The sequence below is a fragment of the Lysobacter sp. cf310 genome (assembly GCF_900114355.1).
Lineage (GTDB): Bacteria > Pseudomonadota > Gammaproteobacteria > Xanthomonadales > Xanthomonadaceae > Lysobacter.
Map to the genome: position 1 here is coordinate 297,076 of NZ_FOSS01000003.1, position 115,343 is coordinate 412,418.

General features: G+C 67.5%; 95 protein-coding genes, 1 other RNA gene and 1 pseudogene (2 of these 97 only partly in view). 18 read left to right on the plus strand and 79 right to left on the minus strand.

Features of this window, described 5'->3' with window-relative positions:
• The 3 genes from BMZ45_RS12665 to lysS form a co-directional block, all read right to left on the minus strand.
• On the minus strand, window positions 1-274 hold the beginning of the coding sequence (locus BMZ45_RS12665) for a response regulator (protein ID WP_091636911.1). 1,892 nt of this gene lie to the left of the window's left edge; the window shows 274 of its 2,166 coding nt (coding positions 1-274); its start codon is at window positions 272-274; the stop codon falls past the left edge of the window.
• A 3-nt stretch (window positions 275-277) separates the two neighbouring features.
• Window positions 278-1,336, minus strand: a complete 1,059-nt coding sequence (locus tag BMZ45_RS12670) for a response regulator (RefSeq protein WP_055901601.1) — start codon at window positions 1,334-1,336, stop codon at window positions 278-280.
• Between the two features lie 219 nt (window positions 1,337-1,555).
• Window positions 1,556-3,070 (minus strand): lysine--tRNA ligase, encoded by a 1,515-nt coding sequence (gene lysS, locus BMZ45_RS12675; protein ID WP_091636913.1) that lies wholly within the window; start codon window positions 3,068-3,070, stop codon window positions 1,556-1,558.
• 213 nt (window positions 3,071-3,283) lie between these two features.
• On the opposite strand from lysS, the gene BMZ45_RS22130 reads away from it, so the two are divergent.
• Entirely contained in the window at window positions 3,284-3,418 is a 135-nt protein-coding gene (locus BMZ45_RS22130; RefSeq protein ID WP_256374557.1) for a hypothetical protein, read from the plus strand.
• Window positions 3,419-3,483: 65 nt separating this feature from the next.
• On the opposite strand, the gene prfB is transcribed toward BMZ45_RS22130, so the two are convergent.
• The 20 genes from prfB to BMZ45_RS12775 form a co-directional block, all read right to left on the minus strand.
• Window positions 3,484-4,612, minus strand: a protein-coding gene (gene prfB, locus BMZ45_RS12680; protein ID WP_139215498.1) for a peptide chain release factor 2 whose coding sequence is annotated in 2 segments (ribosomal slippage) — window positions 3,484-4,536 and window positions 4,538-4,612 — 1,128 coding nt in all. Because the reading frame shifts where the segments join, the coding sequence is not laid out codon by codon here.
• Between the two features lie 183 nt (window positions 4,613-4,795).
• Window positions 4,796-7,726: a VIT domain-containing protein gene (locus BMZ45_RS12685; protein ID WP_254776632.1), complete on the minus strand. Its 2,931-nt coding sequence runs from the start codon at window positions 7,724-7,726 to the stop codon at window positions 4,796-4,798.
• Between the two features lie 307 nt (window positions 7,727-8,033).
• Window positions 8,034-9,416 (minus strand): TfuA-like protein, encoded by a 1,383-nt coding sequence (locus BMZ45_RS12690; protein WP_091636914.1) that lies wholly within the window; start codon window positions 9,414-9,416, stop codon window positions 8,034-8,036.
• Window positions 9,416-10,747, minus strand: coding sequence for a YcaO-like family protein (locus BMZ45_RS12695; RefSeq protein WP_175489054.1), 1,332 nt, complete (start codon window positions 10,745-10,747; stop codon window positions 9,416-9,418). Before BMZ45_RS12695 ends, BMZ45_RS12690 begins: the two co-directional genes overlap by 1 nt.
• Window positions 10,748-10,773: 26 nt before the next feature.
• Window positions 10,774-11,472, minus strand: a complete 699-nt coding sequence (locus BMZ45_RS12700) for an ABC transporter ATP-binding protein (protein WP_091637251.1) — start codon at window positions 11,470-11,472, stop codon at window positions 10,774-10,776.
• Between the two features lie 21 nt (window positions 11,473-11,493).
• Window positions 11,494-12,546, minus strand: coding sequence for an efflux RND transporter periplasmic adaptor subunit (locus tag BMZ45_RS12705; RefSeq protein ID WP_217643201.1), 1,053 nt, complete (start codon window positions 12,544-12,546; stop codon window positions 11,494-11,496).
• A 26-nt stretch (window positions 12,547-12,572) separates the two neighbouring features.
• Window positions 12,573-13,805 carry an ABC transporter permease gene (locus tag BMZ45_RS12710; protein ID WP_091636917.1) on the minus strand — a complete coding sequence of 411 codons (1,233 nt, stop codon included), beginning with the start codon at window positions 13,803-13,805 and terminating at the stop codon, window positions 12,573-12,575.
• Window positions 13,802-14,965 (minus strand): ABC transporter permease, encoded by a 1,164-nt coding sequence (locus BMZ45_RS12715; RefSeq protein WP_091636918.1) that lies wholly within the window; start codon window positions 14,963-14,965, stop codon window positions 13,802-13,804. Before BMZ45_RS12715 ends, BMZ45_RS12710 begins: the two co-directional genes overlap by 4 nt.
• The gene (locus BMZ45_RS12720; protein ID WP_091636919.1) at window positions 14,962-15,933 is read right to left on the minus strand and encodes a thiopeptide-type bacteriocin biosynthesis protein; all 972 of its coding nucleotides are present in this window, start codon (window positions 15,931-15,933) and stop codon (window positions 14,962-14,964) included. Before BMZ45_RS12720 ends, BMZ45_RS12715 begins: the two co-directional genes overlap by 4 nt.
• The gene (locus BMZ45_RS12725) at window positions 15,933-17,411 is read right to left on the minus strand and encodes a hypothetical protein (protein WP_091636920.1); all 1,479 of its coding nucleotides are present in this window, start codon (window positions 17,409-17,411) and stop codon (window positions 15,933-15,935) included. The genes BMZ45_RS12720 and BMZ45_RS12725 overlap by 1 nt, the downstream gene beginning before the upstream one ends.
• Window positions 17,408-19,405, minus strand: coding sequence for a TOMM precursor leader peptide-binding protein (locus BMZ45_RS12730; protein WP_091636921.1), 1,998 nt, complete (start codon window positions 19,403-19,405; stop codon window positions 17,408-17,410). Before BMZ45_RS12730 ends, BMZ45_RS12725 begins: the two co-directional genes overlap by 4 nt.
• Window positions 19,405-21,216, minus strand: coding sequence for a hypothetical protein (locus tag BMZ45_RS12735; protein ID WP_091636922.1), 1,812 nt, complete (start codon window positions 21,214-21,216; stop codon window positions 19,405-19,407). The genes BMZ45_RS12730 and BMZ45_RS12735 overlap by 1 nt, the downstream gene beginning before the upstream one ends.
• Window positions 21,213-25,067 (minus strand): lantibiotic dehydratase, encoded by a 3,855-nt coding sequence (locus tag BMZ45_RS12740; protein ID WP_091636923.1) that lies wholly within the window; start codon window positions 25,065-25,067, stop codon window positions 21,213-21,215. The genes BMZ45_RS12735 and BMZ45_RS12740 overlap by 4 nt, the downstream gene beginning before the upstream one ends.
• Before the next feature lie 8 nt (window positions 25,068-25,075).
• Window positions 25,076-25,831 carry an ABC transporter permease gene (locus BMZ45_RS12745; protein ID WP_091636924.1) on the minus strand — a complete coding sequence of 252 codons (756 nt, stop codon included), beginning with the start codon at window positions 25,829-25,831 and terminating at the stop codon, window positions 25,076-25,078.
• Entirely contained in the window at window positions 25,828-26,634 is an 807-nt protein-coding gene (locus tag BMZ45_RS12750; RefSeq protein WP_175489055.1) for an ABC transporter ATP-binding protein, read from the minus strand. The genes BMZ45_RS12745 and BMZ45_RS12750 overlap by 4 nt, the downstream gene beginning before the upstream one ends.
• A gap of 140 nt (window positions 26,635-26,774) precedes the next feature.
• Window positions 26,775-26,960, minus strand: a complete 186-nt coding sequence (locus tag BMZ45_RS12755; protein WP_091636926.1) for a thiazolylpeptide-type bacteriocin — start codon at window positions 26,958-26,960, stop codon at window positions 26,775-26,777.
• A gap of 168 nt (window positions 26,961-27,128) precedes the next feature.
• The gene (locus BMZ45_RS12760) at window positions 27,129-27,632 is read right to left on the minus strand and encodes a DUF2141 domain-containing protein (RefSeq protein WP_139215499.1); all 504 of its coding nucleotides are present in this window, start codon (window positions 27,630-27,632) and stop codon (window positions 27,129-27,131) included.
• 93 nt (window positions 27,633-27,725) lie between these two features.
• Entirely contained in the window at window positions 27,726-28,568 is an 843-nt protein-coding gene (locus BMZ45_RS12765) for a SagB family peptide dehydrogenase (RefSeq protein WP_175489056.1), read from the minus strand.
• Between the two features lie 31 nt (window positions 28,569-28,599).
• Window positions 28,600-29,787: a molybdopterin-synthase adenylyltransferase MoeB gene (gene moeB / locus BMZ45_RS22210; RefSeq protein WP_175489057.1), complete on the minus strand. Its 1,188-nt coding sequence runs from the start codon at window positions 29,785-29,787 to the stop codon at window positions 28,600-28,602.
• 2 nt (window positions 29,788-29,789) lie between these two features.
• Window positions 29,790-30,110 carry a MoaD/ThiS family protein gene (locus tag BMZ45_RS12775; RefSeq protein ID WP_091636930.1) on the minus strand — a complete coding sequence of 107 codons (321 nt, stop codon included), beginning with the start codon at window positions 30,108-30,110 and terminating at the stop codon, window positions 29,790-29,792.
• Window positions 30,111-30,532: 422 nt separating this feature from the next.
• On the opposite strand from BMZ45_RS12775, the gene BMZ45_RS12780 reads away from it, so the two are divergent.
• Window positions 30,533-31,078: a DUF7010 family protein gene (locus tag BMZ45_RS12780; protein ID WP_139215501.1), complete on the plus strand. Its 546-nt coding sequence runs from the start codon at window positions 30,533-30,535 to the stop codon at window positions 31,076-31,078.
• Window positions 31,079-31,203: 125 nt separating this feature from the next.
• On the opposite strand, the gene BMZ45_RS12785 is transcribed toward BMZ45_RS12780, so the two are convergent.
• Window positions 31,204-31,488: a TSUP family transporter gene (locus tag BMZ45_RS12785; protein ID WP_217643202.1), complete on the minus strand. Its 285-nt coding sequence runs from the start codon at window positions 31,486-31,488 to the stop codon at window positions 31,204-31,206.
• A 350-nt stretch (window positions 31,489-31,838) separates the two neighbouring features.
• Here BMZ45_RS12785 and BMZ45_RS12790 point away from each other — a divergent pair, with 350 nt between their 5' ends.
• Window positions 31,839-33,224, plus strand: coding sequence for a trypsin-like serine peptidase (locus tag BMZ45_RS12790; protein WP_091636932.1), 1,386 nt, complete (start codon window positions 31,839-31,841; stop codon window positions 33,222-33,224).
• Window positions 33,225-33,294: 70 nt separating this feature from the next.
• On the opposite strand, the gene BMZ45_RS12795 is transcribed toward BMZ45_RS12790, so the two are convergent.
• The 24 genes and pseudogenes from BMZ45_RS12795 to hrcA form a co-directional block, all read right to left on the minus strand.
• Entirely contained in the window at window positions 33,295-35,130 is a 1,836-nt protein-coding gene (locus BMZ45_RS12795) for a 2Fe-2S iron-sulfur cluster-binding protein (protein WP_091636933.1), read from the minus strand.
• Complete coding sequence (locus BMZ45_RS12800; protein WP_091636934.1) at window positions 35,127-35,819, minus strand: PepSY domain-containing protein; 693 nt, start codon at window positions 35,817-35,819, stop codon at window positions 35,127-35,129. Before BMZ45_RS12800 ends, BMZ45_RS12795 begins: the two co-directional genes overlap by 4 nt.
• Before the next feature lie 77 nt (window positions 35,820-35,896).
• Window positions 35,897-38,632, minus strand: coding sequence for a TonB-dependent receptor (locus tag BMZ45_RS12805; protein WP_091636935.1), 2,736 nt, complete (start codon window positions 38,630-38,632; stop codon window positions 35,897-35,899).
• A gap of 116 nt (window positions 38,633-38,748) precedes the next feature.
• Window positions 38,749-39,126 carry a CopL family metal-binding regulatory protein gene (locus BMZ45_RS12810; RefSeq protein WP_091636936.1) on the minus strand — a complete coding sequence of 126 codons (378 nt, stop codon included), beginning with the start codon at window positions 39,124-39,126 and terminating at the stop codon, window positions 38,749-38,751.
• A 170-nt stretch (window positions 39,127-39,296) separates the two neighbouring features.
• Window positions 39,297-40,100, minus strand: coding sequence for a TSUP family transporter (locus BMZ45_RS12815; protein WP_091636937.1), 804 nt, complete (start codon window positions 40,098-40,100; stop codon window positions 39,297-39,299).
• Between the two features lie 84 nt (window positions 40,101-40,184).
• Window positions 40,185-40,450 (minus strand): annotated as a pseudogene (locus tag BMZ45_RS12820) (single-stranded-DNA-specific exonuclease RecJ); the annotation flags it as partial.
• Window positions 40,451-41,082: 632 nt separating this feature from the next.
• On the minus strand, window positions 41,083-41,379 hold the full coding sequence (locus tag BMZ45_RS21290) for a hypothetical protein (protein ID WP_139215502.1): 297 nt from the start codon (window positions 41,377-41,379) through the stop codon (window positions 41,083-41,085).
• 235 nt (window positions 41,380-41,614) lie between these two features.
• Window positions 41,615-43,381, minus strand: a complete 1,767-nt coding sequence (recJ, locus tag BMZ45_RS12825; RefSeq protein ID WP_091636938.1) for a single-stranded-DNA-specific exonuclease RecJ — start codon at window positions 43,379-43,381, stop codon at window positions 41,615-41,617.
• A 10-nt stretch (window positions 43,382-43,391) separates the two neighbouring features.
• Window positions 43,392-44,339: a hypothetical protein gene (locus tag BMZ45_RS12830; protein WP_091636939.1), complete on the minus strand. Its 948-nt coding sequence runs from the start codon at window positions 44,337-44,339 to the stop codon at window positions 43,392-43,394.
• Window positions 44,340-44,364: 25 nt separating this feature from the next.
• Complete coding sequence (gene greA / locus BMZ45_RS12835) at window positions 44,365-44,841, minus strand: transcription elongation factor GreA (protein ID WP_091636940.1); 477 nt, start codon at window positions 44,839-44,841, stop codon at window positions 44,365-44,367.
• A gap of 183 nt (window positions 44,842-45,024) precedes the next feature.
• Window positions 45,025-48,273 carry a carbamoyl-phosphate synthase large subunit gene (carB, locus tag BMZ45_RS12840; protein ID WP_091636941.1) on the minus strand — a complete coding sequence of 1,083 codons (3,249 nt, stop codon included), beginning with the start codon at window positions 48,271-48,273 and terminating at the stop codon, window positions 45,025-45,027.
• 4 nt (window positions 48,274-48,277) lie between these two features.
• The gene (locus BMZ45_RS12845) at window positions 48,278-48,928 is read right to left on the minus strand and encodes a hypothetical protein (RefSeq protein ID WP_091636942.1); all 651 of its coding nucleotides are present in this window, start codon (window positions 48,926-48,928) and stop codon (window positions 48,278-48,280) included.
• Window positions 48,929-48,977: 49 nt separating this feature from the next.
• The gene (locus BMZ45_RS12850; RefSeq protein ID WP_091637252.1) at window positions 48,978-49,421 is read right to left on the minus strand and encodes a DUF6973 domain-containing protein; all 444 of its coding nucleotides are present in this window, start codon (window positions 49,419-49,421) and stop codon (window positions 48,978-48,980) included.
• 14 nt (window positions 49,422-49,435) lie between these two features.
• The gene (locus BMZ45_RS12855) at window positions 49,436-50,014 is read right to left on the minus strand and encodes a hypothetical protein (RefSeq protein WP_091636943.1); all 579 of its coding nucleotides are present in this window, start codon (window positions 50,012-50,014) and stop codon (window positions 49,436-49,438) included.
• Window positions 50,011-51,138 carry a glutamine-hydrolyzing carbamoyl-phosphate synthase small subunit gene (carA, locus tag BMZ45_RS12860; protein WP_091636944.1) on the minus strand — a complete coding sequence of 376 codons (1,128 nt, stop codon included), beginning with the start codon at window positions 51,136-51,138 and terminating at the stop codon, window positions 50,011-50,013. The genes BMZ45_RS12855 and carA overlap by 4 nt, the downstream gene beginning before the upstream one ends.
• A 345-nt stretch (window positions 51,139-51,483) precedes the next feature.
• Window positions 51,484-52,209, minus strand: coding sequence for a 4-hydroxy-tetrahydrodipicolinate reductase (gene dapB, locus BMZ45_RS12865; protein ID WP_091636945.1), 726 nt, complete (start codon window positions 52,207-52,209; stop codon window positions 51,484-51,486).
• Window positions 52,210-52,264: 55 nt separating this feature from the next.
• Window positions 52,265-52,726: a hypothetical protein gene (locus BMZ45_RS12870; protein WP_091636946.1), complete on the minus strand. Its 462-nt coding sequence runs from the start codon at window positions 52,724-52,726 to the stop codon at window positions 52,265-52,267.
• 81 nt (window positions 52,727-52,807) lie between these two features.
• Window positions 52,808-53,410 (minus strand): hypothetical protein, encoded by a 603-nt coding sequence (locus BMZ45_RS12875; RefSeq protein WP_091636947.1) that lies wholly within the window; start codon window positions 53,408-53,410, stop codon window positions 52,808-52,810.
• 51 nt (window positions 53,411-53,461) lie between these two features.
• A complete protein-coding gene (locus BMZ45_RS12880) occupies window positions 53,462-53,794 on the minus strand; it encodes a hypothetical protein (protein WP_139215503.1) in 333 nt (110 codons plus the stop codon).
• A gap of 11 nt (window positions 53,795-53,805) precedes the next feature.
• Window positions 53,806-55,701 (minus strand): DUF3857 domain-containing transglutaminase family protein, encoded by a 1,896-nt coding sequence (locus tag BMZ45_RS12885; RefSeq protein WP_091636949.1) that lies wholly within the window; start codon window positions 55,699-55,701, stop codon window positions 53,806-53,808.
• A 205-nt stretch (window positions 55,702-55,906) separates the two neighbouring features.
• Window positions 55,907-57,037 carry a molecular chaperone DnaJ gene (dnaJ, locus tag BMZ45_RS12890; protein ID WP_091636950.1) on the minus strand — a complete coding sequence of 377 codons (1,131 nt, stop codon included), beginning with the start codon at window positions 57,035-57,037 and terminating at the stop codon, window positions 55,907-55,909.
• Between the two features lie 127 nt (window positions 57,038-57,164).
• The gene (gene dnaK, locus BMZ45_RS12895) at window positions 57,165-59,078 is read right to left on the minus strand and encodes a molecular chaperone DnaK (protein WP_091636951.1); all 1,914 of its coding nucleotides are present in this window, start codon (window positions 59,076-59,078) and stop codon (window positions 57,165-57,167) included.
• A gap of 140 nt (window positions 59,079-59,218) precedes the next feature.
• On the minus strand, window positions 59,219-59,734 hold the full coding sequence (gene grpE, locus BMZ45_RS12900) for a nucleotide exchange factor GrpE (protein WP_091636952.1): 516 nt from the start codon (window positions 59,732-59,734) through the stop codon (window positions 59,219-59,221).
• Between the two features lie 838 nt (window positions 59,735-60,572).
• Window positions 60,573-61,622: a heat-inducible transcriptional repressor HrcA gene (gene hrcA / locus BMZ45_RS12905; protein WP_091636953.1), complete on the minus strand. Its 1,050-nt coding sequence runs from the start codon at window positions 61,620-61,622 to the stop codon at window positions 60,573-60,575.
• A gap of 487 nt (window positions 61,623-62,109) precedes the next feature.
• On the opposite strand from hrcA, the gene recN reads away from it, so the two are divergent.
• Window positions 62,110-63,777 (plus strand): DNA repair protein RecN, encoded by a 1,668-nt coding sequence (recN, locus tag BMZ45_RS12910; RefSeq protein WP_091636954.1) that lies wholly within the window; start codon window positions 62,110-62,112, stop codon window positions 63,775-63,777.
• A gap of 76 nt (window positions 63,778-63,853) precedes the next feature.
• Here recN and BMZ45_RS21685 read toward each other — a convergent pair whose 3' ends face one another.
• Both BMZ45_RS21685 and fur read right to left on the minus strand, forming a co-directional pair.
• Entirely contained in the window at window positions 63,854-64,000 is a 147-nt protein-coding gene (locus BMZ45_RS21685; RefSeq protein WP_175489058.1) for a hypothetical protein, read from the minus strand.
• A gap of 7 nt (window positions 64,001-64,007) precedes the next feature.
• Window positions 64,008-64,409: a ferric iron uptake transcriptional regulator gene (gene fur, locus BMZ45_RS12915; RefSeq protein WP_091636955.1), complete on the minus strand. Its 402-nt coding sequence runs from the start codon at window positions 64,407-64,409 to the stop codon at window positions 64,008-64,010.
• A 190-nt stretch (window positions 64,410-64,599) separates the two neighbouring features.
• Between fur and BMZ45_RS12920 the strand changes: the two genes are divergently transcribed.
• Window positions 64,600-64,995, plus strand: a complete 396-nt coding sequence (locus BMZ45_RS12920) for an outer membrane protein assembly factor BamE (protein WP_056174978.1) — start codon at window positions 64,600-64,602, stop codon at window positions 64,993-64,995.
• Window positions 64,996-65,050: 55 nt separating this feature from the next.
• On the opposite strand, the gene BMZ45_RS12925 is transcribed toward BMZ45_RS12920, so the two are convergent.
• Window positions 65,051-65,320: an RnfH family protein gene (locus tag BMZ45_RS12925; protein WP_175489079.1), complete on the minus strand. Its 270-nt coding sequence runs from the start codon at window positions 65,318-65,320 to the stop codon at window positions 65,051-65,053.
• Between the two features lie 8 nt (window positions 65,321-65,328).
• Entirely contained in the window at window positions 65,329-65,763 is a 435-nt protein-coding gene (locus BMZ45_RS12930) for a type II toxin-antitoxin system RatA family toxin (RefSeq protein ID WP_091636957.1), read from the minus strand.
• Between the two features lie 42 nt (window positions 65,764-65,805).
• Between BMZ45_RS12930 and smpB the strand changes: the two genes are divergently transcribed.
• Window positions 65,806-66,318: an SsrA-binding protein SmpB gene (gene smpB / locus BMZ45_RS12935; protein WP_091636958.1), complete on the plus strand. Its 513-nt coding sequence runs from the start codon at window positions 65,806-65,808 to the stop codon at window positions 66,316-66,318.
• 352 nt (window positions 66,319-66,670) lie between these two features.
• Here the strand turns inward: smpB and BMZ45_RS12940 are convergent, their stop codons facing one another.
• The 3 genes from BMZ45_RS12940 to BMZ45_RS21295 are packed head-to-tail and all read right to left on the minus strand — an operon-like array spanning window position 66,671 to window position 69,641.
• Window positions 66,671-68,860: a CHASE domain-containing protein gene (locus BMZ45_RS12940; protein WP_175489059.1), complete on the minus strand. Its 2,190-nt coding sequence runs from the start codon at window positions 68,858-68,860 to the stop codon at window positions 66,671-66,673.
• 56 nt (window positions 68,861-68,916) lie between these two features.
• A complete protein-coding gene (locus BMZ45_RS21690; protein ID WP_175489060.1) occupies window positions 68,917-69,369 on the minus strand; it encodes a hypothetical protein in 453 nt (150 codons plus the stop codon).
• 5 nt (window positions 69,370-69,374) lie between these two features.
• Entirely contained in the window at window positions 69,375-69,641 is a 267-nt protein-coding gene (locus BMZ45_RS21295; protein WP_139215504.1) for a hypothetical protein, read from the minus strand.
• A gap of 185 nt (window positions 69,642-69,826) precedes the next feature.
• Here BMZ45_RS21295 and BMZ45_RS12945 point away from each other — a divergent pair, with 185 nt between their 5' ends.
• Complete coding sequence (locus BMZ45_RS12945; RefSeq protein ID WP_091636960.1) at window positions 69,827-70,198, plus strand: helix-turn-helix domain-containing protein; 372 nt, start codon at window positions 69,827-69,829, stop codon at window positions 70,196-70,198.
• A gap of 481 nt (window positions 70,199-70,679) precedes the next feature.
• Window positions 70,680-71,372, plus strand: a complete 693-nt coding sequence (locus tag BMZ45_RS12950) for an alpha/beta hydrolase (protein WP_091636961.1) — start codon at window positions 70,680-70,682, stop codon at window positions 71,370-71,372.
• Window positions 71,373-71,429: 57 nt separating this feature from the next.
• On the opposite strand, the gene BMZ45_RS12955 is transcribed toward BMZ45_RS12950, so the two are convergent.
• The 3 genes from BMZ45_RS12955 to BMZ45_RS12965 form a co-directional block, all read right to left on the minus strand.
• On the minus strand, window positions 71,430-71,996 hold the full coding sequence (locus tag BMZ45_RS12955) for a hypothetical protein (protein ID WP_091636962.1): 567 nt from the start codon (window positions 71,994-71,996) through the stop codon (window positions 71,430-71,432).
• A 168-nt stretch (window positions 71,997-72,164) separates the two neighbouring features.
• The gene (locus BMZ45_RS12960) at window positions 72,165-72,935 is read right to left on the minus strand and encodes a CPBP family intramembrane glutamic endopeptidase (protein ID WP_091636963.1); all 771 of its coding nucleotides are present in this window, start codon (window positions 72,933-72,935) and stop codon (window positions 72,165-72,167) included.
• Between the two features lie 474 nt (window positions 72,936-73,409).
• The gene (locus tag BMZ45_RS12965; protein WP_091636964.1) at window positions 73,410-73,721 is read right to left on the minus strand and encodes a hypothetical protein; all 312 of its coding nucleotides are present in this window, start codon (window positions 73,719-73,721) and stop codon (window positions 73,410-73,412) included.
• Window positions 73,722-73,933: 212 nt separating this feature from the next.
• Here BMZ45_RS12965 and BMZ45_RS12970 point away from each other — a divergent pair, with 212 nt between their 5' ends.
• Window positions 73,934-82,612: a glycoside hydrolase family 94 protein gene (locus BMZ45_RS12970; protein ID WP_254776633.1), complete on the plus strand. Its 8,679-nt coding sequence runs from the start codon at window positions 73,934-73,936 to the stop codon at window positions 82,610-82,612.
• A gap of 14 nt (window positions 82,613-82,626) precedes the next feature.
• Window positions 82,627-82,854: a hypothetical protein gene (locus BMZ45_RS12975; protein ID WP_217643203.1), complete on the plus strand. Its 228-nt coding sequence runs from the start codon at window positions 82,627-82,629 to the stop codon at window positions 82,852-82,854.
• Between the two features lie 126 nt (window positions 82,855-82,980).
• Here BMZ45_RS12975 and BMZ45_RS12980 read toward each other — a convergent pair whose 3' ends face one another.
• The 5 genes from BMZ45_RS12980 to BMZ45_RS13000 all read right to left on the minus strand — a co-directional run bounded on the left by BMZ45_RS12980 (window position 82,981) and on the right by BMZ45_RS13000 (window position 86,313).
• Entirely contained in the window at window positions 82,981-83,442 is a 462-nt protein-coding gene (locus BMZ45_RS12980; RefSeq protein WP_091636967.1) for a hypothetical protein, read from the minus strand.
• A gap of 184 nt (window positions 83,443-83,626) precedes the next feature.
• The gene (locus tag BMZ45_RS12985; RefSeq protein WP_139215506.1) at window positions 83,627-83,944 is read right to left on the minus strand and encodes a hypothetical protein; all 318 of its coding nucleotides are present in this window, start codon (window positions 83,942-83,944) and stop codon (window positions 83,627-83,629) included.
• Window positions 83,945-84,029: 85 nt separating this feature from the next.
• Entirely contained in the window at window positions 84,030-84,392 is a 363-nt protein-coding gene (locus BMZ45_RS12990; protein WP_091636969.1) for a response regulator, read from the minus strand.
• A gap of 3 nt (window positions 84,393-84,395) precedes the next feature.
• Window positions 84,396-85,538 carry a PAS domain S-box protein gene (locus BMZ45_RS12995; RefSeq protein ID WP_091636970.1) on the minus strand — a complete coding sequence of 381 codons (1,143 nt, stop codon included), beginning with the start codon at window positions 85,536-85,538 and terminating at the stop codon, window positions 84,396-84,398.
• A gap of 157 nt (window positions 85,539-85,695) precedes the next feature.
• The gene (locus BMZ45_RS13000) at window positions 85,696-86,313 is read right to left on the minus strand and encodes a ferritin-like domain-containing protein (protein WP_091637253.1); all 618 of its coding nucleotides are present in this window, start codon (window positions 86,311-86,313) and stop codon (window positions 85,696-85,698) included.
• Between the two features lie 277 nt (window positions 86,314-86,590).
• Here BMZ45_RS13000 and BMZ45_RS13005 point away from each other — a divergent pair, with 277 nt between their 5' ends.
• The gene (locus tag BMZ45_RS13005; protein ID WP_091636971.1) at window positions 86,591-86,911 is read left to right on the plus strand and encodes a hypothetical protein; all 321 of its coding nucleotides are present in this window, start codon (window positions 86,591-86,593) and stop codon (window positions 86,909-86,911) included.
• Between the two features lie 48 nt (window positions 86,912-86,959).
• Here the strand turns inward: BMZ45_RS13005 and BMZ45_RS13010 are convergent, their stop codons facing one another.
• Both BMZ45_RS13010 and BMZ45_RS13015 read right to left on the minus strand, forming a co-directional pair.
• A complete protein-coding gene (locus BMZ45_RS13010) occupies window positions 86,960-87,868 on the minus strand; it encodes an NAD(P)/FAD-dependent oxidoreductase (protein WP_091636972.1) in 909 nt (302 codons plus the stop codon).
• A 245-nt stretch (window positions 87,869-88,113) separates the two neighbouring features.
• Window positions 88,114-88,599, minus strand: coding sequence for a pyridoxamine 5'-phosphate oxidase family protein (locus BMZ45_RS13015; protein ID WP_091636973.1), 486 nt, complete (start codon window positions 88,597-88,599; stop codon window positions 88,114-88,116).
• Between the two features lie 214 nt (window positions 88,600-88,813).
• On the opposite strand from BMZ45_RS13015, the gene BMZ45_RS13020 reads away from it, so the two are divergent.
• The 3 genes from BMZ45_RS13020 (at window position 88,814) to BMZ45_RS13030 (ending at window position 92,664) form a co-directional block, all read left to right on the plus strand.
• Window positions 88,814-89,056, plus strand: a complete 243-nt coding sequence (locus tag BMZ45_RS13020; RefSeq protein ID WP_091636974.1) for a hypothetical protein — start codon at window positions 88,814-88,816, stop codon at window positions 89,054-89,056.
• Between the two features lie 136 nt (window positions 89,057-89,192).
• Window positions 89,193-90,458 (plus strand): phospholipase D-like domain-containing protein, encoded by a 1,266-nt coding sequence (locus BMZ45_RS13025; protein WP_175489080.1) that lies wholly within the window; start codon window positions 89,193-89,195, stop codon window positions 90,456-90,458.
• A gap of 115 nt (window positions 90,459-90,573) precedes the next feature.
• Window positions 90,574-92,664: a catalase gene (locus BMZ45_RS13030; RefSeq protein WP_091636976.1), complete on the plus strand. Its 2,091-nt coding sequence runs from the start codon at window positions 90,574-90,576 to the stop codon at window positions 92,662-92,664.
• A gap of 1,607 nt (window positions 92,665-94,271) precedes the next feature.
• Here the strand turns inward: BMZ45_RS13030 and ssrA are convergent.
• Window positions 94,272-94,625, minus strand: a transfer-messenger RNA (tmRNA) gene (gene ssrA, locus BMZ45_RS13035).
• 216 nt (window positions 94,626-94,841) lie between these two features.
• On the opposite strand from ssrA, the gene BMZ45_RS13040 reads away from it, so the two are divergent.
• On the plus strand, window positions 94,842-95,216 hold the full coding sequence (locus BMZ45_RS13040; protein WP_091636977.1) for a hypothetical protein: 375 nt from the start codon (window positions 94,842-94,844) through the stop codon (window positions 95,214-95,216).
• A 150-nt stretch (window positions 95,217-95,366) separates the two neighbouring features.
• Window positions 95,367-96,413 (plus strand): NAD(P)H-dependent flavin oxidoreductase, encoded by a 1,047-nt coding sequence (locus BMZ45_RS13045; RefSeq protein ID WP_091636978.1) that lies wholly within the window; start codon window positions 95,367-95,369, stop codon window positions 96,411-96,413.
• 124 nt (window positions 96,414-96,537) lie between these two features.
• Here BMZ45_RS13045 and BMZ45_RS13050 read toward each other — a convergent pair whose 3' ends face one another.
• Window positions 96,538-100,947 (minus strand): DEAD/DEAH box helicase, encoded by a 4,410-nt coding sequence (locus tag BMZ45_RS13050; protein WP_091636979.1) that lies wholly within the window; start codon window positions 100,945-100,947, stop codon window positions 96,538-96,540.
• Between the two features lie 204 nt (window positions 100,948-101,151).
• Window positions 101,152-101,574, minus strand: a complete 423-nt coding sequence (locus BMZ45_RS13055) for a CBS domain-containing protein (protein ID WP_175489061.1) — start codon at window positions 101,572-101,574, stop codon at window positions 101,152-101,154.
• A 202-nt stretch (window positions 101,575-101,776) separates the two neighbouring features.
• Here BMZ45_RS13055 and BMZ45_RS13060 point away from each other — a divergent pair, with 202 nt between their 5' ends.
• Window positions 101,777-101,956, plus strand: a complete 180-nt coding sequence (locus BMZ45_RS13060) for a hypothetical protein (protein ID WP_091636981.1) — start codon at window positions 101,777-101,779, stop codon at window positions 101,954-101,956.
• Between the two features lie 77 nt (window positions 101,957-102,033).
• On the opposite strand, the gene BMZ45_RS13065 is transcribed toward BMZ45_RS13060, so the two are convergent.
• The gene (locus BMZ45_RS13065; RefSeq protein ID WP_091636982.1) at window positions 102,034-102,384 is read right to left on the minus strand and encodes a BON domain-containing protein; all 351 of its coding nucleotides are present in this window, start codon (window positions 102,382-102,384) and stop codon (window positions 102,034-102,036) included.
• Between the two features lie 151 nt (window positions 102,385-102,535).
• Entirely contained in the window at window positions 102,536-102,718 is a 183-nt protein-coding gene (locus BMZ45_RS13070; RefSeq protein WP_091636983.1) for a hypothetical protein, read from the minus strand.
• A gap of 222 nt (window positions 102,719-102,940) precedes the next feature.
• Between BMZ45_RS13070 and BMZ45_RS13075 the strand changes: the two genes are divergently transcribed.
• Entirely contained in the window at window positions 102,941-104,152 is a 1,212-nt protein-coding gene (locus tag BMZ45_RS13075) for an NAD(P)/FAD-dependent oxidoreductase (protein WP_091636984.1), read from the plus strand.
• A 320-nt stretch (window positions 104,153-104,472) separates the two neighbouring features.
• Here BMZ45_RS13075 and BMZ45_RS13080 read toward each other — a convergent pair whose 3' ends face one another.
• From BMZ45_RS13080 to BMZ45_RS13120, 9 genes are all read right to left on the minus strand, one after another.
• Window positions 104,473-105,192, minus strand: a complete 720-nt coding sequence (locus BMZ45_RS13080; protein ID WP_091636985.1) for an OmpA family protein — start codon at window positions 105,190-105,192, stop codon at window positions 104,473-104,475.
• Between the two features lie 911 nt (window positions 105,193-106,103).
• Entirely contained in the window at window positions 106,104-107,561 is a 1,458-nt protein-coding gene (locus BMZ45_RS13085) for a WS/DGAT/MGAT family O-acyltransferase (RefSeq protein ID WP_091636986.1), read from the minus strand.
• A gap of 344 nt (window positions 107,562-107,905) precedes the next feature.
• Window positions 107,906-109,348 carry a cryptochrome/photolyase family protein gene (locus BMZ45_RS13090; protein ID WP_091636987.1) on the minus strand — a complete coding sequence of 481 codons (1,443 nt, stop codon included), beginning with the start codon at window positions 109,346-109,348 and terminating at the stop codon, window positions 107,906-107,908.
• A gap of 95 nt (window positions 109,349-109,443) precedes the next feature.
• Window positions 109,444-111,081: a S8 family serine peptidase gene (locus BMZ45_RS13095; RefSeq protein ID WP_091636988.1), complete on the minus strand. Its 1,638-nt coding sequence runs from the start codon at window positions 111,079-111,081 to the stop codon at window positions 109,444-109,446.
• Window positions 111,082-111,386: 305 nt separating this feature from the next.
• Window positions 111,387-112,463 carry an alanine racemase gene (gene alr / locus BMZ45_RS13100; protein ID WP_091636989.1) on the minus strand — a complete coding sequence of 359 codons (1,077 nt, stop codon included), beginning with the start codon at window positions 112,461-112,463 and terminating at the stop codon, window positions 111,387-111,389.
• Window positions 112,464-112,673: 210 nt separating this feature from the next.
• Complete coding sequence (locus BMZ45_RS13105) at window positions 112,674-113,816, minus strand: M23 family metallopeptidase (RefSeq protein WP_091636990.1); 1,143 nt, start codon at window positions 113,814-113,816, stop codon at window positions 112,674-112,676.
• Window positions 113,817-113,877: 61 nt separating this feature from the next.
• Window positions 113,878-114,213, minus strand: coding sequence for an NIPSNAP family protein (locus BMZ45_RS13110; protein WP_091636991.1), 336 nt, complete (start codon window positions 114,211-114,213; stop codon window positions 113,878-113,880).
• Window positions 114,214-114,356: 143 nt separating this feature from the next.
• Window positions 114,357-114,698: a glycine zipper 2TM domain-containing protein gene (locus BMZ45_RS13115; protein ID WP_091636992.1), complete on the minus strand. Its 342-nt coding sequence runs from the start codon at window positions 114,696-114,698 to the stop codon at window positions 114,357-114,359.
• Window positions 114,699-115,068: 370 nt separating this feature from the next.
• Window positions 115,069-115,343 carry the 3' portion of a DUF899 family protein gene (locus BMZ45_RS13120; protein WP_091636993.1) on the minus strand. It continues 412 nt past the right edge of the window, so 275 of the gene's 687 nt are visible here — the last part of the coding sequence; the start codon falls outside the window, past its right edge — the gene reads right to left on this strand; its stop codon occupies window positions 115,069-115,071.

Sequence of the window (115,343 nt, forward strand, 5' to 3'; positions counted from 1 at the left end):
TCGAATAGTCGGCGATCATGCCGATCCAGCGCCGGCTGTGCGATACGCCCGGCGAGGCCACGATCCCGGCCAGCAAGGCCAGGCCGATCACCGACTCGCCCAGCATCACCCACAGCATGACCATGGTGGCCTGGCTGTCGTGCTCGAACGCCTGCAGGCCCAGCAGATAGGCCACGATCAGGCAGGCGATCACCAGCCGCACCAACGCCTGCCCGTGCTCGCTGTCCGGGCGATTCGAAAGGCGCTCCTTCAACAAGCGCAGGACGGAAGCCATCGGCTACTCCATGCCGGGACGGGGGACACTCGTCGAATATCGGCTGCAAATCTCTTCGAGGCGGGCGCGGCTGCGGATCAGGGCGTCCACGCAGCGCGGGTCGAACAGCCGACCGCGCTGCGCGTACAGATAGCCCAGGGCCGCGTCCACGTCCCAGGCCTTCTTGTAGGGACGCGGCGAAATCAGGGCGTCGAACACGTCGGCGACCGCGACGATCCGCGCTTCCAGCGGAATCTCCTCGCCGACCAGGCCGTCCGGATAACCGCTGCCGTCGTAGCGTTCGTGGTGGCGCAGCGCGATCATCGCGCCGGCCTGGATGAAACGGTTCTGGCTGCCGCTGAGCAGCTCGTAGCCGATCTTGGGATGACGGCGCATCACCGCCGTCTCTTCCTCGGTCAAGGGGCCCGGCTTCATCAGCACCGCGTCGGGGATCGCGATCTTGCCCACGTCGTGCAGCGGCGCGGCCATCTCGATCACCCGCACTTCGTCCTCGAACATGCCCAGCGCCTCGGCGATCAGCCCGGCGATATGGGCCATGCGCTCCAGGTAGGCGCTGGTGCCGGCGTCGCGGTACTCGATCGCGCGCGCCAGCCGCGACAGCGTTTCGCGTTCGCGCTCTTCGACCTCGTGCATGCTCGACAGCAGGCGCTGCTCCAGCGACAGCGCGCGTTGCTTCACGTTCTCGGACTGCTGGCGCAGCTGCAGCAGGTTGCGGCAACGCGCGCGCAGTTCGCGCGGGCGCACCGGCTTGACCAGGAAGTCGATCACCCCGGCCTCGAGCGCGGCCTGGCGCACGGGTTCGTCGCCGACCACGGTGACCAGGATGATCGGGATGTCGCGATGCAACGGCAGACGGCGGAAACGGCGCGCGAATTCCAGGCCGTCGATGCCGGGCATGCGGTAGTCCAGCAGCAACAGATCCGGCTGGCTCGACTCGCACCAGGCCAGCGCCGCTTCCGGCTCGCCGAAGTCGTGCACGGCCAGCTCGGACGCAATGTCCTCGATGATGTGGCGCAGCATCGTGCGCGCAGACGTTTGGTCATCGACGATAACGACGTTCACACCGGCATCCGTGAGGGGCCACCCCCTGTGGTGGCCGACAAGGCGAGGATACCCCGCCCAGCGGCCGTTGGCAGCCGCCCCGTTCATTTTGCTTGCCGGCGTACATCCATAACGCAGGAAGGCCGCCGCGGCGGCCTTCCATGTTTGCGCCAGGACGGTGCGGCGGGCTTCACGAATGCCGCCCAGCCGCGTCCCGCCACGCCCCGCCGCTGGGGGCGATCAGCCGGCTTCGGGCCGCATATAGGGAAACAGCAGGACGTCGCGGATCGAGGACGAACCGGTCAGCAGCATCACCAGCCGATCGATGCCCACGCCCAGGCCGCCGGTGGGCGGCAGGCCCACCTCCAGCGCGCGGATGTAGTCGGCGTCGTAATGCATGGCCTCGTCGTCGCCGCCGGCCTTCTGGTCGACCTGGGCGCGGAAGCGCGCGGCCTGGTCCTCGGGGTCGTTGAGCTCGGAGAAGCCGTTGGCCAGCTCCTTGCCGCCGATGAACAGTTCGAAGCGGTCGGTGAGCTCCGGGTCCAGGTCGTTGGCGCGCGCCAGCGGGCTGACCTCGACCGGGTGGTCGGTGATGAAGGTCGGCTGGATCAGGGTGTGCTCGACGGTGGCCTCGAAGATCTCCAGCAGCAGCTTGCCCCAGCCATAGGAGGCCTTGACCGGCAGCTTCAGGCGCGCGCAATGGGCACGCATGGCGGCCAGGTCGCGCAGCTCCTCGCGCTTGATCTCGGGGTTGTGTTCCAGCACCGCGTCGATCATCGACCAGCGCCGGAACGCCGGGCCCAGGTCGATGGTGTTGCCGTCCCATTCGGACACCACCGCGTCCACCTGCTGCGCGCAGTGGCGGATCACCGCCTCGGTCAGGTCCATGATCTCGGTGTAGGTGGCGTAGGCCTCGTACAGCTCGAGCATGGTGAACTCGGGGTTGTGCCGGGTCGACACGCCCTCGTTGCGGAAGTTGCGGTTGATCTCGTAGACGCGTTCCAGGCCGCCGACCACCAGGCGCTTGAGGTAGAGCTCCGGCGCCACGCGCAGGTACAGCTCCAGATCGAGGGCGTTGTGGTGGGTGGTGAAGGGCTTGGCCGCGGCGCCGCCGGGGATGTAATGCATCATCGGCGTTTCCACTTCCAGGAAACGGCGCGCGTCCAGCCAGGCGCGGATCGCGCGGATGATCAGCGAGCGCTTGACGAACACATCGCGCGCGTCGGGCGACACGATCAGGTCGACGTAGCGCTGGCGGTAGCGCTGCTCGACGTCGGCCATGCCGTGGAACTTGTCCGGCAGCGGACGCAGCGCCTTGGTCAGCAGGCGCAGGCTCTCGGCCTTCAGCGACAGCTCGCCGGTGCGGGTGCGGGTGAGCTCGCCCTCGGCCGAGACGATGTCGCCCAGGTCGAGTTCCTTGAACACCTCGTAGGCCTCGCCCAGTACGTCCTTCTTCAGCCACAGCTGCAGGCGCCCGGACTCGTCCTGGATCTGGCAGAAGCCGGCCTTGCCCATGTCGCGCTTGAGCAGCACGCGGCCGGCCACGGCGACGCGGTGGTGCTGGCCTTCCAGCGCCTCGGCGCCCCACTGCTCGGCGTCGGCGTACTGCGCCTGCAGATCGCCGACGTAGTCGCCGCGGCGGAAGTCGTTGGGGAAGGCGATGCCCTGCCCGCGCAGCGCCGTGAGTTTGGCGCGACGCTCGGCGATCAGGTGGTTCTCGTCGTGCGGCGTGGTCTCGGGCGTCTGGTCGGTCATGGTCTTCGCGTTTGAGGGGGTTGCGGTGGGACGGCGTCGGTAACGTACGGCTTAGGAGCGCAGAGTACTGGCAGCGGCGGCGGTTTGCTCGCCCGGGGCGGCGGCCGGCCGCTCCCGAAAGACCGGGTGACCTTGCGCACATACGCATGCGCCCGGCCGGGTCTAGATTCGCTCGTGCGCCCCAAGGCGGCGCGCCCACGGGACGGATCGAGCATGTTCAAGAAATTTCTGATCGGACTGGCGATGGTGGCGGTGGTCTGCGCCCTCGCCCGTGCCGGCTACGAGTTCGGCCAGCACCTGGCGCAGCGCGATCAGGCCAAGGTCGCCGCGGCCGCCGCCCAACCCTAGAGGGGCGGCCCCGCGGTCCGCGGGCGGCGGGCGACGACCGTGGTCGCGCCCGTCGCCGGCGGAGTTCAGACCGCGTCGCTGCGTTTGGAGCCGACTTCCAGGCCCGATTTCAGGCTGGCCTCGACGAACTCGTCGAGGTCGCCGTCGAGCACCTTCTGGGTGTCGCTGCGCTCGATGCCGGTGCGCAGGTCCTTGATCCGGCTCTGGTCGAGCACGTAGTTGCGGATCTGGCTGCCCCAGCCGATGTCGGATTTGGTCGCCTCGACCGCGTCGCGTTCGGCGTTGCGCTTCTGGATCTCCAGCTCGTACAGCTTGGCGGCGAGCATCTTCATCGCGTTGTCGCGGTTCTGGTGCTGGCTGCGGCCGGTCTGGCAGGCCACCACGATCCCGCTGGGGATGTGGGTGATGCGCACCGCCGACTCGGTCTTGTTGACGTGCTGGCCGCCGGCGCCCGAGGAGCGGTAGACGTCGGTGCGCAGGTCGGCCGGATTGATCTCGATGTCGATGTTGTCGTCGACTTCCGGCGACACGAACACCGAAGTGAAGCTGGTGTGGCGACGGTTGTCGGAGTCGAACGGCGACTTGCGCACCAGCCGGTGCACGCCGGTTTCGGTCTTGAGCCAGCCGTAGGCGAAATCGCCCTCGACCCGCAGCGTGGCCGACTTGATGCCGGCGACGTCGCCGCCGCTGGCTTCCATCAGTTCGGTCTTCCAGCCGCGCGACTCGCACCAGCGCAGGTACATGCGCAGCAGGATTTCGGCCCAGTCCTGGGCTTCGGTGCCGCCGGCGCCGGCCTGGATGTCGACGAAGGCGTTGGACGCGTCCATCTTGCCGGAGAACATGCGCCGGAACTCGAGCTTCTCGACCTCCTTGGCGTAGCCCTCGACGTCGGCGACCACGGCCTGGGCGGTGGACTCGTCGTCCTCCATCTCGGCCAGCTCCAGCAGCTCGCCGGCGCCGACCAGGCCGTCGGTGAGGTTGCGGATGCCGTCGACGACCTTTTCCAGCGAGGCGCGCTCGCGACCCAGGCCCTGGGCGCGCTCGGCGTCGTTCCAGATGTCCGGGTTTTCGAGTTCGCGGTTGACTTCTTCTAGACGTTCGACCTTGCTGTCGTAGTCAAAGATACCCCCTGAGCGAATCCAGCCGTCCGGTGAGGTCGGCGATGCGCTGGCGGACGGGATTGAGTTCGATCATGTCCGGTGGTTTTGATGCGGATGAACCGGCGATTCTAGCAGGCCCGGGGGCCCCTAGCTCTGGACCGGTCCCGCGCTCGACCGACTCGCGCCGCGACCGCGCCAATCCACGGCAGCGGCTAACAACCCAAGGAAATCCCGGCGGGACGCCGCTCCTACCCCCGGGCAGGAGCGGCGCCGCGCGCTACCGGACCTCGAACTCGCCGACCAGCACGGTTTCCGACTGCTGCTTCAGGCGCAGGGTCACGCGCTGGTCCTGCTGGCGCGAGGTGCCGAAGCCGGTGCTCAGCCACAGCTGCAGGGTGGTGGCGCCGGTGACCAGCTGCTGACGATCGCCGTAGAAGTTGGCCTCGACCTTGTACTTGCCGGGCTTGGCGTCGCGCAGCATGAATTCCTCGGGGCCGTAGCCGCCGGTGAAGTCGTTGGAGATGCGCCCGCCCTGGTAGGTCAGGGTGTGCTGGTAGAAACAGCGCTCGCCGTTGGGGTCGGTCACCCACAGGTCCATGTCGGAGTTGTCGCTGTCCCAGCTCAGCACCGCGCGCAGGTCCAAGGGCAGATTGCGCAGCAGGCGCTTGTCCATCGCCGAGGTGTCCAGCGGGCGGCCCGAGGTCGCCACGATCGCGTTGAGCTCGTTGAGCGCGATCAAGGCCACGCCGTCGAAGCGGCTGTCCCAGCTCCGGCTCACCACTTGATAGAGGTTGTCGATGGCCGGCTGGTAGTCGCGCGCGGCCGCATAGGCCAGGCCGAGATCGCGGAAGCTTTGCGGTTCCTCCTCGGCCAGGCGCACCACGCGCTCGAACAGCGGCACCGCCAGCGTCGGCTCGTCGGCCTGCAGCAGGCGATAACCGAGCACGCGCAGGATGTGGCGGTTCTCCAGGTCCAGCTCGGCCAGGTTGGACAGCACCCGCAGCGCCAGTGCGCGCTGCCGCTTCTCCAGCAGCACGTCGGCCACGTCCAGATAGAACGCGGTGCTGGCGGCATAACCGTCGCGCTCGTCCAGGTAGATCGCGTAGGCCTGCTCCGGCGTGGCCTTGCGCAGGCGCGCGGCGTAGGGCGAGTCGGGCTTCCAGGCCTGCAGGGCGATGGTCGCGCCGCGGCCTTCGCCGCCGTCGCCGGCGCCGGCCTCGCCCTTGGGCGCGGCCTCGGCCGCAAGATCCTCGGCCCTGAGGCGCGAGCCGGTGACCTCGACCCGGTCCAGGCTCTGCGACGCCGCGTCCGCGGCCGCCACTTCGCGCACCGCGCTGGGCGCAGGTGCGGCCATCGGCATCGGCGGCGCGTAAGCGTAGCTGTCGCTTTCCGTCGTGGGCGCGGCGATCGTCGGCTTGGGCTGCGGCGGCCGGCCCTTCGGCCAGGTCTTCTGCCACCACTGCACGGTGTCCTCGAACTGCGCGGCGATCGCGTCCAGATGCGAGCGCCGCGCCTCGTCGCGCTGCCCGCGCTGCGCGGACTTCAAGCGATCGAACTCGGCGCGCAGCTCGGCCGGCGGCAGGATGTCGTACTGCAGATAGTCGGCGACCGCTTCCAGCACCAGCAGCGAGGTCTCGGGCGTGACCAGGCCGAACTGCTGGCTCAGGCGCGCGATGGCGGCGCGATTGAGCTCCGGTTCGGCGCCCAGCGCACGCACCCGGTAGCCGGCCCACAGCCGCGCCGCATAGGCGCTGTCCGGCGCGTCCGCGCCGATCTTCAGTTGCAGCGGCGCCTGGCCGTCGAAGCGCAGCGTCAATGTCGCGCCAGGCGCGGTCAGGCGCCCGGCCACGCGCAGCACGCCGCCCTGCGGATAGGCCGACTCGGCGACCAGGTCGGTCGCGCCCAAGGCCTCCAGATCGCGCAGGCGCGCATCGGCCGCCAACAACTCGCGTGCGCCGTCCTCGATCGCGCCCGGCGTCTGCCAGGCGATCAGACGACCGCCGTGGCCCTCGGCCAGCGCGCTCAGGCGCGCGCCGTCGGCGGCGTTGCCGGCGGAATTGATCGCGTACAGACGCTGGCCGCGGCCCAGTTCGGGGAAGCGGCGCTGGCCGTAATTGAACAGGCCGTCGCTGACCAGCAGGTATTCCTCGACCTCGGCCTGCGGCGTCCAGCCGCCGGGGTCGGTGGCGCCGTCGTAGACCGTGGCTTTCAAGGCCTCGCGCAAGGCGCGCCAATCGCCGCCCTGGACGCGGAACTCGCCGGCGTCCTCGGCGCGGTCGCGCAAGCGGATCAGGCGCACCTGAGCGTCGCCCAGCGCGGCGAAGTAGCGGTCCAGCAAGGCCAGCTCGCCGGCCTGATCGCGCTTGCGGCCCGACGCCGAGCTGTCCCACAGCAGGCCCACCCGCTTGGGCAGCGCGCGCCGGGCGGCGGCCGCGGCCAGCGGCACTTCCGCCAGGAAGTAGTGCTGGCCGTCGACGCTTTGGGTATAGACCTGCGGCGACTCGGCGCGGGCGAAGCGCAGGCTCAGGCCGCCGCCCGCTTGCGCGCGCTCGATCCGCGCGCGGTAGCCGCCTTGGCCGTCGCGCTTGAAATCGATCCGGCCGAAACCGCCGTCGACGCGCGGCGCCGAGGCGCCGCGCGCAAGCACGCGCAGCTCGACGGCATCGGCGCCGCGCGCGTAATCCAGCGGCAATGGCAGGCGCCGGCCATCTCCGTCCGGGCGCAGAGCTTCGACATAGCTCAGGCGCACCCGGCGGGTGCCCTGCGCCGGAATCGGATACACGCGCAGGCGGAAATGGTTGCCCTCGGTCTTTTCCAGCAAGGCCGGGTCGATCCCGCGCCGCTCGATCGCCTCGAACACGGCCTGCCCCTGCGCCTTGGGCACCGGCACCGCCGCGCGCATGCGGCCGTCGATATCCAGGGCGAACGCGCTGATCTGCTGGCCCTCGTGCAGCGGGAACTGCAGCTCGCCTTCCAGCGCGCGCGCATTGGGATTGCGGAAGCTCAGTTCGACCGTGGTCTGGGCCAGCCCGCCGTTGAGCTCGACCTCGACCGCGGCCGTCTCCAGCACGATCGGCCGCTCGGCGCCGTTGGCGCGCATCAGCGGCGGCGCGGTGACCGAGCCCCGGTCCGGCGGGGCCATGACCTGGGCGGCAACCGCGCCGCTCAGCCCCAACAGCAGGCACACATGCAAGACATAGGAACGCACCGGTCACCTCTCCTGGATTGGTCGTCGATCAGCCTGCAGGTAGTCAACGCATGCGCACGCTGAACGGGGTTGAGCCGCGGCTCGCCACGTCCAGGTTCGGATAATCGCGACCGCCCCGCTGCCACCTTGCCATGGCGCAGGCGTACATTCCCGCGAGTGCGGCCTCTGGAACCGCGATGCCCGGACCTCGCGGCGACCGCCGCGTTGTTGCAGCTGCCCGATACCGTACTGGTAGCCTGCACCCAACGACGCCGGCCCTACTTCGGCGAGTAAGTTCGACGCTCGATAGGAGCGGCGTGAGCCGCGATCAAAGCGCCGGTTCGCCCGTGGGCGCAGCAGGCTCCTCGATGCCCTGCGCCAGCAGATACCGGCCCAGGATGTGGGTCACGAAGCCCGAGAGGTTTTGGAAACCCAGCGACTGCGCGTAGGCCTCGGGGTCGGGCAGCATCGGGCCGTAGTGCTGTTCGTACCAGCGCTGCAGGTCGGCGTAGCCGATGTTGAAGTCTTCGGCGGACAGTTGCTTAAGCCAGGCGTCGCCGTAGCGCTCGCGGATCGCGGCCACGTCGGCGACCGCGTCGGCGTAGCGGCCGCTGGCTTTCAGCGCGGCGAGCAGGTAGGCGTCCACGCCGGCCAGGGCCTGCAAGGACAGCTGCTGCACGCGCGCGTCCATTTCCAGCAGGGACAGCCAGTCCGCATCACTCAGCCCCTGCCCGTCCCGCCAAGCCCGTAGATCGGCGGTGCTGCGCAGGCCGTTTCTGGCCGCGATCCGGAACACGGCTGCCTTCATGTCCTGGGGGCCCGGCGGCGACGCCGAGCGGCTCTCCCTGGCGATCTTCATCAGCAGCGCCTCGCGCAGCAAGGCATCGCGCGCCGGCGACGCCGCCCGCGCATGCTCGACCGCCTCGGCGTCGATCGCAGCGCTGGACCAGCCCGCCTTCAGCGACTCGCCAGCGACCCGCGCCTCCTGCGATTGGGCCAGGTCGCGCCACAGGCCGGTCTGCTCCAGCACGAACTCCGGCGCCGGCGGCTCGTCGGCAGCGTCGCCCAGCGTCGCCAAATGCCGCAGCAGCGCTGCGGCGTCCTGCGCCTTCGCGTCGGGTTCGCCGGCCAGCTCGCGCAGCGCGGCCAGCACCTGCTCGTCCAGGCCGATGCCCAGCGCGTAGGCGTAGGTGTCCGCCCAGCTGCGCACGTTGTAGTGCTGGGCCTTGGCGTAGGCGCACAGCAGCCCGTGTTGCTCGGCCGTAATCTGGCCGGCCTGGCGCATCCGATCCAGTCCGAAGCGGATGCTGACCATGGCGGTGGACAGAGAGCGGTAGCCGTCTTCCTGGGTGGCGTGCGCCACCGCGACTTCGTCGTCGTCCTCGATGGCCCCGTCGCGGTAGGCCTCGAACACTTGGCCCAGGCCACGCATGCCGAAGCCGTGCAGCTCTGCGGCGCGCAGCGCGCCCATGCTGGAGGCGCCGTAGACCGCAATCCCGCTCTCGATCGCGTACAGAATTTCCTTGTGCCAGACCGCGGGCACCTGCTCGAAGAAACCGTCGACGATCGCCACCCGGTCGCCGCGCCGTGCGCGGGTGCGTACCAGCGTATAGAGGTCGCCCATGGCGATGGGGTCCAGATAGACCGCGGGCAGGATCGCTTCGGCCTCGCCGCGCGGCAAGGACGGCCCCAGATAGACGAAGGTGGCCATCAGCGCGGCGCTCCAGCGGGCCGGGCGAGCCGATCGCGCTCCGGTACGCGGATCGCGCGCCCGTGCGACAGCGCGCCGGCAAGGCCCGGCACGACCATGCGCACCACCGAAACGCCGATGTCCGGCTTGCGCAGGTCCACCGCCACCGCATTCTCGATGCCGGCCGCGCGCAAGCGGTCGAGCAGATAGCGGATGTCGCCGTTGAAGCTCGTGGTCGCCAGGTTCTTGCGCTCACGGAAATCCAAGCTAGCCGGCGACCGCGCCCAGGCCTCGCGGAAGCTCTTGAGCGCGTTGGGATTGCCGCCCGAGCGGTACTGTCCGGGCGCGATGTCGTCGCGCGAGCCGCTGATATAGGTCAGGCGGCTCTGCACCGCTTCGGTCAGTGCGCGCAGCAGGGCGATGCCGGGATTGAGGTGACAGCCGTAGCCATTGAAGTGCGGCAGCGTGCGCCAGCGCAAGGCGTCGTCGGCATCGACGATGGAACAGCCGTAAACGGGTATGTCCAGGTCGGAGCTCAGATCGAAGGCGGCGACCGAGACGCCGGCCGCATCGAGCTTATCCAGCACCGCTCGGCAGTCGGGGGCATCGATGGTTTCGATGCTCACGCGGCGCGCGCTGTCGAAGCTGCGCATCGCATCGCCCGCGTGATGGATCGCGTCGCGCTCGATCAGCTCCTTGAGCGCGTGGGTGATCGCCTCCAGCACTTCGTTGCCGCCGGCCAGGCCGTTGCTGGACTGCATGAAGGTCGTGGCCGAGCCGCGCCGGCCGCTGCCGACGTAGTTGGTGCTCACGCTCTCCAGCGGCACCCAGACCGGGCCGTCCTGCAGCAGGTCGTAACCTTCGACCCAGGCGATGGGCTGGTCCGCGCGCGGCGCGCTGTCCTCGTAATGGCTCAGCCGTTCGTACTGCACGATGGGCGCCCTGCGACGCAAGGACCAGGGCGAGTCCACGTACACCGGCCGTTCGATGGTTTCCGCGTGCCAGCACTCCACCGACTCCATCAGCGCCGAGGCCTTGGCCGCGGCATGGGTCAGGCCCTTGCCCTGCGCGGTGGCCAGGCCACGCGAATTCGGCCGGATCGCCACCCAGACCGGCACCCCGATCACGTCCAGCCCGGTGACGTTCGCCAACCGGGTCAGGCCGATACGCGGCGCCAGCGCCTGCAGCCGCCGCACCGTGTCCTCGGGATCGCAGGCGCGTTGGGTACCGTCCCAGAACGACTTCATCAGCCGCAGCTCCTCGCCGAACACGCGGATCGGCGCGACCGCCGACTCGCCTGCGCCACGAGCTTCAGGATCGGTTGCGGTCGCCGGCAGTGCGGTCTGGTCCATACGCTGTTCCATGCGGACGGGAACCCTCAAGCCGCGGCCAAGGCCATATCGACGAAGCGCCCCTTGTCCAGCTGCATGCCCAGCGTGGCATAGCCGGCCGCACGCTGATCGTGGGTGACCATGACCACGGTCTTGCCGAGTTCGCGGTTGAGGTCGCGCAGCAAGTCCAGCACTTCGCTGGCCACCGCGCGGTCCAGGTTGCCGGTGGGCTCGTCGCACAGCAGCACCGGTGCGTCGCCAACGATCGCCCGCGCGATGGCCACGCGTTGCTGCTCACCGCCCGACAGCTGGCTGGGCATGTGCCGGGCGCGATGCGACAGGCCGACCAGATCCAGCGCCGACGCGACCCGGCGCTTGCGCTCGGCCGAGGTCATGCGCATCAGCGACAGCGGCAGGGACACGTTTTGCTCGGCGCTGAGCATGGGCAGCAGGTTGTAGGACTGGAACACGAAGCCGACGTTGCGGGCGCGCCAACGCGCCATGCTGGCTTGCGGCATATCGTCGATGCGCTTCCCGTCGAACAGGACCTGACCGGATGACGGCCTGTCCACGCCCGCGAGCAGATTGAGCAAGGTGGTCTTTCCCGAACCGGAGGGCCCCATCAGCGCCAAGAACAATCCGGCCGGGATGTCCATGTTCAGATCGTCGAATATGGTCGTCGAATCGGCCCCGCGCTGGTAGATCTTCGATACGGACACGAGTTTGAATCCATTGTTGTTGCCCATGATCTGCTCCATCAAATCCGTTTACATGAAATCCACGTTCGCGCGCATGCCCGGCAACGCCCCCGGATTCCGTCCGATAATGGCGACCTGCACCTGCAGCGTTCCCTTCGCCCGATCCGCGCTGGGCACGATCCGCTGCACGCGCCCCTTCATTTGGGTTCGTTCGTCCGAGTACAGCCGGAAGTTCACCGACTGTCCGACCTTCACATGCTGGATCTGCTGCTCGCCGACATCGACCACCAGGATCAGCGAATTCATATCGACGATGGTGCAGATACCGGTTCGGGTGAAGCTGCCGCCAGCGCTCATCGGAGCGACCAGTTCGCCCACCTGCGAGTTCCTCTCGACCACGATTCCGGAGAACGGCGCCCGGATGGTGTAATTGCCCAGCAAGCTGCGCTGTTGCCGGACCCGGACCTCGCCCACATCGAGTTCGGCCATCGTGCTGGCCACCGCGGTGCGCGCAACGATGCTCGCAGCGCTTTTCTCGTCGACGCGCGCGCGCGACGTGTAATTGCTTTTCTCCAGGAGCAACTCGCGCTGATACTCGCTTTCCGCCTGAGCCTGCCTGGCGCGATCGCGCGCCACCTGCGAGCGCAGCGACGACAACTCCTTCTCGGCGAGCTGCAGGTCCTGCTCGGCCAGATCCGAATTGAGCACGCCGACGATCTGGCCACGCTCTACATAGTCGCCGACGTCCACCGGCACCTCGGTGACGATGCCGGCCACCCGCGTGGACACGGTGGCCTGGCGCATAGCGACCACGAAGCCCTGCGCCTGCAACTGCACGCCGCCATCGCCCGCCGCGACCACCGGCGCTGCGCCCGCCGATTTGGCTGCCGCGCCGGAAGCCGTCGCGCCGGCAGCAGCCGGCGCCGCGGTTTCCGGCTTCGCGCCGGCACCGAAGATCATGAAGTAGGCGAATAGCAGTGTCTGCGCCACCAGTACGCACAACAACACGAATACGATTCGCGACGGTCGCCCGCTCCGCGCCGGCGCGGACTCCTCGCGAACCAGAGAAAGGCCGCGAATCTTCTCGATCCTGGCCTTCGCAGCGCCATCCATCTTTTCCATGTCGGATTCAGCTGTATTCATGAGATTCAGGCCGATTTGATCTTACGGTAACTGGGAATTGCCAGACTGGAGAGCGCGCCGCCGACCAGGCCCACCGCTATGGCCAGCCCCATTGCATTGAGCAGCACGGTCCAATCGACCTGCAAGGTGTAATCGATGGTGGTGTAGTACTTGCCGACGATGGAGGCCGCGCGTCCGTCCAAGAACAGATACATCAGCAGCGTCCCCAGCAAGGCCCCCGTCATGGTCAGCAGCAAGGTTTCAAGCAGCACGGTCATTCGGATCGCGGCGGGCGAAAAACCCAGCATCAGCAGCACGCTCAGATTGCGTCGCCGGCCCTCGATAACCATCAGCATGGTATTAAGCACGCCGGCGAAGGTGCCGATTGACAATACGAATGCCAAGGGCCAGCCCAGATAACGGATGATCTTGCTGGTGTCCTCGACCTGATCCCGATACAGGTCGCGCTGAGTGAGCACATCGACCTGGAATCGCGGGTCCGCTTCTACGAAGGCGCGCAGGTCTTCCACTGAGTCGCCCGGCTTGAGCCAGGCGTAGATCGACTGGAACTGATTCTGACGGTCGAAGGCCGCTTGCACGGATTGAACGTCCGCGTAGTACTCGTTCTCCAACAGACTGTTGGACATCTTGAACACGCCCACGACCGTCCAGGTCTTCCCGCTCAACGCGATCTGGTGCCCCACCTCCAGCCCGATCACTCTCTGAGCGAGCTGGCGGCCCACGATAATCTCGTACATGCCGGAACGGAACGGGCGACCCTCGACCAGCTCGAACCCTTGATGCTCCCGCAGCCGCAGCCCCTCAGGGCGCATTCCGCGCAAGGTCGAGTTGATTCGTTTGGTGAGATCCTTGGCTCTACGGCTGACCGAAACAACCACTTCGGGCGACACCTTGGAGGTTTCGCTAAGCCGCGACAGTCCCGGCGCGCCCTCCAGCAGCACCGCCTCGGCCGGGTCGATGTCGCTTTCGACTTCGATGGGCGCCTGCCGCCCAAGCATGACGGCCATCCGATCAGAGCCGGCGCTCTCGCCAGCCGCGTAGAACCCGCGCGCCATGGCCAGAAACGTACTGAGAACGGCCACGGCCAGCACCACGCAGGCGATCGTCGTCGCGCTGGCCCAGCGCGCCCGGAACGCGTTGCCGATCGCGACCGGTATCAATGTGATGAACTGCGAGATCGTGCCGGCATGCTCGGCGCCCGCGCGCGCTGCGCCCGTGGACGGATGGATGTCGCTCATATCGCCTCCTCCGCCATCGCCTCAACAGGCTTGGTGCGCAACGCGATGAACGCGGGAATGGCCGCGGCGGCCAAACTAAGGAGCACGCCGATTGCCAGCGCTTGCATCATCACCGGGATCGGCAGAGACATATGCGGAAGAATTTCGGGATACCTTGAGGTAATCGCCCAGTTGAATACGAAAGCGATGAGCATCCCCAGCGCGGCTCCGACCAGAACCACCATCATCGTCTGACCTACTACGATGCGCAGGATCTTGGCGTTCGAATAGCCTATAACGCGCAGGATGCCCAGATCCCGTCTGCGTTGGCGTATGCCCAAAGCCATGCCGCTGCTGACTATGAGCATCAGGGTCCCGAACGTGACGGCGACCACCAGCTCTATCATGGACACGACATCGCCGAACTGAGCGAAGAATTCGTTATGAAACACCTGGTCCGAGCTGGTGTATGAAGGCCAAGCGCTGGTCTCCAGAGCCGCGTCGATGCGTTGCGACGCATCGTCGGCAGTCACTTTCGCGTCCAAGGTCACCACGAAGCTTCCGACGGTGTCCTTCCAGAAATTACGGTTCTCGTTGAGATAGTCGTAGTGAGTGACGGCATAATTCCGGCTGCCCGCGCCCTTTTCCGAACGAAACACGCCGGCGACGATGTAGTTCCAGGCGGACTCCCCTTGCGGCGGCTTGAACAAGAGACTATGCAAGGGCACCGAATCGCCCTTCTTCCACCCGAACTTATCGGCTATATCGGTGCTGACCAGTATCGCGCGGCGGTCTTTGAGAAACGCCTGCTTGGTCGACTCGTCCATCGCCATATCCGGATGCGTGTCGATCCAGGTCTTCGGGTCGACCGCGAAGCTCATGAACATGTTCGACTGTTCACGGTAGTACAGTCCGATCCAGGTGGCATAACTGACCGTCCGCAGCCCCTCGACCTTGCTGATCGCGTCCATCGAGGACAAGGGCAACACCTGCATCGCACCGGCAGCGCTGGTCACCATCAAGCGACGCGACGCGATGGATTGGTCGCCGCCGTTCATCGAGTACCTCAAGGCACCTAGGATACCGAAGGTACAAAACGCCAGGGCGACCGCCCCGGTGAGCAATAGGGAGCGCAACCGGAAAAACCGGTGGTACCGCCAAATCAGATTCATATCGTTCATGCCATGGCCCCCTGTCGCTTCAAAGCATTCGCGGCGCCTGCCAGGATCCGGGCCAGAAGGAATTCGCCCGCGGGAGGGATGCCCAATCGGTTGTTCAGCATGTGGATCTGCGACCCGACGATCGCCAGCACCGCGTTCTTGCACATGTCGTCGCCAACAGTCCTACCCCCTTCGTAAGGTGCGCTCAACCGCCCCTGCTGGTGCAACGACCTCAGGCGTTGGGCCAACTGCCGGACGCCGGCGGCCCAAACGGCATGGGCGCTGCGCTCGTTCCAGCCAGCCAGCGCCTCCTGCTCCAGCCGGAGCAGCAGCTTGAGCTGGTCTTCGCTCGGCTGCGGAAGCTCCGTACCCAGGGCCTCGTGACCGGTCATCGAGGCCCATAGCGAACCGTATCGCCTGAAGTAGTTGGCAAGGCCGGGCAGGTCCTCGTCGCAGGCGAGAATCGCCGCTGCCATCAGCGCGAATGCCGACGACAGACGACCGCTTCCGTTTCCCTGCGTCGCTTTGCACAGACTCAGCGCCAACCGCGACGACAGCTCGAACAGTTGCTCGTTGAACTCTATGGCGTCCTCTCCGCCGTAACGCAGGATCTCCGGCTCGTAGCCGATCTTGGCCACGGTGCCCTCTGTGTACCAGGGCAAATCCTCGACCACGACCGGAGCGCCATCGAAGGCATGCGAGCGGTAATACTCCTCCCGTGTTGGCGGCTTGTCCGAGCGGAATTCCGCGATGCGCTCGGACAACACCTGTATCGCCCGTTCTTCGTCCTGGACGATACGGCCGCACAGGCGGATGCGTAGGTGCGGCCCACCCTCCCAGTAGCGAATGAAGAACCAGCGGTCCAAGTCCCCGTTCGCGCGCCATTTCTGGATCGCCGAATCCAAAGATTCGCGCACGTAGCGCTCGACCCGCTCCGGATCGGAGAGGAATACGTGTATCGAAAGCCAATCATGGCGCGGGTGACTCATCAACACAGCTCCATGGTCGGATTGGCCGATCGCGCGAAACCGCAGAGCACGAGATAAACAACCTGGCCGCGCAGGGACAGCTCGGACTCCAAGCGGGCCTCGCGCATCATCTTCGCGGGGCGAGCGAACATGTCGTGCGCCGTCGCCGCGATCGAGAAGTCCTGCGCCGCCGCGCCTGCTGCGATGTAGATCTCGCGAAGCGCCGCGTCGCCCAGAGCTTCGATAGCCGATTGCAGATCGGCCTGAATGATGAGCACGGCCGTCAGCGCCGAGAGGTTGTACTTGGTATTCGCATACGGAAGCATCTTTGCGATCGCATCGTGCAGATCGCCCCGCCACGAACGCGCGACCAGGGACTCACCGTCGATGTCGTGGATGTTCGGCGCCTTGCCCGCCTCGTGCGCCAGCCAGACCAAAGACAGTCCCAGAGCACTTCCCGCGGCATTGGCAGGACGGCTTTTCCGGATAGCGCCCCAGGTCGCTACGATGGAAGCGAAGCTGCCTGCTGGAAGCTCCGACAACACCGAGGACGCCAGCCCGCGATCGTTTCCGGACGTGCGCCGGCGCATGAGATCCAGCACTCCGCGGCCTCCGACGTCGCGCCGGCGGGCAAACCCGTCCGCGCACGATGCTGTGGGCGCAACGGCGCGCGCGGGCGAGCTGCCTGCATCAAAGCAACGCTGAAACAGATCCAGCTTCGGAAAGCGCAGCTCCATCTCCGGAAAAGGCCGAGGCGTGGCGAGCTTGGCTGCACTCGACGGCAAACCGGCCGCGTCGAAGCGCGGCCGCAAACCGACGCAATGAAGCGGGATCTCCAGCGGCAATGCGCAGAACGATCGACCCAGCTCCCGGTCGGGATCGGCGACGTCGTCGATCTCCAGCAACCTGGCCAGATGATGGGCCTGCGATTGCGCGTGCCCGGATTCGAGTACGCAGGGCACATGCGCGAACTCACCGTACTCTTCGGCGTAGCGCCAGGCCCTGCCTATGCACACAAGGGCCGCCGCTCCGTCCTGCAATGCCGGCGACACCAGTTCCGGCAGCTCCTGCAAGCCATGGAATTCCGGAATGTAGGCGTACACACGCGACTCGCCTCCGATCGACTGGACGAAGAAGTATCTGAGCGGGTATCTGCCGCGCGAGGATGGAACGGCCTTGTGTATCGCCGACTCGCTGTACGGCTCATAGCGGACTGGACACGCGAGATACCTGAAGAACAGCGACAGCCTGACGCTGGGATCCAGCGTCGACGGGGCCTCCGGCGCGCCGGACAGCCATGCATCCAGATCGCAAAGTTCGCGCGGAAGCCCTACCAGCGGCAACCTCCGTACCGTCGCCGGCTCGACCTCGGACGGCTGGCGCCTGTACTCCTTCTTTCCGGCGCCGAACGCAGGAACGATCAGACGCTCCAGGCGTTGGTGGCCCGCGAGCACCCATGCTTCCAAACGATCAGCGCTCGCGGCGTCGGTCAGCGTCATGGGAAGTTATGCGGGTAAGGGTTCACGTTCGCGGGCGTGAACTTAGCGTCCGGCAGGCCCCTGAAGCGGGCAAACCGATCCAGTCGGTCCATGTCGATACGCCTGTACTGGTGCCCGAACGTCACTGGCATCATGCCCGGCACTAGGACCTTGGCCGCGCCCAACCCCAGCTCCCGCAGTTCGGAGAAGGTCTGATCCACCACGATGATGTCGACCGCGACTTCAAGCACCTTGGCGCAATCGGCTTGCAACTCCTGCGTGAGGTCGACCTGCAAGGCGTCGGGCACTCGCTCCCGGCACTCCTGCAAGGTTCGCATGTCGCCATCCAGCAGGAAACGCAGACGTTCGAAGGACTCGTTGAGGCTGTAGAGCAGAACATGATCGAACATGTCCTTGACCAACGCATGATCCTCCAACATCGCACGTGCGCGGTCGAAATCCAGGGTCTCGTTCTTTCGATACACCCCCATCGAGGTCGTAACTTCCGCCAGTGCCGAGAAGATCGCCCCACCCCAACGCCCTTCGCAAGCGGACGCGCAGTAAGACTTGATCCTGGCATCCGCGGACGGGTCCACGATCATCGCCCCGACCACGGGGATCCGCGCTTCGCTCGTCATGTCGAACAGATGGACTTCGAAGCCTGCGGCTTCGGATCGGGCGATCAGCGCGGCGCTACGCCGATCGTCGATGCTCTGCTTATCGATCCGGACCGGCGCGATCCGCGAGTACCAAGTCGAGAAATAGGCGTCGCGCTCGACGACCTCATGCAAGCCGCCCAGCACCGCTTCCTCGAGGCTGCCGCCGAGCGAACCACCGTTGGACGAATCGTAGATGAAGCGGTTCGTCGGCGCGCCCGGACGACTCTTGATGTTGTAGTAAGCCAACTGCTCCGGAACCAGAATCGGCTCGGCGCGCCGGATCGAATGCCCCCAAATCCAGCCGCACTCGAGATCCTCGGTATAGGCTTCGAACCTGAACAGTGGATCGGCTTGCTGTTCTGGCGTATGCATGATGAATGCGGCCGGATCGACCACCCGATCCCCGAACCTCGAGACCATTTGCGAGCGGCTTCCACGCAAGGCGATCAAGCCGTCGCGCGGTTCGTTGCCGGCATAGCGCTCTACCCCTTCCAGGATCGCGATCAGCTCGGAGGTCTGGTAATTGAACGCACGACCGTGGTTGTAGTCGGTGCTCCCACCTCCCGCGAAAGCGCGCTCCGAGGTGAATAAGGGCATGAGGTCGGACTGCATGTTTTGGAACACATGCTTGATCAATCCGCAATGCCTATCCACGAACATGCGCCTTGCGCCAAGCAAGGACAGCTTTTCGTTCGGCGGACGCTTATCCCAAGGGCTACGTTTGATCCTGGGCTCGAACCGCAAGGGTTCGGGGCTGGTGGGCGTCGGCGCGACATCGCAAGAAGGACAGTGAGTCACCTGTATGAAGCGGTGACGGACGATCTCCAAGCTGTCTATCCGTACCGTGTAGTAACTGCCTACGGGAAGCGCGCTCCATTCCCGGCCCAGAGCGCCCTCGAGCAAGGTCGACATCAATCCGACGATGGCGGTGCGAGAAGCCGGAGACAATGGCTTGTACGGCAACGGACGGGATCGCACGACATCCTCGACGTACGCCTTCCCGATCGGATGATTGGATTGGATCCGCTGCCCCAAACAATCGAGGCATCGACCTTCGCCTGGCATGACCACCGGCCCGATCCGAACCGTTCCGGGTTCGACGCCAACGAAGACAACCGTGGCGCCAGCGTTGACCAGAGTCTTCTGGACCTCCAGCGCACGTTGCATGTCCAAGCGCAGATCGAACAGCACCAGGCATTCGTCTCCCCCGCCGATCTGATACCGCTCGACGTGTGCGAGATCCGCGAAGGCACTAGGCTTCGCGCGCGAGATCGCGGCGACTACGCCTACTCCCCCCAGAAAGTCCAGGCTGGACGGATGGGCGAAGACGTAGCGACGGATATGATGATCGGTCATCACGAAGCGCTCGCCATCGCTTTCAAGCTGGCATAGCCGCAGTACACCGAAGGGGGTAGTCCGGGCGCCGTCAGCAAGTGGTACTCGACTTCCCGGCTTGTGGCCGCTTGCGCGGCGATCAAGGCTTGGTGCCAATCCTCGGCCTGTGCCGCGTCATCCGGCTCAGGCAGAGCCAGACCCGTGTCGAACCGAATCCCGTTCAGCTCCTGAAGTTGGAACATGCTGCAAGCTCTACCCAAGCCCTCGGTCAACGCCTCGACAGGATCCGAGGCGACGACGCTGCAGAGCGTGGCCCCCGCACGCGACACGCGCACTATGAAGGCATCACCGGCGTCGCCCCATTGGATCTGGGCGCGAATGCCGTCAGGCGAGTGGAATCGCAATAGCGCGTGCAGGACGCGAGCCGGACCCGGCGGCAATCGATCTAGGTCGACCCATGCCCAATGGTGGCGCTGCCTCATTTCGTTCGAGCCCGCCACGGCATAGGCGAGCGCCCGCCGTTTCCAGACCTCTTCGTCGAACGCGCATACGACAGCGGCGTCATCCTTGCGGAAACTGCGCGCCAGAATCCCGATCGCCTGTGACAGGCCGTCGACTACAGCCTCAGCGTGCTCCAATCCCCAGCCGACGACGATCTCTTCCTTTCCGGCTTCGGACGCCGATCTGATCCCTACTGGATACTGCAACAAAGGCACCTGCTCGATCTGATCGTCCGCGACGATGCTGAAAGGCCCCAGCAGCGGATCGAACCACGGCTCCAACGCGTACTTGATCCGTTCGAACGGCAGCAGGACCCGCCCTTCCGGCATCTGGTACTTGGAAGGGTGCACGAACGGCACCGGCGCGCCCTCGCCTCTGGCCGAGGCGACCAGCATGCGGTACTCGACTTCCAGTTCCGGCGAAACCACCGCCACCTGACCTCCCGACGTTGCCGCTTCCACGCCGAAGAATCTGCAAATTGCGGCTTGCGCCGCGACGCAACCCAGCAGCGCCATCGCTATCGGCCCGAGCGAGGCAGCGTCGGCGCCCCGCCCGGGCAGCCAATGCAGCAGGTCCGCGACGGCTGGATGCCCAGGCCTCGAGGCCGGCAGGACGCAGGCGTAGCCTTCGAGGACGGCACCGATCGAACCCGCGATGGCGTGCTCCCGCATGGCCTTCTCGACCCGAACGATCGATGCCAAGTCCGCGCTATCGCTCGCGTAGACCAGCATTCCCGCCGTGTCGATGGGCACCTCATCGCCCAATCCCCGCCGAAGGGCGAATCGCACCGCATGTTCGGCCTCCACTTCAGTCCGAAGTTCATTCAACCCTTCGGTTTCGGCGCCATCGAGTATCACCGTAAGCTTCGCGCATCCGCTGTCGGTCAATGCCCTCAACGCCGACAACAGCGACTGCCCGGACCCGATCACGATGACTTGTGCGTCGTGCCAACGGCGCAGTTCCGCCTCGACGGACCTACCATCGAGCCTGTCCTCAAGGAACTTGCGCAACTCGTTGGCGCCGGTATGCGCAACCAAGCCCTGCGCCGGCGGCGCATCCGCGTCCACCGCCAACAGCATGCCGTGCTCGGTTAGCGATGCGATAACCTTGCGGAAGAACTCGGCGAGCTTATCCGGGGCACGCTCAAGAATGCTTTCCACCGGGTTTCCGGCATCGATCAACGCGATCAGCTTCTGAACTATCGGGTACGCCGATTTGTCCTTCAGCACGAAGGAAGTGTCCCCGGCGTCGAACAATATGCCGTCAGAAACGACACCGAAGTAGACGTGATTCTTGAGCTTGACACGGCTTCCGGCAATCGTCGCGTTCATTGCCCGGACTCCTCCATGGCACGGATGCGCGCGACTTTCTCTCGCGAGTCCTGCCCGTACACTCGTTCCACCGAGTTCGACAATAGATGGCAAAGCAGGAACTTCTGGATGGGAGCAATCTCCAGCAACGGAAGCAATGCATAGAAGAAATTGACATTGATCCGATACGCCAGGAATCCCGGCCTCCGCAGCACTTCGCCCCCCGACTTCGTATTGATGAAAGCCGCGCCGATCTCGGATATCTGACGCTTTTCGGCCCTTTCGAAGAACTCGTCGGGCACGTCCTGACGCATCTGCGTCGCCATTTCGATGAACTGGTCGCCCTGACCGACCACCTCGTCGTACCGCAGCTCGACGATGCGCTTGCTCCGAATATCCACATCGGCCAGCACCTTCGTCCACCGCTCTAGAATCTCGACGAAAGGCCCCGGCAGACCGGTGTCGGCGTATCTGCCGTCCACCACGGCGCGAGTGGCTTTATCGAGCTTCTCCTTGTTCTTTTCATCGACTTTGTCGAACCTGTCGCGCAGGGCATTGTCGGAGTCGTAAGCGGCGAAGAAGTAGTCGGCATGCGAACGCATCGACATGTACCCTTCCTGGAGCCCCGATTTCTGCGTGTGCGCAGTTGCCGCCAGCATCGCGTGAAGGGTGATGAAGAAAGATTCGCGATCCACATCGTTGAGGCGATTAAGCTCAAGAATAAGATCGCAGCAATCGCTCAGCATGAGCTCCTTACTTTCGGCAACCTCCGGAATCAGCAAGGTCTTGGGCCTCAGGTACGGGACCGGAGCGACCGAGTTGTCCTTGAGCAGCGGCAGGTAGGGACCGCTATCTATTTCGGATGTGCCTATCCATTGCGAGGTCTTCTCGTACTCCAATGGATCCAATTGCGCACGACTCGGATTCTCAGCGATCCACTTCTCTATGATCGCCTGCACCGCAGGCAAGACGCGCAGCGCATAGGACTCGGAATCGCATTGCAACAACAGATCGATATGCGGGCCGAATTTCCAGTGCGGGAGGAAGAACGCTCGCTCGACTCCGAAGTCGCGCTTCGCCGTTTCGATCGCCTCCGCAATGGGACCGAGAATCAGTTGGCGGCGATCGTCGAAGTACGCGACCCGGAGCGCATACCACCGCAGATCCGCCGACTGAAGCCGGTCAGACTTACTGGTGAGCTCGAAGTGCAGCTCGGATACGTGAGTCTCGTCGTCGACGGACGACGCATGATCTTCGAAATCGGGAAGCAATTCGGAGATCTGCAGCGCAAGATCGTGCCGCTTTAGCATGTTCTGCAGCAGCCGGACAAACCTGGGATTGCGCAGGTCAACGTAAAACGGCTTGAGATCCTTGAAATTGAGTCCTTTCATCGCGGAAAAACGCGAAATACGCGTCTTCTCCCCCGACCCGCCAAGAATCGCGCGAACAAAGAAGCGCTCCGGCAACCCGTGCGCCTTCTGCCAGTCTCTTATGGCCAAATAGAACTGCGCCGGAGGCAGCGACGCGTCCGGGCAGGTTGAGTGCGCCACGGTCCAGGAGCGTCGCGAAACGACGATATTTCCGAGCGTGAGCCGCGGCGTGTACTGCACATCGCTTCCGCCCGAATCCGCCACTCGGGCCATAGCGTTCGCCACAAGAAAGCACGGCCCCTCGCTGAAGGCCAATGCGATCGTGCGCTGCACCGCTGGCAACATCACAGGGGTAAGCAACCCGTGATACCAAATGTCGACGATCTTGCCGTCGCCACCGCGAAACACGAGACGGTGTTCGTTCGGAACGTATACCAAACTCAGCTCCGCCAGAGAAACCTTGCGCGTCTGATCGTAAGACGGCCCGAAAGGCGGTACGACGACTTCCACGTCTGACATGGACGGGTGCCGATTCGCATTGAATCCGAAAACGCCGCCCAACTCAGCATTGTGGCCGGCCTCGGAGCCCTTCTGCAGGTATGCACGTACCTGCGCCATGCCGTCCTGGTCGAGAACTTCGCAAAACCTGGAGAGAATCCCCGAGCGACCGCCGTAGATCTGGTTCAACACCAGACCCTCGGCGTCGTCGCTCTTGAACGGCTGGACGAGGTAGCTGTAGGAGAGGCTTCGGCTCCGCATGCCCTGCGGCAGCATCGCGACGATTCCGCGTAAGGCTTCCGGATCCAACTGGATGTCGCGTCCTTGGCCGAGCTGCTGCTTTAGGTAATCCTCGAACGCGCGTTTGGCGCGGAGCAGCGCGAGAGTGCGCGGAGAATTCTCGGCAACGCCCTCCGCGTCGGCCTTTCCTTCCGAAACCAGCGGAGCGTAGGCGAGATCGAACTCCTCGATGAGCGTGGCGATATCGGTACAAACGCCATCCTCGCCAAATCTGGAAACGAAGTAATCGCACAGACTGGTATGGACCAGCCGATTGGCGTCGATGATGCCGTTGACCTGCTGAATAAGGTCGAACTCTTCTCGATGCGCGTCGATCAAACCCAGCGAGAGATCTTGATCGTCGCCGGTGTAGTAGCAGTTTTCGTAGTATGGCGTGCGATAAAGGTAACCACCGATTCTCGCACCGGCTGCCGCAGCCATATCGAAGATCGTCGAATCCAGATTCGAACTCGCCACGATTCTTTGATCTACGTCGTTACCTCTCATCACCTCAAGACCAGCTCGCATACGCGAAACGGCCGCGCGGAAATCGCCGTCGATCTCGTCACCGAGTTCGGCCCCGATATCGGCCATCCACTCCAGCGTGTCGGTTTGCTCGACGTATCCCGTCTGCGCCAACAAGTAGCCGATCTCGTACAGCTTCTTTACATAGGCTTCGACGGCCACTTGGGGCAACTTGGGCGCCAGTGCGCATATCCGATCGACCAAACTCTCGATCGGCAGCGACGCATCGGGCGCGTCTTCCAGGGCGCGCCGGACACAGGCGAACATCGGGCTCGCATCGACACTAGAAACATCGACGCCGGTCCCCCAGATGCGCCCGATGAAGTCGCGTCCTGCGGACACCACCTGCAATTTCAGCTTGCCATCGGCCTCCAGAACCGTCGGATTCAGCTTGAGCGGAAAAACCCTGCTCACCGTTTCGTAGTTGCGCATCCAACCGTCAAGAATATGTCGCATCAACGCGGCTTTGGCCTCGACGCGTCTTTCCACCCGGTTCGTGAGCCGGCTGACCCTTGCGCCATCGTCGTCTTGCCAATGCCCGACGCGCATCAGCGTAAACGACGACAAAGGACTGGTCTTGGTAGACGCCCGGCCGAAGAACTGCAGCAGAGAATCCTCCAGATTCCGCACGGTTTTGCTGTCTGACGACGGAGCGGCCTGGCCGTAATGACTCTTCAGCTGCGCCAGCAGCCGATGATTGTTGTAGCTCAAGGCCAACTGCAGATTCTTCGAATCCAGCAATGCATGAATGGACCGAGCCCCTTCGGCCATCTCGTGACCGAAGACGTCCGGGAACTCCCTCAGTGCGGCCGCATAGGCCACGTGGACTTGATCCAATTCGAGGATGCGCCCGGTTAGCGCCGCATCCGCACAGGTTCGAAGCGCTTCGAGTTCCGCGGCCTTCGCCGGGCGTCCGTTATGCAACGCGCGCCTAAGGTCCAGTAGGCGCCGGCGGCCGGCGACATCAAGGACCTGGGGCACCCTTTGAGCCAGCTCATCGCACAACTGCGTGGATAAGGACGAGGAGAGCTCGCGCAATTCGACTAGACGTCGCCACATCTCATCGGATTTGCCGGTCCATATAGCCGACAGCTTCGATGCGGGCTCGCCGGCCACCCGCAGCACATAGTGCGGGTGCACCAACATCGAGGCCGCGTCCGCGGTCGGTCCGCCGATTGAAACCAATACTCTTTCGTCCATATCGATCGTCAGCGATAGCTATTGCGGAAGATCACGGCGGACGCGAAAGCGCAAGCCGCTCCGAAGACCAGCAGTACCGCCGTCGGAAAAACTGCTGCCCGCGTAAAATACGCGTTGTCCCATGCAAGATGGGATATCTGCACCGCGTAGGTAGTAGGCACGAAGTCGGAGATCGCTTGAGCCCATTCGGGGAAACTTTCGCGCGGCATGCCGCCCCCTGAAAGAATCAGCATGGGCTGCATGAAGAACATCCCGGCGGAGAATGCCCTCTGCGGCACGGGAAACAAAACCCCTATCAGTATCCCTGCCGGCAGCATCGCGAAACCGGTCACGAGCATCGGAAGAATCAGTTGGATCGGATTGGCGGCAGGCAGGTAGCCGAAGAGCATGAAGCCGGCCACGAGCATTACGGCATAGCCGACAGCGAACAGCACCATGGCGCGCAGGCAGAAGCTGACCCAAAGCTCATAGACTTTGACCGGAGTCACCATCAGGCGATTCAAGAAGCCCATGTGCTTCGCCATCGCGACCGTAGGCGCGACGTTCAGGAATGAGATCATCAGGATGAGCACCGCCGTGAAATTCGGAGTGTGCGTGTTGTAGTACTTCAACGATGCCGCTTCCGACGCCGTCGCGCCGGCGAAGGATGCGAAGAAGATGTAGAAGCCGACCGGAAACACCAGCAGGAAGAATATCGCGGTCTTGTCCCGCGACGTGTTCTTGAAGTCGAGCGCCGTCAGCGCATACACGTTCGCGGCCTTCATGCGCCACCTCCAACGGACTTGCTCACAATGATGTTGTAGGCGTCGTCCAGATTCCTCGCGTCGCCGCCCGCCATGGACACCAACTGCGCGACGCCGCCTTGCGCAACGATACGACCGCCCGAAAGCATGACCACTCGCGACGCTAGCGCTTCCGCCTCCTCCATGTGGTGCGTACTGAACAACAGCGTTTTACGCCCATTGGCGTGAGCCTTACGGATGATGTTCCAGAACTCGCGCCGCATGATCGGGTCCAGCCCAACGGTCGGTTCGTCGAGAATGACGAACTCCGGGTCGTTGATCATCGCCAAGGCGAGCGCGATTCTTTGCCGCTCACCGCCGGAGATCTTGCTCAGAGGCCTGTCTACGAACTTCTTAAGTTCGAACTCCTCCAGCATCACATCGATGCTTAGGCAATTCGGATAGACGCGCTCAAAAAAACGGATGTAGTCGCGACCGGTCAAGCTTCCGAAGAACTTGGTTTGTTGAATCTGGACGCCTATGCGCGAAACGTAGCTACGATCGAACGCCGGGTCGCAGTTCAGCACCGAGACCGAACCCTCGTCGGCCCGACGCAAGCCCATCATGATTTCGAGCATGGTGGTCTTTCCGGCCCCATTAGGACCGACCAGCGCGACGATCTCGCCGACCGGTATCTCGAACGAGACCCGATCCAACGCTTTCCGGTGCGCATACATCTTCGTTACGCCGCCGAACGCGACGATCGCACCACGGCTCGGAGAACCGTCCGCCATTTCGGTCGTTGCGGCACCGATATCAGCCGCAATTGAATACTCGGTTTGCATTGATGGCTCCAGAATTCCGGACGACTCGAGATCGGACACACCGGCGCAGAACGCCGATGTGTCCAATCGTCTGATCGATGCCGCGCTGCACCCCGATTCGCGAACTAGCCGGACTATCAGCGACGACATCTATCCGACTTTTACTCCGCGATATTGTCGTTAGCGCACGACGAAGAACCGCAGCTCGAACACGAGTTGCTGGAGCTGACGACGCTGGACGCGCCGGTTTCCGGCAGAGCCATCGCTTCCTTGAGCGTCACGACTTCCATGCCTTCGATGTTCAGGCTGGCCAGATCCAACGAGTCGAAATCGAAATCGCTATTCATGACTACATCTCCTTGCGAAATATCCACTACCTTGTGGACCAACATTGGGTGGAGTGGAGGCACCCAATTCCTTGACATGGCTCCTTGCGTTGTCGGCGCTTTCTATCTGTTTGAAGCCGTCTGCCTGCGGGCGCGCGTGGCGCGGCGGCGTCGCATGCCGGCGGCTTCTTAGATCGAGTAGCGTATTCGGACGCGAATCCGGGTCGCGCCGTTCACCTTGATGCGAGATGCGTCGAACTGGGGTGCAGTCTTCGCCAGGTTGGCGTTGTTGCTGAAGCCGACGCCTTCCGTGCCCAACTCGAGCTGGGAGTTGCCGTTCTCGTCGTGATAGAGCGCCACCGCGTAGTCGCCTTGCGCCAGGCCCTTGAAGTCCAAAGACACCACGCCGTCAGCCGCCTTCGCGCGCGCCCGGCGCGTGCAGCCGGAAGGGAACGCTTCACCTTCCTTGCACAAGGTACCGATGATGTATCCGTGATCGCCGCGCACGCCGCTGACGTCGACGCGCAGCGCGCCGCTCTGCCCCGGCTGCGCCGCGACCGACGCCGGCTTTCCGGGGTCGCGCGCGTTCCGCATGCCGTCGCCGGCCCCGCCCTTCGATATTTGCCACGCCCCCCAGAGCAACGCGACTGCGATCACCGAGCCGATCGCGACCCGCGCGACCTGCGACCTCACATACGATCTTCCAGTTTCCAAGACACTTCCCTATCTGACAAGACACTTCCCTATCTGACCGGACGGGCTTCAGCTCGTCGCATTCCCGTTCGACTAGCGCTTACCCACTACAAAACCGAGCACCACGATCTCCCTGGCGCCGTCCGCCCCCACGTATGCCGCAACCTCTTCATCGCAGAATCCGCCCCACACGCAGCCGGGCAGGCCGCGCGCCAACGAGGTCAGATGCAGGTTCTGGGTCAGCGCCCCGGCTTCATTCATCACGAAGCGATAGCCGCGATCCAGGTACTTCGCCATCGAACGCAGCAGCACCGCCGTCACGACGAACACGACGCTGGCTTGCGCTTTGAATTCGGGTTGCAGATCGAAACCGGGCATCGCCGTGCGCGCGTCTTCGCGGCGCAGGCACGACAGCGCGTGCCCGATCGCATCGTAGTGATAGACGCCCGGCGCTAGGCCGGCCACGTCCATCACCACCGGATAGATTTCCAACGGGTACAGCGCACCCGCGGAGGGACAAGCGCGCAGCCGCTGCGTGGGCCCGGCGGCGCCGAGACGGCGTTCGCCCAGCACGCCGTACGAATACTTGAGGATCGCAGCCAGATCGCCGAGGCCGATCGCGCGCTCGCGCGCCGCGGCGTCGCTGGCCAGCGAACGTCGGCGCAACAGCGCCTGTTCCAGCGTCAGCTCGCCCAGGCCGGCATCCGGTAAGGCGATCGATTCGGCATCGCGATGCTCGTTGCGGCTCCTGGATACGATCTCGCGCAGCGCGGGCTCGCTGAGGAAGGCGCGGATGCGCACCGACAAGCGGCGCTCCAACGTCCGTCCCCAGACCGTCCGGGCATGGAAGGCATCCACGGCCGAGGTGTCGTCGCCGGCGAACAGCAGTTCGGTTTTGACGCGGTCGTGCGCGGCCGTCGCGCGGGTCTCGCCCACGTGGCCGTCCGCCGGCGCCACCGAGCTGGCCTCAGTAGAGCGCATCGGCATGCTCGATATCGCGGGTCCAGGCTTCGATACCGCCGTCCAGGCTGGCGACGTCACGGAAGCCGCGTTCGGCCAGGAAGGCAGCGGCCCGAAGCGAGCGCACGCCCGACTTGCAGTAGCACACCACCGGCAGATCCCGGTCCAAGGTGTGGAAATACTCTTCGATCTCGTCCACCGGCATCAGCAGCGAGCCTTCTATGCGCACGATCTGGTGCTCGTTGAGCGTGCGCACATCCACCAGTTGCAAGGCCGCCTGCTGCCCCAGACGCCGCTGCAGCCATTGCGGGCTGACCCGCTCGATCGGCGCGGCATCCGCATCGCCGCTGGCTTCGCCCAGGCCGGTGCCGCACAACACGGCATAGTCGGCCAACTCGGTCTGGCTGGGGTGGTCGCCGCATATGCAACACGCCGGATCGCGCTGCAGTTCGAGCTCGCGGAAGCTCATCTCGGTCGCATCGAACCGCAGCAACCTGCCCGCCATGGGCCGGCCGATCCCAGTGATCAGCTTGATCGTCTCCACCGCCTGCAACAGGCCCATGGTGCCGGGCAGCACCCCGAACACGCCGCCCTCGGCGCACGAAGGCGCGAAGCCCGGCGGCGGAGGCTCCGGATACAGGCAGCGGTAACAGGGCCCGTCGCCCAGGTTGAACACCGACAGCATGCCTTCGAAGCGGAACACCGAAGCGTAGACGTTGGGCTTGCCGCTCAGCACGCAGGCGTCGTTGATCAGATAGCGGGTAGCGAAGTTGTCGGTGCCGTCGACGACGATGTCGTAATCGACCAGCAGGGCCATGGCGTTGTCCGCTACGATGCGGCAGCGGTGCTCGACGATCTTGATGTGGGGATTCATCGCCGCCAGACGCGCGGCCGCGGCTTCGAGCTTGGGCCGGCCCACATCCTGCATCGTGTACAGCACCTGGCGCTGCAGGTTGCTCACGTCGACCGTGTCGTCCTCGACGATGCCGATCGTGCCCACGCCCGATGCCGCCAGGTACTGCGCGGTCGGAGAACCCAGGCCGCCGGCACCCACCAGCAACACGCGCGCGGCTTTCAGCCTGCGCTGACCTTCGCTGCCGATCTCCGGAATGATGATGTGCCGGCTGTAGTGGCGAATCTCTTCGCGCGACAGCTCGGGTCCTGGCGTAATTTCGGGAGTCCGTTCCCTGTTCATCGTCAGCCCCCGGCGATCGCGGGAAGGATGGTGATCACGTCCTGTGAGCGCAGCGGCGTGTGCTCCTGTTGCAGGAAGCGAATGTCCTTGGAATTGAGGAAGACGTTGATGAAGCGCCGCAGTTGCTGATCGCCGGCGAACATTTGCGTGCGTAGCAGCGGGTACTTGTCCGAGATCAGCCGAAGCGCCTGTCCAACCGTTTCCGCTTGCACATCCACCGAGCCGGCCTGGCCGGTGAAGCGTCGTAATCCCGAAGGGATCAGTACGACCACATCCACGATCGCAGGCGCGCTAGTGGCCGCGCCATCATCCATGCGATTCATCCCTATTCATCCTTGATGTGCATCCCCTTTTTTCACGATTGCATACCCCAAAAGGAATAGCAATAGCCCAAAATCAGTCATACGAACGGACAAGATATGACGAACGTTTCAGCGCAAAGTCGTGTATCGATTTCGCCGTGACGGCCCAAGCCCGTCGGTGCGCTCGCAGCCTGCGAATAGCGGAAAATCCGCATATTTCTGCTGCGGTACGCGCCGTTGGGCGATGAGCGCCAACCGCTTCGGCGCACACTCAGTACACTTGTTGGCACTCTCTATACGCCGCAGTACATGGCCGCGCATCCACCAACGCGTTCACGAATGAGAGGCACTCGATCGCCGCCGCTGCTGCGCCCTCGCGACTTGTATTTTACTGCTGCACTGCAACAGTGCGAACGATCGGAATCTCGACTCCAGGAAGGACCATGACACTGTCTATCGCCTCTACGCACCAGCTCGAGATGCGCCACGCCTATTACGAAGGCGCACCCGGCGCGTTGGTATCCGGTTTGGTTTGGTTGGCGGCGGCAGCGGCCTGCTATCGGCTCGGCATCGACAAGGCGGCGTGGACCTTGCTGGTGGGCGGCGCCTTGATCCATCCGCTGAGCACGATCGTCGCCAAGCTGATCGGACGGCCGGCGAAAACCGGCAAGGACAACGCGCTGAACGCCTTGGCCATGGCATCGACGATCTGGCTGATCGTGTGTTGCGCGATGGCGTACGGCTTGTTCCTGCTGAAACCCGCGCTGTTTTTTCCCGCAATGATGGCGGTGATAGGCAGCCGCTACCTGGTGTTCGCGAGCGTGTATGGCCGGGCGATGTTCTGGGGCCTGGGGATCGCGTTGATCGTGGCGGCGAATGCGTCGCTATGGGTGAGCGTGTCGCCTGCCGTCGTGGCAGGCGTCGGCGGCGTTATCGAAATCGTGTTCGCTTGCTTGTTGTTTTCCAAGGCTGCGAAAACCGCAGCTTGATTTGGTAGCGGGAGCGGTTGTTGCGAAGCCGCATGTGGGCCGTAAATCCGCCTCCTGCTTTCCCTATAGGCAAATGCGGGATCGCGAGCGATCGCACGCGCGCTTGATCGATATCGACTGCCGGCTTAGCGGCCGCCGGAGAACTGCGCGGCGAGCGCGATCCGCAAAGGATTACCCGGGTCCGCCAGCAGCTTCACCGTCAACGCCAGACAGATCACCACCGGCACCGGCCGCAGCGCGCGCGCGCCGAAGCGCATGGCCGCGTGCGCGCCGACCTGGCCGCCCGCGACGCTGGCCACGGCCATCGCCAAGCCGACCATCCACAGCACCTGCCCGCCGGCGATCATCACCGCCAGCGCCGCCAGATTGCTGGCCAGGTTGAAGAACTTGGTCTGCGCGGTCGCGCGCACCACGCCAGCCCGCCCAACGCGACCAACACGGTCGCCATGAACGAACCGGTGCCGGGCCCGAAGAAACCGTCGTACGCGCCGATCAACGCGATCAGCACCGCGAGCGCGTGGGGCCCGATGCGCTGGTGGCTGTCCTCGTCGCTCATGCGCATCGGCACACCCGCCCCCGGCTGTGGATTTCGGGCGTCGCGGATGCCTGCGCTTAAATTGGGATTTGAATCACATTTAATGAGTATTTACCCCTGCGCCCAGCCCCCTGGCGCGCGTCGAGGCTCCGCCATGATCCCTGCAGCCCCGCCACCGCGAGGGCCGGACGATCACTTCAATCAGCACACTTGGAGCCAGACGCAATGACACGTAAAGGCATGCTTCGCTACGCGCTGTTGGCCGCTATTTCCGCCACGACCGCCACGGCCTCGGCGGCGGAAATGAGCGCCGCGCCGGTCACCGCCAAGCCCATGGCCAGCGCCTTGGGTGGCGCCGATTTCGCCACCGGCCTGAAGGTCCGATCGCAGCGCGCAGTCGACCTGGGCCTGCCCGATGCGGCTAGCCTGAAGGCCTTGCGTACCCGCCGCGCCGATCAGTACAAGCACGGCCAGCCGCTGGAAATCGGCTACGCCCGCAACGTCGGCCGCAGCCGCGTCGATCTGACCAGCCTGGACTGGGAAGCCCTGCCCGACGGTTCCCACGGCGCCCGCTTCACCCTGACCTCGACCCAAGCCGTCGCCCTGCGCGCTGGCCTGCTGCTGCGCCCCACGCGCAAGAACGGCGGCGATCCCGCCGCGGTGACCCTGCGCTTCGCCGGCAGCGACGGCCGCGTGTTCACCGACAACGGCCGCAACTATAGCGGCGACGAAGCCGGCTGGTCGCCGACCGTGGCCGGCGACACGCTGACCGTCGAAATCGTGCTCGCCCCGGGCCAGCGCCCGGACGGCTTCGACCTGAACGTGCCGCAGTTGTCGCACCTGGACGTGGACCCGGCGTCGAACACGCGCGATTTGTCCAAGGCCAGCGGCGTCGGCGCCAGCGGCGCCTGCGAAAAAGACATCGTCTGCCGGGTCAACCCGACCCCGGGCTTCCTGGCGGCCAGCAAGTCGGTGGCGCGCATGGTCTACACCGCCAAAGGCAAGTCCTACCTGTGCACGGGCACCCTGCTCAACAACAACAACTCGCCCAAGCGCCAGCTGTTCTGGACCGCGGCCCACTGCATCAGCACCCAGAAGGTCGCCGACACGCTGCAGACCTATTGGTTCTTCGACGCCACCGCCTGCAACAACGATACCGCCAACCCCGGCGCGGTGACCCTGACCGGCGGCGCCTACCTGCGTCACGCCAACACCACCCGCGATACCTCCCTGCTCGAGCTGAAGACCGCGCCGCCCACCGGCGCCTACTACGCCGCCTGGAACAGCAGCGCCATCACCGTCAACGGCACTGCGATCGAAGGCATCCACCACCCGGCCGGCGATCTGAAGAAGTACTCGCTGGGTTCGGTGACCAGCCTGTCGTACACGCTGGACGGCAAGTCGCCGCTGACCCGCGTCGCCTGGAACACCGGCGTCACCGAAGGCGGCTCCTCGGGCTCGGCGCTGTTCACCGTCGCCGCCTCCGGCGACTACCAGTTGCGCGGCGGCCTGTACGGCGGCACCTCGTTCTGCTCGGCGCCCAACGACCCGGACGGCTACTCCCAGCTCAGCGGCGTGTGGTCCAGCATCTCGACCTACTTCGGCCCCTGATCGCAACACGCACCGACGGCCCGCCTCTCCCGCCCTGCGCGGGAGAGGCGGCGCCGCCGCTTCGCGGCGCTCAGATCTTGAAATCGTCGAACGCGATGCGTTCCTCCGCCACGCCCAACTTGCGCAACAGCTGCCGCGTCGCGGCCAGCATCGCCGGCGGGCCGCACAGGTAGAACTCGCACGCGGCCAGGTCCGGATGCGCGCTCAGCAGATGCGCGTGAGTGGCCTCGTGGACCAGTCCGCGCACCAGGCCATCGCCCTGCTCGGCCTCTTCGGACAGCACCAGGTGCCAGCTGAAATTGGCGTGGCGCCGCGCGAGTTCGGCCATCTCCTGCACGTAGGGCGCTTCGCGCAGGCGTCGCGCGCCGTACCAGTAGTGGATGCGCTCGCGTCCGCCCTGCCCCAGCCGCGCGCGGATCATCGCCCGCAGCGGCGCCATGCCCGCGCCGCCGCCGATGAAGATCTTTTCGCGCTCGCCGGGTTGCAAGGCGAAATCGCCGAACGCACCGCTGAAATCGACCGCGTCGCCGGGCTTGAGCGCGTACAGATAGGTCGAGCCCTTGCCGAACAGCGTGCGTTTCTTGTGCTGGCCGCCGGGACTGAACCGCGCCAGCAGGGTCAGGCGCCCGTCGGCCTGGTCCACCGGCAAGGCCAGCGAGTACGAACGGCGCACCGCTTCCTTGTTGTGCAGGCTGGCCGGCAGTTCCAGCGCCTCCCAATCCTCGCGGTGGTGCTCGGGATAAACGATGTCCTCGCGTCCCAAGCGGTAGTCGGGCACGTGCAGTTGCAGATAGGCGCCGGGCTGGAATTCCGGCCCCGGCGGCGCCTGTGGCCGCAGCACGATCTCGCGCAGGAACGGCGTGACCGCGTGCACCGACTCGACCGTGGCCTGGCGTTGCGTCCACAGCGCCGCCCCGCCCGCGACTTCGATCTGCAGGTCGCCGTCCAGGGCCAGGTTGCAGGCCAGGCGATGCCCGAGGCGCAGCTTGCTGTCGGCCAGATGGGCGCGGTCGGCGCTGCTGGGCGGCGGCGCGGCGCCGCGCACGCGCACCTCGCACAGCCCGCAGCTCTGGCCGCCACCGCAGTTCGACGGTAGTTGCAGGCCGCTGCGGCCCATCGCCAGATAGACCGTGTCGCCGCGATGCGATTGCAGCGAGCGCAGCTTGTCGCCGGCCTGATCGAACACCGTCAGCGCGCGCCGCGGCCGCCAGCGCGCGGGCACGAACTCGCCCAGGCGGAAGCTCGCCACCAGCAGCCACGCGCCCGACAGCGCGATCCACAAACCGCCGGCCGCGGCCATGATCACCAGCGGATTGTTGAAATCCTGGCGGCCGGTGTAATCCATGATGTGCAGCATCCAGAACAGGTCGAACAGGCGCCAGGTGTCGTTGCGCCGTTCCAGGATGCGGCCGTCCTGCGCCGACAGATACAGGCTGGTGCCGTCGGCATCGCCGAAGTCCACGCGCCAGATCGGCCCGGCATGACCGCGCGCCTCCAGGGTCGCGCGCTCCATCCGCTGCGGCGTGCCGGCGCGTCCCTCGCCCACGTAATCCGCCGTGGCCAGACGCGCGGCCAGCGCGGCGTCGATCTTCAGCGCCGTGCCGTCGCGCGCATCGACCAGCCAGACCGCGGCCTTGTGGCTGAGGCGATACACCGGCCGATCCAGCAACCAGGCCGCATCGATGCTCTGCACCGGCTGGCCGGCCTGCGCCAGCAGTTGCGCCGGCGCCAGCGTGTTCGCGGGCCAGGCCCGATGCAGGGTCTCGGCGTGGGCGCGATGGCGATGGCCCTGGACGGTGTCGTGGTCGAGCACGCTCATCAGCAGGCCGCTCGCGGTCCACAGCACGAATTGCAGGGCGACGATCAGGCCCACCCACTTGTGCAGCTTGCGCATCCAGGGCGTCATGCGGGCCGCCTCCTGCTGAAGCTGTACAGCAGCAGCCAGACGCCGCTGAGCGCGAAGATCAGACCCAGCCCGGATGCGATCCGCAGCAGGTTGTTGTTGACGTCGCTGCGCTCCTGGTAATCCATGATGTGGAACATCCACAGGAAGTCGAACCAGCGCCACAGGTCGTGGCGCTTGGCCAACAGTTCGCCGGTCTGCGGCGACAGATACAGCGCGGTTTCGTTGTCGTCGGCGAACGCGACCCGCCACAGCGGCACCGGCCGGGTTTTGACCTCGCTGGGCGCCTCATGCAACAGCTCGACCGAGGCGATCGGCGCCTTGCCCTGATACAGCGACACCGCCAGCGCGCTGGCGGTGGCCTCGTCCAAGGGGCTGATCGGATCGCCGCTGATCGCATCGACCAGGCTCAGGCGTTCGCCCTGGCGCAGTTCGTAAACCTCGCGCTGCATGAAGCGCTTGAGCCGGAATTCGCTCAGCTGCGGGTAGCGCGCACGCAGTTGGTCGGGGCTCAGAAACGCGCTGGCCGCCGACAGCGGCTTGGCCCGGGTATGCGCCAGGTGATCGCCGTGGATGATGTCGATCGAGATCGAGGTCATGTAGAGGCCGCTGATCATCCACAGCAGGGCCTGGACGCCCACCACCAGGGCGATCCACTTATGGGCGCGACGCGCCCAGAATGCAGGTTTCATAGCGTCACCTATCGGAGTTCATGTAGTCGGCGAGTCCGCGTTCCTGCCGGCGCGCGGCCGGCAGGAACGATCGGGTCTCACCAGCGGTAGGTGGCTTTGAGGTTCCAGCGCCGGCCCAACAGGTCGTAGGTCATGGTGTCGGTGTTGGCGTCGGTCCAGCTCTGAATGAACGGCGGCGACTTGTCGAACAGATTGTCGACGCCGACCGAAAGATCCAGCGACTCGCTGAAGGCGTACTTCACCTGGGCGTTGTGGTAACTCACGCTGGGCGCGCGATCGCCGATGTCGCCGCGTTCGGCGTTGATGTCGTCGGCCGAACCGATGTACTGCACGCTGTAGGAGCCCGACCAGGGACCGCGCGCCAGGGTCAGCGAGCCGAACGAACGCCACTGCGTGTAGCTGCCGCGGCCGCCGGTGATCTTGCCGGCATAGCGGATCTCGTCGGCGCCCAGGAACGGCCGCACGTCGTAGTTCTTCAGATAGGACAGGTCCCAGTTCACGGTCGCGTCCCAACCGGCCAGCTCGAACTGGTACAGCAGGCCCAGATCGATGCCCGACACCCGCTCGCTGGCCGCGTTGACCGGCTGCGCCGACAGGAAGTCGATCTCGCCGGTGAGCGGATTGCGGGTGAAATTGGCGTTGCTGCAGAACGGGTGGCTCAGGCCCGGCGTGTTGTAGCAGACCGAGAGTTTGGTCGAGCCGTCGATGCGCTGGATCGCGTTGTCGATCTTGATGTTGTAGTAATCCAGGGTCAGGGTCAGGTCCGGCGCGAACGTCGGCGTCCAGACCGCGCCGACGGTCAGCGTCTTGGCGTCCTCCGGTTTGAGGTCCGCGTTGCCGCCCACCGTGGTCAGCACGGTGTTGCCCAATTGGGTGTAGCCCACCGGCACGCCCGAGGCCTGGCAGTTCTGGTAGATCGTCGACGACGCCGGCTGGCCGCTCCAGCCGCTGCAGGGATCGGTGGTGGTGAGGTTGCCCTCGGACACGCCGCCGAACAGCTCGGGCACGTTGGGGATGCGGAACGCGGTCGCGTAGTTCGCGCGCAGCTTCAGCGACGGCACCACCTGCCAATCCAGCCCGACCTTGTAGTTGGTGTCGGCGCCGAACAGGTCGTAGTCGGAATAGCGCACTGCGGCGTTGAGGGTCAGCGATTCGGCCAGGGCCTTGCCCTGCAGCAAGGGCACCGCGACTTCGGCGAACACTTCCTTGGCGGTGTACTCGCCGGCGATGCGCTGCTGCTGGTTGGTGTTGGCGATGCCCAGCACGGTCAGCGGATCGGGATCGCGCCAGCCGCGCTCCTTGCGCACTTCCACGCCGGTCGCCAAGCCGACCCAGCCGGCCGGCAGCTCGAACAGCTGGCCGCTGATATTGGCGGTGAAGCTCTTCTGTTCGTTGCCGCCGCTATCGCGGGTGGTGAACATGATGTAGTCCAGCACCTGCTGGGTGACGTCGCCGTAGCCCAGATAATCGGCGCAGGGAATCGCCGCGCCCGGCGCGTTGCTGCACAAGGCGGTGTTCAAGGTCTGATCGACGCGGTCCAGGTTGGCGACGTTGTTGGAGCCGTCGATGCCGGTGTTGCGCCCCCAGTTCAGCGCCGCCGACCAGTCCCAGCCCACGCCGAGCTTGCCGTCCAGGCCCAGCACCACGCGGAAGGTGTCGGTCTCCTGATAGAACTCGCGCACGCCGGCCTCCTGCAAACGACGGCGCTGCAGCAGCAGGTTCTGTCCGGTCGGATTGGTCGGATGGTTGGCGGCGATGTTGATCGGCCGGTACTGCCCGATCGCGCCCGGCGTCGCCAACTGGTTGGAGCGCCGGTTGGTGTACATCAGCTCGGTGAACAGGCGCAGGTCGTCGTTGAGGTTGAGATTACCGAAGCTGCTGAAGCTCAGGCGCTTGATCGGGTTGACCGCGTTGAGATACGGATTGCTGTTGTAGTTGTGCTTGGCCGGCGAATAGGTCTCGTAGAAATCGCCGTCGCCGTTGGGGTCCTGGTTGAAGTTCACCCGGCGCCCGTCGGCGAGCACGGCGCGGCCGCCGATGGTGGTCGAACTGCCCACGCAGACCAGCTGGCCGTTGGATTCGCCCAGGCCGCAGGGCGCGCGATCGGCCATGTTGACCGAGCCGCCTTCGGTGTAATTGACCGCGGCCATGATCGAACCGCTGTCGCCGCTCATGCCCCAGGTCAGATCGACCGCGGTCTCGTCGCCGTCGCCCTGGAAGGTCTGGCCGTAGCGCACCGAGGCTTCGACGCCGTCGAACTTCTTCTTGGTGATGATGTTGACCACGCCGGCCACCGCGTCGGCGCCGTAGATGGCCGAGGCGCCGTCCTTGAGCACTTCCACGCGTTCGATCAGGGCGATCGGGATCACGTTGAGATCGACCGAGCTGTTGGCGCCGGTGCCGCCGTTGACGATGCGGCGGCCGTTCAACAGCACCAGGGTGCGGTTGATGCCCAGGCCGCGCAGATTGACCTGGGTGGTGCCGTAGCCGTTGTCGGCCCAGTAGGCGTTGGTCTGGTTGCCGGCGAAACCCGCGGCGGCGGGCAGGCGCTGCAACAAGGTGTCGACCGAGATCGCGCCAGAGCGCTGGATCGCTTCGCGGTCGATCACGGTGACCGGGCCGACGCCGGAAATCTGGGCGCGTTTGATATGGCTGCCGGTGACGGTGACCGTATCGATGGTGGTCGCTTCCTGCGCCGTGCTGTCGTCCGTGGGGGTGATCGGTGCGGCGGTTTGAGCGTTGACGGCCTGGCATAGACCCGCGGACAGCATCAGGCCTATCGCGGCGGCGAGGTGGTTGCGCTTGCAGTACATGGCATTCCCCGAACGGTTCTTGATCTGGGTAGCGAACGCCCACGGCGATGCCTGCGCGGATGCGCGCACGCGAAGCTGGAGGCGACGGAGACCACCACGCAGGTGGTCGGACCGGATCAGGCGATCGGAGGTCGGAATACGCCGGTGGCGGCAGCGGGCGCGGCGGATACCGGCGCCAGGGCCGCGGGCTGATCGGCCAGGCGATGCTGGGCCGCGAACGGCACGCTGTGGATCACGGCCAGCACCGGGAAGGCGCAGGCGCAGCAACCCGCGCCCGTACCGCAGTCGCAATCGCGGTGCGGCGCGCCGCCTTCGCGATGCGGGGCCTGCTCTTCGCAGTCTTCGTCCGCCAGCACGGCGGCGGCAGCTTCGCTGGACACCGCGGCGACGACGCCCTCGGTGGCCATGGCGCTGGAACTCCACAGCGACAGCGTGCCTTCGAGGCAGAACGCCACGATGAGCAGGCAACGCAGCAGTGTGCCGTAGGAGAGCATAGGTTCGCAGCGACGAGGATCCCGCCATCAAATAACATGTGGAAAAAGCGTGTGTCAACCGCGTGTCACGCGCGCTGCTCGCGCACGATTTGCCGAGCTGGGCGACTCGTCTCGGCGCCTGCGTCGCAACGACGGATCGACCTCGCAGGATCGATGCGCGCGCCGCCTGTTCAGCCGCCGCTTGCGCCGGAAAAATGCGCTGCCCATGCCAGACGCAAGGGATTGCTGGGATCCGACAACAGTTTCACCGTGAGCGCCAGACAGATCACCACCAGCACCGGCCGCACCGCGCGTGCGCCGAAACGCATCGCCGCGTGCGCGCCGATCTGACCGCCGGCGACGCTGGCCAGCGCCATCGCCAATCCGAGCATCCACAGCACGTGCCCGCCGGCGATCATCACCACCAGCGCGGCCAGGTTGCTGGCCAGGTTGAAGAACTTGGTCTGCGCGGTCGCGCGCACCACGCCCAGCCCGCCCAGCGCGACCAGCACGGTCGCCATGAACGAACCGGTACCCGGCCCGAAGAAGCCGTCGTAGGCGCCGATCAAGGCGATCAGCGCGGCCAGCGCATAGGGGCCGATGCGCTGATGGCTGTCCTGATCGCTCATGCGCGGCGCGAGCAGGAAGTAGGCCGCCATCGCGATCAGCAACAAGGGAATCACGCCACTGAGAAACGACGGATCCATGCGCTGCAACAGCCAAGCGCCGCCGGCCGAGCCCACGAACGCGCCCAGCGCGGGCAAGGCGTAACGGCGGAAATCGATATGGCCCTTGCGCGCGAACGCGAACACCGCGCTGGAGGTGCCGATCGCGCTTTGCAGCTTGTTGGTGGCGATGGCCGCCACCGGCGGAATGCCCACCGCCATCAGCGCCGGAATCGTCAGCAGCCCGCCGCCGCCGGCCAGCGCGTCGATGGCGCCCGCGACGAAGGCCACGGCCATGAGGAAGGCGATGACCTCGAGCGAGAACTCCATCGGTGGCGCACCTGGATCAGGGAGCGCGCATTGTCTCCGCTGCGGCTCGTGCTGGAAAGCGCGCCGCGGCGCGGCTGCCGTCGGTCAGGCGGGCTCGCGATGCACGACCACCAACTGGATCGCATCGCCGCCGCGGTAGTCGTCCGGTTCCAGCCGATAGGCGATGCGCACGCGCGCCGACGGCGGATCGCCGTGCCAGCCGCCGAACTCGATCGCGTTCAAGCGCCGGCCCTGATGGCCCAGCTCGAGCTTGAGATGGCGCTCGCCGACCACGCGACAGCCCAGCACCGGAAACTCGCCGTCGAACTGCGGCTCGGGAAAGACGGACACCCTTGGCCCCAAGGCCCGCCAAAAGGGGCCAGATCGCAAAAAATGCCGACCGGTGTGTAAACGGGCGCCTGAGATGCTCGGCGCGGGCGATTGGTTTGCTCACATCGGCAAACGGGGGTTGACGACTGCAACCGACTTCCGTCACGTCAGCGATCGAACAGCGTCACTTGCAGGAGGAGTCCATACATGAATTGTTAGGTGCCGCCCATCTCACCCGGGGTAAGGTCCCGAACAAGCAAGGTGGCCCCGCGCGAATTTACCCACACATGACAGCGCTCAAGAAGGTCCTTGACGACGCTGGAGGATTCCGGGTGGAGAAGTACAGTAATAGTCGTATTTTGAGGAGTAGGAGGGGCGCCCGAATCACGCGCAAACTCCTCCGACTGAATGTGTCCGAGATAGCCCTGAATCTTGTCTAGAAGTCGGGTCTGTGATCGCTCGTCCGACGCAAGAGGCGATGCCACCACAATTGTGAGGTTTGCGCCTCCATCCTTCCGGTAGCCGGATACGTCGATGACGTTCAAGTGGGGGATTGGATGATCCGGATCGCTTCTAAGATCATCTGGAATATCGTGATTAGTAACAGTTGCCATGCGGCACCTAACGCCTGAATTAAGCCGAGCCGCGAAGCGGCTTCGGCTTGAATGAATTGTTAGGCCGCAACGCCGCGTAAGGCAAACCACGCGATGTAGAAGCCCGCCAAAACTGCAATTGTTGATGCAATCCGAGTCGCCTTTGCCTTGTTGCCGAGAATAGCGACAACGGCCTCAAAGTAGATCTCTAGCAACAGCCAGAGGGGGGCAACCGCAAGGCCTGCCCAAGAGAATTTGTCCGAAGGCGCAATCCAAGCCATAAGGGCCCCGGAGCCGAAGCCGAGCACAGTTGCCACTACGGTCACGCCAATGGCATGGGCTAGCGATAGATTGTTTGGCGAGCTGGTTTGTTGCATCTGCGGCCTAACTACCTAATAGACGGACCCCGGGGTCCGGTTATACATCCGTGGCAGCGCAACAACCGACCCGCGCAACCTCTTGATCCGGCGGCAGATTAGCGGCGCGGCATCCGGCTAACAAGCCGACGTATAACCGGACCGAGCGCGTCGGCACGAACGGCAGGCCGGATCGCCCTTGGAATGAAAGCACCACCCACGAACACGAATGAGCCCCCGGACCTCCGGGGCTTTTTTAGGGCGTTTGGCCCGTTGCCATCAAGGCGTTATACCTCTCGGGGTCGTATGCCTCGCGGTAGACGATGTTGAGCTGGATCGCGTCCCCGCCCCGGTAGTCGTCCGGCTCTAGCTTGAACACCACCAAGATGCGCCCGACGGGGGGCTCCCCATCCCAGCCGTTGAAATGGATGGCATTCAGGGGCTCCGCCCTCCCCTCCACCCGCAGCACTAGCTTCAGGTGCTTCCCGCCCAGCACGCGAAAGCTCAGAACGTCGGCAATCACATTCCAATTCGGGCAGGGGAAGCCCTGCCCCCACGGCCCGCCGTCGCGCAACGATTCGGCGCTGGCGCGATCGAACTCGCCCGCGCCTAGCTCGCCGTCGCTAAGCACGTCGGCCTGCAGCAGTTCCGGTGTGAGCGACGCGCCCGCGCAGCGTTCGAATGCGGCGCGGAACGCGTCCAGGGCGTCGCGGCGCAGCGACAGCCCCGCGGCCATGGCGTGGCCGCCGAAGCGTTCGATCAGCTCGGGGTGCTGAGCGGCCACGTCGGCCAGCGCGTCGCGGATATGGAAGCCGGGGATGGAGCGCGCCGAACCGCGCAGCGCGTCGCTGCCGGGCTCGGCCGGAGCGAACGCGATCACCGGCCGGTGCAGGCGCTCTTTCATCTTGGACGCGACCAGGCCGACCACGCCCGGGTGCCAGTCTTCGTCGAACAGGCAGACCGCCAGGGGCGCGCGCGTCGCATCCAGCGCGACCTTGGCGAACGCGGCCGCGGCCTCGTCGGTCATCTGCTGCTGCACCGCGCGGCGTTCGGCGTTGATCTCGTTGAGGCTGTAGGCGATCTCGCGCGCCTGCGCCTCGTTCTCGGTGAGCAGGCACTCGATGCCCAGCGCCATATCCTCCAGGCGTCCGGCCGCGTTGAGGCGCGGCGCCAGCGCATAGCCGATGTCGGCCGCGGTGAGGCGGCGCGCATCGCGCTGCGACACCTCGATGAGGGCGCGCAAGCCCGCCCCGCCCTGCCCGGCGCGCAGCCGGCGCAGGCCGGCCGCGACCAGGGCGCGATTGTTGGCGTCCAGCGGCACCAGGTCGGCGACGGTGCCGACCGCGACCATATCCAGCAGCACCTGCAGATCGGGCCCGTTGCCTTCGCAGCGGCCCTGCGCGCGCAGTACGCGGCGCAGCGCCAGCAGCACGTAGAACATCACCCCGACGCCGGCCAGGGCCTTGCTGGGGAACGCGTCGCCGGGCAGGTTGGGATCGACGATCGCATCGGCGGGCGGCAGGCGGTCGCCGGGCAGATGGTGGTCGGTGACCAGCACCTGCCAGCCGCGCGCCTTGGCCGCGGCGATGCCGGCATGACAGGCGATGCCGTGATCGACGGTGACCAGCAGATCGGGCTGCAGCGCGGCCAGTTCCTCGACCAGCGCCGGCGACAGGCCGTAGCCGTGCACCATGCGGTTGGGCACCGCGTGCGAGACCCGGCGCGCACCGAGCATGCGCAGCCCGCGCACGCCGACCGCGCAGGCGGTGGCGCCGTCGCAGTCGAAGTCGCCGACCACGACGATGTGGCGATCCTGGGCGATCGCATCGGCGAGCAAGGCGGTGGCCGCGTCCAGGCCGCCGAGTCCGTCGGGCGGCAGCAGTTGGGCCAGGCGCGGCTGCGCCTGGTCGATCGCGATCGCGCCGCGCGCCGCGTACACGCGCTGCAGCAAGGGCGACACGCTGTCGGGCCAGGCGCCGGGGTCGGCGATCTGGCGTCGGCGCAGGCGGGCGGGTTCGGTCATGCGCGCGCGGTCATGGTTGCAGCGACCGCAGCGGTTTGCGCCAGAAGCGCCAGCGCTGCGAGCGCGCGAGTTCGTAGGCTTCGTTGTCGCCGAATTCCAGGGCGATCCGGCTCACCCGCCCGGCGTCGAGCTCGGCGCTCAACGGCGTCAGCCAGTCGCGCTCCAGCGCCTGCAGGTCGCGCGCGCGGCGCAGATCGACCGCGAGGTCGCCCTCGCCCGCGCTCCAACGCGGCGGCAGCGCCGTGGCCTGGACGCCGGCCAGCGCGCCCAGCGCGGTCAGGGCCTCGTCGTCGCTGCAGATGCGCGCATAGGCGCTGCGCACGTGATCGGGCAGCACGCCCGCGCCCCAGAACCACAGCGAGTTCACCGGCGCCTGGCCGGCGGCGATGCGCTGGGCGTTGCGCGGATGGTTGTGCAAGGTCACCTGGGCTTCGCTCAGCAGCGAGCGCCAACGCCGGCCTTCGGGGCTCTGGTCGGCCGCGTCCGGCAGATGTTCGAACAGATCGGCGCCGAGCACGGTCTCCGGGCTGGCGAAGCTCGGCAGCCTGGCGCCCTGCGGCAGGCGCAGGTACCAGCGCGACGGGCGCGGCGCGTCGATCGGAAAGCCTGCGTCGCCGAACAGCGGCTTGAGCGTGCGCAGGAAGTCGGCGGCCTCGGCCTCGTCCAGGCCCAGGGCCTGGCCGTAGGCGAGCAGGCGCGCGCCGTTGAGGTCGGGCCGCACGTAGGCCGGATCGGCGCGCATCCAGGCCGCATGGGCGGCGTCGCGGGCGTCGCGCTGGCGGGTGGCCGCCGCCACCGGCCAACCGCGCGGCAGCACGTCGAGCACGCGCGCGAGCGGATCGCCGCTGCGCTCGCGGCGATCGGCGCGCGCGAGCCGGCGGCCCAGGTCCTCGGACAGGCGCTGCCCGCCGAAGCGCTCGCGCTCGGGCAGCAGCAGGGTCGCGGTGGTCGGAGTCATGCGCGGCCTCGCGGTCGCGGCCTGCTCAGCCGGCGTAGCTGACGCCGACGATTTCGTACTCGTGGGTGCCGCCCGGCGCCTCGATGACGACGCTGTCGCCCTCGTGCTTGCCGATCAGGGCGCGCGCGACCGGCGAGGAAATCGCGATCAGGCCCTGCTTGATGTCGGCTTCCAGGTCGCCCACGATCTGATAGGTGCGCTCTTCGTCGGTGTCGACGTCGGCCAGCTCCACGGTGGCGCCGAACACGATCTTGGAACCGGCGTTGAGGATGGATACGTCGATCAGCTGGGCGTGCGAGAGCTCGGACTCGAGCTGCTTGATGCGGCCCTCGATGAAGCTCTGCTGTTCGCGCGCGGCGTGGTACTCGGCGTTCTCCTTGAGGTCGCCGTGCGCGCGCGCTTCCGCGATCGCGTTGATCACGGCCGGTCGCTTGACCGACTTCAACTCTTCCAGTTCCGCGCGCAGGCGCTGGGCGCCCTTCACCGTGATCGGTGCTCTCATCTCGTCGTTCCTCGTGCCGGCCGGGGGCCGGTGGCTTCCGTTTGCAAAGTTCGATTGTGCCGCGAACGCGGCCGCTTGGCACCCCATCGGGCGCCAGCGGGAAAATCCCTGAAAATCAGGCGCAAAACCCGCGCGGGCGCGCGGGTCGGCGGGACGCGGAGCGGTTCCGCGTCCCGTGCCGGCTCAGGCCGCGCCCTGGATCTGCGCGTGCAGCTCCTGCAGCGACCACACCGGGCCCTGGCCGCGGTAGTCCAGCGAGTTCACCAGCGCGCGCGCGCCGGACACCGTGGTCGAGTACGTGATGCGCGCCTGCAGCGCCTCGCGGCGGATCGAGAACGAGTCCGAGATGGCCTGGCGGCCCTCGGTGGTGTTGATGATGTAGACGATCTCGCCGTTCTTGATCAGGTCGACCACATGCGGGCGGCCCTCGGTGACCTTGTTGACCACTTCGCAGGCCACGCCGTGGCCGCTGAGGAAGGCCTGGGTGCCGCTGGTGGCGACCAGGGTGTAGCCGCGGCGCACCAGCTCCTGCGCCACCGTCAGCACGCGCTGCTTGTCCGGATCGCGCACCGAGACGAACACCTTGCCCACCGGCGGCGCCTTGATGCCGCCGGCTTCCTGGGCGCGCGCCATGGCCGCGCCGAAGTTCTTGCCCACGCCCATGACCTCGCCGGTGGAGCGCATCTCCGGCCCGAGGATCGGGTCCACGCCCTGGAACTTGGCGAACGGGAAGATCGCTTCCTTGACCGAGTAGTAGTCCGGCACGATCTCTTCCAGCGCGCCCTGCGAGGCCAGGGTCTGGCCGACCATGCAGCGCGCGGCGATCTTGGCCAGGGCCATGCCGGTGGCCTTGGACACGAACGGCACCGTGCGCGAGGCGCGCGGGTTCACTTCGATCAGGAAGATGGTGTCGCGGCCTTCGGCGTCGGTCTGGATCGCGAACTGGGTGTTCATCAGGCCCACGACCTTGAGCGACTTGGCCAGCGCCACGACCTGCTTGCGCAGCTCGTTCTGGGTCGCCGGCGACAGCGAATACGGCGGCAGCGAGCACGAGGAGTCGCCGGAATGCACGCCGGCCTCCTCGATGTGCTCCATCACGCCGCCGATCAGCACGTGGCCTTCGCGGTCGGCGATGATGTCGACGTCGACCTCGACGGCGTTGTCGAGGAAGCGGTCCAGCAGCACCGGCGAGTCGTTGGAAACCTTGACCGCGTCGCGGATGTAGCGCGTGAGGTCGGCGTCGGAATAGACGATTTCCATCGCGCGGCCGCCCAGCACGTAGCTCGGGCGCACCACCATCGGATAGCCGATCTGGCCGGCCAGCACCAGCGCCTCGTCGGGATTGCGCGCGGTGCGGTTGATCGGCTGGGCCAGGCCCAGCTCCTGCACCAGCTGCTGGAAGCGCTCGCGGTCCTCGGCCAGGTCGATGCTGTCCGGGCTGGTGCCGATGATCGGCACGCCGTTGGCCTCCAGCGCGCGCGCCAGCTTCAGCGGGGTCTGGCCGCCGTACTGCACGATCACGCCCTTGGGCTTCTCGAGGTCGGCGATCTCCAGCACGTCTTCCAGCGTCAGCGGCTCGAAGTACAGGCGGTCGGAGGTGTCGTAGTCGGTCGAGACCGTTTCCGGGTTGCAGTTGACCATGATGGTTTCATAGCCGTCCTCGCGCAGGGCGAGCGCGGCATGCACGCAGCAGTAGTCGAACTCGATGCCCTGGCCGATGCGGTTGGGGCCGCCGCCGAGCACGATGATCTTGTCGCGATTGCTCGGGTTGGCTTCGCACTCGTCCTCGTAGGTCGAGTACATGTAGGCGGTGGTGGTGGCGAACTCGGCCGCGCAGGAGTCCACGCGCTTGTACACCGGACGCACGCCGAAGGCGCGGCGCAGGGTGCGCACGGCGGTCTCGTCGGTGCCGGTGAGCTGGGCGATGCGCGCGTCGGAGAAACCCATGCGCTTGAGCGCGCGCATGCGGGTCTTGTCCAGCGAGGCCAGGCCGGCCTCGGCGAGCTTGCGCTCGGCGGCGATCAGCTCTTCGATCTGGTCCAGGAACCAGGGATCGACGAAGGACAGCGCGTGCACGTCCTCCACGCTCATGCCGGCGCGGAAGGCGTCGCCGATGTGGAACATGCGCTCCGGGCCCGGCTCCTTGAGCTCGCGGCGCAGCTTGGCCATGTCGGCGTCGCTGGACAGGTCCAGGCCGGTCGGGTCGAGGCCGACCTTGCCGGTCTCCAGGCCGCGCAGGGCCTTGTGCAGCGATTCCTGGAAGGTCCGGCCCATCGCCATGACTTCGCCGACCGACTTCATCTGCGTGGTCAGGCGCGCGTCGGCCTGCGGGAACTTCTCGAAGGCGAAGCGCGGAATCTTGGTGACCACGTAGTCGATGGTCGGCTCGAACGAGGCCGGGGTGGCGCCGCCGGTGATCTCGTTGCGCAGCTCGTCCAGGGTGTAGCCGATCGCCAGCTTGGCGGCGATCTTGGCGATCGGGAAGCCGGTGGCCTTGGAGGCCAGCGCCGAGGAACGCGACACGCGCGGGTTCATCTCGATCACGACCACGCGGCCGTCCTGGGCGTTGATGCCGAACTGCACGTTGGAGCCGCCGGTATCGACGCCGATCTTGCGCAGCACCGCGATCGAGGCGTCGCGCAGGCGCTGGTATTCCTTGTCGGTCAGGGTCTGCGCCGGCGCGACCGTGATCGAGTCGCCGGTGTGCACGCCCATGGCGTCGAAGTTCTCGATCGAGCACACGATGATGCAGTTGTCCGCGGTGTCGCGGACCACTTCCATCTCGAACTCCTTCCAGCCCAGCACCGACTCCTCGACCAGAATCTCGTGCACCGGCGACAGCTCGAGGCCGCGCTTGGCGATCTCCTCGAACTCTTCCTTGTTGTAGGCGATGCCGCCGCCGCTGCCGCCCAGGGTGAAGCTGGGGCGGATGATGGTCGGATAGCCGACCCGGGTCTGGATGTCGACGGCCTGTTCGAACGTGCGCGCGACCTCGGCCTTCGGGCATTCCAGGCCGATCTCGGCCATCGCCACGCGGAACAGCTCGCGGTCCTCGGCCATGCGGATGGCTTCGCGCTTGGCGCCGATCAGTTCGACGTTGTACTTCTCCAGCACGCCGTTGTCGGCCAGGTCCAGCGCGCAGTTCAGCGCGGTCTGGCCGCCCATGGTCGGCAGCAGCGCGTCGGGCTTTTCCTTGGCGATGATCTTCTCGACCGTCTGCCAGTTGATCGGCTCGATGTACACGGCGTCGGCCATGTTCGGGTCGGTCATGATCGTGGCCGGATTGCTGTTCACCAGCACCACGCGATAACCCTCGTCGCGCAGCGCCTTGCAGGCCTGCGCGCCCGAATAGTCGAATTCGCAGGCCTGACCGATCACGATCGGCCCGGCGCCGATGATCAGGACGGTTTTGATGTCAGTGCGCTTGGGCATTGGGTCACTCGAGGATCGTGGAAGGCGGTACGTCGCAAGTCGTCATCGCGCCGAGCATCAGCTTCAGCACCAGACGGGTGCCGACGCCTTTGCCGGCATCGCTGTTCTGCTGCGGCGTCTTGGTGGGATCGAAGGCTTCGCCGATGCCGACCAGCTCGCGCAGCGGCGCGTGCTTGGGCTCGGTGATGAAATCGATGAAGGACAGCATCTGCTCGGCCTTCATCTGCTTCATCACCTCGGTCGTCTCGACCTTCTTGCCGGTCTGGGCTTCGTTGACCCCGGCGTTGATGAAATCGGAGAACACGCTGGCGGCGCCGCCGTTGAGCAGGGCCAGGTCGGCGTCGACGCGGTCCGGGTGGGCCTTGACGTATTCCAGGGCCTGGGCGCGCTTGCTGCGGCGATAGCCGTCGGTGGACAGCTCGCTGCGCAGGCAGCTCAACTTGGCCGGCTCGACCTTGTCGGCCTTGCCTTGCAACGGCCACTCGGGGTTGGCGGCGGCGGCATCGTCCAGGATCTTGCCGAACGGCAGCATCCGCATCATCACCTCGGCCAGCTTGTCGGCCTGGACCTGCGCGTTCTGGGCGCTGGCGACGAGCGGAAGCAGCGCCAGCAAGGCGGCGGCGACAGCGGCATTGCAGCGAGCTTGCAGGGTCATTCCTTGTCTCCGTCGGGTGCGCGTCGCGCGGTGGATGGCATGTCGCATGTCAGTACAAACGGTCCCGCCAGTCGGCGGGCGGCAACCAGGTGACCTGCTGCGCGCCCTGGGCGTCGATCGCGCCGGTACGCACGGCCTCGCGCACCGTCCGGTTCATCGCCTGCCAGCTGTCGGCGTCGCGGCCGATGCGCGCGCCGATGCGGTTGTTGTGCGCGTCCATGGCGCGGCTGCGGTTGCCCTGCCCGTCGTGCTCCATGACCCGGGTGACCCAGTCCACGATGCGCGGCGAGGCGGTGTAGGCGACCACGGCGCTGGCCAGCGTGTGCCGGTAGGCGTCGGCGGGGCCGTTGCGTCCGCCCGGCAGGCCGGCGGCGAAGAACTGCGCATACACCGCGATCAGGACGAAGGCCGGATACGCCGCGAGCGCGGCGCCCGCGATCAGCCAGCGACGCCAGCGGCGCGCGGGCTTGCGCGCGGCGGTCGCGGCCTGGATCGTGGCGGCGCTCATCAGGCCTTGGGCATCTCGATGCCGCAGCGCTGGGACACGCGCTCGCTGAGCTTCTGCAGCTGTTCCGGGCTGACGTCGGTGTCGGGGAATTCGCGCTCCAGCACCTTGGCGGCCGGGCTTTGCATGAATTCCATCACTTCCATCAGCTCGTCGGCCTGCATGCCCTTGAAGAACTCGACCGCCTCGGCCTTGGGCGCGCCGTCGACGGCGTTGTCGATGTTGCCCTTGACCTGCTCGCGCATGCCGGCGACGAACTTGGCGCCGCCCTTGGTCTGGCCGAAGCGGGTCCAGGCGGCGATGGTCTCGCCGTCGCCGAACAGCTGACGGAAGGCGTCGACCATGCTGCTGCGGAACTCCGGCAGCAGCTCGCCCTTGATGCAGCCGCGCTGGCTGGCGTTGAACACCTTGAACTCTTCGGCGTTGTCGATCTTGCCGGCGATCACCCGCTCGATCGCGATGTCGAAGCCCAACAGCTGCTGGATCTGCGCGACCTCGGCATCGGTGGGCACGGCCGCCGCGGCCGGGGCCGACCAGGCCAGGCCCGCGGCCAGGACGGCGGCGAAAGCGAGGGATTTCATCGTGCCGACTCCATGCTGGCGACGAAACGGTCGAACAGCGGGGCGACGTCGTGCGGGCCCGGGCTGGCTTCCGGATGGCCCTGGAAACTGAAGGCCGGCGCGTCGCTGAGCTCGATGCCCTGGTTGCTGCCGTCGAACAGCGAGCGGTGGATCACCCGCACGTTGGCCGGCAAGCTGGCCTCGTCGACCGCGAAACCGTGGTTCTGCGAGGTGATCATCACGCGCCTGCTGTCCAGGTCCTGGACCGGGTGGTTGGCGCCGTGGTGGCCGAACTTCATTTTCAGGGTCTTGGCGCCCGCCGCCAGGCCCAGCAGCTGGTGGCCCAGGCAGATGCCGAAGGTGGGCAGCTTGCGCGCCAGGAATTCGCGGATCGCGGCGATCGCGTAGTCGCAGGGCTCCGGATCGCCGGGGCCGTTGGACAGGAACACGCCGTCCGGATTCAGCGCCAGCACGTCGGCGGCCGAGGTCTGCGCCGGCACCACCGTCACGCGGCAGCCGCGCTCGGCCAGCATGCGCAGGATGTTGCGCTTGACGCCGAAGTCGTAGGCGACCACGTGGAAACGCGGTTCGGCCTGGACGAAGGCGTTGGCGTCCAGATCGAGCTGACCGTCGCGCCATTCGTAACGCTCGCGCGTGCTGACTTCCTTGGCCAGGTCCATGCCCTTCAGGCCCGGGAACTTGCGCGCGGCCTCGATGGCCTTGGCCGCGTCGATGCCCTCGCCCGCCATCAGCGCGCCGTTCTGGGCGCCGCGATCGCGCAGCAGACGGGTCAGCTTGCGGGTGTCGATGTCGGCGATCGCGACCACGCCGCGTTCGGCCAGCCACTGCGGCAGCGCGATCTGGCTGCGCCAGTTGCTGGGGCGGCGCGGCACGTCGCGCACGATCAGGCCCGAGGCCCAGACCTGGCCGGCTTCGTCGTCCTGGTCGGTGCAACCGGTGTTGCCCACGTGCGGATAGGTCAGCGTGACCAGTTGGCGCGCGTAGGACGGGTCGGTGAGGATTTCCTGGTAACCGGTGATGGCGGTATTGAAGACGACTTCGCCGACGCTGAGGCCGGGCGCGCCTACGGAAACGCCCTCGAATACGGTGCCGTCTTCGAGAGCGAGGATTGCGGGTTGGGTCACGGGGGTCGCCTTGGCTGCCGAGGATACTGACCCCGTCCAGCGCGCACCGGCAAAACCGGCTTGCAGCAAAACACGGACGCGGTGCGGGACCGGTCCGGCGGGCGGGGTTCAGGCGAGCGGGAATTGTACCGACGCGGGCCGGCGAACGCCAGCCGCGCGAGCCCATTCCAGCGCCGCCCGCGCGTCCGGAAACCGGCTGTTCACCTTCGCGCCAGCGGTGTGGCGGTTACGGCCCGGATCGGCAAACCGGCGCGGTGCCCGCTCCGCGGCGCCTGCCTCGCCCTGTCGGGCCGGCGAACCAAGGGGCGCGCTGCCGGCAGGGGCCCGAGCCCGCCACGACGCGCCCTACAGATTCGGGAACATCAGCTCGGCCAGGCCGTAGCGGCCCGGGGCCTGGCGCACCACTTTCAGCGCCGCCTCCAGCGCGCCGCGCGCGAAGATGTCGCGGTTGGTCGCACGGTGGATCAGCTCCAGGCGCTCGCCGGCGCTGGCGAACTGCACCGTGTGCTCGCCGACGATGTCGCCCGCGCGCAGGCTGGCGTAGTGCGGGTCGCGGCCGCTGCCGATCGCGACCGCCTGGCCCAGGTGCAGGGCCGTGCCCGAAGGCGCGTCCAGTTTGCGGGTGTGGTGGGCCTCGACGATGTCGCAGTCCCAGCTGGGCAAGGCGGCCGAGGCGCGCCGCACCAGTTCGGTCAGCACCGCCACGCCCAGGCTGTAATTGGCGGCCCACACGATCGCGATGCGCGCCGAGGCGGCCTCGATCGCGCGGTTCTGTTCCGACGACAGGCCGGTGGTGCCCGACACCAGGGCGCGGCCGCGTTCGGCGCACAGCGCCAGCACCGGGTCGAAACCCTCCGGCAGGCTGAAATCGATGGCGACGTCGAACTCGGGCACACCGCTCAATTCGCTGGCGGCGAACTGCGGCACGCCGTCGATCACGCGCTGCGCCGGCGATTTGCGCGAGACCGCGGCCACCACGCTGAGATCGTCGCGGGCCGCGGCCAGGCGCAGCAGCGCCAGGCCCATGCGCCCGGAGGCGCCGTGGATCAGGAGTCGGGGGATGTCGTTCATGCCGGCAGGCTAACGGCTGGGCCGGAGGTTCGACAAGCGGCGGCGGCGCGCCGCCCTATTGGCCGTGGTACGCGGCCAGGGCTTGCGACAGCGAACGGCCGTCGGGACCGATCAGGTCGGCCGCGCGCCAACAACGACCGGCGCCGCTGAAGCGCAGACGCAGCTCGCGCGTCTGCGCCGGCGCGCGCTCGTCCAGCACGAAGCGGTAGCGCAGCCGCACCGAATCCCTGCCCTCGCTGAAGAACTCCGGATCGCGCGCCTCGCCGTCCTGCGCATCCAGCCAGGGATCGGCGTCGATCGCGCACACCCCTTCGACGGTGCAGGCCTGTTCGCGCTCCAGCAGCCGCAGCAAGGGCGGCGCGAAGGCGTCGCGCAGGGCCGCCGGCGGCTCGTTCCAGAACGTGTAGTGCTGCCGAAACCAGGCCTGCGCGGCGGCCAGCGGCGTCTCACCCAGGCAGGCCGAGTGCGCGGGCGCGGCGAGCGCGCAGGCGGCGATGAGCGCCAGTGTCCGTTTCATAAGCGTCCTGGTTGGGGTAACGAGGGCCACGCGGACACGCGGCCTGGCCTGGATGCCCGCGGCGCGAACGACCGCGCACGCTCATTCATACCAGCGCCACGCATGCAGCAGCGCATCGGCTTGGGCGGGCCCCTGCCCCAGGAACTCGGCCAGCGCGTCGCGCACGCTCGCGCGCGCCTGCGGCCGCAACTCGTAATCCTCGTCCAGCGCCGACTCGCCCAGCGCGGCGTAGGTGTTGGCCACGGTCGCCAGCGCGCCGAACGCGGTGGCCAGATCGTCGGCGATCGGGCGCGGGTTCCAGTCGCCGCCGGCCAGGTCGAACGACACCGCACCGCTGATCAGGTCGTAGATGAAGGGATGGCTGCCCTCCATCGCCACCACCAGCCATTCGTCCTTCCAGCCGCGCAGGCGCTCGCCGCTGAGCCCATGCCAGCGATAGCCGGCCTGGCGCGCCCATAGGTTCTGCAGCGGCGGGATCGACACCGGATTGCCGCCGCAGGCCAGATCCAGACCGAGCGGGCCGACCGACGCGTGGCGGACGCCGCCCCAGGGGCCGACCTCGCGATAGAAGTCCAGCAAGGCCGGCGGCAGCGCGAACTCGCCCTGCCAGTCCGATGCCGGCTGCGCGCGCAACTCGCCCCAGGGCGCCAGCAAGGGCCGGATCGCGGCATAGCTAGGCGGCATGCGGCCTCCCGGCGACGCGATGGGCGCGCAGCGTGGGCAAGCCAATCCACCTCATGCGTCGGCGACCTCGGCCGAACTCCAGCCCTGCTGGGCCGCGTACTCGCGCAGGCGCTCCAGCATCGCCGCAGCCGCGGCGGCCCGGCTGAGTTCGACGTGGAAGCGGGTCTGCGGCAGTTGCGGATCCCACTCGCTGCCGCGCACCCGGCAGACCACGCCGTCGCGCTGGCCTTCCCAGTAGAAGTCGTAGGACTGGTTGGGCCCGTGGCGCTCGACCAGGCGCTGCCGGCCGATCCCCAGCGCGTTGAAGATCCGGCTCGCGCCCGCCTGCAGGCTGCAGGCGTGGCGGCCGAGCGCGAACACGACTTCGAGCGGACGCGCCTGCATGCCCATCCCGCTTACTGGTACACCACCTGCGCCTTCAGGTTCGGCAGCACCTTCTTGGCGAAGGCCTGGAAGGCGCGGTTGTATTCGGGCGTGCACAAGGGGCCCGGCGTGCCGTCCTCGAACACGCGACTGGCCTCGAGCACGTTGCCCTTGAGTTGGTAGCTGGCGTGGTAACGCAGGCCGTCGGATTCGACCGTCAGATTGCTGGGCACCGCGATCACTTTCATGCTGGCCGGGAACTCGATGCGGTAGATCTCCTCGGAGCGACCGCCGGTGCACGCGGTTTCGCCTTCCGCGCTGAGGTCTTCGTTGGCGCTGGAGACGAAGGCGGCGACCGGCTGCGGATTCATGAACATCGGCCGCAGCGGGATCGCACCCGGCACCGGCAGCATCTGCGCGACCTCGAACTGAGCGTCGTAGGTCTGATGATCGAGCAAAGGCTTGGGATCGTCCTGGCGGAACGTGCCTTGCGCGACCAGGCCGCTGGCCTGGAAGTAGTTCTTGACCAGGTCCTTGGATTGTTCCTCGGTCATCTCGCGTAGCGCGCCGCGCAAGGAGACCGCCGGGAAACCCGACACCTCCACCGCGACCTTGCCCTTGACCGAGCCGTCCTCGCCCACGGTCAGATGGGTGGTCATGCGCTGGCGGTTGCGCTCGGAACGATAGGCCGGCGTGTGCGCCTTCAATTCGGGCTGGTCGACGCGCAGCACCGGCTTGCCGGCCACGTTCGGCGGCAGGTCGCCGAACGGGATGCCCTTGGCGGTGGCGTCCAGGTACAAGTCCAGTCCGGGCAGGTAATTGATCACGTGGTTGACGCTGGAGGCGACCGGAATCTCCGGCAGGCGGTAGACGTTGCCGGCGTTGACCAGGGCCTGGCTGGCCTCGATGCCCTTGGCCGCCAGCAGCGCCTGCAACAGGGTGGCGTGGTCCTTGCAGTCGCCCAGGCGGTTGTCGAGCACGAAGTCCTGGTCGCGCGGCACCACCGCGCCCAGGCCGATGCAGTTGCCGCCGTAATGGATATTGGTCGACACCCATTCGTACAGCGCGCGCGCAACCTCGCGCGGCTCGCGCTTGCCGGCCGCGATCTCGTCGGCCAGCTTGCGCACGCGCGCGGTCGGCACCGCCTTGGGCAGCGCGCGCTCGCCGTAGACGCGGGCGATGTCGCCGTAGCTGCGAAAGGTCGAGTAGGCGAAGCCGGGCGCGTCCTCGACCTGGTAGACCGAGTAGTTCTGGCGCTTGCTCTTGTTCGGCGTGCGGTTCTGGTAGCTCCATTCGACGATGCGGCGGTCGCCGACGGTGTCGTCTCGCACCTGCTTGAGCGCGCCCCAGGCCTTGTGCTGGGCCCACATCGCCGCGGGCGCGTCGATCTTGATGCGCACGTCGCCCGCGTACCGGTGGCTGCTGAAGCTGTCGAGTTCGGAGAACTGGCGGTCGAACATCGGCTGCTTGCCGATCAGGCGATAGGACAGCACCACGGTGTCGCCGGCGGCGACGTCGGGGAAGATCAGGCTGGTGGTGGCGATGTCGGAGAACGCCGGACCGCCGCCTTCGCGGCCGTCGTTGGTCTCGACCTGATAGTTGGACTTGGGCACCTCGATGCGGCGGCCGTCGGCCTTGCGCGTGTAGGCCTCGATCACCTCGATCGTCTGGATGCTGGCGCTGTAGCTGATCGATTCGCGCTTGGCGTATTCGATCGCGCGCTCGTCCAGCACCTTGAGCTCGGTCTCGCGCTGCTGAATGTAACTGCCGTCGGGCCGCACGGTGTAGCTCAGGTACGCGCGTTCGCTGCGCACCGGATCCTCGGATGCGGCCGGCGCGGCCGCGGGCGTCGCATTCTGAGCGGCGACGGTCGTAACCGTCAGCGCAAGGCCGATCGCGGCGCACAGCCGCAGTGTTGCGATACGCATCCCTTCCCCCTGTCGCTACGTTGGCGACGAACTCCGCGGGCGTGGCCGCGAGGCGTCGTCCTGAACCGGTCGCACGCCGGATGCGAGACGTTCTATCACATCGAACGCGCGCCGCTAAGACCGTTCCGGCGCAAGTCCGGCGCGGCACGTTTCGGGCACGAAAAAGGGGGCCGCAGCCCCCTTCGGATTTCGCTAAGCGCAGGCCTCAGGACGTCATCCGGTCCCAGAAGCCCTTGACCCCGTCCAGGAAGGTCGAGGAGCGCGGCGAGTGCTTGCGCGCGCCGTCGCCGATGAAGGTCGCTTCGAACTTCTCCAACAGCTCACGCTGTTCGACGGTCAGGTTGACCGGCGTTTCCACCACCACCCGGCAATACAGGTCGCCGGGCTTGCGGCTGCGCACCGACTTCACGCCCTTGTCGCGCAGACGGAACAGCTTGCCGCTCTGGGTTTCGAACGGAATCCGCAGCTCGACCTCGCCGCCCAGCGTGGGCACGCGGATCGTATCGCCGAGCGCGGCCTGCGAAATGCGGATCGGCACTTCGCAATGCAGGTCGTCGCCGTCGCGCTGGAAGATCTCGTGCTCGCGCACGCGCACTTCCACGTACAGATCGCCCGGCGGCGAACCGGCCGGGCCGGCCTCGCCTTCGCCGGTCAGGCGGATGCGGTCGCCGTTGTCGACGCCGGCCGGAATCTTGACCTGCAGGGTCTTGGTGCGTTCCACCCGGCCCTGGCCGTGGCAGTCCTTGCAAGGGTCGGCGATGGTCTGGCCGCGGCCGCCGCAATGCGGGCAGGCCTGCTGCATCGAGAAGATGCCGCGCTGGAAGCGGACCTGGCCGCGACCGCTGCAGGTGGTGCAGGTTTCGAGCTTGCCGTCGGCCGAACCCGAGCCGTTGCAGGTGTCGCATTCGTCCAGGGTCGGGATTTCGATCTGCTTGTCGAGGCCGCCGACCGCCTCTTCCAGCGACAGCTCCATCACGTAGCCGATGTCTGCGCCGCGGCGCGGTCCGCGCTGGCCGCCACCGCCGCCGAAGATGTTGCCGAAGATGTCGCCGAAGATATCGCCCATGTCGGCGTAGCCGGCTCCACCGCCGCCGCCACCGCCCATGCCGTGCTCGAACGCGGCGTGGCCATGCTGGTCGTAGGCGCGCCGACGGTTGGCGTCGGACAGCACCTCGTAGGCCTCCTTGCACTCCTTGAACGCGGCCTCGGCGGCGTTGTCGCCGGGATTGCGGTCGGGGTGGTGCTTCATCGCGCAGCGCCGATAGGCCTTCTTCAGGTCTTCGTCGCTGGCGTTGCGGGCCACGCCCAGCACTTCGTAGTAGTCGCGTTTGCTCATGGGCCGGGATTCGTGATTCGGGATTCGTGATTCGCTACAGCGCAAAACTCAGGGACGGAACCGGAGGGAGAATAGCGAAAGGAGCGGGAAAACCCGCTCCTTCGTTTCGCTCATTCCCGATCCCGAATCACGGCTTCTGGTCGTCCTTGACTTCGGTGAACTCGGCGTCGACCACGTCGTCGGACTTGGCGCCGGCGTTGCCGCCCGCGTCCGCGCCCGGCTGCTGGGCCTGGACCGCCGCGAACAGCGCCTGCGCCGCCTCTTCCAGGGCCTTGGACTTGGCCTCGATCTGGCCCTTGTCGTCGCCCTTCATCGCGGTCTCGAGCTCGGCGATCGCGCCCTCGGTGCGGCCGATCGCGTCGCCCGGCAGCTTCTCACCGTGCTCCTTGATCGTGCTGCGCGCCATGTGGATCAGGCCGTCAGCCTGGTTGCGGGCCTGGACCAGGTCGTGGAACTTCTGGTCTTCCTCGCGGTTGGCTTCCGCGTCGGCGACCATCTTGGCGATCTCGTCCTCGGACAGGCCCGAACCGGCCTTGATCTCGACCTTCTGTTCCTTGCCGGTCTTCTTGTCCTTGGCCGACACGTGCAGGATGCCGTTGGCGTCGATGTCGAAGGACACCTCGACCTGCGGCATGCCGCGCGGCGAAGGCTCGATGCCGGACAGGTCGAAGCGCGCCAGCGACTTGTTGTAGCGGGCCTGCTCGCGCTCGCCCTGCAGCACGTGCACGGTCACGGCCGACTGGTTGTCCTCGGCGGTGGAGAAGGTCTGCGAGGCCTTGGTCGGGATGGTGGTGTTCTTCTCGATGATCTTGGTGAACACGCCGCCCAGGGTCTCGATGCCCAGGCTCAGCGGGGTCACGTCCAGCAGCAGCACGTCCTTGACGTCGCCGGCCAGCACGCCGCCCTGGATCGCCGCGCCGATGGCGACGGCTTCGTCCGGGTTGACGTCCTTGCGCGGCTCCTTGCCGAAGAACTCGGCCACGGCCTGACCGACCTTGGGCATGCGGGTCTGACCGCCGACCAGGATCACTTCGCTGATGTCGCCCGCGCGCAGGCCGGCGTCGTTGAGCGCGATGCGGCAGGGCTCGATGGTCTTCTTGACCAGGTCCTCGACCAGCGACTCCAGCTTGGCGCGGGTCAGCTTGATGTTGAGGTGCTTCGGACCCGAGGCGTCGGCGGTCACGTACGGCAGATTCACTTCGGTCTGCTGGGCGCTGGACAGCTCGATCTTGGCGCGCTCGGCCGCGTCCTTCAGGCGCTGCAGGGCCAGCGGATCCTTGCGCAGGTCGATGCCCTGATCCTTCTGGAACTCTTCCACCAAGTAGTCGATGACGCGCTTGTCGAAGTCTTCGCCGCCCAGGAAGGTGTCGCCGTTGGTGGCCAACACCTCGACCTGCATTTCGCCGTCGACCGAGGCGATCTCGATGATCGACACGTCGAAGGTGCCGCCGCCGAGGTCGTAGACCGCGACCTTGCGATCGCCGCCCTTCTTGTCCATGCCGTAGGCCAAGGCCGCCGCGGTCGGCTCGTTGATGATGCGCTTGACCTCCAGGCCGGCGATCTTGCCCGCGTCCTTGGTGGCCTGGCGCTGGCTGTCGTTGAAGTAGGCCGGCACGGTGATGACCGCCTCGGTGACGGTCTCGCCCAGGTAGGCCTCGGCGGTCTTCTTCATCTTGGCCAGCACTTCGGCCGAGATCTGCTGCGGCGCCATCTTCTTGCCGTCGGCCGTCGACACCCAGGCGTCGCCGTTGTCGTGCTGGGCGATGCCGTAGGGCACCAGGTCCAGGTCCTTCTGCACTTCGGCGTCGGTGAACTTGCGGCCGATCAGGCGCTTCACCGCGTAAAAGGTGTTCTTGGGATTGGTGACGGCCTGGCGCTTGGCCGAGGCGCCGACCAGGACTTCGCCGTCCTTGGTGAAGGCGACGATGGACGGCGTGGTGCGATCGCCTTCCGCGTTCTCGATGACCTTGACGTTGCCGCCTTCCATGATCGCCACGCACGAGTTGGTCGTGCCGAGGTCGATGCCGATGATCTTGCCCATGGTGTTGCTCCCTCTCGAATGCTTTAGATGTTGCGGCTGCCGTTGAGGCGCCGATGTGCGTTATTTGGGGTCCGGTCGCGGGCGGTTCAAGCGCCCCCGCCTTCGCCCGTGCGCGCCGGCGCGCTCGCGCCGGCCACGGTTCAGGCGTCCTGGGCGACCACGACCAGGGCCGGGCGCAGCAGCCGCTCATTCAGCAGCCAGCCCTTCTGGTAGACCTGGACCACGTGGTTGGGGGCGACGCCCGGCGCCGGGACCATGCTCATGGCCTGGTGCTGCTCGGGATTGAACGGCTGGCCGGTCGGGTCGACCGCGACCAGGCCGTTGTCGCCGGCGACCTTGAGCAGCTGGCGCAGGGTCAGTTCCATGCCCTCGCGCAGCGCGCCGGCGTCGCCGCTGGCGGCGGCCAGGCCGGCTTCCAGGCTGTCGATCACCGGCAGCAGCTCGCCGAGCAGGCGCTCGTTGGCGAACTTGCGCGCCATGTCGATGTCGCGCGCCAGGCGCTTGCGTTGGTTGTCGAGTTCGGCGCGCTCGCGCAGCGCGTCCTCGCGGACCTGGGCCAGTTCGGCGCGCAGGGTCTCGACCTCGTTCGGCGCGGCGGCGGAAGCCGGGTCCTGCGCGTCGGGGTGGAGTTCGGTATTCGGATCGTGGTGGCTCATGCTGGGCTGGGTCCTGGCGGTACATCCGCGACAGGGGCAGCTATTGGGGCCAAGCCCGGACCGTTCAAGTGCGCAGCCCGCAGAAGTGCCGCGATCTGCGGCGATCGTGCGGCAACGGCGGCGAGCGCGGCGGTTCGACGCCGTTTTTAGGACGATGGCCATAACCGCAGGGCTATCGCGCCGCCATCGGCACCATTGAGCCGGAGCGCCGCAAGCCGCGACCGCACCTCCCCAACAACAACGACACCCCACCCACCCCCTGTAGGAGCGGCGCAAGCCGCGACCGCACCTCCCCAGCAACGACGACCCCCCACCCGCCCCCTATAGGAGCGGCGCAAGCCGCGACCGCACCTCCCCAACAACGACGACACCCCGCCCGCCCTTTGTAGGAGCGGCGCAAGCCGCGACCACGCCTCCCCAGCAACGACGACACCCCGCCCACCCCCTGTAGGAGCGGCGCAAGCCGCGACCACGGGAGTCGGCGACCGGCGCGCGCCCGGCTTCGACCGAAACCTCGGTGATCGGCGCCCTTCGGCTTCGGGCATCGCGGCTCACGCCGCTCCTACCCCAAAGCGACTGATCGGCGGCGGCGACAGCCTTGAGGCAGGAGCGACGCGAGTCGCGACCATAGCCACCGCTGGCGACGCCCACCCCGCCTCGCCCGCTTCCTGTGGGAGCGGCGTGAGCCGCGATGCCGAAGCGGCAGCGCACCGCGGGCGATAGACAACCCCGAAGCCAATACCCGCAGCACGACGGTGTTCGCGATCGCGGCTCACGCCGCTCCCACACAAGGCCAAGGCCCGCAGACAGAAGGCCAAGCCCCTAGACGCACGCCCGCTCAAGCCTCGGGCTTGAACGCATCCCCCAAGGCATCCGCCGCCGCCTGCACCACCGGGATCACCCGGTCGTAGGCCATGCGGGTCGGCCCGATCACGCCCAGCACGCCCAGCACCTGGCCGCCGGCGGTGTACGGCGCGGTCACCAGCGACACGCCTTCCAGCGGCGCCAGGCCGGTTTCCTCGCCGATGAAGATGCGCACGCCAGGAGCGTGGATGGTGCGCTCCAGCAGTTGCAGGATCTCGCGCTTGCGCGCGAAGGCCTCGAACAGTTCGCGCAGGCGATCGACGTCGGACAACTCCTGCACGCCCATCAGCCGGGTCTGCCCGGCCAGCACCATGTCGTCGTCGCGATCCGGCGCCAACGCCTGCTCGGCCAGCTCCACCGACTGCGCCAACAGCGCGGCCATTTCCGACTGCGCGCTGCGCAGCTCGTGCAGCAGGGTGGCGCGGATGTCGGCGACCGGGCGCCCGGCGAAATGGCTGTTGAGGTAGTTGGCGACCCGCTCCAGCTCGCCGCCGTCGTAGGGCCGCTTGGTTTGGATGATGCGGTTCTGCACGTCGTGATCGGCGAACACCAGGATCGCGAGCACGCGCTGCGCGTCCAGCGGAACGAAATCGATGCGCCGGAACGCGAACTGCTCGCGCTTGGGCACGCTGACCACGCCGACGAAATGGGTCATCGCCGACAGCAGCTCCGAGGCGCTGCCGAGCAGGGCCTGGGTGCCCGAGCCGGTCGGCAGTTCGCTGCGCAGGCGCGCCAGGTCGCCCTCGGGCAGCGGCCGCACCTGCAGCAGCGAATCCACGAACAGGCGGTAGCCCTGCGCGGTCGGTATGCGCCCGGCCGAGGTATGCGGCGCGCTGAGCAGGCCGGCGTCCTCCAGGTCGGACAGTATGTTGCGGATGGTCGCCGCGCTCACGTCCAGGCCGGCATGGCGCGCCAGCGTCTGCGAGCCGACCGGCTCGCCGCTGTGGATGTAGCGCCCGATCAGCGTGCGCAACAACTGGCGCGCGCGCGGGTCCAGGCTGAGGTCGGAAGAACGGCGATTCATCGCTGTCGATATAAGCGCGCCGGGCGGCGGGCGCAAGCGCGGCGATGCGGGCGCGCCGTTCCTGCGGCGGGAAGGCCGCGTCAGAGGGGGCTGGCCTTGCGGCGCCTGGCAGCCAGGTAATCGCGGCTTATACCGCTCCTACAGTAAGCATTCCTGCACGCGCGCCATTCGACCCGCCCGCTTTGGGGCAGGCGCGACGTAGGTCGCGACCGCGCCACCTAGCAAAGACGCCAACTAACCAGTCCGGCACCTCAATGCCTACGCACCCTGAGGGGCGACGCCCCACAGGGATGTCCGTCGGCCACAAGCCGCGATTGCGCCCCGACCTTCGCGCCCCGCACAACCACCCGCCCCTCAACGCCCGAAACCCGCCCCTTTCACCCCAATCTCAACCCCGGAGACAAATCCGACACAGATTGGCGGCATTCCCTGCTAGCCCGGTCACCCCCGACCCGGCACAATCGCCGCTCCACAACGCCGCCAGCGCATGCTCACCCACCTTTCCCTCAAGCATTTCGTCGTGGTCAGCGCGGCCGAACTCTCGTTCGGCCCGGGTTTGACCGTGATCTCCGGCGAGACCGGCGCCGGCAAGTCGCTGCTGGTCGACGCCCTGGGTCTGATCAGCGGCCTGCGCGCCGACAGCGGCGTGGTCCGCCACGGCGCCGACCGCGCCGAGCTGGTCGCCGACTTCTCGCTGGAAGACGCCGCGCCGGCGGCGGCCTGGCTGCGCGACAACGAACTCGACGAGGACGACAGCTGCCAGGTCCGGCGCGTGATCCGCGCCGACGGCGGTTCGCGCGCCTGGATCAACGGCCGCCCGGCCACCCTGGGCCAGCTCGCCGATCTGTCCTCGCGCCTGGTCGAGATCCACGGCCAGCACGAACACCAGGCCCTGCTGTCCAAGGCCAGCCAACTCGCCCTGCTCGACGCCTACGCGCGCAACGACGCCGCGCGCGCCGCGGTCGAAACCGCCGCGCGCGACTGGAGCGCCCTGCTGCGCGAACGCGACGCCCTGATCGCCAAGGGCGACGTGTCCGAACGCATCGGCTGGCTGGAACATCAGCACGCCGAACTCGAACGCGAAACCCTGGAACCCGAGGCGATCGCGCGCCTGAACGCCGATCACAAGCGCCACGCCCACGCCGCCGGCCTGATCGCCGCCTGCGACGACGCCTTCGCCCGTCTCGGCGGCGAGGACGGCCCCTCGCTGTCGCGCAATCTGCAGCAGGTGCGCGCAGAACTGCAGCGCGTGGTCGAGCACGAGGCGCGCCTGAGCGACGTCGACGCCATGCTCGACGCCGCCGCGATCCAGGTCGACGAAGCCCTGGCCCTGCTCGGCCGCGTGCGCGACGACCTCGACCTGGACCCGTCCGCGTTCGACACCCTGGAACAACGCCTGGGTCGTCTGCACGAACTCGCGCGCAAGCACCGCGTCGCCCCCGAACAGCTGGCCGCGCACCGCGACGGCATGGGCGCCGAACTCGAAGTCCTGCGCGGCGCCGGCGAACGCCTGGCGCGCCTGGACGGCGAAATCGCCGGCGCGCGCAAGGCCTGGCGCGGCAGCGCCGACGCCCTGACCGCCTCGCGCCGCAGCGCCGCCCACACCCTGTCGGCCGCCACCACCGGCCTGATCGGCGAGCTCGGCATGGGCGGCGGCCGTTTCGAGATCGCCCTGGAGCCCCTGGACGAAGACCGCCCCGACCCGCAGGGCGGCGAGCGCGTCGAGTTCCTGGTCGCGGCCAACCCCGGCCAGCCCGCGCGCGCCCTGCGCAAGGTCGCTTCCGGCGGCGAGCTCTCGCGCGTGTCGCTGGCGATCGAAGTCGCCGCGCTGGGCCTGGACACGGTCCCCAGCATGGTCTTCGACGAGGTCGATTCCGGCATCGGCGGCGCGGTGGCCGAGATCGTCGGCCAGAAGCTGCGCGCGCTGGGCGCCAGCCGCCAGGTCCTGTGCGTGACCCACCTGCCCCAGGTCGCGGCCCAGGGCCACGCCCATTACCGGGTCAGCAAGTCGGCCAGCGAAGGCGTCACCCAGAGCGCGGTTCAGCGCCTGGACGCCAAGCAGCGCGAGGAGGAACTGGCGCGCATGCTCGGCGGCGTCGAGCTGACCAAGGAAGTGCGCGCGGCGGCCAAGCGGTTGCTCGCGGATGTGGTTTGATCGATCCGTGTAGCGCTGCGACCGGTGTGTCGTTCAAGCACTCGTGGCGCAGCTCACTCCGTGGCAGCTGCCGAGTTCAATTTTTTAGTACTTGCTCGACGCGCGCCAGGCTCTGTGCGCGCGTCTCCGGCGTATGAATTCCAGAGTTTTCGATCGCAACTCGTGCGGATCCGAGGACTTCCCTCAGATACGCCACATCGTCGGAACTCAGTTCGACCTTCATATCAGCCTCAGCGCTTCTTGCGCACGTACAGCACCAGCGAGTGCTCTTCGATCTCGTAGCCGTGCTTGGCCGCGATCTTGCGCTGCAGCTCTTCGATCTCGGCGCTTTCGAACTCGATGATCTTGCCGGTCTCGATGTCGACCATGTGGTCGTGATGATGGCCGCGGTCGAGCTCGTACACCGACTGCCCGGCCTCGAAGTTGTGCTTGAGCACCAGGCCCGCGGATTCGAACTGGGTCAGCACGCGGTAGACCGTGGCCAGGCCGATGTCCTCGCCCTTTTCCAGCAGCAGCCGGTAGATGTCCTCGGCGGTCATGTGGCGCGGCTTGGACTGCTCCAACAGCTCCAGGATCCGCATGCGCGGATGGGTGACCTTGAGTCCGGCGTTGCGCAGGTCCTGCGATTCCATCTGATCGTCCCTCTTTAATCGTGCTGACCGGCGGCCCGGGCCGGCGTTCGCGCGCCGGCGGCGCGGCGGCCGCGGCCGGAACGGCGGATGAACGCGTCTCGGCGCGCCCCGGTCCAGCCCTTGTGGATGCGGCCTTCAGTGTATCATCGGCGCGTTACCCGCCCGTCGCAGACATAGGTCCCAGCACACGATGCGCAAGCTCCTGCTCGTCCTTTCGATCGCCTTGATCACCTCCGGTTGCGGCATTCTCTATAAGCAGCCGATCTACCAGGGCAACCTGCTCGAGAAGACCGCGGTCGACCAGCTGCAGACCGGCATGACCAAGCAGCAGGTGCAATTGCTGCTGGGCAGCCCCTCGATCGAAGACCCGTTCCACCACGATCGCTGGGACTACACCGCGACCCAGCGCACCGGCCGCCTGGCGCGGACCGAGAAGAAGAACCTGGTCCTGTACTTCGAGAACGACGCCCTGGCCCGCTGGGACGGCGATTACTTCCCGGAGCAGGACGAGCAGATCGCCAAGGCCGCGCCGAAGCAGTTCGGCCGCAACCTGGCCAAGGAAAAGGACAAGAAGCGCCGCCGCTGAGGCCGCGCTTCCCCGATTCCCGGCGTTTCCGGCACCGCCGCGGCGGTGCCACCCCCTACTTGGACGACCCGCCCTTGAGCGGTCCGCGCGCCTGCGCGCGGCGCCGGCGTGCGTCCTTGGGATCGGCCAGCAAGGGCCGCAGCAGCTCGACCCGGTCGCCGTCGCGCAGGACCGCATCGGGCTCGGCGCGCACCCCGTACACCGCGTAGGCCACCGCCTCCTCGTCCTGCGCCCAGCCCGCCGCGGCCAGCGCATCGCGCAGGCGCGCGCCCTCGGGCAGGTCCAGCGAGCAGGCCTCGAACCGGCGCGGCCAGGCCCGGACCATCTCGATCTTCACGCCTCGTCCCCGCGATCGGCGACCCGTACGAAGTCGTCGACCATGCGGTCGGCCAGGCTCTGGAAGCCGATCGCCATCGCCGGGCCCAGCAGCTTCACCGCCGGCTCGAACTCCAGGGTCAGGGTGACCTTGCAGGCCGACTCGTCCAGGGCGTGGAACTCCCAGCGCCCGCCTAGCTGGCGGAACGGGCCGTCGACCAGCTTGAGCTCGATATGGTGCGGCGGCGCCAGGGTATTGCGGGTGGTGAACCAGGTCCGCAGCGCCCCCAGGCCCAGGTCCAGCCGCGCCACCATGTGGCTGTCGCTGGCCTCCAGCACCTGCGCGTTCTCGCACCAGTCGAAGCGGCGCGGATAGGCCGCGACGTCGTTGACCAGCGCGTACATGCGCGCGGCGGAATGTTCGACTAGAGCGGATCGACGGATGGTCGGCATGGAATATTCGCTAGCGGCCGCGCAATCGGGGACAATGGCGCGATGGCTAAAAATGCAAACAACAAGGCCGGCAAGGATAAAGGAAAGGGCGGCGCCGGCGGCACCATTGCCCTGAACAAGCGCTCGCGCCACGACTACCACCTCGAGGAACGCTTCGAGGCGGGTCTGGCCCTGCAGGGCTGGGAGCTCAAGTCGATCCGTGCCGGGCGCGCCAACATCACCGACGCCTACGCGGTCATCCGCGAGGGCGAGATGTTCCTGTACGGCTCCCAGATCAACCCGCTGATCTCGGCCTCGACCCACGTCGTGGCCGAGGAACGCCGCACCCGCAAACTGCTGCTGCACCGGCGCGAAATCGACAACCTGATCGGCCGGGTCCAGCGCGACGGCTACACCGTGGTGCTCACCGCGCTGTACTGGAAGGGCAACAAGGTCAAGGCCGAGATCGCCCTGGCCAAGGGCAAGCAGAGCCACGACAAGCGCGAAGTCAGCAAGGAACGCGACTGGGCGCGCGAGAAGCAGCGCGTGATGCGGCGCCATAACCGCGACGCTTGAGGGCGGGATTCGGGATTCGAGCAGAGCTTGGACCGCTAAGTCACTCCCGCTCCGTCATGCCCACGAAAGCGGGGATCCAGTGACTTCAGCGCCATGCCGCGATGCAGGCCCGTACTCATCAAAGCGACGCAAGCCGGCCGCCGACACTTCGACTGGCTCACCGAGACCTACTCGGAGAGCATTGTCGCGATAGCGCTTCCTCCCCCTTTGAAAAAGGGGGATTGAGGGGGATTTGCTTTTGGAACGACGCAAACCCGCGCAGGGTCCCACGAGCTCACCTGGAACGATTCCGCACACATTAGCGACGCGGCAAACCGCAAACGATGCGCAGCATCGCTAAACGTTCAAGCCCCTACTCCCCCGGCAAGGTAAACGTAAACGTCGCGCCCTTCCCTTCCACGCCTTCGGCGCGGATGCTGCCGCCGTGGCGCTCGACGATGCGCTTGACCGAGGCCAGGCCGATGCCGTGGCCGGGGAAGTCGCTGTCGGTGTGCAGGCGCTGGAACGGCCGGAACAGCTTGCCCACGTACTCCTGGGCGAAGCCCGCGCCGTTGTCGCGCACGTGGAACTCCGCCAGCCCCTGGGCATTGGTGACGGCGCCGAACTCGATGCGCGCCTGGGCCTGGCCGCGGGTGAACTTCCAGGCGTTGCCGAGCAGGTTCGCCAGCAGGTTGCGCAGCAGCGCCGCGTCGCCGACCACCTGCAGACCGGGTTCGATCTCGACCTCGACGCTGCGCTGCGGGTCGGCGGTGCGCAGCTCTTCGACGATCTCGGCCGCCATCCTGCTCAGATCGATGCGGTCCAGCTTGAGCTCGCTGCGCGACAGCCGCGACATGTGCAGCAGCGCGTCGATCAGCTCGCCCATGCGCCCGGCCGCCTTGCGCACCCTGCCGAGGTAATCCCGGCCGGCATCGTCCAGTTGCGCGGCATGCTTCTCGATCAGGATGCGGCTGAAGCCCTCGATCGCGCGCAGCGGCGCGCGCAGATCGTGCGAGACGCTGTAGGCGAACGCTTCCAGCTCCTGGTTGGCCATGCTCAGCTCGCGGGTGCGCAGGGCCACGCGCGCCTCCAGGGTGCGGTTGAGCGCGTGCACGCGCGCCTCCGCGCGCAGGCGCTCGGTCACGTCCTCGACCTGGACCAGGCCGGCGATGTCCTGGCCGACGTTGCCGGGCACCGGCGAATAGGTCAGCTGGACCTGGCGCACCAGCCCGTCCTCGCGATGCAGGCGCCGCGTCGCGCGGTGCACGCCGTCGGTGTCGGTGCGGCCGGTGGCCTTGCCGATCAGTTCATGATCCTCGTTCTCGAACAGGCCGTCGAAACGCGTGCCCAACAAGGCCGCTACATTGTTGCCGACGATCGCGATCAGGGCCGGATTGGCTTCGACGATGCGGCCCTCGCTGTCCAGCAGCGCCTTGCCGATCGCCGAGTAGCGCATCGCGCTGCGAAAACGGGTCTCGCTGCGGCGATAGTCCTCGGTCATGCGCAAGGCGATCTTGCGCGCGCGCGCCTCGGTGCGGGCCAGGGTCAGCGCCACCGCATACAGCAGCAACGAGGCGAACAAGCCCAGCGCCAGCATGTTCTGCAAGCTGGCCAGGCGCGGCGCCGACTGCGCCTGCGGTGTGGATTCGAATTCCAGCCGCCAACGTCGGCCGTACACGTCCAGCGTGGTCGAGTGGCGGAACGCCGGCTCCACTTCGTCGCGCTCGCGCGGACTGGCGTAAAGCAAGGTACTGCTGGCGCCTTCGACATCGTAGACGCGGAAGCGCGCATCCTTGAACGCACTGCCCATCGAGTTTTCGGCGAAGCGTTGCATGCGGAACGGCACGTAGACCCAGCCTTGCATCGAGCTGCGGCGCGCGTCCAGGCTCTGCGGGCGGTCGCCGCCGCGATACACCGGCAGGTACAGGACCAGCCCGACGTTCTTCTCGGCGCCGTCCTGGATCAGGTGCAAGGGTCCGGTCAGCTGCGGCTGGCCGGACTCCAGCGCGGCCAGCATCGCGGTCGCGCGGGTCGGTTCGGAGTACATGTCGTAGCCGACCGCCGCCACGTTGGCCGCCGTCTTCGGCTCCAGGTACAGGATCGGGCCGTAGTCGCGGCGCACGCCGCGCGGGCGCACCTCGAGCATGCCGTAACCCGACTCGCGCCACTCGGTCTGCAGATCCGGCAGGCGTGAACTGCGCACGTAGCCGCCGAAGCCCAGCCCCAGCATCGCCGGAAACCGCTGGCTCAGGTTCATGCCCTCGACATAGGCGCGCCACTGCTGCGGGGTCGGCCGCGCCACCGAGGCGAACAGCGACACGCCGCCGCCGGCCACCAATTCGTAATAGATCAGACGCTGCCGCATCAGGTCGGTGATGACCTCGGTCTGCGCCTGAAACTCCGACTCGGCCGTGCGCAACTCGCGGTCGCGCGCCACCGTCCAGGTCGTGAACACCAGCACCAGCGCGCCGATCAGCACCAGCAATGCGAGCAGGTAGCTGCGACGCGGCACCAGGCCGGACAGCTGTGCGACGGCGGAATCGTCCAGATCGGTTGAGCTCATGCCGCGAGCATACAAGCCGAGCCAGCGCGCAGGCACGTTTCTGGCACGCCCGTCGGCTAGGGCCCCGCCGGCTCGCGCCGGGACGGCGATGGCGCCTCGCGGCGCAGCTCCTCCAGCATCAGGGCGTTCACGCATTCCAGGTGTTCGCCGGCGATACGCCGGCACAGGCGCGCCCAGCGCCGCTGCTCGCCGGCGTTGCGCCCGGCTCGCTCCAACTGCGCGACCTGCAGCTCGATCTCGCGCGCCAGCCACAGCAGGCTGTCGCCGTTGCGGCTTTCGCGTTCGGCCAGTTCCGGCAACGAGGGTGGACGCCGCATCGACACCGCCAGCACGCAGGCCGCGGCCGCGACCAGCAGCGCCAGCGCCGCGGCCAGACCGGCCGCCACGTCCGCGGCATCCGCCCATTCCCCGCGCAGCGGCGACGCCGGTTCGGCGGCCGCGATCGCGACCCGGGCAGTGGTGTCGGATTCGCGCAGCGGCGCGGCGACGACGAGATCAGGTGCGCGCATCGGCATCAGCCCCGCCCGCTCCGGCGCGGCAGCGCCATCAGCTCGATCGCGCTGACCCGCCCGGCGCAGGCCTCGGCCATGCGCAAAGCACGGTTGCGCGTAGAAACGAAGCCTCTAATGCGCATTTGACGCAGCATTTCTGTGGACACACCGGCGGCCTTGGCCGCCGACCCGACTGTCGCGAAGCAGGCGACATAACGCTGGATCGGATTTTCGCGGGAATTTCCGCTCTCCGCGCGGGCGGCTACTGCTGCACGAGCTATATCGGCCACGACATCCCTATCGTCGTCTATGCGATTCCAACATACAACTTGAAGTAGCGAAATACAACACCTAAAAAGTGTGATTCGTTTCCACAAGATGCGCAAGAATGAGTTGCGCTCTCCCGCGCAAGAACGAGTGGACACCCGGTGACGGACAACCGATCGAGCCTGGCAGGACGCACAGGCGGTACCGCATGAGCACTACACCTCACGACGAATTCGCCCGCCGCCTGCATCAGGCGCTGGATTTTTCCGGCTTCGCCAAAGGCCGCGCCCGCACCGGCGCACTCGCGTCGTACTACGGCGTGAGCCGCGAGACCGCGCGCAAATGGCTGATCGGCCTGGCCCTGCCCGAGCTGGAGCGCATGCTCTCGATCGCGGTCCAGCAGCACGTTAGCTTCGAATGGCTGGCCACCGGCCGCGGCACCATCGAAGGCAAGTCGCTGTCGGTGCGCGATCAGACCACCAAGTACAGCGACCCCGACGAGCTGCGCCTGATGGGCCTGATGCGCAAGCTGTCGCGCAAGAAGCGGCGCGCCCTGATCGAGTTGCTGGACGGTCACTGAGCCGGCGCGGGCACTGCCCGCCGCGGATCGCAGTTCCTCCTCGTTCGGCACGACGGCCGTCGCGTCGAGCCTGCGCCGTGGGCGTCGCATCGGGCGAGATCGTGCGGACGTGTCGCGCGCGCCGGGCCCGGGGCGATGGACGCTCGCATCGCCGTCGCGTCGAGCCGGACCCGACGCGACGGGAACAGGCGCGGCTGTTTGCGTGTTGCGCCCCTGCCGTCGGACCCGCCCCGCGCGCCGCGCCGCCGCGATCCCGGCGTCAACCATCCGTAGTGCCCGGCCTCCACCTGAGGCCACATTTCGCCCGGATTTAACGCGCCCGGATCGACGCTGTGCGAGCTCGCACCGCTCGACCGCCATCGCAACGGCCATCGCACGGATCCGCTCCCCGCCGCCCCGGCTCGACCGATGTCCGCCCGTCCAGGCCGCGCCGACCGGCCTTGCCGGCCCGCCGTCGGCGCATCCCCACAGGAGAGCGGTCATGAGCGACAAATCCACGGTAGTGCTGGTGCACGGTTTCTGGGGCGGCGCGGCCCATTGGAGCAAGGTCATCCTCGAGCTCAAGCGCAAGGGCTACCCCTCGATCCGCGCGGTCGAACTGCCGCTGACGTCCTTGGCCGACGATGCCGAGCGCACCCGCAAGATGGTCGCCCAGGTCGACGGGCCGGTGGTGCTGGTCGGCCATTCCTACGGCGGCGCGGTGATCAGCCAGGCGGGCAATCTGCCCAATGTGGCGGCCCTGGTCTATATCGCCGCGTTCGCGCCCGACGCCGGCGAAAGCCCGGGCGGCATCACTCAAGAGCACCCGCCGATCGCGGCCGCGAACCTGGCGCCCGACAGCGACGGCTACCTGTGGGTGCAGGCCGACAAGTTCCACGAAAGCTTCTGCCAGGACCTCACGCCCGACGAGGGCTACATCATGGGCATCACCCAGAAGGCGCCGCTGGCCAGCACCTTCGGCGATGCGGTGAGTGCGCCGGCCTGGAAGCACAAGCCGTCCTGGTATCAGATTTCCAGCGAGGACCGCATGATCGCGCCGGAGAACCAACAGCGCATGTCGGCGCGACTGGGCGCGCGCAAGGTCATCGAACTGGCGGCCAGCCACGCCTCGCTGGCGTCCAGGCCGGCCGAAGTCGCCGCACTGATCGACGAAGCGGCGCGGGCGACCGCCTGAGCTGCGCGCACGCCGCGCGATCTCGCGATCGCGCGGCGTCCCGGGCTCGCGTTCGGCTTAGAGCTTGCCTTCCGAACCGGTGTAGCTGACGTTCCAGACCTTGCCCTTGTCGTCGACCATGCAGGCCCAGGGCGCGTCCGCGCCCGGTACCTTCACCTTGACCCCGGTGCCGGCCTGGCTCCACTCGGCGCTGATCACCGACAACGTGTTCGCCTGGACGCTGGTGGTCTTGGCGACCGCGGCCAGACAGGCCTTCTCGGCGGCCGGATGCGATTCGCGCGCGCCGGTCTTGGGCGCGGCTGCGGGCTTCGCGGCGGCAGCGGCGGCGCCGAGCTGGCACACACCGTTCGCGCGGTTCTTGCCGGTGTAGGACAGGCTGGGCGAGCCGTCGGGATTGATGGTGATCGACAAGGTCACGCCGGTCGCGGCGTCCTTGGCTTCGTAGTAGTTGTCGTTGAAGCGCTTGAGCTTGGTTTCCTTACCGTTGACGTACACCGGACCGCCTTCGTCGGCGTGCACCGACAGATTGCCCGGACAGGTGCCGTTGAGCTGCGGGATGCCCGCGTAGGCGTTGCAGGCGAACAGGGACGCGGCGGCCGCGGTGGAGACGAGGATCCATTTCATGGCAAGAACTCCGTAGTTGGGGGAAACGCGCTGCGGTGGTGAGGCGCGGGGCCTGATGTTGCCTGTGCGCCCGTCAATGAAACCCGAACGACGGTGACGTCGCCGGCGATGCACGTATTTTCGTCACTTTGCGTACCTCGATCTTGTGCAGGCCCCGTCGGCGCAGCCTTACCCAGCGCCCGCGCTTGCTCCCATCAGCCCGATGCCGAACAGCGACCAGTCGTTGATCACGTGCGCGCCGAACGACACCCACGTATTTTTAGTCTTGAGATAGGCCAAGCTCAGCACCAGGCGCGCGCTGCCGATCACGACCAGGCACTGCAGCAGGTTCCAGCCGTAGGTGGGCAGATGCATCGCGCCGAACATGAGGGCGGTCGCCACCCACGCCAGCAGCAAGGCGCGCGAGCGCGACCAGCCCAGCCTGGTGTGCAGGTACCAGGTCAGCGCCAGCAAGGGCAGCAAGGTCAGCACTTCCTCGCCCAGCAGCTGCGGCAGGGTCTTGAGAAAGAACAGCGAGCGCTCGCCCATGCCTTGCTGGGCCAGAATCGCGAAGGCCGGATTGCTGGCCGCGCCGGTCCCTTTCATGACCAGCAGACCGACCGCCAGGCTGACCAGCAGATTGAGCGCGGCGAAGGCCAGCATCCACAGCAACTCGCGCCAGCCGACGCGACGGAACAGCGCCGTCCAGTGATGCGGCGCGACGATGGCCAGGCCCAGCAAGGGAATGGCGAAGAACGCGACCGCGGGGATGAACTGGCCCCAGCCTTCGCGGAACAGCGGGACGGGCGCGACCAGCGCCGCGAAGCCGAGCGCGACCGTAAGCAACACGAACGCCCACTGCGCGCCCGAAATGGCGACCGGCTTTCCGTTGTAGTAGGGAAAGTCGTCGCTGGCATGGCCGCTGCGGTCGGGCGGCGTCGGCGTCGGCGTCGGCGTCATGAGCGGACTCCGGAATGCAACCATGTCGAACCGATGGCACCTATCGCCGCGCACGCACGCGCGTGCGGCTCGGGCGCAGGATCGGCCTGGGCAACCCGCGGACGCGGTGCGACATGCGCATGCCCGCAAGCGGGCTCCGCGGATGACGGCCGCCCTGCTCCCACCTTCGCGCCTTCATGGTCGAATCGACTGCGGGTCATGCGGACGTCTCCGTGAGCTGGTGCGGTGGACTCCGTCTGCGGCGACACATCGGCGGGCCGGCTCCGGCCGCCCCCCCCCCGGACGGCTTTCGCGCGCCCGACCATCGTCCAACGCAAGGCGCGATCGGAAACGGACAACGAACGCCTACGACCCTAGCGACGGGCAGCAGGCAAGTCCAAGGCCATCTTGGTTCATGGGCGGGCACGATCCGTGACCCGGGTCCGGATTCGGCGTTGGCGCCGCGCGCACGCGAGTGCCATCGCCGCAGCCCTGCTAGGGCAGCGTGAACTTGCGCATCACGCGCAGCGGCCAGATCGAGGTGAAGCTGGCGCCGCCGACCAGGCGAAACGCGGCCGATACACCCTGCACCACGCCCAGCTTCTCCAGCACGCTGCGCGCGCGCCGGAAGGAATGGCGCGGATCGGCCGTGGTCATGAATACATTGATTTCTTTCGGGCTGACGTCGTAGCCCTCCAGCTCCACGGTGTCGCCCAAGGCCGCCTTCAGCTCGCTTTCCAGCGTGGTCAGAAAGGTCTCGTCTGTCAGCGACTTGCGCCACAGCTTGATGATGAGCTGGTAATCCATGCGCGCATTATAAGCCTTACCCGCGCGGCGGCCCGCGACTCGCCGCGGTGCCGGGTGGCGGACTCGCCGATCTGCGAACACGCAACTGCACGCGCCTTGCCGCAAGCGCTGCGGCGCTCGATTTCACCTCCCTGTACTGCCTTGGATGCCAGGATCGCGTTCTCGGCGACTGCTCGCCCCTGTTTAGGTCTCCGATGCCTCAGTTATGGAGGATGTTCAGCCGTTGGTTGCGCCTGCGCAGGCGTTTGTGGCGCTGGCGGCGTTCAGCCACGCAGAGCACGCTGCAAGTCGAAGGGCCGTTGCGTTCGCAGTTGTTCAATGCCGAACAGATGGAATTGCACGGCAAGGCGCTGGCGCGCCAGCACCACGTGCGCGCGCGCGCGGGACCGGAGCGGTTGCTGGACCGTCTGCAGGAGAACGAAGGCCTGCTGGACGACGCCTATACGCTGCTCACGCGCATGGTCCAGGACGACATGCGCATCACCCCGGCCGGCGAGTGGTTGCTGGACAACTACTACCTGATCGAAGAACAGATCCACACCGCGCGGCGGCACCTGCCCAAGGGCTACAGCCGCCAACTGCCCTCCCTGAGCCAGGGCGCTTCCAGCGGCTTGCCGCGCGTATACGACCTGTCGCTGGAAGCTATCGCCCACGGCGACGGCCGCATCGACGCCGAAACCATCGGCCGCTTCGTCGCCGCCTACCAGACCATCACGCCGCTGAAACTCGGCGAGCTGTGGGCGATTCCGATCATGCTGCGGCTGGCGCTGATCGACAATCTGCGGCGCATGGCGGTGCGGGTGATGCGCGACGGCGCGGACCATCGTCTTGCCAGCGAGTGGGCGGACCTGCTCAACGAAACCGCCGCCGAAAGCCCCAAGGACGTGGTGCTGGTGGTCGCCGACATGGCGCGCTCGCAGCCGCCGCTGTCGGGCGCGTTCGTGTCCGAGCTGACACGCGGCCTGCAGGGCCGCGGCACCGTGTTCTCGATGCCGATCACCTGGCTGGAGCAATGGGTGGTCGACGGCGGCCACAGCATCGAGGAGCTGGTGCATCTGGAAAGCCAGCAGCAGGCCGCCGACCAGGTGTCGATCAGCAACAGCATCGGCAGCCTACGCTTCCTGGCCAACATGGATTGGCGCGAATTCGTCGAGAGCATGAGCGCGGTCGAGCGCCGCTTGCGCGAAGACCCCGCCGGCACCTACGCGCTGATGGACTTCAGCACCCGCGACAGCTACCGCCACGTAGTGGAGAAGATGGCGCGGCTCAGCGGCGCCAGCGAGCCGGACGTGGCCGACCTCGTGCTGGAGCTGGCCCGCGCTGGCGCCTACGCCACGAATGCCGATGGCGGCCGCGCCCACGTCGGCTACTACCTGGTCGACGACGGCGTGGCGCAGACCCGGGCGCGGGTGACCGCATCCGCGCCAGGCTTGCGACCGATACGCCTGCGTCCCGCGCGCATCCCGCTATGGGCCTACCTGACCCCGATCGCCGCGATCGCCGGATCGTTCGCCTGGGCGCTACTGTCGGTGCCTTCGAACATGCCGCAAGACGGCGCGCCGTTTTGGCTGCTGCTGGCGCTGGCGGTGGTGGCCTTCAGCGAGTTGGGCATCGCCCTGGTCAACTGGGCCGCCACCTTGCTGGTCGCGCCGCGGCCCTTGCCGCGGATGGATTTCTCCAAGGGCATTCCGCCCGAAGCGCGTACCCTGGTGGTGGTGCCCAGCATGCTGGGCAGCCTGGAGGGCGTCGACAGCCTGGTGGAGGGCCTGGAGGTGCGTTTCCTGGCCAACCGCGACCGCCATCTGCACTTCGCCCTGTTGACCGATTTCCTGGATGCCGATAGCCAGACCCTGCCCGCCGACGCCGCGCTGCTGGCGCGCGCGGCCCAACAGATCGGCCTGCTCAATACCCGCTATGCGCCGGAGAGCGGCGACCTGTTCTTCCTGTTCCATCGCGCGCGACTGTGGAACCCGCGCGAAGGCTGCTGGATGGGCCACGAGCGCAAGCGCGGCAAGCTGGCGGCGCTGAACCGCCTGCTGCGCGGTCGTTCGCAGGACGAGTTCCTGCAGGTGACCGGCGAGACCGAGGTGCTGGCGCAGGTGCGCTACGTGATCACCCTGGACAGCGACACGCGCCTGCCGCGCGACGCCGCGCGCGAGTTCGTCGGCACCCTCGCCCACCCCTTGAATCGCGCCCGCTACGATCGGCGCCTGGGCCGGGTGGTACGCGGCTACGGCATCCTCCAGCCCAGCGTGGGCACCAGCCAGAGCGGACGCCGCAGCACCCGCTATGCGCGCATGTTCGGCAGCGAGCCTGGTATCGATCCCTACACCCGCACGGTCTCGGACGTGTATCAGGACCTGTTCGGCGAAGGCTCCTTCGTCGGCAAGGGCATCTACGACGTGGACGCGTTCGAAGCCGCGCTGGCCGATCGCTTCCCCGACAATCGCATCCTCAGCCACGACCTGCTGGAAGGCTGCTATGCGCGCGCCGGCCTGGTCAGCGACGTGCGCCTGTTCGAGGACTACCCCTCGCGCTACGCCGCCGACGTGAAGCGGCGCTACCGCTGGATACGCGGCGACTGGCAGCTGCTGCCCTGGCTGCTGCCCTGGGTGCCGCGCGCCCACGGCGGCTACGAGCGCAATCCGCTGTCGTGGCTGTCGCGCGGCAAACTGCTCGACAACCTGCGCCGCAGCCTGGTGCCGGCGGCCGCCACCGCGTTGTTGATGCTGGGCTGGTTGTACGCCGCGCATCCCCTGGCCTGGACGGCCTGGCTGCTGTGCCTGTGGCTGCTGCCGGTGCTGGTACCGGCGGCGCTGGACGCGTTCGCGGTTCCGGTGGACATGCCGCTGGAAGCGCATCTGCTACGGGTCGGCAAATCCACCCTGCGGCAATTGCTGCGCAGCGCGGTCACCCTGGCCTGCCTGCCTTACGAAGCCCTGCTGAACCTGGGCGCGATCGCCCGCACGCTGTGGCGGCTGGCGATCAGCCGCCGCCACCTGTTGCAGTGGAACCCGTCCAGCGAAGTCGAACGCAGCCTGGGCAGCGGCATGAGCGCGGAGTTGCGCGGCATGGGCGCGGCGCCGCTGTTCGCCGTGGCCGCGGCGACGCTGCTGGCGATCGTGCAGCCGCTGTCGCTGTGGGTGGCCTTGCCTTGGCTGGCGCTGTGGTTGCTGTCGCCTGCGCTGATGGCCTGGCTGGGGCATCCGCCCGCGCAACGCGATGCGGATCTGTCGGCTGGCCAGTTGGCATTCCTGGGGCGCCTGGCGCGCCGCACCTGGGGTTTCTTCGAGACCTATGTACGTGCGCAAGACCATTGGCTGCCGCCGGACAACGTGCAGGAGCACCCTGCCCTGGTGGTCGCGCGCCGCACCTCGCCGACCAACATCGGCCTGTCGCTGCTGGCCAATCTGTCGGCCTACGACTTCGGCTACCTGCAGGCGGGCGGCGTGCTGGAACGCACGCGCCGGGTGTTCGACACGCTGGAAACGTTGCCGCGCCATCGCGGCCATTTCTACAACTGGTACGACACCGAAACCTTGCAGCCGCTGCCGCCGCGCTACATCTCCACGGTCGACAGCGGCAATCTCGCCGGCCATCTGCTGACCTTGCGCCAGGGCCTGCTGGCCTTGATCGAGGCGCCGGTGCTGGCGCCCAGCACCTACGCCGGCCTCGCCGATACCCTGGGCGTGCTGGAGGAGACCCATCGCGCGGCCGCACACGATGACGAGGCCTTGGCACGAGTCCTGGCCGAGTTGCGCGCCGCGCTCGATCCCCTGCTCGAGCAGGCGCCGGTCGGCGTGGGCGATGCCGAACGCGCCTTGAGCAACCTCCTCGCCCAGGCCGACCGGATGCTGGCGCTGTGGCCCGCGAGCGAAGACCCGACCGCGGATCACTGGGCGCTCGCCCTGGTCGCCGCCTGCCGCTGCGCGCTGACCGAGCTGGAGCATTTCGGCCTGCTGCCGCTGGCGGCCGACCTCGGCGACGACGGCAACCGCATCCCCAGCCTGCGCGAGCTGCAGACGCGGTCGACGCATCCCGTCGCACAGGCGCGCGCACGCGAGCGCATCCACGAGCTCGAACGCCTGGCGCATATCGCCGGGCAGTTCTCGCTGATGGAATACGAATTCCTCTACGACCGCGCCCGCCATCTGCTGGCGATCGGCTACAACCTCGACGAGCACCGCCTGGACGCCGGCTACTACGACCTGCTGGCGTCGGAAGCGCGCTTGTGCAGTTTCGTCGCCATCGCCCAGGGCCAGCTGCCGCAGGAAAGCTGGTTCGCGCTGGGGCGCCTGCTTACCGAGGTCAACGGCGACGCGACGCTGCTGTCGTGGAGCGGTTCGATGTTCGAGTACCTGATGCCGCAGCTGGTGATGCCCAGCTATCCGGACACCCTGCTCGATCAGACCTCGCAGCATGCGGTGGAAGCGCAAATCGCGCACGGCATGGAGCGCTCGGTGCCTTGGGGCGTGTCCGAGTCCGGCTACAACACCGTCGATGCGCGCATGAACTATCAGTACAGGGCGTTCGGCGTGCCCGGCCTGGGCCTCAAGCGTGGCCTGGGCCAGGACCTGGTGATCGCCCCCTACGCCAGCATGATGGCGCTGATGGTGGCGCCGGAAGCCGCCTGCCAGAATCTGCAGCGGTTGAGCGCGCTGGGCTTCGGCGGCGACTTCGGCCTCTACGAGGCCATCGACTACACGCCGGCGCGCGTGCCGCACGGACAGGACTGCGTGGTGGTGCGCTCGTTCATGGCCCATCACCAGGGCATGGGTCTGCTGTCGCTGGACCACCTGCTGCGCCACCAGCCCATGCAGCGGCGTTTCGTCGCCGACGCCGAATTCCAGGCCACCTTGCTGCTGTTGCAGGAACGCATCCCGCATACCGGCGTGTTCCATCCGCACGAGGCCGAGACCCTGGGCGCGCGCGCCACCAGCACCGAGACCGAAACCCAGCTGCGCATTTTCCGCAATCCCGGCACCAACCGGCCGGCGGTGCAACTGCTGTCCAACGGCCGCTATCACGGCTTGCTGACCAGCGCCGGCGGCGGTTACAGCCGCCAGCAGGACATGGCGGTCACGCGCTGGCGCGAGGACGGCACCCGCGACCATTGGGGCAGCTTCTGCTATCTGCGCGACGTCGACAGCGGCGAGTTCTGGTCGGCCGCGCTGCAGCCCACCGGCGTGCCGGTGGAACAATACGAGGCGATTTTCTCCGACGCCAAGGCCGAGTTCCGCGGGCGCAAGCGCGGCTACGACAGCCACCTGGAGATCGCGATTTCGGCCGAGGACGACATCGAGTTGCGCCGGCTGCGCCTGAGCAATCGCAGCCGGCATACGCGCACCATCGAAATCACCACCTATGCCGAGGTCGTGCTGGCCCCCGCCATCGCCGACGAGCTGCATCCGGCCTTCAGCAATCTGTTCGTGCAGTCGCAGATCCTCCGGCAGAAGCAGGCCCTGCTGTGCACGCGGCGGCCGCGTTCGCACGACGAGGTGCCGCCGTGGATGTTCCACCTGGTCGCGGTGCACGATGCCGATATCGGAGCGATCTCCTACGAGACCGATCGCGCGCGCTTCCTCGGCCGCGGCAACACCCCGCGCACGCCGCGCGCGCTGTCGGTCGACGAGGCCTTGTCGGACACCGAGGGCTCGGTACTGGACCCGATCGTGGCGATCCGCTGCCGGATCGAGCTGGCGCCCGGCCAGACCGCGATGATCGACATGGTCACCGGCGTCGGTGCCGATCGCGAGGCCTGCGTTGAACTGGTCGACAAGTACCGCGACCGCCGCCTGGCCGACCGCGTGTTCGATCTGGCCTGGACCCACAGCCAGGTGGTGCGCCGCCAGATCAACGCCTCGCAGGCCGACGCCCAATTGTACGAACGCCTGGCCGGCTTGATCGTGTACGCGCATCCGCTGCTGCGCGCCGACCCGGTCGTGCTGCTGCAGAACCAGCGCGGCCAGTCGGGCCTGTGGGGCCATGCGATCTCCGGCGACCTGCCCATCGTGCTGCTGCGCATCGCCGACGCCGACAACATCGAACTGGTGCGGCAGATGGTGCAGGCCCACGCCTATTGGCGCCTCAAAGGCCTGCGCGCCGACCTGGTGATCTGGAACGAGAGCCAGGCCGGCTATCGCCAGCAGTTGCAGGATCTGATCCTGGGCATGGTCTCCGCCGATCCCGAGGCCAACATCCTCGACCGCCCCGGCGGCATCTTCGTGCGCCCGGCCCAGCAGATCTCGCAGGAGGACCGCATCCTGCTGCAATCGGTGGCGCGCGTGATCGTGGACGACCAGAAGGGCACCCTCGCCGCCCAGATCGGCCGCCACGTGCCGCCGGAGCGGGCGATTCCCGCCCTGCTGCCGGAAGGCGCGGCGGACCTGAGCCCGTTCGCGGACACGGACGCAGCCAACGGCCTGCCGCCCAGGCACGAGGACGAGGCCGACGACGCCTGGCCGTTCGACGCGGTGGCCCAGGAGTTCGTGTTCGACAACGGCGTCGGCGCGTTCTCCGCCGACGGCCGTGAGTACGTGATCGTCTCGCGCGAAGGCGCGCCGACGCCGGCGCCCTGGTGCAACGTGATGGCCAACGCCCGCTTCGGCACCGTGGTCAGCGAGAGCGCGCCGGGCTACACCTGGTTCGAAAACGCGCACGAGTTCCGCCTCACCCCCTGGCACAACGACCCGGTCGCCGACAGCGCCGGCGAGGCCTTCTACCTGCGCGACGAGGACAGCGGACAGGTGTGGTCGCCGATGCCGCTGCCCTGCCGCGGGCGCGGCGACTACCGCACCCGTCACGGCTTCGGCTACAGCGTCTACGAGCACCTGGAGGACGGCATCGCCAGCGAGCTGTGGGTGTACGTGGGCGTCGAGGACGCGGTGAAGTACTCGGTGCTGAAGCTGCGCAACCTGTCCGGCCGCGCGCGCCGGCTGTCCGCCACCGGCTATGTGGAATGGGTGCTGGGCGATCTGCGCGGCAAATCGCAGATGCACGTGGTCAGCGAACTGAACGCCGACAACGGCGTGCTGACCGCGCGCAATCCCTACAACACCGAGTTCGCCGGCCGCGTCGCCTTCTTCGACACCGACGCCAACGGCTGCAGCTACACCGCCGACCGCACCGAGTTCCTCGGCCGCAACGGCAGCCTGGGCGAACCCGCGGCGCTGCGGCGCGAACGCCTGTCCGGCCGCCTCGGCGTCGGCCTGGACCCCTGCGCCGCGATCCAGGTGCCGATCGCCCTGGCCGCCGGCGAGCAGTCCGAGACGGTGTTCCGCTTGGGCATGGGCCAGGACCACGGCGAGGCCTTGCGGCTGGCGGCCAAGGTGCGCGGCGTCGGCTGGGCCCACGACGTGCTCGACGGCGTGCGCATCTATTGGCGCAAGCTGTTGTCGACCGTGCAGGTGCAGACCCCGGACCCCAGCGTGGACGCGCTGGCCAACGGCTGGCTGCTGTACCAGACCCTGGCCTGTCGCTACGTCGCGCGCAGCGGCTACTACCAGTCCGGCGGCGCGTTCGGCTTCCGCGACCAGCTGCAGGACGTGATGGCCAGCGTGCACGCCAAGCCGGCGCTGACCCGCGAGCATCTGCTGCTGTGCGCCGCCCACCAGTTCCCGCACGGCGACGTGCTGCACTGGTGGCATCCGCCGCAGGGCCGCGGCGTGCGCACGCGCTGTTCGGACGATTATCTGTGGCTGCCGCTGGCGGCCTGCCGTTATCTGACCGTCACCGGCGACAGCAGCGTGCTGGACGAGAACGTGCGCTTCATCGAGGGGCGCCCGGTCAACCCGGACGAAGAGTCCTACTACGACCTGCCGGTGCCGTCCTACCTGCAGCAGTCGTTCTACGAGCATTGCGCGGTCGCCCTGCAGCGTGGCTGCACCCTGCTGGGCGAGCGCGGCCTGCCCCTGATCGGCACCGGCGACTGGAACGACGGCATGAATAGGGTCGGCGAAGCCGGCCGCGGCGAAAGCGTCTGGCTGGGCTTCTTCCTGTTCGAAACCCTGCAGGCCTTCGAACAGGTCGCGCAGGCGCGCGAGGACCACAGCTTCGCCGATTATTGCCGCGAGCATGCGCAACGCCTGCGCGAGAACCTCGAAGCCCATGCCTGGGACGGGCAGTGGTACCGCCGCGCCTGGTTCGACGACGGCACCCCGCTGGGCTCCACCGCCAGCGACGAATGCACGATCGACTCGATCTCGCAAAGCTGGTCGGTGCTGTCGGACGCGGCCGATCCCGAGCGCGCGCGCCAGGCCATGGACGCGCTGGACGCGCACCTGGTCCGTCGCGATGCCGGCCTGATCCAGCTGCTGGATCCTCCGTTCGACAAGACCGCTAAGGACCCCGGCTACATCCGCGGCTACGTGCCCGGCGTGCGCGAGAACGGCGGCCAATACACCCACGCCGCGGTATGGGCGGCGATGGCCTTCGCACACCGCGGCGATGCCGCGCGGGCCTGGGAGCTGGCGCGCATGATCAACCCGATTCACCACGCGCTCAGCGCGCAGGATGTGGCGCGCTACAAGGTCGAGCCCTACGTGCTGGCCGCGGACGTGTATGGCGTGGCGCCGCACGTGGGCCGCGGCGGCTGGACCTGGTACACCGGTTCGGCCGGCTGGATGTATCGCCTGCTGACCGAATCCCTGCTGGGTCTGCACCGCCAGGGCGAGCGCCTGACCTTGCGCCCCTGCCTGCCCGCCGACTGGCCGGAGTACCGCCTGCAGTACCGTCACGGCAGCAGCGCCTACTCGATCCGGGTACGGCAATGCGACGACGGGCCGGCGACCCTGCGACTGGACGACGTGGAGCAGGCCGATCTCGGCTTCGCGCTGATCGACGACGGCGCCGCGCATCAGGTCGAAGTGCGGTGGCCGCGCCCCCCGGCATGAGCGCGCGGGCGCAGTTGGATGCGCAACTGGATCATCTGGCGCAGATGCTCCCGCCCTGGCTGGAGCGGCTGCGTCACCCCGCGCAGTTCTGGCCGCAGTTCGACGCGCTGGCCGCGGCGATACTGGCGCGCGCCGGCTGGGAAGACAGGCCGCACGTACTGGGGCGTCTCGACGCGATGCTGGCCGCGCATGGCGTGAGCAGGCACGCCGACGCGAATGAGCGAACCGGATCCCCGTCTTGAAGCGCTCGACGGCCGAGCCTACTCACGATCTCAAGCGCCGCGAGCCCGGAACGATTTCCACCCCAGCAAAGGAAACGGGACCGCATGGCGGTCCCGCAACTCCACTAATTGGCCGTCGCCAACGGCTTAGCGGCCGTCTCGGTCCGCGTCGCCCGGCATCGCGCGTTCGATGTAATGCCAGCCGTCGCGCACCGCATGCCTGGCCTCGTCCCAAGGCAGACGCGAGGCGTGGCGGGTCTCGTCCCACTTGCGCTGCAGGTCGCTTTCGACCGCATCGTAGGCCTGCCCGCGATACTCGCCGTAGGTGTCGTAGCCGTACTTGTAAGCCGGCTCATAATCGCTCCATTCGCGGCCGGCGACATAGGACGGCAGCTTCTGGTACTCGCCCTGGAAATAGGCGGTGTATTCGGTCGGGTTGACCGCTTCGGCGATGGAATCGCCGGCTTTGGCGCCTACCACGCCGCCGACGACCGCGCCGACTGCGCTGCCGATGGGGCCGCCGGCGGAACCGACCGCCGCACCCGCGATGGCGCCCGCTACCGCACCCGTGCCCGCGCCGACGCTATGATCTTTTTTTACATCGCTCATTTTGCTTACTCCTGTGGGGCCGACGCCCATCGGCACCGGTAAGTCCACAGTAGGCGTGCGCGCAGGTACGAAGGCGTGAATTGCGCCGAACGTTATATGAAGGGTTAAGACTCGAATCGCACCAGCCGCAGCGACCACCGCGACGCCGGCCGCGACCGCGAAAAACACAGGCGTGCGCATTGCGCTAGAACAGGCGCTTCTTCTTTTTCTTTCTGATCCGGCTCAACCAATCCGCATCGGGGACGGTCTCCGAGCCTGCGTCCGGCGAGGGTGCGAGCGATCCGATCTTGTCGTGCTCGGCCAGCAAGGCGTCCAAGCGCCGCTGCGCGTGCTCCAGCGCCTGCTCGCTCACCGCGCCCGCATCCTGCACGATGGGGGCGGAGACGCGCACGTAGGCCGCCCAGAAGTCGCCTTCATCGGGATGATCGGCCACCAATTGCGGCATCCGTTCGGCTAGATCGTCCAGACGCCGGGCGATGGATTTAGGAGTGTGTTTGCACATCGTTGCGCATCGTAGCAATCGGCGGCCGCATCCGCGCGCGCTCGAAGGCGATCATGCCGCGCGCGAAGGCCGGTGCCGAAGGCTCTCAATCGTCCTCCTCGGCGTCCAGTAGCGCCAGCAATTGCAGCACCCGATACGGCTTGGGCAGGAACTGCACGCCTTCGGGCATGGGTGGCAGCTGCGACTTGGCGTAGCCTGAGGCGAGTATGAAACGCAGATGCGGTTTGCGCGCGCGCAGGGCGTGCGCCAGGTCGATGCCCGACACGCCCAGCGGCATGCTGACGTCGCTGAAGATCACATCGATCTCCTCGTGAGCGTCGATCATGTCCAGGGCCTGCGGGCCGTTGCTGGCCGACAATACGGTGTAGCGCGTCTCCGCCAACGCCTCCACCACCACTTCGCGCAACAGCTCGTCGTCTTCCACGATCAGAATGCAGGACGAAGCCATGGCTCAGTCCTCCAGGGCCGGAAAGTACATGGTCACGCGCGTGCCTTGGTCCGGTTCGCTGTCGATGTGCAGATAGCCGCCCGACTGCGCCGCGAAACCATGGGCCTGACTCAGGCCCAGGCCGCTGCCGCGCCCCACCTCCTTGGTGGTGAAGAACGGCTGCACCGCCTGCTGCACCACGTCCTCGCTCATGCCGGGGCCGTTGTCCACCACACAGACGCAGACGAAATCCTCGACCGAAGATTCGATCTCCGGCGGGCGGCGATCGGCCAGGCCGGTGGCGACGGTGATGCGGCCCTTGTCGGCGAAGGAATCGCGGCTGTTGATCACCAGATTGAGCAGCGCGGCTTCCAGCTGGGTCCGGTCGACGCGCACGGACGGCAGATCCGTCGCCAAGGACAGATCGATCTCGATGCCGACGCCGCAGGCGCGCAGCAGCACGTCCTTCATGCCCAGGACCAGCTCGTTGATGTCGAGCACCTCCGGGGCCAGCGCCTGGCCGCGGGCGAAGCTCAGCAGCTGCCGGGTCAACAGCGTGCCGCGGTCGGCGGCGCGCAAGGCGCCTTCCACCAAACGGGTTACGCGCTTCTCATCGTCGCGATGGGCGCTGATCAGATCCAGGCTGTTGACGATCACCCCCAGCAAGTTGTTGAAATCGTGGGACAGGCCCAGGGTGAGCTTGCCGATCGCCTCGATCTTCTTGGCCTGCAACAGCGCATGCTGCGCCTCCGCCAGCCGCAGCGTGGACTCGTGGCGCTCGGTGACGTCGCGGGTGACCTTGGCATAGCCGATCAACTGACCGTCGATCACGATGGGGTCGATCACCACGCTGGCCCAGAAGCGCGAACCGTCCTTGCGCAGGCGCCAGCCTTCCTTCTCGTAGCGTCCGTTCTCGCGCGCCATGCGCAGCCCGTATTGGGGCTCCCCGGCGTCGCGATCGGCAGGCACGTAGAAGCGCGAGAAATGCTGGCCGATGATTTCCTCGTCGTCGTAGCCCTTGATCCGGCGCCCGCCCTCGTTCCAGTTGCAGATGTAGCCGTCGGGATCGAGCATGTAGATGGCGTAGTCGACCACGCTCTGGACCAGCAGCCGGAACTGCTGTCCGTCCTCGAAGGCGTGTATGGCGGGGGTGCGTTTGTCGTGCATAGCCCCTACTCGTTCGTTGGCGGCGGTCCACGCCAGCCGTGCATCGATTGACGATCGCTTGCGCGTGCACGTGGAGCGAGACCGAGCGACGATTACGCCGGTCGGCCGTGCATGCCCGAGTCGCCGAATCGGAACCCGGCTCGGCGACCACGGGCCCTTAGTTCTTTTTCAACATCTGCTCGCGCGCCTGTTCGGCGCGCGAGGCGCCGATCGCCGTCTCGACCTGCTTGATCTCTTCCGGCGGCGGCAGCACGGCCGGGAAGCCCAGCGACTGGATCCACAGTTCGCGAGTCCAGCCCTGAGTGTGATAGAGGTGGTGATCCTCGTCCTGCTCGACGGCATCGAACGCGGCCTGCAGGATGTCCACCTCGGGCCCTTTGCCATGCTTGGCGACGTGGCCGATCAGCTCCCAGTTCATATGATCCTTGGTTTCGGCCAGCACCACGCATTCGCCGGCGACCAACTCGGCCGCGCGCGCATCGCCGGCCGCCAGCGCCATTTCCATGGCCTTGACCAGAGAGCTGCCGATGTGGGCGACCACGGCGCGCCCGGGGGTCGCGGTATCCGGATCCAGACCCAGCGATTCGAACACGTGCATCAGCACTTTGCGATGGGTGCGCGTCTGTCCCAGGTACTCGCTCCACTCCGCACGCAGGTCGTCGTTCACCGCGCATCGAATGGCCGTCTCGTAGATCTGAATGCCGCCCAGTTCGGTTTCGAGCGCCTGATACAGCAGCTCTTCGACTTGAACGGAATCCTGTGCTGTCTTGGCCATCGGGGTCTCCTTAAAGAGCGTCGGACGACGCAGACCCAGGCCCGACCATAGGAGCGGCACGATGTGGGGCATGTGAATTGCGGGGTTTGTTTCGTGAACAGTTCAGCGGCGCGACGCCCATTCGCATTCGTGCCGGCAGTCGCCGTCACTGCGATTGCACATGCGCGTGGCAGACTCGCCCGCCTACGAGCGACCGCTCGCAAATCAGGCCCAAGCGATGTCGCGCTCATCGACCAGAACCGCCCGGCAACTGTCCGCCATCGCCCAGGGTTCGCCTATGGTGGCGGCGCAACGCCTGCTGGATTTTTCGCTGGCCGCGCAACCGCTGTCCGGACGCGACCTGCGCGAGTGGAACCGGATGATCGCCGAAAAGGGCGCGGCCGCGATGGAGGGCTGGTGGGCGATGTACAACGCCGTGTGGCTGGCGCCGCTGTCGGCGGGCGCCTGGTCGTTGTGGTCGCCCTGGTCCAGTCCGTGGCAGCGCTGGTCCGGGCTCGGCACGGCCGGCGATCGGATCGTGGCCGCGGGTCTGAAACCGGTCGCACGCACCGTCAGCGCCAATCGGGCCAGGCTCGCCAGGCGCCGGCCATCGGCTTGAAGGCGCTCGCTAGCGAATCCAAAGACGACCGAACGCTCCGATAGACACTCAGACGCGTTCCGCTCTCATGCGCGGCGCACTAGGCAGTTGATGATGCAGATGGGTCGCGGCGATCGCGGCCTGCCCCACCGCCACCGAGATCTGATTGAGGCCGCTGACCATGTCGCCGATGGCGTACAAGCCGGCCACGCGCGTCATCTGATTCGCATCCACCACGGTCTCGCCCGGCAGGTCCGGCCAGGCGCCGGCGGACACCACCAGCGGATGGGCCTCCTGGGTGCCGAGGAAGGGATAGACCGTGTCCAGCACCGTCTCGGCCCCGTCCGGCGTCCGATAGCGGCAGCGTGCTCCATCGAAGTCCAGCTCGCCGCCGGGAGCAAGGACCCGTACCGTCGACTCCTTGTAAGGCGCCGGGAATTCGTCGTCGAACGGCCGGTCGATCGGCATCAACACCAGACGCTGCGTATAGCCGCGCAGGAAGCGGGCGTGGGACGCGACGGCCGCGCGCGGGCCGTACACGCCGATGCGCAGGTCGGTGGCCTCGAACGCGTCGCAGATCGCGCACAGCCGGATCGCGCCGCAGGCGATCGCGTCCTCCGCCCAGTCCACCTCCGGCAGCACATCGCGCACGCCCGTGGCCAGCACCACCGCGCGCGCACGCCAGCTGCGCTCGCCGGCGACCGCGCGAAAGCCGTCGCCCTCGCGTAGCAGCGCATCGACCATGACTGGCTCGATGCGCACCCCCGCGTCCAAGGCCTGGGTGCGCATGCGCCGCAGCAGATCGGGCCCGGACACGCCATCGGGAAAACCCGGACAATTGTGACTCTGCGGAATGCGCCTGGCACGGCTGTCGCCGCCGTCCAATACCACGCAGCGACGATGAAAGCGGCGCAGGTAGGTGGCAGCCGTCAGACCCGCCGGACCGCCGCCCACCACCACCACGTCGATGATTTCCATGAGGCGGTCCTTCTATGAGCGGCGGCGATGCCGGGCTGGACGCATGAAGCGCGCGAACGCGGCCGCGATGCGTCGGTGGTGCGGCGTGTCGGCTTGGGCTCGATGCCCGGTTCTTCGAGCCCGTACTGCCCGAATCTCAATCCCGGACTATCGCCCGGATACCGCAAAAAGATCTGAGGAGCGCGAGCGCGCGACTTTCCGACCCGCGCAGCCGATCCGTATCGGCTTGCGCCGTTCGATGACGGCTAACTCAGCCGCACCTCGCCGACCTTGTCCTGGTACTCCTGTTTCGGATCCATGCCCAGCAGCATCTTCACTCCGGCCAGCAGACTGTTCTCGTTGAGCCATACCTCGGCCTCGGCGGCATCGAAGCGCAACAGCGCCAGCTTCGGATCGTCCTTCCCGCCCTCGAACCAGGCGGCGATGAAGGGATTCCACAGACGATCGATGACGGCCCTATCCTGATCGCGCCGCAAAGTCCCGCTGATGCTGGCGAACAGATCGTGGCCCTTGGAAGAAAACGCCGCGATGGCGGCATGGCTGGAATCCAACTTCTGCACCAGGGCGTTGTCGGTCGAGGTGAAGAACCAGATAGGGCTGCGGTCGTCCTCGGTGATCGCGGTCATCGGGCGCGTATGCCCCGCTTCCACGCCGTCCAGGCCCAGCATCAAGGTGCGGTCGGAAGACAATGCCTTCCACAGCTTTTCTTTCAGATCTACCGTGTCGCGCATAGCCAACTCGTGTTCGGCGCCAACCTCGTGTGGCCGCGCCAAGATAGGTCCGCGTACGTCGCCAGCATGTGATGCGAGCGACCGCAGCTCGCCGCATCGAAAGCCGATCCGTCGACGTCGATGAACGGTTCAGAAAATTTGCGCGCGCGATGGACGGCCCGTTCACGCGGATCCCATAGGCTTGCGCCAAAGCAACGGATTCGGAGCGATCGGCATGGAAACCCTATTCACTGAGCAGGGCTTGGGCAGCGACTGGAGCGTGGAGGTGCGCTTTCAGGGCGAATTCGTCGGTACTATCCTGCCCAGCTCGGACAGCAAGCACTACCGCTACTTCCAAGGCCACAGCAAAGAGATCTACGTGATGGAAGATCACGACCTGGGCGCGCTGAAAGACAGAATCGCGCGCAAGCTGCAGCGCCACGGCATGCTCGAGCAAGGCAGGGCCGCCCATCGCTAGGCGCGCTGGACCGAGGTCGCGGCGGTTTCGGCGCATCGCGGCGGCGGCATTCACGCCGCGCTGAGGCCGCGCGCGCACATTAGCGCGATAGTTCCGGACTGGAGGCGGCATGCCTGCACGTTGGTCCCGTCGTAGCGTGATCCGGGCCGTCCTGGCGGCCTGCGTGCTCAGTGCGTTGACCAGTCTGATCGCGCTCAATCTCGCCGGACCGGAGAAGCAGCTCGTGCACGCGCTGCCGCACCGCTATCCGGTGGCCTCGCCGCAGTTCCGGCGCGAAATGGGCACCCTGCTCGGCCCCTCGCTATTGGCGGGCAACCGCGTGAGCGGCTTGCAGAACGGCGACGAGATCTTTCCCTCGATGTTGCAGGCGATCCGCTCCGCACGCCGCACGATCGCGTTCGAAACCTACATCTACTGGTCCGGCGACATCGGCCGCGAATTCAGCCGCGCCTTGTCCGAGCGCGCGCGCAACGGCGTCCAGGTCTATCTGACCGTGGACTGGCTGGGCAGCAGCAAGATGGACGACGCCCAGATCGATGAAATGAAGCGCGCGGGCGTGCAGATACGCCAGTATCGGCCGCTGGCCTGGTACAACCTGGACAGGGTCAACAACCGCACCCATCGCAAACTGCTGATCGTCGACGGCACGGTCGGATTCACCGGCGGCGTCGGGATCGCCGATCAATGGGAGGGCCATGCCCAGGACCCCGAGCATTGGCGCGATTCGCATTTCCGGGTCGAGGGCCCGGTGGTCGCGCAGATGCAGGCCGGCTTCAACGACAACTGGGTCAAATCCACCGGCGTGGTCCTGCAGGGGCAAGCGTTCTACCCGCCCCTGGCCCGCGCCGGCGACATGGACGCGCAGCTGTTCATCAGCTCGCCCGCTGGCGGCAGCGACAGCATGCATCTGATGGTGCTGATGGCGATCGCCGCGTCGGAGCGCGGCATCGATCTCGCCGCCGCCTACTTCGTGCCCGACGATCTGGTGCTGAAAGCGCTGCTAGACGCCCGTCGCCGCGGCGTGCGCATACGCATCCTCGTGCCGGGCGAGCATACAGACTCCGACGCCGTGCGCCTGGCTTCGAAGGCGCAGTGGGAGCCGCTGCTGCAGGCGGGCATCGAGTTCTACGAATACCGGCCGACCATGATGCACAGCAAGATGCTGATCGTGGACGGCGAACTGGTCTCGGTGGGATCGACCAATTTCGACATCCGCTCGTTCCGGCTCAACGACGAAGCCAGCTTGAACGTCTACGACCGCGGCTTCGCCGCGGACATGACGGCGGTGTTCGAAGCGGACCTGCGCTTATCGCGGCGCTACACCCTGCAACACTGGCGCGATCGACCCTGGAAAGAGCGACTGTTCGAGAAGTTCGTGCTTCCGCTCAAGTCTCAGCTGTAGCCGCGCCTGGATGAACGCGCAAGCCCGCATGCACGACGCTATGTTCACCGCCGCGGTCGCATGATCAGGAAACCGGCGTCGATCGCCGTCCGCTCACCCGCTCAGGAGTTTCGCCATGGCCACCAAGAAAGCCGCTAAGTCCCGCAACGGCGGCGCGACCCGCGACGGGCGCGGCCACGGCGACGAGCTGCATCAGAGCGCTGGCGGCAAGCACCCGCCACTGACCACCAATCAGGGCCTGCCGGTATCCGACAATCAGAACTCCCTGCGCGCGACCGAACGCGGCCCGGGTCTGCTCGAAGACTTCATCCTGCGCGAGAAGATCACCCACTTCGATCACGAACGCATCCCGGAGCGCATCGTGCACGCGCGTGGCTCCGGCGCGCACGGCTACTTCGAGCTGAGCAAATCGCTCAGCCGCTACACCACGGCCGACATCCTCACCCAAGTGGGCCAGCGCACCCCGCTGTTCTGCCGTTTCTCCACCGTGGCCGGCGGCGCCGGCTCGATCGACACCCCGCGCGACGTGCGCGGCTTCGCGGTCAAGTTCTACACCCAGCAGGGCAACTGGGACCTGGTCGGCAACAACATCCCGGTGTTCTTCATCCAGGACGCGATGAAGTTCCCGGACGTGGTGCACTCGGTGAAGATGGAGCCCGACCGCGGCTATCCGCAGGCCGGCAGCGCCCACGACACCTTCTGGGACTTCATCTCGCTGACGCCCGAAGCCATGCACATGATCATGTGGGCGATGTCCGACCGCACGATTCCGCGCTCGCTGCGCATGATCGAAGGCTTCGGCGTGCACAGCTTCCGCTTGATCAACGCCAAGGGCGCTTCGACCTTCGTCAAGTTCCATTGGCGGCCCAAGCTGGGCCTGCAATCGACGCTGTGGGACGAGGCCTGCAAGCTGGCCGGCGCCGACCCCGACTTCCACCGCCGCGACCTGTTCGAGGCGATAGAAAACGGCGACTACCCCGAGTGGGAGCTGGCGGTGCAGCTGTTCACCCAGGAACAGGCCGACGGATTTCCGTTCGACCATCTCGACGCCACCAAGCTGATCCCCGAGGAACTGGTGCCGCTGACGGTGATCGGCCGCATGGTCCTGGATCGCTGGCCGGACAACTTCTTCGCCGAGACCGAGCAGGTCGCCTTCTGCCCCTCGCACGTGGTGCCGGGCATCGACTTCTCCAACGATCCGCTGCTGCAGGGGCGCTTGTTCTCCTACCTGGATACGCAGCTGTCGCGCCTGGGCTCGCCCAACTTCCACCAGTTGCCGATCAACGCGCCCAAATGCCCGTTCGCCAATCTGCAGCGCGATGGCCACATGCAGATGCGGGTGCCGCGCGGGCGGGTGAACTACGAACCCAGTTCGCTGGATCCGCAATCGCCGCGCGAGACGCCGGCCGGCTTCCGCAGCGCCGGCGTGCCCAGCGACGACGGCATCAAGGGCCGCGTGCGTCCGGAGAGCTTCGCCGATCACTACAGTCAGGCGCGCCAGTTCTACCGCAGCCAGACCGAATACGAGCAGGCGCACATGGCCTCGGCCTTGGTGTTCGAGTTGTCCAAGGTCGGCACCGCGCACGTGCGTGAGGCCGTCGTGGGCCACCTGCGCCACATCGACACCGCGCTGGCGCGCCGGGTGGCCGACGGCCTGGGTCTGGCCGCGCTGCCCCCAGCGCCGCCGGCCGCGGTCGCGGCCCAGGACCTGCCCGCGTCACCGCCGCTGCAGATCATCGGCAAGATGAAACCGACCCTGCAGGGGCGGTGCGTCGGCGTGTTGATCGACGACGGCTCCGACGCCGCCACGGTGCGCGCCTTGCGCAAGGCGGCCGAAGCCGCCGGCGCGCGCGTCAAGATCGTGGCGCCGCGCATCGGCGGCGCCAAGCTCAGCGACGGCAAGACCCTGCCCGCCGACGGCCAGCTCGCCGGCACGCCGTCGCTGGTGTTCGACGCGGTCGCCCTGGTGTTGAGCGACAAGGCCGGCAAGCGCCTGGCCAAGGAAGCCGCCGCGGTCGACTTCGTGCGCGACGCTTATGGCCACCTCAAGGCGATCGCGGCCGATGCCGGCGCGCAAGCGCTATTGAATGCAGGCGGCGTGGAGCGCGACGCCGGCGTGGTCGACGCGGGCGATACGCGCTCGTTCATCGCTCAGGCCATGAAGCGTCAGTGGGCGCGCGAGGCCAAGCTGCGTACGCTGGCGTGATTCGCACAGGCGCAGCGTAGGCCGAAAATCGACTTGAATACAAGAATTGACGGAAGCGTGTTAGCTGACAAAACCTTCTGACCAGCCTTCCGTGAAACGCTTCGCCGGCTACTCGTCAATTTTGAAGTGATTGTCCATCACGAGACTTCGCGGCGTTGGAACGCCAAGCTCGCTGCTCGAAGAAATACCGCTGTGTCTCCTTGCCTGGCCGGCTCACAGAGTCAGCCGACCTCTTGCGAACAAACGTACTCAGTGAAGTAGCAAAGTCGAGTCGCACACGATGCCACGTGCCGCAGGTAACCGGAGGAACACTTAGTGTCCCCCGGACCGCTGCTAAAAGAAGATGGATTTAACAGCCCCGAGCACTGCCATTATGGCAATGGGAGTGAGAACCACCTTCTGCTGCTTTCTGTCTCGAAGGTAATATAGCGATATACCGACTGAGGTCAGCGCCAACACCAGAAAGAGCAGCAGGAAGGTTACTGTCGTTGACATGGCGGCTTAATTCCCCCAACGGCCCGGCCCCCGGTATGTGGACCTTCTGCAGTTGTCACGAGCGTTACTAGAAAACGCTCTTATAACTTGCACGGCCGAGCCGGCGCAACCGACCGCTCCAACCCCAGTCTCCACGAAGGGGCATGAAACGGCGGCTCCAGCTATTCCGGTTATCGCGTTAACCGCGTCATCTGTCGCGTCGTCGCACTCTCCTTCGCGCCAAATCTCGAAGTAGCGCTTGTCATTGCTAATCTCTGTAGGCGTGTACAGATAGTTGTACCACTGGTCGTCGTTTGGGTCGTAGCCCCGTATACCTAGTCGCTTGGAAAACTCGCCCGGAGGCAGGTGTCCCTCGTATCTGCCCGGGCCGCAGGGAGAGAGATCGCAAGCCCCGCCGGTGCTGCGGGGAGGCGCGAAGGTAATCGTAGGAGCCAGGAAGGTCTCGTAACTGCCACCCCAATTGTTGTAAGTGCGAATTTGGTTCGCTACCTCGGTGGCCAACTGAAGGTTTCCACCTGCGTAGCTCAGTGCCGCTTCGGCAAGTGGATAGTCGCCAGTCCCATTCGAGTTGCTGATGTAAAGGCGGTCCGTGGACCGGTCGTACAAGACCGTCTGTGATTCGTCTCCGTTTCCCACATAGACGAACGTTTGGCCGGTTACTCCGTTGTGCTCTGCGAAGAAGCGATCCGGTGCGGCGACATCTTCGAGAGGAGTCTCATGGTCCAAGTAGTCGCCCCCACCGTCACCTGCTAGGGCCTGCCCTGATAAAACAAGTAGGGCCGCGACAAGCAGCCCTCGATAGCCAATCTGCTTCATATCCTTATGACCTTAGCTTGAGCCGCGACTTGCGGCTCAATGAGTCCATCACAGAGGTAGCACCTCATCAAGCGCCAGAAAATGTGTAGTTTTAGCTCCTCAGACGTGCGAGCTATACGCGCTCGTTCATCGCTCAGGCCATGAAGCGCCAATGGGCGCGCGAAGCCAAGCTGCGAACGCTGGCGTGATTCGCACAGGCGCAGCGCATTCCGGCCGAACGCCGGCTCGAGACACAAAAAAGGCCGGAAGCCTGGTGGCTATCCGACCTTTCTTGTTCCGTCTTGCGACGGCGGTATTGGTGGAGGTGGGCGGAATCGAACCGCCGTCCGAAGGCACTCCATCCCCGGCACTACATGCTTAGCGCTCCGTTAGATCTCGCCCCCGAACAGCACGGCGCGCAAAGCGCATCCGGGAACCAGCCTGTTTTGGGTTAACCGGGGTTTGACAGGCAACCGACCCCAGCGATTCCGTGATGATGACCCTACGCTGCGAGCACGGACACAAGCAGTTTCGGGGCTTACGCCTTAAGCGGCGAGAGCGTAGTTGTCGTCGTTGGCAACTAAAAGTTTGCAGCTGGATTTACGAGGAAAGCTACCCCCTCGGCATGCACCAGGCGATTTCGCAACCCCCGTCGAAGCCAGTGCACCCCCGGGGACAGCTCACGCTGACCCGGTCAGTATAGGGGCGGCGGGCGCATTCACAAGCGCGGCGATGGGGGGCGGTTCATGTGGGTGCCCTGCCAGGCTGGACGCCGGGAGGATCGATCGTCCAGGGGCCGCGGACACGCGCGTTCCAGCGCACGACTGTCTTGTGAGCGGGCGCCGAACAGACTTAATCTGAAGCCCGCTCCGCAGCGATCGCATCCTGTGAACCGGCTCAAAACGATTATCGCCGCGCTACTGTATCTGGGCAGCCTCGCCACCCTCCTGATCACGGCGGTGAGTATTTCGCGGGTACTGGCCGCCTATGGACTCGACCATCCGGCCACGCTCGGCCGCTTGGCCCCCGCCTTCACACAGTCCTCGCTGGGTATGTTGAGCAACAGCGCCTGGCTGTGCGGCGGAACCGCGGCGATCTCGACACTGCTGTTGCTGATCGCCCTGCGCAAGGCGGCTATGCGAGAGTCCAAGTTGTACTGGACCGCCATCCTGGCCGCCGTCAATTACCACATAGCGGCGGCGCTCTATGCCGCCTTGGTCGTCGGATACTTCTTGCTGCCCAAGCTGAGCAATATCGCCTGAGTCGCGTTCGCGGGCAGCCGGGATGGGCGACAGGGTCTGCGGCAAGGATGTCGCCCTTACCCCCAAGCGCTGCCCCAGGTCCGAGGACGCGACGGCCTCCGACACGACGCAGCGATATTCGCGGCCCACGCCGCATTGGATGGACGGCCCATGTCACACGCCCTGCTCGGTACCGAGTTCCCGCTGATCCAGGCCCCCATGGCCGGCTCCCAGGGCAGCGCCCTCGCCGTCGCGGTCTGCGCGGCCGGCGGCCTGGGCTCGCTGCCGGCGGCGATGCTGAGCGCGCAAAGCCTGAGCGAGGAACTCGCGGCGATCGCGGCGCAAACCGACCGGCCCTACAACGTCAATTTCTTCTGTCATGCCCCGCCCGCGGCCGATGCCGGTGTCGAGGCGGCTTGGCGCGAGTCGTTGGCGCCCTATTACCGCGAGTTCGGGATCGACCCCGCCACGGTGAGCGCCGGGGCTGGTCGGCGTCCCTTCGATGCCGAAACGGCCGAGCTGCTGGCCCAGTTTCGCCCGCGCGTGGTCAGTTTCCACTTCGGCCTGCCCTCGCCCGCCTTGCTGGAACGGGTGCGTTCCTGGGGCGCGAAGGTGCTGTCCTCAGCGACCACGCTGGAGGAAGGACGCTGGCTGCAGGCGCAGGGCGTCGATGCGGTGATCGCGCAGGGCCTGGAGGCCGGCGGCCATCGCGGGCATTTCCTGGACATGGACCTGAGCCGGCAATCGGGCACGTTCGCGCTGCTGCCGCAGTTGGTGCGCGCGCTGCAGGTCCCGGTGATCGCGGCCGGCGGCATCGCCGATGCGCAGGGCGTGGCGGCGGCGATGCGTTTGGGCGCGGCGGGCGTGCAGATCGGCACCGCTTACCTGCTCTGCCCGGAGGCCAGCACCGGTGCGGCACATCGCGCGGCGTTGAAGGGCGCCGACACCGAGCACACCGCGCTCACCAATCTGTTCAGCGGGCGACCTGCGCGCGGCATCGTCAATCGCTATATGCGCGAGCGCGGCCCGATGAGCGCGCTGGCGCCGCCGTTTCCGCTCGCGGGTGGCGCATTGGCGCCGATCCGCGCGCGCGCCGAGGCGCTGGGCAGCGGCGATTTTTCGCCGTTGTGGTCGGGGCAGAATCCCAGTGGGTGTCGCGAGGTGCCCGCTGGGGAGCTTACGCGGGAGTTGGCGAAGGGGTTTGAGGGGCGGTACTGAAACGGGGCGCGGTGGCGGCGCTGGGGGCGCTAAAAGCAAATCCCCCTCAATCCCTCCTTTTCAAAGCGGGAAGACCGGGGTTTTCGCTTGGCATCGTGTACCGTGCGGCCGTGAACGCTGGCGCCTATACCGGCGCTAGGCGCGCGTAGAGATCGGCCTCGGGCTCCGCGGTACCTCGCCGACGCACCAAGGCCTGACGTGCGCGCTCGGCGTCGGCCGGCGCCAGGCCGGCTTCGATCAGCTCGACCTTGCCCGCGCTCAGGCAGGCGATCGGCACGCCGTCGCGGAACAGCACGCGCGCGCCGGGCAGGCGCGCCACGCGTTCGCCGGCGAGCACGGTGCCGGCCAGATTGAGCGGATCCATCGCCGAGACGCAGACCAGTTCGCCGCTGTCGGGGCGCTGGCGCAGTTTGCGCAGCGCGCCGATCGCGTCGGGCAGCGCGAACTGTTCGCCGGACATGCCGCTGACGAAGCGCCCGCCGCGGATTTCGCCGCGCGCCTCCCATCGACGGTACACGCGCAACAAGTCGCGCCAGGGCGGCAACCAGTGGGCTTCGCGCTCGATCAGGCGCCAGAACACCACGCCGTAGCGATCCAGCAGGCTGCGCGCGGCGTGCTCGACGGTCTCGGCGTCGATCGCCGGCGCAGGCGCGTCCTCGGCCGGACGCGGCGTCAGCGACCAGCGGCCGGCGTCCTGGATGCCGAACATCGGCGTGCGCCGGCTGCGGCCGCCGCGCGAGCCTTCGCGCTTGGACGGCGGCACCAGCAGCGCGCGCAGGCCGGCGTAGCTGTCGCAGGTCACGCGCCCGCGCGCGACCAGTTCGCCCAGGGCCTCTTCCAGTTCGGTCTTGAGCAGGTGGGCGCCGCGTTCGAGCTCGTCGAAGAAGGACGCGCCGCGCACGCGCAGGCAGTCGACCACGCGGCTCGCGCGCGAGGACAAAGGCGCGTCGTCGCTGCGGCCTGCGGTCAGCGTGGACCACGCCGCCAGGTCGCGGCGCGGCAGCAGCACGATCGGCGTCTGCCGCACCGAGGGCGCGGCCGCGGTGCCGGCCTCGACGCGGGTCGGACGCAGGCGCGCCCAGGTCACGCGCCCGGCGCTGCACAGGTCGTCCAACCAGGCCGGGCTGTAGTCGGCGATGCGCGCGCTCAACAGCTCGCTCTCCCACACCGCCGCCGACGCTTCGTAGCCCTGCAACTGGCTCAGCACCGCTTCGACCGCGTCGCGGCCGCTCATGCGGGTGGCCGCGGACACGCGCTGCCAGTCGAACAGGAAGCGCACGAAATCGCGCGGCGCGACCGGTTCGATCTCGCGCCGCAGGCGCCCCACGGTGTAACGGTGGATACGCGCGAGCAGGTGGCGCTCGCACCATTCCTCGGCGCCGCCTTCGCTGCTCTCGCGGCTGAAGCGGCCGCGCATCACATAACCCTCGCCCTCCAGGCGCGCCAAGGCGATGTCCACCGCCACCGGCGTTTGTCGCAACGAAGCGGCGAGCGCGGTCACGGTCGCCGGGCCCAGGCCGGTCAGGCGCGAGCGCAGCCATTCGGCCAGCACGCCGTCGGCGTCCCAGACGGCCTGCGCGTATTCGGGCGGCACCGCGACCTCGGGCGCCCAGCTTGCGTCCGCAAACAGCGCGCGCGCCTGCGGCAGGGTTTCGGTGGCGATCCACAGCACCGCGTCGTCGCCGAGTCCGGCAGCGGGCCGCAGCAGCGTCGCGCGCCCGGCCTCGGCCAGGGTGCGCAAGGCGTCCAGCCAGCCGTGCGCGCGCGCCTCCTCCGCCTCGACGTAGGCCAGTCCGATCAGCGCCTCGTGCATCTCGTCGGCGTTGCGCACCTCCGGCCAGGCCTCGGCGCGCACCGCGGCGATCGCCTCGGGATCCAGGCGCCCCAGATCGTCGGCGCTGTCCGGATCGGCGTAGCGGCGGCTCATCACCGCCTGGGTGCGGCGCTCTTCCAGCGGCGCGTCGTCGAGGAAGGCATAGGGCCGCGCATTGATCGCCTCGGCCGCGATCGGCGACGGACCGGTCACGTCGCGCGCGATCACCTGCACTTCGCCGCGTTCCAGCCGACCCAGCAACCGCAGCCAGCCCTGCGCGTCCATGGCCTCGTACAGACAGTCATGCAGGGTCTGGGCGACCAGCGGGTGGTCCGGCACCTCGCGTTCGCCGACCAGGTTCTCGGCGCAGGCGACCTGGTCCGGGAACACCGTGGCCAGCAGGTCCTCGCTCTTCATGCGCTGCAGCTGCGGGGCGACCTTGCGCCCGCCCACGTAGCGCGGCAGGGCCAGCGAGGTGGTCGCGTTCCAGCGCCAGCGCACGCCGAACAGCGGCGCGTCCAGCAAGGCCTGGATCAATACGTCCAGCGCGCTGGCGCTGTGCAGGTAACGCGCGACTTCGATCAGCGCGAAGCTGTGGCTGGTCGACAGCGACAGCACGATCGCGTCCTCGGTCGCGGCCGCCTGCAGCTCGAAGTTGAACTTGCGGCAGAAGCGCTTGCGCAGGGCCAGGCCCCAGGCGCGGTTGACCCGGCTGCCGTAGGGCGTGTGGATCACCAGCTGGGTGCCGCCGGACTCGTCGAAGAAGCGCTCCAGCACCACGGTGTCCTGGGTCGGCACCGCGCCCAGGGCGTAGCGCGTGCGCGCCAGATAGTCGACCAGCTGGGCCGCGGCGTCCTCGCCCAGGCCCAGTTCGCGCGCGACCGCGGCTGCGACCTGCGCGTGCACCTGCGCCAGCGTCGCCGGGTCGGGCTCGCCGAATGCGGCCAGCTGCGCGTCGACCAGACCGCGCAGGCGCGACACGCCCAGCGAGAGTTCGTCGGTGCGGCCGGGCGCCTCGCCCAGCCAGAACGGAATATTCGGCGGCGCGCCCTGGGCGTCCTCGACCCGCACCCGCCCCGGCTCGACGCGCAGGATGCGGTAGCTGGCGTTGCCGAGCTGGAACACATCGCCGGCCAGGCTTTCGATCGCGAAATCTTCGTTGACGTTGCCGATCGTGGTCGCCTGCGGCTCCAGCACCACGGCGTAGTCGCCGGTATCGGGGATGGTGCCGCCGGAGGTCACCGCGGTCAGCGCACCGCCGCGGCGCGCGCGCAGACGCCGGTGCACGGCGTCGCGATGGACATAGCCGGCGCGCGCGCCGCGGCGGGTGGTGAAGCCCTCGGCGAGCATGCGCACCACCGCGTCGAAGTCCGCGCGCGCCAACCGCGCATACGGCCAGGCCTGGGTCAGGCGCGCGTACAGCGCGTCCTCGTCCCATTCGCGCGAGGCCACCTCGGCCACGATCTGCTGCGCCAGCACGTCCAGCGGCGCGACCGGAATCTCCAGCGCATCCAGCTCGCCGCGGCGCACGCAATCCAGCAGCGCCGCGCACTCGACCAGATCGTCGCGCGACTGCGGGAACAGCCGGCCCTTGGGCACGCCGCCGACGTGGTGGCCGGCGCGGCCGACGCGTTGCATGAAGGCCGCGATCGCGCGCGGCGAGCCTAGCTGGCAGACCAGGTCGACATCGCCGATGTCGATGCCCAGTTCCAGCGACGCGGTCGCGACCAGCACGCGCAGCTCGCCGCGTTTGAGGCGCTGTTCGGCGTCCAGGCGCAGCTCGCGCGACAGGCTGCCGTGGTGGGCGGCCACCGCGTCCTTGCCCAGGCGCTCGCCCAGATGACGCGCGGCGCGCTCGGCCATGCGCCGGGTGTTGACGAAGACCAGGGTGGTGCGGTGCTCGGCGACCAGCTCGGCCAGGCGCAGATAGACCTGGTCCCATTGTTCGTGCGACATCACCGCGCTCAGCGGCGACGGCGGCAGTTCCAGGGCCAGATCGCGCTGCTTGGCGTAGCCGATATCGACGATCTCGCAGTCCGGGCGGCCGTCGGCATCGACCGCCTCCTGGCCGACCAGGAAGCGCGCCACCTCCTCGATCGGCTTCTGCGTCGCCGACAGGCCGATGCGCGCGATCGGGTGCTCGCACAGCGCTTGCAGGCGCTCCAGCGTCAACGCCAGATGGCTGCCGCGCTTGCTCGCGGCGACGGCGTGGATTTCGTCGACGATCACCGTGCGCACGGTCGCAAGCATCGCGCGGCCGGATTCCGAGCCCATCAGCACGTATAGCGATTCGGGCGTGGTCACCAGCAGGTGCGGCGGTTGCTTGCGCATGCGCGTGCGCTCGCTGGCGGTGGTATCGCCGGTGCGCACCGCGCTGCGGATGCCGGGGTCGGGACGGCCCATGCGCGCGAGCTGTTCGCGGATGCCGGCCAGCGGCGCGTCCAGGTTCAAATGGATGTCGTTGGACAGCGCCTTCAAGGGCGAGACGTAGACCACCGTGGTCTGGTCGGGCAGCTCGCCCTGCTCCTCGGCCTGGCGGACCAGGGCGTCGATCGCGGCCAGGAACGCGGTCAGGGTTTTGCCCGAGCCGGTCGGCGCCGCGACCAGGGTATGCCGCCCGGCACGGATCGACGGCCAGGCCAGGACCTGGGCCTGGGTCGGCGCCGGGAAGGTCGCCGCGAACCAGGCGGCGACGGCAGGATGGAAGGCGGACAGTGGCATGGCGCGCGGGCGCGATCGCTGCGGCGGGGATCCGTTGGGGGCCGCTTCCGGTATGGGGGCGGACCGAGGCTTAGGGAATGGTAGCGCCGCCGCGACGGCCCGGTGCGGGTCCGACCGCTGGCACGCCGTTCAGCCCTTCGCGCCTTCGCGACCGCGCAAGCCAGTCTGCCCCGGCGGCGTCTCAATCGCTGCGACGCCAGCCGCCTAGCCCGGCGGCGCGGAGACCTCGCGCACCACCTCGGCGATGGCCCGGCTCTTGCCGGCCAGGGCGATGTCGGCCAGCGACACGATGCCGGCCAGGCGCCCGTCGGCGTCGACCACCGGCACGCGCCGGATGCGGGCACGCTCCATCAATTCCACGCAGTCGCGCAGGTCGGCATCCAGGCCGACGCACTGCGCCGGCATGGTCATCGCATCGCCGGCGGTGGCGCTGCCGTCGCGGCCGGCCGCGACCACGCGCACCGCGATATCGCGATCGGTGATCACGCCCAGCGGCGCGCCGCGCGCGTCGAGCACGGGAATCTCGCCGCAGTCGTGATCGGCCATCATGCGCGCGACCTCACGCAGCGGTGTGGTCACGTCGCAGGCAGCCGGATTGGGGGTCATGAAAGCGCTCACATTGGCCATGGCCATCTCCTGGGACATCGGTTGTGGTCGGGCGGGCGGTCGCGTGATCGCGGCGTGAAACGCAAGTCGGCGCCGACAGCGGCCACGCTATTGCATGCGCGAACTGCACCACGCCGCAGCCGCGCCGGCCGTTGTATCCTCGTCCCGGTATGCGTCCTTGACGCGATACGCCCCGCGATGCGACATCAACGGAGAGAACGCCATGACGACCAAGTTGGACAAGCCGCTGCGACGCGAACTGGAAATCGGCGACAAGCTCTACACGCTCACGATCGACGGCCACGGTTTGAAGCTCACCGAGAAAGGACATCGCAAAGGTGTCGAGCTGAGTTGGAACGAAGTGATCGGCGGCGACGACGCGGCCACGCCGCCCGGCGCCTGACCGCGAAGGCCGCGACGGCGCACGCGCCGTCGCGGCCCGATCCATCGCCCGGCATCAACGCCGGCATGGACCTTTCATCAATGACCGCTGTGCTTGGCCGCCATCAGGCCTTTGGCGTCGACGCTGCGCACGCCCTGCACGGACTTGGCCACGGCCGTCGCCTTGTCGACCTGGGCCTGACTGTCGACCTTGCCCGACAACGAAACCACGCCATTGACGGTATCGACGTCGATCTTCAGACCCGACACGTCCTTGGCCGCCAGCAGTTCGGTCTTGACCTTGGTGGTGATCCAGGTGTCGCTGACCGGCTGATTGGAGTCGCCGGTCTGCGGCGGCGGCGCCTGCTCCTGGGCGAAGGCGACCGCCGGCGAGCCTACCAGCAAGGCGACGGCGAGCGCGGAGGCGATGCGATGGGAAACGAAGTTCATATGCGTACTCCTGAGTTGTAACGACGATGCGGCGACGCCGTCGCCATGCGCGACGTGGCCTGGGGCGCGCGATTGCGCGCGATGGACGGTGGGGAGGCGCGCGCAACGGTCGCGCGTGCACGGCGGTTCGTGCGGCGGCCGGTCTTGAGGCTCAGTGGTGGCGCGCGCGTCCCGAGCCGGATTTCTTGCCGCCGCCGTCCTGCTTGTTGACGGTGGCCCAGGCGCGCTGCTCGGCGGTCTTCTCGGACAAACCTTCCTGCCGGTAAGCCTGCTCGATATGGCGGGCCTGACGCTTCTGCTTGTCGGTGTAGGCGGATTTATCTCCACGAGGCATGGATGCATCTCCGGTCGGAACCGTTCCGACACGCAGCCGAGGCTAGGCCGCGCGAAGTAAACGCGACGGCAGTATTTCGTTAGCGCAGGGTCGAGGGACGGCCTGCGCTCATGTAGGTGAATCGCGCGCAGCGCTCGCCGCGCTCACTTCGCGACGACGGCCGATGGAGTGTGCTGTGCCCGTCTCCTCCACCACGAGCCCACGCATGCCCAGGTGCCGCGCATGGATCTGAAGAGCGGTTACCCCTACTGGGCCGTGCGCAACGGCTTGATGCATGCCTTCCCGGCCCTGGACGGCGATGCGCGCTGCGACGTGGCGGTGATCGGCGGCGGCATCAGCGGCGCCCTGATCGCCGACGAGCTCAGTCGCCACGGCCACGACGTGATCGTGATCGAGCAGCGCGACATCGGCTGGGGCAGCACCGCCGCCAGCACCGCGCTGCTGCAGTACGAGATCGACACCCACATGATCGATCTGGCCGAGCGTTACGGCGAGGATGCGGCCGCCCTCGCCTACCTGGCCTGCGGCGAGGCCGTGAACGCCTTGCGCGAACGCGTGCGCGGCCTGGGCGGCGTCGACTTCGCGCGCACCGACAGCGTCTATTGCGCCAGCAAGCAGCGCCATGTGTATGCGCTCAAGCACGAGTTGGTGCTGCGGCGGCGGTACGGCTTCGACGTGCGTTGGCTCAACGCCGCCGATCTGCACGAACGCTACGGCCTGCATGCGCCGGGCGCGATCCTGAGCGGCCTGAGTGCGCGCGTGGATCCGTATCGGCTGACCTATCGCCTGCTGATGCGGCTGGCGCGCCAGGGCGTGCGCGTGCACGACCGCAGCGAGATCGCGAGCATCGAACCGGGTGCGCGCTCGGTGCTGCTGCGCACCTCGCAGGGCCATACGATCCGCGCCGCACAGGTGGTGCTGGCGCTGGGTTACGCCGGACAGCGCTGGTTGCGCCAGCGAGTGGCGCGCAACCGCAGCAGCTATGCCTTCGTCACCGACCCGATGGCCGCAGCCGAAAGCCGCGGCCTGGACCGCAGCCTGGTCTGGGAATCCGCGCGGCCCTATCTCTACCTGCGCGGCACCGGCGATGGCCGGGTCATGGTCGGCGGCGAGGACGATGCGGTCGATATCCCGGCCCGACGCGACGCGCGTCTGGAGAAGAAAACCCGACGCCTGGTGCGGGCCGTGACACAACGGTTTCCGGGCCTGGAACTCGCGCCCGCGTTCGCCTGGGCCGGCACCTTCGCCGAAACCGACGACGGCCTGCCCTACTTCGGTCCGCACGCGCAATACGGGCCGCGCGTGCATTTCGCGATGGCTTACGGCGGCAACGGCATCACCTATGCGCAGATCGGCGCGGAGCTGCTGCGGGCGCTGATCGAACGCAAGCGCCATCCGCTGGCGCGGCTGTTTTCGTTCCAGCGCACCCAGTGAGCGGTGCTTGCGTTGCAAAGCGGCGATACGCGTTTCGGGGAAGCAGCGGTGCAAGCCGCGATCGCGAAACCGGGCACGCTGCGCAAAGGCGACCCGGTCGCTTGATCTAAACGACCGCGTTTGCCTTGCATGGGTGTTGCAGGGTTCGTCATGCCTGCAGGGGCGCGGTCGCGGCTTGCGCCGCTCCTACAGCCGGCGTGGCACTGCGGCGGGCTCGGCGAAATGCGAACGGGCCGCTCGCGCGGCCCGTTCGGTGGGACGTTCGGGGATGCGGACTCGGCGCGCGCGACGCCGAGCTCCGCCCCTCGAATCGATACGGCTCAGGAGCGCAGCGGCACCAGGGTGATTTCGACGCGGCGGTTCTGGGCGCGGCCTTCCTCGGTATCGTTGCTGGCGATCGGACGGGTCTTGCCGGCGCCGGTGAGGATGAAGCGGTCGCGGACCAGGCCGCGCGACATCAGGTAGTTGCCGACCGAAGCCGCACGCTGCTCGGACAGGCGCTGGTTGACCGCATCGGTGCCGATGCTGTCGGTGTGGCCGGCCACCTCGACGATGGTCTGGTTGTACTCCTGCAGGGTCGAGGCGACGTTGTCCAGCACCGGATAGAACTGCGATTCCAGCTGCGAGCTGTTGAAGGCGAAGGTGATGTTGCTGGGCATGTTCAGGGTGATGTTGTCGCCCTGACGCACCACATCGACGCCGGTGCCGGCCATGCGTTCGCGCAGCGCGCGCTCCTGGCGGTCCTGGTAGTTGCCGATCGCGCCGCCGGCCAGACCGCCGACGCCGGCGCCGATCAACGCGCGCTGACGGCGCTCGGTGGCGTCGTCGCCGCTGAGCAGGCCTGCGGCCACGCCCGCCAGCGCGCCGATCAGGGCGCCCTTCTGGGTGCGGCTCATGCCCTGGCGCTCCTGCGGATACTGACCCTGGGGGTACTGGCCCTGCGGCTGACCGCCGTAGTAACCGCCGCCGCCCGTGGCGCAGCCGGCGAGCAAAGCGGTCATCGCGGCGGCGGCCATCGCGATCTTGATCTGGGTTTTCATGGGGCGTCCTCGGCTGAATTCGGCGGAGCCAAAGCTAATCACGCCAGCGTCACGGGTGGGTGACGAGGGCTTGCCGCAGTTCAGCTGTCGGCAGGGGTGCGTGAGGGGCGTCGTGCGCTCGAGGCAGCGCTCGCTTGGCGTTGTTGCGCGATGGTTGGAGTTCGATCGCGGCTCACGCCGCTCCCACAGAATGCGGGGAGCGGCGAGTTGCGGCGGCGAGTGAGTGGCGTGGTCGCGGCTTGCGCCGCTCCTATCCGGAGCTTTGGAGATGGTTGGGTTCGATCATGGCTCACGCCGCTCCCCCAGAATGCGGGGAGCCGCGAGTTGCGAAAGGCGTGTGAGGTGGCGTGGTCGCGGCTTGCGCCGCTCCTACCCGGAGCTTTGGAGATGGTTGGGTTCGATCATGGCTCACACCGCTCCCACAGAATGCGGGGAGCCCCGAGTTGCGGCGGGGAGTGAGGTGGCGTGGTCGCGGCTTGCGCCGCTCCTACCTGGAGCTTGGGCGATGGTTGGGGTTCGATCGCGGCTCACGCCGCTCCCACAGAGTGCGGGGAACGGCGAGCTGCGGCGGCGAGTGAGTGGCGTGGTCGCGGCTTGCGCCGCTCCTACCCAGAGCTTGGGCGATGGTTGGGGTTCGATCGCGGCTCACGCCGCTCCCACAGAATGCGGGGAGCGGCGAGTTGCGGCGGCGAGTGAGTGGCGTGGTCGCGGCTTGCGCCGCTCCTACCTGGAGCTTGGGCGATGGTTGGGGTTCGATCGCGGCTCACTCCGCTCCCACAGAATGCGGGGAGCGGCGAGTTGCGGCGGCGTGTGAGGTGGCGTGGTCGCGGCTTGCGCCGCTCCTACCCGGAGCTTGGGCGATGACGCGGCGCGGCGCGGTGCGATTCGAATCGCACCGCGCGCGGCCGCGCTCAGTCGCCGGCGGCGACCAGGGCGTCGGCGCCGGCGGCGTCGAGGGTGTGGTCCCAGTTGCCCATCAGCGCCAGGTACAGCAGCTTGTCGAACTCGGCGCCGAAGCGGCTGATCACCGCGTCCGGATCGGGGATCAGTTTGGCGTCGGCGATCAGGCCGAAATGGACGCGGCCGTTGTAGCTGAGGATGGAAATGCCGACGCCGATCGAGCCGGTCTGGGGCACCCAGAACATCATCTCGCGCAGGGTGCAGCCGGCCAGGTACAGCGGCTGCTGCGGGCCGGGCACGTTGGTGGCGACCGCGGTGGCCTTGCGGCTGAAGAGCTCCAGCGCCAGCCCCTGCACCTGCGACGGCGCCATGCCTAGCGCGGCTAGAAGCCCAAATGCAACAATGGCTTGCCGAGAATTCTTAAGGTTATTCATGCACTCGGCGACGCGCTCGACCCGGCGGATCGGGTTGTGCTCGCCGACCGGCAGTTCCAGGAACACCAGGCCGAAATGGTTGCCGAGTTTCTTGGCGTGTTCGAGCGGGCGCAGGTTGACCGGCACGGTCGCGCGCAGGGTCACGCCGTCGACGTTGTCGCCGCGCTCGATCATGTAGTTGCGCAGCGCGCCGGCGGCGGTGGCCATCAGCACGTCGTTGACGGTGCAGTCGCAGGCGCGACCGACCGCCTTCACTTCTTCCAGGTCCAAGGGCTCGGCCCAGGCCACGCGCTTGCTCACGCCGAGCTTGCCGCGCAGCAGCGAGGGCGGATCGTCCGACAGGGCCAGGGCGTTGAGCAGCTCGCGCGCGATCTCGCCGCCCTCCTTGGCCAGCATGCCGGCCAGGGTCGGGTCGCGGTACATCTCCATGCCCTTTTCCAGCGCACGCGAGCCCAGCTTCATGTAGCGGTCGACCGCGCCGACCCGGCGCGCGACCTCGACGCCGTCGGTCTTGAGCCAGGCGTGCGGCAGATCGCTGCCCTTGGCCGGCTCGCGGGTGGTGTCGGTCAGCGACAGCAGCACCTGGACCAGGGCGATGCCGTCAGCGTAGCTGTGGTGGATGCGCGCGATCAGGGCCGAGCCGCCGTCGTAGCGCTCGACCAGATGGAATTGCCACAACGGCCGACTGTGATCGAGCGGGCTGGACGCGAGCTGGCTCACGAAGCGTTCCAGGCCGCGCTTGCCGCCGCGGCCCGGCAGCGCGGTCAGCTGCACATGCCAGTCCAGATCGAAGTCCTCGTCGGTCTGCCAGGACGCGCCGGCCGGCGTGTCCACCGCCTTCTGGCGGAACCGCGTATAGGCCAGGAAGCGCTGCTTGACCACGCGCCGCAAGGTATCGATCGACATCGGTTCGGCGAACATCAGCACGCCGGTGATCATCATCGGATTGGTCGGTCGCTCCATGCGCAACCAGGCCGTATCCACTCGCGACATCGGTTCGCGACGCGCGCGCTTGCGCGGTTCTGCTGTGGCCATGCGCCCTCCAAAGCGTATCCGTCGAGTGAATCACGCGGTCGCGAGCGGCGTCAACGCGGCCAGGCGGGGAATCGGCAATCGGCGGAAACTCACGACCAGCCCGTGCGGCCTCGATTCGTCATCGCCGCGACAACGCGGGTCCAGCGACTTCAGCGCGAACGGGGCGCACAACGACGCCGGCAGATGGAACCGCGTGCTCCGCAGCGTCCGCCGTGCCAGACCTTCTCCCGGCCGGCGAAGGCGGAGCTCCAGCGAAAGGGACGAGCTGGCGTGAGCGATAGGGCGCCAAAGAAGGACGTCCCCCTCCTAGGTCGGGACCGGCTCCGGGATTGTGCCGACGCGCCCTAAGCCCCCGGCTCGCGCTGTTTGCGATACGCCGCCAAGGCCGCATCGCGACCCGCGGCCAGGTCCACCAGCGGCTGCGGCGGATAGTCCGGTGCGAGCCGACGCAGGGTGGCCGGGTCGCGCCAGGGCGCGAAGCGCAGCGGCACCGGCAGCGCGGCCAGCTCCGGCACCCAGCGCGCGATGTAGCGCCCGTCGGGGTCGAACTTCTCGGCCTGGGTGACCGGATTGAACACGCGGAAGTAAGGCGCGGCGTCGGCGCCGGTGCCGGCCACCCACTGCCAGCCCAGCGTGTTGTTGGCCAGGTCGGCGTCGACCAGGGTGTCCCAGAACCAGCGCGCGCCGTGGCGCCAGTGGTAGCGCAGGTGTTTGGTCAGATAGCTGGCCACGATCATGCGCACGCGGTTGTGCATCCAACCGGTGTGCCAAAGCTCGCGCATGCCGGCATCGACGATGGGCACGCCGGTGCGGCCGTGCTGCCAATCCTGCAGGCGCGGCTGAACCAGGCGTGCCCAGTCGAAGTCGTCGAAGCGCGGATTGAAATTGCGCTCCGGGGTGTGCGGAAAGTGGTGCAGCAGGTGATGGGCGAATTCGCGCCAGCCCAGTTCGCGGATCGCCGCGTCGATGTCGCCGGCACGCGCGGCGGTGCGTTGCGCTTCCAGCGCCGCGACCACGCGCCAGGGCGCGATCTCGCCGAAATGCAGGTGCGGCGACAGCCGCGAGGTGCCGACGCGATCGGGGCGGTCGCGCTGCTGGGCGTAGCCGTCGAGCGCGCCTTCCAGGAAGGTCTCCAGCGCTTCGCGCGCGCCGGCCTCGCCGGGCGTCCAGTGTTCCCAGAAGCCGCCGTCCCAGCCCCGCGAGGGCAGCAGCTTCAGCGCGTCCAGGGCCACGCCTTCCGGCCCCTGCGCGCTGCCGGGCAGGTGCGCCGGCGGATCCCAGGTCGGCTGCAGGCGCCACGCGGCCAGGGCCGCGCGCCAGAACGGAGTGAACACGCGATAGGGTTCGCCCTGCTTGGTCGCCAGCTGCCAGGGTTCGAACAGCAGCGCGCCGTTGTGGCTTTCCGCGCGCGCGCCCTGCCGGCGCAAGGTCTGCTTGATGCGGGTGTCGCGCTTCTCGATCGCCGGTTCGTAGCGGCGGTTCCAGTACACCGCCTCGGCGTCGGTGGCCAGCAGCAGCGATTGCAGGGTCGGCAGGCTGGGGCCGACGAAGCGGCGCAGGTGCGAACCGCGCGCGCGCAAGTCGCGATCCAGCGCGGCCAGGGAATGATGACGCCACGCGTCGGAGGCGGCGCCGGGACGCCAGTCGCCCTGCTCGTCGGGTGCGTGGATGTAGATCGGAATCGGCGTATAGCCGTCGTCCAGCGCGGCGCGCAGGGCCGGATTGTCGGCCAGGCGCAGGTCGTCGCGGAACCAGACCAGCGCGGTGGCGGCGGCAACGTCGGGCATCGCGGGACCGGGGCAGTCTGGGGAGCGCCAGTATGCCGTTCCGCCGGGCCAGAAAGACGGGGCCCGCGTGGGGCCCCGTCCGGGTGTTGCGAGACTTACTGCGACTGCAGTTCGGCGATCGCGGCCGGGGTCTGGACCAGGCCCCAACCGGTGTTGTTGTCGTAACCGGCGGCGTCGATGTCCTGCGCCGTGGTCAGCAGCGCATCGCGCACCTGCGCTGCGGTCGCGGTCGGCTTGGAGCTCCACACCACTGCGGCCACGCCGGACACGTGAGGCGTGGCCATCGAGGTACCGCTCATGGTCTGGTAAGCGGTGTTGGACACCGACGGGGTGGCGTCGACGGTCGCGGTCTGCCCGGCCAGGTTGGCCACGATGGTCTGGCCGTCGGCCTGGCTGATGCCCACCGCCGGCAGCGTGGTGGTGACCGGGTTGCCGTTGGCGTCGTACATGCCGATGCGCAGGTCGCCGGCGACGTTGTTGTAGATCACCACGCCCAGGGCGCGGCCGGACTTGGCCTTGGTGATCTTGTCGACGAAGGTGTTGGTGCCGCGCTGGCAGACCACGATCTTGTTGCGCCAGGTGCTGGACGAGGTCTGGCACAGGCCGCCGTTGACCCAGCCCGCGCTGGCGGTGGTCTGCTTGGAACCGGCGACCGGGATCGCGGCGAAGCTGGAGCTGCCGACCAGCAGCGGATCGTTCTTCATCGGATAGGTGCTGAGCGTGTCCACGCCCGGCGCGGCGATGTCGACGGCGCTGTTGAACTGCGAGAAGTCGGCCTTGACGTTGGCCGAGTCCACCGCCGCCACCGACACCACCGAGCTGTAGGACGCCGGGTAGCTCAGGCTGGAGTCGCCGTCGTTGCCGGCCGCGGCGATGCTGAGCACGCCGTTGTTGGCCAGGGTCTGGAAGGCGTTCTGCTCGGTGGTCGAGCTGGTCGGACCGCCCAGGCTCATGCTGATGATCTTGGCGCCGGCGGTGTTGCAGCGATTGGCGGCGTCGACCAGGGTCGACGAGTAGGTCCAGTTGCACTGGCCGTGGCCGCTGCCGTTGGTGCCGTTGGTGCCGAAGATCTTGATGATGTGCAGCGAGACCTTGCCCGGGCTCACGCCGACCACGCCGGTGCTGTTGTTGGCCGCGGCGATGGTGCCGGCGACATGGGTGCCGTGGCCGCAGGTGTCGGTGTCCCAACCGGTGGGATAGCCGGTGATGGTCATGCCGGCGAAATCTTCGTGGGTCTTGTTGATGCCCGAATCGATCACGCAGACCTTGATACCCGCGCCGGTGGCGGCACCGGCGTCGAGCACGCCGTCCTGGTTGGCGTCCCACACGTTGCGGGCCTGCACCTGGTCGATGCCGTAGGGCACGCTCTGCGCCTGCAGATAGCGCGGCTGGTCGATCTCGACCGATTCCACGTCCGGGTTGCTGCGCAGGGCCTTGATGGCCTCGGGCGAGGACAGGGTCATCACCGCGCTGTTGAGGCGGTCGAACTGATAGTTGACCACGGCGTCGCCGCTGCGCGCGGCACTGAGCTTGCCGCGCAGGGTCTGGATGCGCTGACCCAGGCTCAGGGTCGAGGCACCGGCGCTCTTGCCGGCGGCGGCGCCGGCGGTGCCGGCCTTGAACTTGACCCATACGCGGTTCGGATTGGGCTGCTCCTGCGCCGCAGCGGTGCTGGCAGCGATCATCGTGGCCAGGCCCAGGCCCAGCGCGTACATCAACTTGCTCTGCTTCATCGATCCCCCAATGGAATGTCGGTCGCGCTCCGGACGGAGCGGCTAGTCGCTCGGGCGTGCCGTAAGCGCCCGATCGACCGACACTATCCAAACGGGCTCATACCGGCCCCACCCTACCCGCTAGGGAAAATCACCAGCTTGTGTGACAGATTTCTCAAATTGGAGAAACGCAAGTTGAGCATGGCACTTTGCGCGTGTCTGGAATGCACGAAAGCGCTCGCGTGCCCGCCGCGAGGTCGTATCGGATAAGCCGCGGCCTCGCCTGCGGGCGAAGCGACCGGGGCGGCGCCCGGTGGCGGTGGGCCTCAGGTTTCGACGAAACGCACCCGGCGCGTGATCGAGCAGGTCAGCTCGTAGCCGATCGTGGCCGAGACTTCGGCGATGCGTTCCACCGGCAACTCCGGGCCCCACAGAATGACCGGATCGCCGACGCGGGCGTCGGGGATGCCGCGCAGGTCGATGGTCATCAGGTCCATCGAGACCCGACCGATCACTTGGGTGGCCTGGCCACCGACCAGCACCGGCGTGCCCGAGGGCGCGGCGCGCGGGTAGCCGTCGCCGTAACCGATCGCGGCGACGCCGACGTTCATGTCTTCCGGGCATTCCCAGGTCGCGGCGTAGCCGATGCGTTCGCCGCGGCGCACGCGGTTGACCGCGATCAGACGCGTGGACAGGGTCATGGCCGGGCGCAAGCCGAAATCGGCGCCGGTGGTGCCCTCCACCACCGAGATGCCGTACAGCGCGCCGCCCGGGCGGATCCAGTCGGCGTGGGCATCCGGCCAGCCGAGCACGGCGGCGGAGTTGGCCAGCGAGCGCGCACCGTCAAGGCCGGCGGTGGCGTCGGCGAACGCACGCAGCTGCGCGGGTGTCTGCGGATTGGCGAATTCGTCGGAGCTGGCGAAGTGGTTCATCAGCACGATGCCGTCGGCCACGCCCGCCAGAGCGGACAGGCGCGCGTAAGCCTCGCGCACCTGCTCGGGCGCGAAGCCGAGCCGGTGCATGCCGGTGTCGACCTTGAGCCAGCAGCGGATCGGCTCGCCGTCGGCGGCCTGCTCCAGCATTTCGATCTGGCTGAGGTGGTGGACCACGGTTTCCACGCCCAGACGACGCAGCTGCGGCAGGTCGTCGGCCTCGTCGAAGCCCGACAACAGCACGATCGGCTGCGACAGGCCGGCCGCGCGCAGGCGGTCGGCATCGGATAGCGCGGCCACGCCGAAGGCGTCGGCGCCTTCCAGGGCGCGGGCGACGCGCTCCAGGCCGTGGCCGTAGCCGTCGGCCTTGACCACCGCCATGACGCGGCTGTGCGGCGCGCGCGCGCGCGCCTGGGCGAGGTTATGACGCAGGGCGTCGGTGTGGATGCTTGCGGAAGTCGGACGTGCCATCGCGCTAGTTTATCGGCTGGCGGGCGTGCGCAGGCTGTCGGGTTGGGGTATCGCTGCTCCCGCTTACCGCAGGCGAAGGGTGCAAAGCGGGGAAGGTGCTTGGAGGGCGTTGAAGTTGGCGTTGCAGGGCTCGGCGGCCCTCACCCCAACCCCTCTCCCGCGAGTGGGAGAGGGGCTAAAGCGCGCAGTGGCGAAAGGCGAAGCGCAGGCTCAGTCGACGAACTCCAACACCGTATTCGGCGCCGGCCGCTCGCGTTCGCGCGTGAGCCGTTCGGACGCCTGCGGCGGCGTCCAGGGCGCCTTGCCGAGCTGGGACAGATCCGGATAGCGGCCCAGCACGCGGAACCCGTGCAGTTCGAAGGCGACGCCTTCCGCGCCCAGCGGCGAGTTGCGGTCGGAGACGTGGAAATGCAGGTGCGGGCCGGTGGAGTCGCCGGTGAAGCCCAGCGCGGCCAGGGTCTCGCCGCGGCGCACGCGCTGGCCGGGTTTCACCCGCGCGCTGCCGGTCTTGAGGTGTTCGTAGAACGCGTAGCGACCGTCGCCCAGGTCCAGGGCGACGTAGTTGCCGGTGGCCTCGCCCAGGGTCTGCTTGCCGTGTTCGGAGATGAGAGCGGTCTCGACCACGTCGTCGCGCACCGCCACCACGGTGGCGTCGGCCACCGCCAGCACGTCGGCGCCGTAGCCGTAGGTGTTGGCGACCAGGTCCTTGTCGCCCTGGCTGGTGCGGCCCTGGGCATCGAGCTTGACCCAGTCGATCGCGTGGCGCCCCGGGATACGCGCCTTGCCGTCGACGGTGTACAGCACGCGACGATGGCCGCGCGGCCAGTCCGGATGGTGGATCGCGATCCAGGGGCCGCCACGCACCGGCGCGCCCAGGATCAAGCGCGGCGCCACGGCCACCGCGACTTCGCCGCCGTCGACCGTCTGCGGCGCGTCCCTGCCTATGACCAGATAGCGCAGCCGATGATCGAGCCGCTGCGGCGGTGGCGCGTTCGCCGGCAAGCTCAGTTCCACGTAGAGCACGCCGCGCTGGCCCGGCGCCAGGGTCAGCGCATCGCTGCCCTGCACCGCCGCCAGGCGATCGAAGCGGCGCGCGAGCGCCTCGCCTTCGTAGCTGGCCAGCGCCTGCCCGCGTCCGGCGTCGCGCACGTCCGCACCCGTCAGGCGCAGCGGCTCGTTGCTGAAGTTGGTCGCATGCAGTTCGTAGACCAGCACCGACGCGCCGTCCATGCGCACCGGTGCGGGCGCGATCGGCACCTGCAGATCGAAGGACTGCCGTAGGGGCGCGACCGGGTCGGCCGCGTGCAGGAAACCGGAGAAGGAAAGCAAAGCGGCGAACGCGATGGCCCGCATGCGGGAGGATGGCCTGGGAACGAAAGGAAGTCGCCCGACGCCAGGCGCCGGGGCCGATGAATCACATCGCCGTGCGCAGCTCGTCGATCGCCGCGTCCGACAACCACAGCAAGGTATTGAGGTAGTCGTCGATGCAGCCGACGACGTCCGCGCGCGGGCCCTCGCGCCAGACCGCCGACGCATAGAACGCGTCCTGCTGCGCGACCAGATCGGCCTGGTCGCGGTAGGCGCGGATCAGGTACCAGCTTTCGTGCTCGTGCTGGCTGCGTCCGAACGCGACCACGTCCATGCCGCATTCGCGCAGCAACGGCAGCGCGCGCCGGGTCATGACCTGTTCGAACCGGGTGCCCGATTCGGGCTGGAGCCGGTAGGTACGCACTTCGATCAATCGCTGCATGCAGGCGCTCGAGGGGACCGGTAGCGGATGCTGTTCGAGCGGGCCGGCCGGCGCAAGTTACGTTTGTCATGCCCCGGCGCGCGGCGGCGCAAAAAAAACGGGCCGGCTAGGCCGGCCCGTCCTTCGAGACAGCGATCGCGCGATCAGTCGCAGCGACGCTCGATCACGGTCTCGGTCTTGTTCTGCTGGTTTTCCTGGATCTTGCGGCCGACCACCGCGCCGCCGACCGCGCCGGCCGCCGTGGCGATCTTCTTGCCGCTGCCGCCGCCGACCTGGTTGCCGAGCAGGCCGCCCGCGACCGCGCCCAGGGCGGTGCCGGTGATCTTGTGCTTGTCCTTCACTTCCTTGGGCCGCTGCACTTCGACGTCGTAGCAATGCGGCTGCTTCGGCTTCGGCTTGGACTTGGTTTGCGCATCGGCGGCGCCAGCGGCCAGCAGGCTGGACAGCGCCGCGGCGACGAGGATGGAGGAGAGCTTGGCGTTCATGGGGTCACCGGAAAGGTTGGGGAGCGTGGCGACGATGCGCCTGCGCGCGTGGGGAGCGCGTCAAGCCGCAGGGCCGTGGACGCACCCTAGCGCCGCCTGGCTGAATGCGCGCCGTTGTTTCGCGGTCGCGATGGCGGGAATGGGCATGCGATCAAGAAATCGCCGTAGATCTCCTCCATCGAAAAAACACGAAGGGCCTGACAGCCGTCGTTTCCGACTTGGCGTTTAGGCCCGGCAAACCAGCTGCCCTTTTGCGTAGCCCCTCGATCGCTCGAAAGAACAGGCCGCGGCGATGGGACTGCGACACTTGCAACTCCTTCAAACGATGCGCGCACCGCCGCGAAGCTTGCGCACCGGGCCACATGCGCGGCTACACGCGTGTCCACTGCGCCACCGGGCGGCCGTCGCGCCCCCACCACGAGCCTGGCTCGTCCTTGTTCGGCCAACCGGCAGGCGAATCCTCCCAGTTTTCCTGACGGCCATAGACCGTCAGGTCCAGCAACTGCAGCGTGGGCAGCATGGCCTCGATCCCGCGCCGCTGGGTCTCATAGGTTTGGAACACCTGGTCGCCGTCGCGCAGATAGCAACGCACGTCGCCTCCGTTGCGAGTAGCCAGTACCTGCGCCGAATCCGTCGTGGAATACC

Coding starts and splice junctions, on each gene's coding strand:
- BMZ45_RS12695 (WP_175489054.1), bottom strand. CDS start 10,747: ATGGACCAGACCGCACTGCCGGCGACCGCAACCGATCCTGAAGCTCGT.
- BMZ45_RS12725 (WP_091636920.1), bottom strand. CDS start 17,411: ATGACGCTGACCGACGCCGCGAGCGCTGATCGTTTGGAAGCATGGGTG.
- BMZ45_RS12830 (WP_091636939.1), bottom strand. CDS start 44,339: ATGACTCCGACCACCGCGACCCTGCTGCTGCCCGAGCGCGAGCGCTTC.
- BMZ45_RS12805 (WP_091636935.1), bottom strand. CDS start 38,632: ATGTACTGCAAGCGCAACCACCTCGCCGCCGCGATAGGCCTGATGCTG.
- BMZ45_RS13070 (WP_091636983.1), bottom strand. CDS start 102,718: ATGCCTCGTGGAGATAAATCCGCCTACACCGACAAGCAGAAGCGTCAG.
- BMZ45_RS12965 (WP_091636964.1), bottom strand. CDS start 73,721: ATGGATTACCAGCTCATCATCAAGCTGTGGCGCAAGTCGCTGACAGAC.
- BMZ45_RS13055 (WP_175489061.1), bottom strand. CDS start 101,574: ATGGCCAATGTGAGCGCTTTCATGACCCCCAATCCGGCTGCCTGCGAC.
- BMZ45_RS12885 (WP_091636949.1), bottom strand. CDS start 55,701: ATGCGTATCGCAACACTGCGGCTGTGCGCCGCGATCGGCCTTGCGCTG.
- BMZ45_RS12800 (WP_091636934.1), bottom strand. CDS start 35,819: ATGAAACCTGCATTCTGGGCGCGTCGCGCCCATAAGTGGATCGCCCTG.
- BMZ45_RS12855 (WP_091636943.1), bottom strand. CDS start 50,014: ATGAAATCCCTCGCTTTCGCCGCCGTCCTGGCCGCGGGCCTGGCCTGG.
- recN (WP_091636954.1), top strand. CDS start 62,110: ATGCTCACCCACCTTTCCCTCAAGCATTTCGTCGTGGTCAGCGCGGCC.
- BMZ45_RS12735 (WP_091636922.1), bottom strand. CDS start 21,216: ATGAACGCGACGATTGCCGGAAGCCGTGTCAAGCTCAAGAATCACGTC.
- BMZ45_RS12740 (WP_091636923.1), bottom strand. CDS start 25,067: ATGGACGAAAGAGTATTGGTTTCAATCGGCGGACCGACCGCGGACGCG.
- fur (WP_091636955.1), bottom strand. CDS start 64,409: ATGGAATCGCAGGACCTGCGCAACGCCGGACTCAAGGTCACCCATCCG.
- BMZ45_RS12700 (WP_091637251.1), bottom strand. CDS start 11,472: ATGGGCAACAACAATGGATTCAAACTCGTGTCCGTATCGAAGATCTAC.
- recJ (WP_091636938.1), bottom strand. CDS start 43,381: ATGACCGAACCCGCCCGCCTGCGCCGACGCCAGATCGCCGACCCCGGC.
- BMZ45_RS12875 (WP_091636947.1), bottom strand. CDS start 53,410: ATGCCGCCTAGCTATGCCGCGATCCGGCCCTTGCTGGCGCCCTGGGGC.
- hrcA (WP_091636953.1), bottom strand. CDS start 61,622: ATGAATCGCCGTTCTTCCGACCTCAGCCTGGACCCGCGCGCGCGCCAG.
- BMZ45_RS12705 (WP_217643201.1), bottom strand. CDS start 12,546: ATGGAAAAGATGGATGGCGCTGCGAAGGCCAGGATCGAGAAGATTCGC.
- BMZ45_RS13030 (WP_091636976.1), top strand. CDS start 90,574: ATGGCCACCAAGAAAGCCGCTAAGTCCCGCAACGGCGGCGCGACCCGC.
- BMZ45_RS12730 (WP_091636921.1), bottom strand. CDS start 19,405: ATGACCGATCATCATATCCGTCGCTACGTCTTCGCCCATCCGTCCAGC.
- BMZ45_RS13080 (WP_091636985.1), bottom strand. CDS start 105,192: ATGAAAACCCAGATCAAGATCGCGATGGCCGCCGCCGCGATGACCGCT.
- moeB (WP_175489057.1), bottom strand. CDS start 29,787: ATGAACAGGGAACGGACTCCCGAAATTACGCCAGGACCCGAGCTGTCG.
- BMZ45_RS12795 (WP_091636933.1), bottom strand. CDS start 35,130: ATGACGCCCTGGATGCGCAAGCTGCACAAGTGGGTGGGCCTGATCGTC.
- BMZ45_RS13020 (WP_091636974.1), top strand. CDS start 88,814: ATGGAAACCCTATTCACTGAGCAGGGCTTGGGCAGCGACTGGAGCGTG.
- BMZ45_RS12870 (WP_091636946.1), bottom strand. CDS start 52,726: ATGAAACGGACACTGGCGCTCATCGCCGCCTGCGCGCTCGCCGCGCCC.
- BMZ45_RS12980 (WP_091636967.1), bottom strand. CDS start 83,442: ATGAGCGATGTAAAAAAAGATCATAGCGTCGGCGCGGGCACGGGTGCG.
- BMZ45_RS12815 (WP_091636937.1), bottom strand. CDS start 40,100: ATGGAGTTCTCGCTCGAGGTCATCGCCTTCCTCATGGCCGTGGCCTTC.
- BMZ45_RS12715 (WP_091636918.1), bottom strand. CDS start 14,965: ATGAACGATATGAATCTGATTTGGCGGTACCACCGGTTTTTCCGGTTG.
- BMZ45_RS12690 (WP_091636914.1), bottom strand. CDS start 9,416: ATGGCCACCTTCGTCTATCTGGGGCCGTCCTTGCCGCGCGGCGAGGCC.
- BMZ45_RS12755 (WP_091636926.1), bottom strand. CDS start 26,960: ATGAATAGCGATTTCGATTTCGACTCGTTGGATCTGGCCAGCCTGAAC.
- BMZ45_RS12940 (WP_175489059.1), bottom strand. CDS start 68,860: ATGAGCTCAACCGATCTGGACGATTCCGCCGTCGCACAGCTGTCCGGC.
- BMZ45_RS12775 (WP_091636930.1), bottom strand. CDS start 30,110: ATGAATCGCATGGATGATGGCGCGGCCACTAGCGCGCCTGCGATCGTG.
- BMZ45_RS12880 (WP_139215503.1), bottom strand. CDS start 53,794: ATGCAGGCGCGTCCGCTCGAAGTCGTGTTCGCGCTCGGCCGCCACGCC.
- BMZ45_RS13115 (WP_091636992.1), bottom strand. CDS start 114,698: ATGAACGCCAAGCTCTCCTCCATCCTCGTCGCCGCGGCGCTGTCCAGC.
- BMZ45_RS12790 (WP_091636932.1), top strand. CDS start 31,839: ATGACACGTAAAGGCATGCTTCGCTACGCGCTGTTGGCCGCTATTTCC.
- BMZ45_RS12780 (WP_139215501.1), top strand. CDS start 30,533: ATGACACTGTCTATCGCCTCTACGCACCAGCTCGAGATGCGCCACGCC.
- BMZ45_RS12925 (WP_175489079.1), bottom strand. CDS start 65,320: ATGGTCCGGGCCTGGCCGCGCCGGTTCGAGGCCTGCTCGCTGGACCTG.
- BMZ45_RS12990 (WP_091636969.1), bottom strand. CDS start 84,392: ATGGCTTCGTCCTGCATTCTGATCGTGGAAGACGACGAGCTGTTGCGC.
- BMZ45_RS12810 (WP_091636936.1), bottom strand. CDS start 39,126: ATGCTCTCCTACGGCACACTGCTGCGTTGCCTGCTCATCGTGGCGTTC.
- smpB (WP_091636958.1), top strand. CDS start 65,806: ATGGCTAAAAATGCAAACAACAAGGCCGGCAAGGATAAAGGAAAGGGC.
- BMZ45_RS21290 (WP_139215502.1), bottom strand. CDS start 41,379: ATGCAACAAACCAGCTCGCCAAACAATCTATCGCTAGCCCATGCCATT.
- BMZ45_RS12710 (WP_091636917.1), bottom strand. CDS start 13,805: ATGAGCGACATCCATCCGTCCACGGGCGCAGCGCGCGCGGGCGCCGAG.
- BMZ45_RS12955 (WP_091636962.1), bottom strand. CDS start 71,996: ATGAAATGGATCCTCGTCTCCACCGCGGCCGCCGCGTCCCTGTTCGCC.
- BMZ45_RS12970 (WP_254776633.1), top strand. CDS start 73,934: ATGTTCAGCCGTTGGTTGCGCCTGCGCAGGCGTTTGTGGCGCTGGCGG.
- BMZ45_RS13075 (WP_091636984.1), top strand. CDS start 102,941: ATGGATCTGAAGAGCGGTTACCCCTACTGGGCCGTGCGCAACGGCTTG.
- BMZ45_RS12985 (WP_139215506.1), bottom strand. CDS start 83,944: ATGTGCAAACACACTCCTAAATCCATCGCCCGGCGTCTGGACGATCTA.
- BMZ45_RS12930 (WP_091636957.1), bottom strand. CDS start 65,763: ATGCCGACCATCCGTCGATCCGCTCTAGTCGAACATTCCGCCGCGCGC.
- BMZ45_RS22130 (WP_256374557.1), top strand. CDS start 3,284: ATGTTCAAGAAATTTCTGATCGGACTGGCGATGGTGGCGGTGGTCTGC.
- carB (WP_091636941.1), bottom strand. CDS start 48,273: ATGCCCAAGCGCACTGACATCAAAACCGTCCTGATCATCGGCGCCGGG.
- BMZ45_RS21685 (WP_175489058.1), bottom strand. CDS start 64,000: ATGAAGGTCGAACTGAGTTCCGACGATGTGGCGTATCTGAGGGAAGTC.
- BMZ45_RS13085 (WP_091636986.1), bottom strand. CDS start 107,561: ATGGCCACAGCAGAACCGCGCAAGCGCGCGCGTCGCGAACCGATGTCG.
- BMZ45_RS12720 (WP_091636919.1), bottom strand. CDS start 15,933: ATGAGTCACCCGCGCCATGATTGGCTTTCGATACACGTATTCCTCTCC.
- BMZ45_RS13005 (WP_091636971.1), top strand. CDS start 86,591: ATGGTGGCGGCGCAACGCCTGCTGGATTTTTCGCTGGCCGCGCAACCG.
- alr (WP_091636989.1), bottom strand. CDS start 112,463: ATGGCACGTCCGACTTCCGCAAGCATCCACACCGACGCCCTGCGTCAT.
- BMZ45_RS13095 (WP_091636988.1), bottom strand. CDS start 111,081: ATGAAGCAGAGCAAGTTGATGTACGCGCTGGGCCTGGGCCTGGCCACG.
- BMZ45_RS13090 (WP_091636987.1), bottom strand. CDS start 109,348: ATGCCCGACGTTGCCGCCGCCACCGCGCTGGTCTGGTTCCGCGACGAC.
- BMZ45_RS12745 (WP_091636924.1), bottom strand. CDS start 25,831: ATGAAGGCCGCGAACGTGTATGCGCTGACGGCGCTCGACTTCAAGAAC.
- greA (WP_091636940.1), bottom strand. CDS start 44,841: ATGAGAGCACCGATCACGGTGAAGGGCGCCCAGCGCCTGCGCGCGGAA.
- BMZ45_RS13065 (WP_091636982.1), bottom strand. CDS start 102,384: ATGAACTTCGTTTCCCATCGCATCGCCTCCGCGCTCGCCGTCGCCTTG.
- dnaJ (WP_091636950.1), bottom strand. CDS start 57,037: ATGAGCAAACGCGACTACTACGAAGTGCTGGGCGTGGCCCGCAACGCC.
- BMZ45_RS12950 (WP_091636961.1), top strand. CDS start 70,680: ATGAGCGACAAATCCACGGTAGTGCTGGTGCACGGTTTCTGGGGCGGC.
- dnaK (WP_091636951.1), bottom strand. CDS start 59,078: ATGGGCAAGATCATCGGCATCGACCTCGGCACGACCAACTCGTGCGTG.
- dapB (WP_091636945.1), bottom strand. CDS start 52,209: ATGAACGACATCCCCCGACTCCTGATCCACGGCGCCTCCGGGCGCATG.
- BMZ45_RS13045 (WP_091636978.1), top strand. CDS start 95,367: ATGTCACACGCCCTGCTCGGTACCGAGTTCCCGCTGATCCAGGCCCCC.
- grpE (WP_091636952.1), bottom strand. CDS start 59,734: ATGAGCCACCACGATCCGAATACCGAACTCCACCCCGACGCGCAGGAC.
- BMZ45_RS12920 (WP_056174978.1), top strand. CDS start 64,600: ATGCGCAAGCTCCTGCTCGTCCTTTCGATCGCCTTGATCACCTCCGGT.
- BMZ45_RS21690 (WP_175489060.1), bottom strand. CDS start 69,369: ATGCGCGCACCTGATCTCGTCGTCGCCGCGCCGCTGCGCGAATCCGAC.
- BMZ45_RS12845 (WP_091636942.1), bottom strand. CDS start 48,928: ATGACCCTGCAAGCTCGCTGCAATGCCGCTGTCGCCGCCGCCTTGCTG.
- BMZ45_RS13015 (WP_091636973.1), bottom strand. CDS start 88,599: ATGCGCGACACGGTAGATCTGAAAGAAAAGCTGTGGAAGGCATTGTCT.
- lysS (WP_091636913.1), bottom strand. CDS start 3,070: ATGACCGACCAGACGCCCGAGACCACGCCGCACGACGAGAACCACCTG.
- BMZ45_RS13105 (WP_091636990.1), bottom strand. CDS start 113,816: ATGCGGGCCATCGCGTTCGCCGCTTTGCTTTCCTTCTCCGGTTTCCTG.
- BMZ45_RS12945 (WP_091636960.1), top strand. CDS start 69,827: ATGAGCACTACACCTCACGACGAATTCGCCCGCCGCCTGCATCAGGCG.
- BMZ45_RS12960 (WP_091636963.1), bottom strand. CDS start 72,935: ATGACGCCGACGCCGACGCCGACGCCGCCCGACCGCAGCGGCCATGCC.
- BMZ45_RS13010 (WP_091636972.1), bottom strand. CDS start 87,868: ATGGAAATCATCGACGTGGTGGTGGTGGGCGGCGGTCCGGCGGGTCTG.
- BMZ45_RS12995 (WP_091636970.1), bottom strand. CDS start 85,538: ATGCACGACAAACGCACCCCCGCCATACACGCCTTCGAGGACGGACAG.
- BMZ45_RS13000 (WP_091637253.1), bottom strand. CDS start 86,313: ATGGCCAAGACAGCACAGGATTCCGTTCAAGTCGAAGAGCTGCTGTAT.
- BMZ45_RS12750 (WP_175489055.1), bottom strand. CDS start 26,634: ATGCAAACCGAGTATTCAATTGCGGCTGATATCGGTGCCGCAACGACC.
- BMZ45_RS13050 (WP_091636979.1), bottom strand. CDS start 100,947: ATGCCACTGTCCGCCTTCCATCCTGCCGTCGCCGCCTGGTTCGCGGCG.
- BMZ45_RS13060 (WP_091636981.1), top strand. CDS start 101,777: ATGACGACCAAGTTGGACAAGCCGCTGCGACGCGAACTGGAAATCGGC.
- BMZ45_RS13110 (WP_091636991.1), bottom strand. CDS start 114,213: ATGCAGCGATTGATCGAAGTGCGTACCTACCGGCTCCAGCCCGAATCG.